This window comes from Rhizobium sp. C1 (assembly GCF_021026335.1).
Classification (GTDB): Bacteria; Pseudomonadota; Alphaproteobacteria; order Rhizobiales; family Rhizobiaceae; genus Ensifer_A.
The window spans coordinates 1-86,367 of the sequence record NZ_JAJNCY010000014.1; the positions used below are offsets into that span (position 1 = coordinate 1).

The window sequence follows — 86,367 nt, forward strand, 5'->3', positions numbered from 1 at the left end:
GGCTGAGCAGAATATCGCGCTCGTGCGGGATTTCGTCGACCGGCACATCACGTCGAAGGGCATGGTGGCCGACTGGGTCTATCATGACGCGCCGGGCAATCCTCATGTCCATCTCATGACGACCTTGCGGCCGCTGAACGAAGATGGCTTCGGCGCCAAGAAAGTCGCCGTGCTCGGGCCAGACGGCAAGCCGATCCGCAACGACGCCGGCAAGATCGTCTACGAACTCTGGGCGGGAAGCATCGACGATTTCAACGCGTTTCGCGACGGCTGGTTTGCTTGCCAGAACCGGCATCTGGCGCTGGCCGGTCTCGACCTTCGCGTCGATGGCCGATCGTTTGAGAAGCAGGGGATCAATCTCGAACCGACCATCCACCTGGGTGTCGGCACCAAAGCGATCGAACGGAAATCCGATGGTGCCTCGAAGCCATTGGAGCTTGAGCGCATCGAACTGCAGGACGCGCGGAGAGCAGAGAACGCGAAACGGATCGACCGGAGTCCGAAACTCGTCATCGACATGATCATGCGCGAGAAGAGCGTGTTCGACGAGCGTGATGTCGCCAAGATCCTGCATCGTTACATCGACGATCCTGCCCTGTTCCAAAGCCTCATGGTGCGGATCATCCTGCACCCCGATACGCTTCGCCTTGAGCGCGAGCGGATCGACCTTGCCAGCGGCTCCCGGGTTCCGGCCAAATACACCACACGCGAAATGATCCGGCTGGAAGCGGAGATGGCCAATCGCGCCATCTGGCTGTCGCAACGATCGTCACATGGTGTGCGGGACACAGTGCTGGCCGCGACATTCGAGCGCCATGAGCGCCTGTCGGACGAGCAGAAAACGGCGATCGAGCATGTGGCGGGAGCCGAGCGGATTGCGGCCGTGATCGGCCGCGCCGGCGCCGGCAAGACGACGATGATGAAGGCGGCACGCGAAGCCTGGGAAGCGGCAGGATATCGGGTCGTGGGTGCAGCACTTGCCGGCAAGGCTGCCGAGGGCTTGGAGAAGGAAGCCGGGATCGTCTCGCGCACATTGTCGTCCTGGGAGCTCCGCTGGAATGAGGGGCTGAACCAGCTCGACAGCAAGACGGTCTTCGTCCTTGACGAAGCCGGCATGGTGTCGTCGCGGCAGATGGCGTTGTTCGTTGAAGCGGTGACGAGGGCCGGCGCAAAGCTGGTTCTCATCGGCGATCCCGAACAGCTCCAGCCGATCGAAGCTGGCGCTGCCTTTCGCGCCGTTGCCGATCGCATCGGCTACGCGGAACTCGAAACCATCTATCGACAACGCCAGCAATGGATGCGCGATGCCTCGCTCGACCTGGCGCGCGGCAAGGTCGGCAAGGCAGTCGATGCCTACCGAGCCAATGGCAAGGTAGTCGGATCGGATCTGAAGGCCGAGGCCGTCGACAACCTGATCACGGCTTGGGACCGCGATTACGATCCAGCGAAGACGTCGTTGATCCTCGCTCATCTGCGCCGGGACGTGCGCATGCTGAACCAGATGGCCCGCATTAAGCTGATCGAACGCGGGGTTCTCGGCGAAGGGGCCATGTTCAAGACCGCGGACGGCGAGCGCAATTTCGCGGTCGGCGACCAGATCGTATTCCTCAAGAATGAAGGCTCGCTCGGGGTCAAGAACGGCATGTTGGCCAAGGTCGTTGAGACCGGGCGGGGCCGCATCATGGCACAGGTCGGCGATGGCGAGCATGCGCGCCAGGTGCTGGTCGAACAACGCTTCTACAATAACCTCGATCATGGTTATGCCACGACCATCCACAAGAGCCAGGGCGCCACGGTCGACCGGGTGAAGGTTCTCGCGTCGCTGTCGCTCGATCGACATCTGACCTACGTTGCGATGACGCGCCATCGTGAGGACCTTGCCGTCTATTACGGGCGTAGATCTTTCGCGAAGAACGGTGGGTTGATCCCGATCCTGTCGCGACGAAATGCGAAGGAAACGACTCTCGACTACGAGAAAAGCGCCTTCTATCGCCAGGCGCTTCGTTTTGCTGAAGCGCGCGGCCTCAATCTCGTCAACGTGGCCCGCACGCTCCTGCGTGACCGGCTGGAATGGCTCGTCAGTCAGAAGCAAAAACTTGCCAATCTTGGTGTCCGCCTTGCGGCCGTTGCCGGCAGGCTCGGGCTCGTCCTTGGCATCCCGCAATCCCCAAATCGAACCAGCACCAAGGAGGCCAAGCCGATGGTTACAGGTATCACCACCTTTGCCAAATCGATCGATCAGGCGATCGAGGACAAGGTCGCCGCCGATCCCGGATTGAAGAAGCAGTGGGAGGAAGTCTCGACCCGTTTCCACCTCGTCTACGCGCAGCCGGAAAGCGCGTTCAAGGCGATCAATGTCGATGCGATGCTGAAAGACGAGACTGCCGCAAAATCCACGCTGGCGACGATCGGATCGAACCCTGAACACTTCGGTGCGCTGAAGGGCAAGACCGGTATGTTCGCCAGCCGCGCCGAGAAGCAGGAGCGAGAGAAGGCTGAGACCAACGCGCCGGCGCTGGCCCGCAATCTCGAGCGCTATCTGCGCCAGCGTGCCGAAGCCGAGCGCAAGTTCGAGGTCGAGGAACGCGCCGTTCGTCTGAAGGTGTCGATCGATATTCCGGCGCTCTCGGCAAACGCAAAGCAGACCCTCGAACGAGTGCGCGATGCGATCGACCGGAACGACCTGCCGGCCGGTCTCGAATATGCGCTTGCCGATAAGATGGTGAAGGCCGAGCTCGAAGGTTTCGCCAAGGCTGTATCGGAGCGTTTCGGCGAGCGGACCTTACTGCCTTTGGCTGCCAAGGACTCCAACGGGCAGACCTTCAATGCGGTCACGTCAGGGATGACGGCCGGACAAAAGGCCGAGGTGCAATCGGCATGGAATTCGATGCGGACGGTGCAGCAGCTGGCCGCGCATGAGCGCACCACGGAGGCGTTGAAACAGGCGGAAACCCTGCGCCAGACAAAGAGCCAGGGGCTCTCCCTGAAATGACGGCGCAAGTGTGTGGACGTGAGATGGGACGTGCTCAGCGATCGAATGCCGTCGTGCTCTTGGTAGTGGCGACAACCATCGTTGGGGGCAGCGTTGCTGCAGCCATCATCGGCGGCTACCGCATCAACCTGACTCCGAGCGAACCCCTCGGCCTCTGGCGCATAGTCGCACTCGATCGTCCGGCATCGGCTGGCGACCTCGTCTTCATTTGCCCGCCGCAAACCCCTGTCATGCATGAGGCGCGAGAGCGTGGCTATCTCCGATCAGGAACCTGCCCGAGCGCGGTCGCGCCACTCATCAAGACGGTAATCGCCGTCGCCGGGCAACAAGTCGAAATCAGCACCAGCGTAACGGTCGATGGACGTCCGGTTCCATTTTCCGATCTGATTACACGGGACGGCAAGGGTCGGCCGATGAAGCCTTATCGCGGCGGCATCGTGCCGAAGGAGAGTGTCTTTCTCCATTCACCGTTCCGGGGTTCCTATGACTCCCGCTATTTCGGCCCCCTACCCACATCCGGCATCCTCGGCCTGGCACAACCGGTGCTCACCCATGCGCCGTGAGCAGCTCCAGCCAACCGCATTGATTACCGTTTCAATCGTTGCCGGAACGGTGGGATGGAGTGGCCAGGTGCTGCTTCTGCCGGTCGCGTTCGCGTTTCCAGTTCTTTGGGCGCTTTCTCGAACGAGGCGGATGGCTGCGGTTGTCTCAACCGGCTATTTCCTGGCGGCATCTCGGGGATTGCCACAGGGAGTTGCCAACTTCTATTCGTCGGACCTCTGGCCTGGTTTATTGCTCTGGCTCTGTGCGTCCACCGGCTTCGTCATCGTGCATACGGTCCTCTGGACGAAGAAGGCGGGTGCTCGTCCGTGTCGCTATCTTCTGGCAGCGGTTCTGATGGCCATTCCGCCATTCGGCATCACCGGCTGGGCTCATCCGGTCACCGCCGCGGGCGTACTGTTTCCAGGGTGGGGATGGTGGGGGCTGGTCGCCGTGACAGCCGGCCTCGTGGGCCTCGTAACCCGCATGTGGCCAGCTGTCGCGATTGTCCTGGCAGGCTTTTGGATCTGGTCCGCCACAACCTGGGACGAACCGAAACTACTGGAATCCTGGCAGGGGGTCGACCTCGAAATGGGAGCATCGCTGGGACGCGACGCCAGCATGCAGCGCCACCGTGATCTGATTGCCACGGTGACGGATCGGAAAGCCGGCGGCGCCCGCACCGTTGTACTTCCGGAAAGTTCCCTTGGCTTCTGGACACCCACCGTCGAGCGGCTCTGGGTAAAAGCGCTGCAGGGGAGTGACGTCACCGTCATCGCCGGCGCCACCGTGATCGATGCGGGCGGATACGACAACGTTCTGGTCGCGCTCTCTCGTAACGGTGCCCGCGTCATTTATCGCGAGCGGATGCCGGTCCCAGGCTCGATGTGGCAGCCTTGGCGCGCCCTGTTCAGTCAGAGCGGTGGCGCGCGGGCCCATTTCTTCGCAAACCCAGCTGTGGCCGCCGCCGACGCTCAGGTCGCACCGCTGATCTGCTACGAGCAGCTGATCGTCTGGCCCGTCCTGCAGTCCATGCTGCAGGAGCCGGACACTATTGTCGCCGTCGGCAACGGCTGGTGGACCAATGGTACATCCATCGTCGCTATCCAACGCGCCAATGCGGAAGCCTGGGCGCGTTTGTTCGATAAGCCCCTCCTGATTTCCTTCAACACCTGAATGCGATGGAGACCTCATGCTCGACGCTGCCCTGATCCAACAATGCGCCGACCCCTCACTGAAGCCCGCGATCGTCGAACAGTTCGTGACTGCCGCGGGCTCGAACGATCCGCTGGCCGTCACGGTCAAATCGGGTGGCAGATTGATCCTCGTTCCGAAAGCGACGACGCCGGACGAGGCAATGGCGAAGGTCCGCCGGTTTGTCGGCCAGGCGGTGGTGCGTGTCGGCCTGACCCAGTTCCCGGCGGGTGTCGGCGTCAAGGACGCGTCCGAACTGAAACCCGATCTCGTCGATCCTTGCGAAAACCTCCGCAAGGGAACGGCGATGTTCGCAAAAGTCCTGCGGATTGTCGCCAAGTGGTACGGCAACCCGAATAGTGACGATGTCTTCCCCCAGATCTTCGAAGATGCTGTCTACGCCTGGAAGACCGGCGAGTTCGAGGGCGCGAGCGTTTTCCAGGCGGAAGATCCGGGCGGCCCAGTCGTCAACCAGCGTGAGCTCATCGACACCGGGGGGACTGATGCTGCGGCCGAAGAAGCTTCTCCACCGACCGACGTCGAGCCGCAGAACGAGAAGCTAGTCGGATCAGCGGAGATGCGGATCGATCTTTCGAGGATCGGAGGAAAATGAGCAATATCGAGGAGACTATTCCTTCGGAAACCAATCGTCACTTCGATGACGCCTCAGCCATATCTGCAGCTCCTGCCATACGGCAGACGGCCTGAACAGCTCTCGTCAGGCAGAACTCGTTTGCGGCCAGCGGATGTGGAGGCAGAAAAGGCCGCTCAGGGTGGAGCGGTTAGACGGCCCGAAGGGCGTCCGAAGTCTTCGCCGACCTCTTGTCTAGTGTCGGGTTTTTGCATATATTGCGTGTCGGGTGTTTGCAGAAAGAAGTTGACCATGCACCAGCCAAAGACATTGAAGCAGAGAATCCAGAACCGGGTCGCCAGAACGAAGAAGACCGACGTCTTTCTTCCGCGGGATTTCGCTGATCTCAGTGGCGAGGACCAGGTTTTGCGCGCTCTCAGGTCCCTGGTTCACGACGGGGCTCTGATGCGGCTGGGTTACGGTGTCTACGCTCGCGCGATACGCTCCCGTATCTCCGGCCGGCTCATGGTCGCTAGTTCCAACGGCTTCCACAGCGCGGCACTTCAGGCACTTAACAAACTTGGTGTGCCTTGGGAGCAGAGCGAGAGCACCAAAGCCTATAATGAAGGCCGTTCCACTCAGATCCCAGTCAACCCCACAGTTAAAGTCAAGGCGCGTTTCAACCGACGGCTATCCGATGGCCGCACGGAGCTTCGCGTTGAACGATAAGCCGGACCAGAAAACTCTTCTGGAAGTACAGGAATATTTTGGCCTTCCTTCGCCGGCTCTGGTCGAGAAGGACTGGTTTGTCGTTCGAGCCTTGGCTGCGATACACGATATCCAGGTCGATGGGCTGACACTGGCGTTCGGGGGCGGAACGGCGCTGGGGCGCGCCTATCGCCTGCTCGAACGGATGTCTGAGGACATCGACCTGCGCATCATCGGAGAAAAGGCCAATTCGCGCGGCGCGCTCAAGCGTCTGCGCGGCGAGGTGAACGATCGGCTTCAGGCGGCCGGTTTCACGGTAGAAGGCCATTACGCCGTCAAGCAAAGCGACCGATATGTCCGGTACGATCTGCCCTATGAACCCATTGCAAAAGGAGAGGGCGTTTTGCGCCCGGAGATCAAGATTGAAATCTCCGCTTTTCCCATTTGTACATCCCCCGAAACGCGTTCGGTCTCATCCTTTATCGCTGAAGCCAAAGGCGCTAGTGCTGAGGCAGCGGACGTCGCGTGCGTGAGACTGGTTGAAACCGCGGCGGACAAGTTCGTTGCGCTCGGGCGCCGAGCCGGTTTTGCTTTATCCGGACTGGGAGACCTCGATCCCACCCTCGTTCGTCACGTCTACGACTTGTTACGCATGGACGGACACTATGATGCGGACGAGGCGGCCGCTATCGCTCTCCAAACGATGAAGGCTGAAGCGGAAGGGCGTGCTGACGATTATCCTGCCTACAAGGAAGACCCAAGGGCTGAAACCCTTCGCACTTTCGATCTCATGCACAAGGATACGAAGTTCGCTGAAGGTTACGCAAAGTTGCTCGGCGACATGGTCTATGGCGAAAAACCTGATTTTGGATCCGCTTTCGAAGCAGTGCAACGCTTCGCCGATCGGGTCCGGAGTGCCTAAATTCCTTCTCGGCTAGCGTGACTTCGTCAGAAGCTCCGCCGGCTCGACACCCAACGCTTCGGAAATCTGGCCGAGGACCGTGAGGGTTGCGGACATCTCTGCGCGTTCGATGGCGCCGATATGGCGTGCGCTCAAGCCCGTGCGGTGCGCCAGCTCCTCCTGCGTCAGTTTCTTGCCATGACGTATTCGACGCAAGTTGGCCGCCATGACCTCGTTGAGATCCATGACGTGAGCGGAACCTGAATCGGAACTATTGTTCTAGGAACTATAGTTCCGATTCGACATGGACTGTGATATTGGGCGGCAATCGTTTTTCGACCGCCTTGCAATGTTGGTCGTATGATAGTCTCTAGCGCGGGCCGCGCGGTGCGGCACCAATGGCATCGTTTCAAGTGGTGAGGGAATGGGGTTCGAGGAAAAGCGAATGAACGATGCGGAGTCCTCTAAGACCGAAAGAAACGAGCGTGATTCGCGGTTCTGTTCGATGCCGAAGGAAGCGTTGGAGGAACTGGCGGTGTCGGCAATACACGAACACCGCCGGCTGCTCGCCGCGGATGAGGCTGTCTACGAGGAGTGGACTCGTGCGAGCGGCGATCCCTCGGTTTCCAGCGACGTGCTGGCAAACCTGCAGGACGAGTACGTTGCCCGACAGAAGAAATCCGAAGCGCAACAGGAAGAGCTGTCGCAGATCATCGACGCCCTTGGCTACATCCCCGACGTCCCATTGGATGACGCTAATTAGAGCTTAGTAACCCGCGATCTTTCGCGATTCCCACAAGCTGCGGCACCGATTCAGCGCCAAGCTTGGCACGAGCTTTGTCAAGGTAATGCTGCACGGTCCTGGGATTGAGGCCTGTCACAGCGGCAGTTTCAAGTGTATTTTTTCCTTTCATCGCCCATGTCAGGCACAGCATCTCGCGTGGTGAGAGCGCCTGCTTTGGATTGATCGCAGTTTTGGCAGCAATCATCTTCAATCGATAATGGATCATCATCACCAATTGAACCGCTCTCTTCGAGTCGAAAGCAGCAGGGACGTCCACGTCCTTTTCGGAGGATGCAAAGGTCAACATCATCGATGCACCGTAACCTCCTTCCACAGGGATTGTCATGCCGCAGCGGATCCCGTGGTCGATGGCCTCGTCGCGAAACTTTCTGAGCGGTGACGAGCCGCGGGCCGGCCAATCCTCCGCGGTCCAGAAGAAAACGTCCCGCTTGCGCTTCGCTTCCGTTACCACGGGATCGATGCTGGAATAGTCGGCCGAGAGATAAACACCCTCCCATGGTTTGGGATAGGAGTTGAATGTCCTGATCTGGGCGCCCTCTTTTTCGAGATAAGCAAACCGTTCATATCCGCAGGCACGCGTGAACTGCCTGAGGGCTCCATTGATCGTCGCCTCGTCTTGCGCGACTTCCAGCATATCAACGAGCGAGCGAAATTCTCCGTCCACGAACGCTTCTCCTATATTCTTGACCCGTAAAGCGATCCCTTATTTGCCAGCCGAGACCGCAACCGAAGGTGCTGGATTGATGCAAATCAGTCCCTCTTGCCGTGTATGTTACCACTAGCCATAAAGGGGGAGCTTTCAAGGCTCGTCGCCTCAAAAGATGACAAATCAAGAAAAGTTTTTGCGCTCCAAGGAGTAGTTCCCCGTGGAAACCATGCTCTGACGCGAGCGCTATTTACTGAAAAGAACGCGATAGTGGCCTTGCCCATATAAGAGACGCAGAGCCCTAAATCCTAAAACCGCGAGCGCTCCTCAACGCACAAGGTCACTTGGCGTCGCGCCGGTCCCTTTCGGCTCTGATCGCTTTGATGATACGCCAGTTAATTCCCGGTTCGCGTAGCATCTGGATATCGTCAATGTCATCGAAATCCGAGAGCCGGGTGAAAAACGCATTTCGAAGGCGCAAGACGAACTGCTTCGGCAAAGCGGTGTTTTCCAGAAGGTCAGGATCGTCATCCGGCAAATCGCTAAAATCCATTTCTGTCATCGCCTAGCCTTTCGTGCGTTGAACAGGACCATCCGGCACCATTTCTACAACCGGCGCAACGCGCAGATCTGCACCTCCTGCGGACTTGATGATTCCTTTAATTTTTGCGGTAAGCGGACGGAAAAATGATGTCCTGGTCGACGAGGACGTTGAACTTATAGCCGGGACGAATCTGGATCGTCGGCTGCACATTCAGGTTCTTCGAGATGGTTTGCTCCGCGACGCGACCGAAGCTTTCCGCAAAATTCCGCCGGGCTGCATCGGACGCCGTGTCCTGCGTTGCCAGCGTCGAACTCTCCGGCATCGACATGTCGATCCCGGTTCCGATCAGCGCGACGAGCGCCGCGGAACTCCACGTGCGCCAGAGATGCCGATCGACCTTGTCCTTGAAGCCGCCATAGCCTTCGGCATCCGTGCCGGCCATGCCGCCGATCTGCAGTGTCGAGCCGTTCGGGAAGATGAGGTCGGTCCAGACGACGAGGACGCGCTCCTGGCCGAACGACACCTTGGAATCGTAGCGCCCGAACAGCTTTGAGCCCTGCGGTATAAGCAACCGATAGCCGGTGGCGCTGTCATATACATTCTGGCTGACCTGCGCGGTGATCCTGCCCGGCAAATCTGAATTCAGGCCCGTGATCAAGGTGGCCGGAATGACCGAGCCGCGTTTCAGCTCATAAGGCGAAAACTGGGGAACGACCTTGTTCGGAAGATAGCCGAGGTCCTTGATGTCCTGATTGAAGAAATCCTCCTTCGAGGTCTGAGTATTCGGGTCGGCGTTCTGGCCCATAAGGCCGGATTTCATGGCGGCGGCGTAGAGGTCCGAGGCATTGTTGGCTGTCGCAGTCGTCGTCTGCCGGCCCGTGTCTGTGGAATTGTTGGCGGCTTTTTCGACATCGGAAATATCCACCTTCAATGGCGAGTCCAAAGCCGTTGCCCGCGCCTGCAGCCGGGCCATGCGCTGGCGTTGGGCCTCGCGGATATATTGTTCATCCTGCTCGCGCTTCAGACGGGCTTTCCATTCCTCCTCGGATTCGAGCTTCGGCCGCCGTTCTTCCCTCTCCGTGGGCCGGCGCTCGACAACAGGTGTTTCCTTCTCGACCTTCTGTTCGACGGCGGGCGTTGGCTGAAACGCTTCACGTTCCACCGGTTCGCCGATAATGCCGTCGGTGATGCCGCGTTTGAGTTGGTCTCCGAAGTTGGTTGCGGGCGTATTCGAAGCGCTGTGGAGATCGGTGTTCCGATTGAAGGGGAGCCCGCGCCACGACAGTCCGATCACGACCACGCCGACGAACAGCGCGATGATGACGATGGCGATGATGATCGGCAGCCGATTGAGACGGCGCATGCCCTTCTGATCGTCAGCTTGATTGGATGTGCCGAGCTGGAGCGATTGGACCATACTCGCCTCCCCTCAATTCCGCTGCATGATCGAGAGCGGGCTTGCCGGCGTCGCGCCGGCCGCCGATGTCGAATAGGCCCGCCCAAGGGCGACGGACGGCGTCGAGAGCTGTGCGAGCATCTGACCGTCGACGCCATCGACCGAATAGGCGAGCTCGACCGGTTTGACATCCTTTCCAGCCTTGCCGTCGGTTATGACCGTGTAGCCCCATCCTTTCAGCGCCGCCTCGAGCGCCGCAGCAAAGTCGGACGAGTCCTTTTCCATTTTGAGCGTTGTCGTGGCGGCTGGACCGATCTGCTCGGCAAGCCGGCTCGCCATGTCGCCGGCGATGGCGCTTGCGGCTGTGCCGGTGACGGCGACCGGGGTCGAACTGGTGGTCAATCCGTCCTCGGCCGTCTGGCAGCCTGAAAGCAGGGTGGCGGTGATCATGATGATGAGAAGCTTGCGCATGGTTCAGCCTCCCCGCCGAATGGTAATTTTCTGCTGGCGCCAGCCGACGCCGGAGACGAGGATTGCCTTGTCGACCGCATAGTCGACGATCATCATGTTGCGCTGCATCCGATAGTTGACGATACGATTCTGGCCGCCTGAAACGACGAAAAGCACGGGCGCATCCTGGCTCGATACTGATTTCGAGAATTGAATGTAGGTTTTCACGCCATCCGAATAGACCCGCTTCGGCTTCCAGGGCGCGCTCCCGCTCACCGAGTAGGAGAAGTTCAGTTTGTCGGGTGCCGTCCCGGGAGTTCCGCCTGTCTCGAGCCGGGAATTGATATCGGCGAGCTTGGTCGACACATCCTCCGGGTACTCGAAGCCGACGCGGGCCATATACTGGCTCGGATGAGACTTGAGCTGGATGTGATAGGTGCGGCGTGATGTCGTGACCACCATCGAAGTGACGAGACCCGGCTCCGATGGCTTGACGATCAGATGGATTGCCTGCCCGCCCGTGGCGCCCGAGGTCGCCGGTTCGACTTTCCATCTGACAGTGTCGCCGACCAGAACGTCGCGGACAATCTCGCCACCCTGCAGTTCGATATCGCAGACCTGCAGGGGCGAGCAGACGACGGATGGCTGTGTTTCGCCGAAGAGGAAGACGACCTTGCCATCGGGGCCGGTCGTCACCAGTCCTGGCGTCCCGCGCCATTTCCTCGAGATGTTCGTTCCCTTCACCTCATTGTTTGTCATGCTCTGTGCTTCGGCGCCGCTCGCGAGGACGAGCGTGGCCAAGCAGCCGGCGGCTGCGATCAATCCTGTTCTGTGCATTGAGAAATCTCCTGCCCTTAAAGCTGCGCTGTCCAGTCGAAATCCCGGACATAAAGGCCGATCGGATTGAGGCGAATGGTCGCCTCATCCTGCGGTGCGGTGAGCGTGACCGTCGCGATGCCGCGGAACCGGCGCGTGCCGATCTCCTTGCCCTTGCGGTCGCGTTCGTACTCGGTCCAGTCGATCTGATAGGTCTGGTTCGAGAGTGCGACGATGTTGTTGACCTCGATGGCGACTGTCGACGACTTCGCCTTCTCGAACGGCGAGTTGCTCCGGAACCAGTCATTGATCTTTTGCGTCGACGGATCCGAGGTGCGGAGAAGCGCGTAGGTTCGGTCGATATATTGCTTCTGCACCACGGCATCCGGCGTAATCGAACGGAAGCTGGTGACGAAGTTGCCGAGCGTGGCGCGCACCACCCTGACATCGGCATATTCGATCTGTTCGGGGAACCCTGACGTCACCGAGGTTCCAAGCTTGTCGACCTGGACGATGTAAGGCACCAATTTGACCTGAGTGCTCAGGTACATCGAATAGCTAAAGCCGATGACCGCCATTGTCAGACCGAGGATGCCGACAATGCGCCATGCGTTGGCGGCCTTTACGTAAGAGCCGTATCGTTCATTCCATTCCTGGCGTGCGGCGAGGTACGGGTTTTCAGGGGCGCGGTTCGCTGCCATCGATCCATCACTTTCTGATTGCGGTTAGTCTTTGCGTTCGGGAGGTGCCTTTGGTCCGCTATGCCCGCTACGCGCCTGGTCGAGCTTGGCGTTGGCAAGACCGAGGATCGAACCTGCATAAGCGCCGGGAGAACCGATGGCCTTCTCCTTGGCGGCCGAGCCTGCCGCATGTCCGGCCGATCCGATGCCAGCTCCGATCCCGCGAAGCATTGCGCCGGCGACAGACGACCCTGCAGCCCGCGCGCTTTGAGCTGCCGCGAACCCCGCGCCTGCCGCACCAACTGCGAGGAAACTGGCGCCGGTGGCGAAGGAGGCGGCCTGGCCACCGTGCCGGATTGCTTCCATTCCGCCCGAGACAGAAGCTCCCTGCACGACGCCCTGCATGATGTTCGGGACGTAGATGGCGACAATGAAGACGACGACCGCAATGCCGGCGATCGCAAGTGCCGTCTGGAATTGGTCTCCAATGTCAGGTTCGTTTGCCAATCCGATCAGGACTTCCGATCCGATGCGCGAGATCATCACAAGCGCCATGAGCTTCATTCCGACCGAGAATGCGTAGACTAGGTATCGGACGGCGAAGTCCTTCGTATAGGAGGAACCGCCAAGGCCGAGCATGATCATGCCGGCGAGCAGGCCGATATACATTTCGACCATGACTGACACAAAAATCGCTGCAACGAGCGAGAATGAGATGACCACGACGACCATTGCAAAAGCAGCGGAGATCGCCAGCGCATTGTCCTCAAAAAGACCGAACTGAATCTTTTCCGACATCTTCGTTGCGACGGCGAGTCCGGCATTGAAGACGTCGGCTGGTGACGCGGTCCCGCCACCAGCGCCAATCTGGAACAGGCTGTCGACTACCGCCTTGGCGAAGGTAGGCCCCTGCGCCAACACGAAGGCGAAGAAGCCGACGAACATGATCCGCCGGACAAGCTCGGCGAACCAGCTATCAAGCGATGCGGCCTGTAGTGCCAGCCAGACGGCGGCGATGCCGATTTCTATCGTCGCCAGGATCCAGAATAACGATTTCGCCGCATCCATAACCGTGGTTTCCCACCCCTTCGCGGCCGTGGTGATCTGGCTCTGCAATGAGGTTAAGACCGAGCCTTCCTGGGCGAAGGCTGGCTGGGCCGCCAGTGCGCAGAAGGTCGCAAGCAGCATCGCTGCCCTGAACCGTTGAAAAGATATCCCCGTCATCTGCTCACCACTCGACCTTCATTTTCTCGCCGCCTGAGGTCGGATACTTCTTGGAGGTGCCAAAGAACTGTTCGCGGCGCTCCTGCGCAGCCCGATTTTCGGAGATGAGCAGCCAGATGCCGGTGCTGCCGGCCGCCACGACGGCCGCGAGTGTGAGGAGGATCAGTTTCGTTCTCACCATTCCACCTTCATTTTCTCGCCGCCGGACGTGGACGGGGCCGTCGCGCTGAAGAATTTCTCACGCCGCGCCTGGGCCAGGTCCTTGTCGGTTTGTTCGGTCTGAAGCCAGGTTCCCATCATGGTCATCTGCTGGGAGACGAGGCCGCGCAGCTTCTGCATCTGTGCGACCTGTTGCGCCGCGATCTGATGACCGACCTGCAGAGCCTTCATCTGCCCGTCGGCTGTCTCCGACATCGACCGAAGCGAGGACATCGTGCCTTCCTCGCTGTCGAACTGGTCGGCCGTCAGGCTCGCCGCCTTCAATGTGCTGGCGATCGTGTCCCGGTTGGTATCGGACCACGTCTGGTAGCTGGAGGAAAAGCTTGTCGCGTTCGGCAGGTTGGTCCTGAGGCTTGAATAGCTCTGGAAGCGCTGCTGCAGCACATCATCGGCATTGCCCATCGAAAACGAAATGCTCTGGCCGTGGTCGATGATGCTGCGCAACTGATTGAGGTCGCTTTCGACCTGCCCCCACATATGCGACGGAAGGGTCGCCGTGTTCTGCAGTATGTTCTGGTAGATATTCAGCTGTGTTTCGATCTGTTGCGCGAGTTGACTGATCTGGGTGAGCTGGTTCTGGATTTGCTCGCCGGATTTACCGACCAAGGCAACCAGTTCGCCATTATTGAGGACCTGCGTCCACTCGGTCGCTGCACCTGTAGCAGTGCCTGCTACCGCAGGCTTTACGGCGCCGATCGTCACGACGATCGACGCCAAGCTGGCGAGCAGCCTATTCGAAGTTGAGCAGCGATGCGGCATCCTGAACTCCTCTCATTTGTAGCCAGTGGATCGGCCAGTCGCGGCCGTGTTCGGAGCTGAGCGTGCGAATGCGCTTCAGGTCTTCCTTGCCCGATGCGCCGACGAAGCTCAGCGCAACGGGACCGAGCGCCATATCGAACAGCCGCCGGCCTTCGGGCGTGACCACGTAATACTCGCGCTTGGGGATCGCGTTCGAAACGATCTCGATCTGTCGCTCGTTGAAGCCGATCCGTTCGTAGAATTCGCGCGTCCCAGGTTCCCTTGCGGCACCGTTCGGCAAGCAGATTTTCGTCGGGCAGGATTCTTTCAGCACGTCGATGATGCCGGATCGCTCGGCGTCTGAGATGGATTGCGTCGCCAATACGACGGCGCAATTTGCCTTGCGCAGCACTTTGAGCCACTCGCGAATCTTGCTGCGGAACACCGGATGACCGAGCATCAGCCAGGCCTCGTCCAACACGATCAGACTGGGGGAACCGTCGAGACGTTTTTCGATCCGCCGAAAGAGATAAGTCAGCACGGGCACGAGATTGCGCTCGCCCATGTTCATCAGGTGCTCTATCTCGAAGGTCTGGAACGCACCGAGCGAGAGACCGTCCCGTTCCGCGTCGAGAAGCTGGCCCATCGGGCCATCGACCGTGTAGTGGTGAAGCGCGTCCTTGATTTCGCGCATCTGCACGCCGCTGACAAAGTCCGACAGGGACCGTCCAACCGCGCTCGCCATCAATCCGATCTGGCGCGAGATCGCGTTGCGATGATCAGGGGTGATGGCAACACCCTGCAGGGCGACCAGCATTTCGATCCATTCGGTCGCCCAGGCGCGATCTGCGTCGCTCGCGAGATCCGATAGCGGGCAGAAGGCCAGCGCCTTTGCCTCTTCTTGGGCCTCGCCACCGATCTCATAGTGATCGCCGCCGGCGGCGAGCGTCAGCGGCAGGAGCGAGTTCCCCTTGTCGAAGGCGAAGATCTGGGCGCGTTGATAGCGCCGGAACTGCGCTGCGATCAGTGCCAGCAGCGTCGACTTGCCCGAACCGGTCGGCCCGAAAATCAGCGTGTGACCGACATCGTCGACATGGAGGTTCAGTCGGAACGGCGTCGAACCACTTGCCACCTGCATCAGTGGCGGCGAGTTCGGTGGATAGAACGGGCAAGTCGCAACCGGGCTGCCGGACCAGACGGAGTTGAGCGGGATGAGATCGGCAAGATTGCTGGTGTTGATCAGCGGTTCGCGGATATTGCAGTACCAGTTACCGGGGAGGCTGCCGAGATAAGCATCGGTGGCGTTGAGCGTTTCAATCCGCGCTCCGAAACCTTCCGCCTGGATCAGCCGGCGGATGGCCTCGGCCTTCTCCTGCAGTGCCTCCCGGTCATGATCAAACAGGACGATGACCGGGGTATAGTAACCGTATGCGACAAGTTGCGAGGATGCTTGCGCGATGGCGTCTTCGGTCTCGGCAACCATGGTCATGGCATCCTGGTCGACCGACCGACTCTGCGTCTGGAACAATTGATCGAAGAATGGCCGCACCTTCTGCTGCCACTTCTTTCGGGTGCGTTCGAGTTTCTGCCGCGCCTCTTCCGCGTCGAGAAAGATGAAGCGCGAAGACCAACGATAGGTGAGCGGCATCAGATCGAGGCTGTTCAGGATCCCCGGCCAGCTCTCTGCCGGTAATCCATCGATCGCCACAACAGCGAGAAAGCGGTTCTCGACCTTCGGCGTCAGCCCGTGCTCGAGTTCGGCCGTGGCGATCCAGTCGAGATACATTGGCGCATCCGGCAGCCGGATCGGATGGTTCTCGCCGGTGATGCAGAAGCGGACGAACTGCAGCAACTCGTCATAGCGGGCGGCCCGCTCCCCTCCCCTCTCGGCGACCTCGCGCGTCTCCATGCGCCGGATCGAAAGGGTGTTGGCAAAATACTGCTCGATCTCGCGCACAGCGTTCTTGAAGATGAAGAGGACCGTGTCGGCATAGGTCTTCTTGCGGCTCTCCTCGTCCGAGTAAATGTATTTGCTGAGAGCGGTTTTCTTCGACTCCGGTGGCCGAAAGGTGAGGACGAGCGCGTGCTTGCTCTCGAAATGCCCCTGCTCGCGCCCGAAATGCGTCCGCCGCTCGGCGTCGATCGCGCGCGTGACGGCATCGGGAAAGTGGCAGCGATCGTCAGACGGATAGTCGAATGTCGGGATGCGAACGGCTTCGACCTGGATTATCCAGCCGCTCCCTAGCCGTGACAGGATCGTATTGATCTGCCGCGACAGCTCGTTGCGCTCCAGATCTGTAGCGCTTTCGGAGTCAGGTCCCGCAAAATACCAGCCGGCCATCAGGCTTCCGTCTTTCAACAAAAGGACACCATTGTCGACGAGGCCGGCATAGGGGACGAGATCCGCAAAGGATGGGCCGGTGGCCCGGAAGCGTTTCAGAGCAACCATGCGTTCCCCTCAATACCGGCGCCAGGGCGAAGAGGTCGCCTTGTAGTAATGCTTGTACGAGACATGGCGGACATAGACCTGTCGCATCAGCGGGTCCGCCTTTGCCATCATCCTCAAAAGCCCGACGACGACGATCCAGACGGCAACGCCGAAGAGCGCGGAATAGATCGTCAGGACGACGAAGATGAGGATGACTGCGGCAAGACCGGTAATCAGCACTAGTTCCCGGTCCGCGCCCATCAGCAGGTTCGGACGCGACAGCGCCCGATGAATGCGGTTGCGTTGTAGGCCAGACAGGGACTCAGCCATGAGCCCCCTCCCCTTCTCCGCTTGGATTGATTGAGGTGGTTTGCTCGTTGGGTAGTCCGATCGAGGCACCGGTCGCGCCAAAAAGGCCGACGATGTTTGTGGCGCCAAGCAGGATGCCAGCGACGAGCACGATGTACATCAGCCGTCGCGCGAAATCGTTGAGTTCGCCGCCGAAGATTAGCATGCCGCCGGCGATTGCGACGGCTGCAAGCGCAATGGCGCCGGCGACTGGTCCGGTGATCGATTCCTGGATCTGCTGCAGCGGCCCTTCCCATGGAAGACTGCCGCCGGAACTGGCGAGCGCCGGCGAGACTGAGGCAAGAGCGATGGGTGCCGCAAGGAGTGTGACGGCGATGAATGCGTTTCTACGCGACATGGCGCGCCTCCTGTTCTTCCGTAAGCTGGTCGGATTCGATTTCGTATTGGCCGCCCGCAAAGCGCTCGACCTGGATGACGTCGCGAACACGCCGCCCACGTGGGGTCCGCTCGATCGAGACGACGAGATCGACCGCTTCCCCGATCACTTCATGCATCGGCTGCTGGCTGGCTTCGGCGGTTAGCTGCTCAAGGCGGCGTAGCGCCGACATTGCGGTGTTGGAATGGATAGTGGCCACCCCTCCGGGATGGCCCGTGTTCCATGCTTTCAGCAGCGTGAGCGCGGCGCCATCGCGGACCTCGCCGACCACGATCCGGTCCGGACGCAGGCGCATGGTACTCTTGAGGAGCCGCGCCATGTCGACGGTATCGCTGGTATGAAGAAGAACGGCGTTCTCGGCGGCGCACTGGATCTCGGCGGTGTCTTCCAGGATGACGAGGCGGTCTTCCGGGGCAGACTTAACGATTTCATCGATGACGGCATTCGCGAGGGTTGTCTTGCCCGACCCGGTGCCCCCGGAGATGATGATATTGAGCCGCGCTGAAATCGCGCTACGAATGGTCGAGGCCTGATGTTCGGTCATCACGCCGGAGCGAACGTAGTCATCGAGCGGGATCAGGCGCGAGGCACGGCGGCGAATGGTGAAGGCCGGCTTGGCGACGACAGGAGGCAAGAGCCCTTCGAAGCGGTGGCCGCCGATCGGCAGCTCTCCGGAGATGATTGGCTGTTCGGTATCGACCTCGGACTGAAGAGCATGCGCTACCGTTCCGATCACCATTTCGGCGGCCGCAGGGGACATCTCGCCGGCCGGCGCCACGCCGTGGCCGAGCCGTTCGATAAAGAGCTTTCCATCCGGATTGAGCATGATTTCGACAACGGTTGAGTCGTCCAGCGCGACGCAAAGCTGATCACCGAGCGCCTCCTGGAGTTTGCGGACAAGTCGAGGATGAGAGCGAAGCTGGTTCACGGCGTTTCTTCCTTACGCTGCTTGGTTGACGGAGCTGAGTTCGGAACGGTACTTGGCAGGCCGGAGCCGTAGGAAGATGTCGGCATTCGCGGGAAGGATCCCAGCGACAGCCATGGTCACCCCGATCTTTTTCGGCTCCGCCAGCCGCTGCAGGGGCCAGCCGACACGGGCGAGGATCCGCTCGAACCGGAGGTCGGTTACCGTGACGATCTCCGTGTAGCCGTTCGCCATGCACCACTCGATGATGCCCGCGAACATGGTCAGGGTCGCCTCATGGACGGAGCCGTCTCCCCTGCCCTCCCCGAGGGTCGTATCGACGCAGAAGCGGGAGCTCTCGATCATCGCGGTGTGTGCATTCAGCTGGCCATTCGGAAGAAGCGACGGAAAGATGCTCGTCACCATCGTCGCGCCAAGTGCCGGGAGTAGCCTTGCGCAACCGGTCACAGTCCCATCGTCGGAAATTGCGAGGATGTAGCTCGGTAGAAGAGCGTCGAAGGCGTCCGCCTCTTGGTCGTCGACGACCTTAACCTCCCAGCCCAGGCGCTCGGCGAAAACGCGTGCACGCAACTGATGATGGCGGTGGAGAAGCTGAGCTTCGTAAACATTTCGCGGTTGGGAAATCGCGAGAATCTGCATGAATTTCTCCGTCGTCGTTGGTCGGCGGGGAAATCAGCACAGATGAGAATCGGGCGGTAGTTGTAGGATCCTACAAATCCGAGTCGGCGTGAGTCGCAACGTTCAGGCGCTTCGAGGTCGGCCGTGCCAGGGTTAGCAACAACTTTGGTATGTAGGATTCGCCCTAGAACGGACGCTGAACAACGTAGGCCAATGGACGCTACTAACTAACAGGATTCGTTGGAAGTTTCAGCAAGAACGTCGGGCCTTCACGTACAACCATCCGGTATTTGTTAAGTGTTTGTTAACCTTAAATCTCTTGCCAAGCACGCTGGAATCGGGTGTTCTATCCACGGCAAATTGCTGTGTTTACGAAATTTACCGTGTGTACGAGAGGACGTCGTGGAGAATCCCGTTCAGCTTCAGAAAGCTATCCATAAACTGATAGCGGCGCATGCGCGAGATCTCTCGGGTGCGTTACACGAGCATCGCGTGAAGCTTTATCCGCCTGAAGCTCGCAAAACACTCCGGTCATTCTCCTCGACTGAGGCGGCGAAGCTAATTGGCGTAAACGATGGCTATCTCCGTCATCTCTCGCTCGAAGGCAAAGGACCGCAGCCAGAAATCGGCAATAACAACCGCCGTTCTTACTCCGTTGAAACCATCCAGGCTCTTCGCGAATACCTTGACGAGAACGGAAAGGGCGACCGTCGCTATTCACCAAGGCGAACGGGAAGGGAGCATTTACAGGTCATAACAGCCGTCAATTTTAAAGGCGGGTCCGGGAAGACGACGACTGCAGCACACCTCGCACAATACCTCGCGCTCAAGGGCTACAGGGTTCTTGCCATCGACCTCGACCCCCAGGCCAGTATGTCGGCTCTTCACGGCTTCCAGCCAGAGTTCGACGTGGGAGACAACGAAACGCTCTATGGGGCCGTCAGATATGATAGCGAGCGTCGATCGCTGAAGGAGGTCATCAAGAAGACCTATTTCACCAACCTCGACCTCGTGCCTGGCAATCTCGAGCTCATGGAATTTGAGCATGATACCGCTAAAGTTCTCGGTTCGAATGATCGGAAGAACATCTTCTTCACCCGCATGGACGATGCTATCTCGTCGGTGGCCAACGACTATGACGTCGTTGTGGTGGATTGCCCGCCGCAGCTTGGCTTCCTCACGATTTCGGCCCTGTGTGCTGCAACTGCCGTTCTAGTGACGGTCCACCCACAGATGCTGGACGTCATGTCGATGTGCCAGTTCCTGCTCATGACCTCCGAACTTCTAAGCGTCGTCGCGGATGCTGGCGGCAGCATGCACTACGACTGGATGCGTTATCTCGTGACCCGCTATGAGCCCGGCGATGGCCCGCAGAACCAGATGGTTTCGTTCATGCGGACTATGTTTGGCGATCATGTTCTCAATCACCCCATGCTCAAGAGCACCGCGATCTCCGACGCGGGCATCACGAAGCAAACCCTTTACGAGGTCAGCCGCGATCAGTTCACGAGGGCCACGTACGATCGGGCGATGGAGTCGCTCGATAGTGTGAACAACGAAATAGAGCAGTTGATCCAAACATCGTGGGGCCGAAAGTGATGTCGACGGTAACCCCAATTTGCTGCCGCATTGTTGGAAAGTTGCCAGCCGGAAACTTTGTGGCCAACGGCCTGGAAATGCTAGGTGGTTTCGCTCTTTCAGCGGCGAAAAGAGGAGCAACAAATGGCTAGAAAACACCTCCTCTCCGATCTCGCCGGCCCCAGGTCCCATGGCGGAGACGCGGATACCTCCGCCCAGGAAAACATCACGCCGCAATACGCCCCCCGCGGGGCAATTGGCGCGGTTTCGCGCTCCATCGAACTGTTGAAATCCCAGTCGTTGACGGACCTTGATCCTGATCTCATCGATGCGCCGGCCGTTACCGATCGCCTCGATGAGGACGGGGAGCAGTTCGAGGAATTCGCTCGGAACATTCGGGAAAACGGACAGCAGGTTCCCATCCTCGTTCGACCCCACCCATCCATCGAAGGCCGGTATCAAATCGCCTATGGGCGTCGACGGCTCCGCGCGGTCAAGGCGGCGGGGCTTCAGATCAAAGCGGCCGTCAGGAATATGACTGACGACGAACTGGTTTTGGCTCAGGGTCAGGAGAATAGCGCTCGACAAGATTTATCGTTCATCGAGCGCGCGCTTTACGCCGCTGAACTCGAAGCAAAAGGATTTCAGCGGTCGGTTATCATGAGCGCGCTCGCCGTCGACAAGAGCAATCTGTCGCGCCTGATCCAGGCGGCGACGCAGCTGCCGACGGATATTATCCGCGGGATCGGTGCGGCTCCTAAAACTGGTCGGGACCGTTGGGGCGAGCTTGCCGCACGGTTGGGCGATAATGGGGCCGTCGCGAAGGCGCGGGTCGTTGTGTCTGATGACGAAGTGAAGGCCCTCCCCTCGGACGAACGCTTTGCGCGTGTCTTCGAAGCGGTAGCGCCGAAAAAGGCGAAGAAGGAAAAGGTCCAGGCACAAGTTTGGCAGGCCGACGATGGCGTCAAAGCTGCGACTTTCCGCCAGGACAAACGCACACTGACGTTGATGATCGACAAAAAGGCGGCTCCGGAATTCGGGGACTACCTGTTGTCGGTGCTCCCTGAAATCTACGCGTCGTTCAAGAAAACGAAGCAGTAGGTCGAACGAAACGAGGAAAGGATCAATAGAGCAAAGAAAAAGCCCTCCGAAACGGTGTTCCAGAAGGCCTCTCTCAGTTTGGTCGCTTAGAGAATCGCACTTCCCGGAATCACAGTCAAGAGTCAACGCCATACCGGCGTAGCCTTTTCTTTGCCCTGTGAAAGGTGAAGGACATGGAAACGGGATATATCACGACGCCCTTCGGGCGGCGGCCGATGACGCTTGCCTTGGTGAAGCGTCAGGTAAAGACTGATCAGGAGATTTCAGAACGCCCAGTCGATAAGTGGCGCGTATTTCGCGATGTCGGCGATGCGCGCTCACGCCTTGGACTTCAGGATCGGGCTTTGGCCGTCTTAAATGCTCTCTTGTCATTTTACCCTGACGCGGAGCTAAGCAGCGATAAGAACCTTATCGTCTTTCCCTCAAATGCTCAGCTGTCAGCCCGAGCAAATGGAATTGCCGGGACGACTCTACGCAAGTGCCTCAGCGCTCTCGTAGAGGCCGGCATTATCATTCGTAAGGATAGCCCAAATGGAAAGCGCTATGCTCGCAAGGGCGATGAGGGCGACATTGAGGATGCGTACGGGTTCAGCCTAGCGCCGCTTCTCGCACGCGCCCGCGAATTTGCTGCCCTCGCCCAGGAAGTCGCCGCCGAACAGCGACGTTTCCGCGTCATAAAGGATCGTCTCACGATCATCAGGCGGGATGTCCGAAAGTTGATATCGGTTGGGATCGAAGAAAACCTAGCGGGCGATTGGGCAGCAGCGGAAGCCTGTTTTATCGAGATCGTCGGAAGATTCGCTCGGCGCCCAACTCTGCAGGACTTAATGGCCAGCCTCGACGAGATGAGCCTCCTCCACGACGAAGTTTCCAGAATGTTGGAAACAAAGGAAGAAACCAAAAAAAGCGATGGCAATGCCATCGTAGACGGATGCCACATACAGAATTCAAATACCGAATCTCTCTATGAATTTGAACCTCGCTTCGAAATGAAGCAGGGCGAAAAGTCCGAGCCAAACAAACAAGTGAAGCAGAAAGGCGAACCCGAGGTCTTCCCGTTGTCGATGGTGCTGCGGGCCTGCCCTGAAATTGTGCCGTTCGGGCCGGGTGGATCAATCGGAAGCTGGCGCGAAATGATGTCAGCCGCAGTGACAGTTCGGTCCATGCTGGGCGTGAGCCCATCGGCTTACGAAGAAGCGTGCGAAGTCCTGGGGCAGGAGGGAGCGGCGATCGCGGTTGCTTGCATCCATGAGCGGGCAGCGCATATCAATTCGGCCGGCGGCTACCTTCGAGATCTTACCGCGAAGGCGCGACGAGGGGAGTTTTCACTCGGGCCAATGCTATTCGCGCAATTGAGAACACACATGCGGCCCGCTAGAGCATCGGCGTAAGATAATGGTATTTTACTCGATTTAAGGCTAAGCCTCTGATAAAACGTGGAAAATTGAATAGTTTCCGGCTGGCAACTTTATGACCTGGAGCGGCGATGACAATGGATAATCCGACGCGTGCCACTGACGCGGTAATTGCTGTGATCGACAAAGCCGTCGAGCACGGGCGCCGCCAGCGAGCGAAGGCGCAAAGAATGAAGGCGAAGGCGCGGGCTAACGCAGCCGCATATGAGATTGCGATTGTGAGCTTCATCGATGTGCTCGGGTTTCGAGCCATGCTGGGCGCCCGGTCACCTCATGAGATTCACGACATCATCCTCTCGCTAAGAGAATTCTCGATGCCGGAAGAGGAGCCCGCGCGTCGGATGAAGGATGTGAGGCTCTCAAGTCGGGCATTCGCAGAATCCGTCTCGGACGCTGTCGTCCGAGTACGGGTCTTCGACACACAGTATTCCGATGGCGCGTTTTTTCATGAGCTGGTTGACCTGCTTCACGTTCAGATCCAATGCATAAATCACGGTGTACTCATCCGGGCCGGTCTCGCAATAGGTAGCATCCATGTCGGCTTAAATGGGAGCGGTCCGGTGTTTGGCCCTGCGATGGTTCGCGCTTATGAGATCGAAAGCGGGGAAGCCATCTATCCCCGCATTGTGATCGACGATCCCGCCTACGAGCAATTCCTGTCGGACGCGCGACTTCACAACGAAAATCATGATCCGGAAGAAGAGATGGAATACGTGAACAGTCTTCTTCGCACAGGAGAGGATGGGACGCGATTCATCGACTATCTAGGCGCGAGTGAAAGTGAATTTGACACATTTGAGGGCTATCTGAGGTTCGTGGAGCGTCATGCTACGCTCATTCGTGAGAACCTCGCCGCCTCTCATCGGCCGACAGTTCGAAGGAAGTATGTCTGGCTCGCGCGATACCACAACGAGGTCGTTGCCCAGATTCGCAGGAAGTTTGAAGTAGGAGAGCTTTCTACGGACAGCTTTCGTGCCGTATTCGAGAGAGACGCGAATGAAATGTTGGCCGAACTGCTCGTGCGCTACTAATTGCGGCCAGATCGCCCAAGAGCGACTTTTCGTTGTCGGCAGACTTCGTTTTCTCAAAAGGGTGGATGTCCGTTCTTGCACCAGCGATCGGTGAAGCCTGTGGGCCGGGCGAGATGTTGCGACTGTTCAGGTTACCAATATTTTCATACCAGTCCTTTAAGTCGAACGCACGAATGACGGCGCGACGAGTTTGAAATGTTCATCACAAAGCCACTGACACCTCTCGAGATGCTGGCCGAGCTTCTTCAAAAGCGCCCAGTAGCTCTAGGCGAGACGAAAGCGTTCCAGTCTCTACGCCACAATAAGCACCTCTGCCGCGCCTTCCGGAATAAGGGGCGTTCTATCCTAGAAGTCTACAAAGCATATCGAGCGGACTGCCAAGATATTCAGGGAAGGGGCGACCAAGGGGTCGACGTACTGTTGCGGTACCAAATTGAAATTGACGGCGTCGAAAAGCGACAACTAGTTGGATTGCAGCTAAAGAGCTACGCGGAATTCGCTAAGTACAAGTCTGGGAAGGATCCGGATTTCATAAGCCGGATCAAGAATCAATACGCTGCAGCTACCCAAAGTGTTCGCGTCGATCACCTCTATCTGGTCCTCTGCACCGACGCGATTCTGCACGAAGACCAGATTCGGACGATCACTTCTGAGCTGAAAGGATGGGATGGCCTCACGATCATCACGCCCGAGCAAGCGCTTTCGTTTTATCAAATGTCCGAAACGGACATTGAGACCAGCGTAATTCGGTCGCTTTGCGGAAATGACCCGGTGCTAGTCGAAGCAAAGCGATTCTTTAGAGACATGTCTGACTTTGAATCTTATGCGCTAATTCATATCCTCTGTAATGTTCACGCGGGCGAAAAGGTAATGACACCCAGCGCGTTCACTGATCTTCACGATAGATGGAATGAGATTGACGGTTTCGGATCGGACGATCTTGGTACGGTGATCGAGAGTTTTGAAAATGCTGGCTATCTCGTTTACACAGGCCAGAACTACGCGATTATCGCAGAGGAAATGCCCACGATATTGAGCGCCATCTACTTCGACATTCGTACACGACGCGATATTCCTAGTGACGTGGCCGCCGATTATCTATGGCAACTTCTGGGGCTTGGTGAATGAGTGCGCAAAAGACGGCGAACTGATTATCGCTTGGCTTATGGAGTCCTTAACCTGTGGGCACAATCGCCTGAGAAGTGCCGTTACAGCATCCGCGCAGCCCGGCCGCTTCGCCGCACGGCGCTATTGTAATAATCCGACGCCTGCTGAACGGACCGATGACGCGATTGCTCCATGGCCTCGGGAAGCGGGATACCGCGACTGGCGGCCTCGGTGAGATAGCCGGATCGCAACCCGTGCGCCGAAAACTCCCCCACCTCCAGCCCGGCCATCGCCACCCGCCGCTTGACGATATCATTGACCGCCTTCGGATCGAGCGCCCGGCGGCTGATATGGCCCCAGCGGTCGATCGCCCGAAACACATAGCCGCTGTCGATCTTGCCGGCTGCCAGCCATGCATTCAGCGCCTCGACCGGCCGGCCGGTGAGATAAACGACCTCGTCCTGGCTGGCGCCGGAATTCTTGGTGCGGCCGAGGTGAATGGACAGCGAGGGGAGGGGGGTGCCGTCCTCGCCTTTCACTGGCGGCTCGATCGTCAGCTGCTCCTTGCGCAGGGAGGCGACTTCGCTGCGCCGGCGGCCGCCGGAGGCAAAGGCGACCATCAGGATCGCCCGGTCCCGCAGATCGCGCAGACTGTCGGTCCCGCAGGTCGCCAGCAGTTTGGCCAGCACGTCACCGGTCACGGCCTTGGCGCTTTTGCGAAGACGTTGTCTCGGCGCGGCTCGGATCGCCAGCCGAATGGCTGATTTGAGGGCAGGGGAGGCGAAGGCGCCGTTGAGGCCGCGCCACTTGGTCAGCGTCGACCAGTTGGCCAGCCGTCGTCCGACGGTCGCCGGCGCATGCGGTCCCGACGTTCTCAGAAAACCGCCAGTCCGCAACGCCTGCTCGACCTTGGCCGGCATGCCGTGCGCGGGATCGGTTTCGCGCCGCGACGGATCCCACAGATGATGGGCGACGAATTTTAGCAGCAGCGCTTCCGGCGCCGGCCAGGGCAGGGAGCTGCCGGTCGCCGCCAGGCACCAGGCTTCGAGGTAGCCGAGATCGGAGGCCAGCGCCCGCAGCGTGTTTGCGCCCATGCCCTCGTTGACCAGGTGCCGCAGGGTCTCGACGTCCTGGTCGGTGAGAATCTCGGCGAGCTTGTCGCGCCGGTCGATCGGCAGCACCGCGGCGATCGTGTCGAGGGCCTCGGCCCGCCGTGCGGTCGCGTCGGGCGCTGATTTTTTCGGCGCGATGATATCCAAAAATTCCTCCTGACGCGGCGGGAACCGGCTGCCGGAACGGCGCTGCTGGCCGGGCGAGGGCCCGTTTTCGCTGATTTGCGGGCTGAAATCAATCACCACCGATAAGGGATACTTATCGATGGTCAGAGACCCAACTAGCAATCATACCATGTGAGGAATGTTAATATTCAGATAGAGTTCCTTTAGCAAATCATTTACCATGATTTCAATGGTTTACGATCTCACGAAAATCAGCATGACTGCCCTGATGCGGGTAAGCGGGGCTAATCTGGTGGCGGTGTCGATAAAGCAGGCAGGGTTGAGGCTAGCATGCTGGCGGCCGAGGCCTCTACGCACGTGCCGCAACAATGGAGGGGAGGGGCGCAATAGGATGATCGCCGATACCCAACCGATCGCCGAGATAGTGCCAGAACGACAGGCCGAGCTTTTGGCAGGTCTTCATCAGGCCGAGCAGACTGTCGCGCGCCTGGCGGCCAGAGCGGCTGACGGTGCCGCCCGAGATCTTTCGCTTGATGACGATTCCGCGCAGATCCCTTTCCGACGCATTGGTATGGAGCGGGATCTCGGGTCTCTCGAGAACGCGCAGCAACTCGGCCTTGCGACGCCCCAGCCGGCCCAGCAGCGCGTCGAGCTCGCCATAGCCGGTGCGGATGGAGAAGATCCGATCGAACCTGATCTGAAGGCCGCGGACGGCATTTCGAGAGGGTTTTCGCCGATAGGCTTTCAGCGCTTTGTAAAAGTGCCAGATGAGCGTGCGCAGGGTTTCGACGTGCTTCACCTGGCCCGGCGTCGCCGGCATCAGCTTGTGCAGCAGCCGTTCGGCATGGACCCAGCACAAAGCATGGGTGCCGACTCTGAACTGCCCGGCGTCGTCGGAGACGATCACAGCATTGCCGACCAGGCCATGATGGCGGATGGCGCCCCAGATGCCGGCCTCGGCAAACGGGCGAATTGTTTGCCCATCAAAAATGTCGATGCCCTTGGCGGCCAGATGCTCGAGAAACGGGACCTGATTGGCAAAATGCTGCGGCTCAGGCGCTCTCAGTCGCGCCACCAGGGCCGGATCCACCTGTCGATCTTCCAGAAAGGTGAAGGCAGCGTCGTTGAGGACATAGTCCTGATAGTTGCCGCGCAGCAGGGCGAGAAAGTTCAGCCGCGATTTCGACGGCGCCGTGCGAAAGGCGCAAAAATACTCGCCCCCGATCTGCGTCGTATGAAAATTGCGGTTGCCATGACGGGCGCCGGTGTCGTCGACCGTGACAAAGGGCGCCGAGACCAGGCCAGCATGCAGCACGGCGGCATCCTCGGCATGAAAGCCATCCAGCCCTTGCGTCAGAAACCGGATGACCTGGCGTTTGGAAATCTCCACACCGACATCATTGAGCAGGGTCGTCAGGCGCTGTGTCGTGACCTGTCCATGGCTGTGGAGCATCAGGCAGAAGCGCCGCAGGTTGGCGCCGTAGCCGCCCTTCACGCCGGCTGGCAGCGGCGCAATGATCATATGTCCGTCCGGCGTCACCCAGCATTCGCGGCGATAGCGCACCACATCGGGCCGCACGATCAGATCCCGCACCACGCAGTCCCTATAGCCCTTGAAGCGCGATCCAGGTGGGGCGTTGGCAGACAGGACCTCTATGCGCATGACGCGCCTGGTGTCGCCCTTCGGCCCGCGCCGCCGCGCAGGCTTGTCCTTGCCGGCAACCATCGTGTCGCTGGTCGCCTGTTCCATGCCCGATGGCTTGAACGGCGGGCGCGGGGGCAGGTTCTTCAGCCGCGCAATCTCGTCGCGCAGAAGCTGGTTGTCGACCTTGAGCCGGGTGTTGTCGATCCTGAGCTGGTCGTTCTCGTCACGAAGCCTCTGGTTTTCGGCCTCGAGCTTCTCGATCCGGATGTCCGCTCGATCAGCCCGTTCCATCAGGCCCGTCACGAGCTCCCGCAGCGCCTTCAGCGACAGCGTATCGGCATGCTCGGCGATGGGAAGGCGGCGCTTCGTCATGCAGGGAGTGAATCATGATTTACAAAAGACGGGAATCCCTCGTGCCACCGGATTTGCTCCAAGTACTGATGCGGCCGGCTTTCGACGCCGGTGTCGCTCTGACCCGTCTGGATGAGCGCATCGCCCGTTCACCCGTCGGCCAGGGCTGGATAGAACGCCAGAATTTCGCCGACGCGTGTGCCTCGCTGTGGATCGATGGCGAACTCGTCCACCTGGAAGACCTCGTCCTCCATGACGCCACCCGGGATATTCGCACACCCACCCACGAACTCACCATCGCCCGCGACGTGCTGCGAACCCGCCGGCGCATCGCCGTCCAGCCGCCCGGCTGGCCCCTGTCGGCCGATGGGGTCCGGACACTGCGAAAAACCTCCGAGATCACATCGGCCGACACCGACGAGGCGACGTCCGCAGATGCCATCCAGCGGGCGGTCGCGATCGATCCGGAAGGGGAGGGGGACGTCGCCGACGACGTCGAAAATCTTCCGGGTGTTGACTACGCCGCCATCGATGCGATCCTCGCGCGCTCTGACGCCGCGCTCGAACGAGCCAAAAAGCCCGGCCGGGCTCCGGCCGATCCGCTGGTCTACGATCTCGACTGGGATGAGGACGAACGACTGGATGAATGGCGCACCGTGCTGCGCCAGGCCGAACACTTGCCGGCGGTGCTGCAGGCCATCGTCGCCCTCGATGCTTGGAACGAGCTGGCCGTGCTGCAGCACGCCCCTTGGCTCGGCCGGCTATTTGCCGCCTCCATCCTGCGCCAGGCCGGCGTCACGACCGGCGCGCACCTGGCCGCCATCAATCTAGGCCTCAAAACCATTCCGGTCGACCGGCGCCGGCATCGTGATCGGGAGACCCGGTTGCTCGCCATTGCTCACGGATTCTTGGCGGCCGCCGAGATCGGCTTGAAAGAGCATGACCGGCTGACTCTGGCGAAAACGATGATGGACCGAAAACTGGAGGGACGGCGGACGTCGTCAAAACTGCCGGAGCTGGTTGAGCTGGTGATGGCAAAGCCATTGGTGTCGGCCGGCATGGTCGCAAAGACGCTCGAGGTGACGCCGCAGGCGGCGCGGCGAATTGTTTTGGAACTGGGACTGCGCGAGATGACGGGGAGGGGGAGGTTTCGGGCATGGGGGGTGATTTAGGGGAACGTGAATATGCGACTTGGTAGTAGCTGTAGGCGTCAAATGGTGATTTGTTATCCATTTGGCCAAAGAGGTTACCGCGCTATCACAGTAATTTTTTTGAGAACTGCTCCGACTGTTGACTAGTTTGCAACTACCGGGCGATAGCGTCTGCCATTAGCAATGAAATTTGAGGAGATAGTTTTGGGATACTGGAATTCGAGCCCTCATCCAATTTCTGACCTTAGAGATTGGCAGAAAGCTGGCCGTCTCCAGGTTCGGCCCGATTTTCAACGGCGTGAGGTTTGGAGTCCTGCGGCGAAGATCATGCTGATAGATACGATCCTGAGAGAAGTGCCTATGCCTAAAATGTTTCTCTGGAACGAGGTTATTGGCGAAAGCACGCATAGAAGTGTGATTGATGGTCAACAGAGAATCCTGGCGATCCTTGGTTTTCTTGATGATGGTTTCACTTTGGAAGAGCCTTACGATGGTCCCTATCTGGGATTGCGATTTAGCGAGTTGCCACAGTCTGAAAGAGAAAAGATTCTACGGTATAGGATCGACTTCAATGAAGCCGTCGGCTTGAACGACGCCGAGGTGAGGGAGGTTTATTCTCGAGTGAACAAATACTCACTCCCCCTCAATAAGCAGGAACTGCGAAAGGCGGATTTCCCTGGCGCCTTCTTGGATATATGCTCCGAACTTTCTTCAGACGATTATTTGGACGAAGCGAAGATATTTTCTCTCGCTCAGCGCCGCCGTATGGGTGATGTAGAATACGTTTCCGAACTCGTCGCCGGGATGCTGGAAGGGCCGCAGGATAAGAAAGGCGATCTCGATTACTTTTATACAAAGTATGCGATTATGAATGAGGATCAAGCTACTGCAATTCGAAATGAATTTCAGTCTGTCTTGAGCGACATAAAGTTAATTTTCGACGAGAAGACTCTTTCGCTAAAAGGTACCCGATTCCACCAGAAGGCCGATTTCTACACATTATTCTTATCCATTTTAGAGTTAAAAAGATTGAACTGCGTCCTTGGCGACAAAAACCTAAGTCCGTTAAGGCAGGATCTACGCCTTCTAGATAAGTATATCGAGCCGTCGTCCGAAATAGAGCTTCTGAGCGAATACGCCATTAAGTGCGTCTCGCAGGCCAACTCGGTAAGCAGCCGTTCTTGGCGCAAAAATTTTCTAATGAACATCGTCTCAGGGACTTACCGCGCGAAGCTTCCTTCTCAACAAGCACTGAATGAATTCCACAGTATACTTTCCGACCTGCCTGATGACGGTGTTGCAAATCTATTCGACGACTGTGCGATTTGTTCCAAGCCTTTGCGAGACCATCCTGACGACGAGAGGGTACTTTGCTGGCCCGAGGGGACTGATGTGTTTCAAATGTCAAACTCCCAGTGGGCATCGCCTTCGTGCGATCCAGCTCAAAAGGGTTAGAAGTACATGGCTACGCTTTTTACTGGAAAAGCTGACGCTAGGCCCACTCAAACCGTCGAGGTGCCAGACGTCATCAAAACTAAAAATGGTCGCAGCTTCGAAATTGGAGATAGAATAGCCTCTGGTGGTAACGGAGTGGTCCATAAATGCACCGGGGTTGAAAGTGGATTGGAGTACGCAATCAAGTTTCAGCTCGACTTGCGGGATAAGCGACGAGCTCGGTTCAAAAAAGAACAGGAACTGATCAAAGAGCTGGAGCACGACCACCTTATAGTTTACGTCGACGATGGCGATCAAAGTGGAATATTGCGGAGAAATGGCAAGAGGGACACTAATGTTGCTATTCAGTTTATTGTGATGGAGCTTGCCAATAGTAGTCTCTCTGATCTGATCAAAGAAAATAATGTTCCCGCCGAAATATTTACTGCCAGTTCAGGGGTCTTGCGCGGGCGCTTGGGGTACTTCACGCTAAAGCTGTTCATAGAGACATTAAACCCGACAACATATTAGTGATGGGCGATAGATGGGTGCTGAGCGATTATGGGTTGTGCGACCCGCATGTCCGTTCGGAGGATGACCACTTCACTCCCGATTGGGAGATTGTTGGCCCGCGCTTTTGGATGTCTCCAGAGGCGAACAACCGCAGTCTGGGAAGCAAGGATGTCATCAACGCGGCGTCTGATGTGTTTCAACTTGCGTCAGTGTTCTGGTTTGTCGTGAACCGAAGCCATCCCACGGGCGTCCTATCGCGTTCTGATTGGAAGGGCCCCGATGCACTCTTCACTCCTATATTTAGGGCACTGCATCATGACTGTGCTATTCGACCGGAAAACGGGATATCGTTTGCTGAACAAATCGACGCGGCGATATTTAGCTAACCTGCAGTCGAAGATTTGGGTGTCGAATTTGCCGCGATTGGGCTCGGAGCCAGTATGGCGCCTGGCAGAGAAGGTGTTGCCTATGAAGTTCTGTTTGAATGGGAAGGGATAGCAAGCAGTTTATTGTGTGTCGGAAGTGGTGCTGGAAGATGGCTTGGATCCAAGATCGAAGCAGTGACTCTGACCGCGATTGGGGTGGTACAGGTTTATACCTCAATGTCGTCCGGGCGACCGGCTTCAAATCGGGTCCGTCAGGTAACGCCACAGATTTTTCAATAGCGAAGCAGCTCCAGCATCTCCCTCAAAATTAAATTCTTTCAAACTTTGTTACGGCCGTGCCGATTTGCACTGAACAAGAGCTTGCTGACCTTGAAATTTAGCTAGCATTGTAGTGAGTGTCTTAAGCGACGAGAAGACGTCCTAAGCTCCAAAAGCAGCGGAAGACGCGTCGTTTTTTATGCGGTTGATCGAATCAGTTCTTCGTCTACAACTTATTGGAACAGTGGGGGCGAAGCTTGCCAGAAATACCATCTACCCATGTCTGGGTTCGGTTCCTTAGGAACTATGGGCCAATACCGACGAATGACAATATGTATGACGAGTCCATTCAACGGGCCTTACGTCGTCATAAAATTCGTCCGATCACCCTCCCGGCGCCACTTCGCGACGAGCTTGTCGAAAACTTCCGCGGCCGTTCCCCAATATCATACATCATCACCGGCACAGCCGGGGATGGAAAAACATATCACTGTCGAGAGGTCTGGATCCAGCTTGGCGGCGACGGGAATCTCTGGAACCAAGGCGACAAGGTTCAGCGAATGGCTCTGGGTGACGGCCGCTCACTGGTTGTCGTCAAAGATTTGAGCGAATTGCGCGACGATGAAAGTGCATCCCTTATAGCCGATTTCTCGGCCGACATAGCGAACCCGGCCGCCGCAACATCATATCTCCTTGCCGCCAATCACGGGCAGCTCCTTGAGAAATTCAAATCCGCGCCGAAAACACCTGAGATCGAACGGGCCAGCCAGGTTGTCGAAGACCTATTGGTGACGGGCGCGACGAATGACGCGGGAATTCGTCTCGAGCTGAGAGACCTCAGTCGATCCCCGGCGGCTCAGATGATCACGGCGATCATCGAGGCGATAACCGAGCACGAAGGTTGGCGGGGATGCGATAGCTGCTCCGAGCGCAGCGACGGCGCTATCTGTCCCATATTCGAAAATCGCCGACGGCTCATGGGTGCCGGCCAAGAGGATCCGTTCAAGAAGCGGCTCGCGGCGGTCATTGAACTCAGCGAGCGCAACGGAAACCATTTTCCGGTGCGTCAGCTCCTGGCATTGATCGCTAACAGTCTCCTCGGTCATCCCAACGCTCGGGACGGGTTGATGACATGCGCCGATGTGCCCGCGTTGCGGGACGCCGGGCACATCGATCTTGCGAGCATTTACCGGAACATTTTCGGCGAGAACCTGAAGCCAAGCAGGGCGGAGAAGACAGAGCTTTTCCGCAAGCTGAATGCGTTTGGAATTGGAGCGGAAACGAGCAACCGGGTTGACAATCTGCTCGTCTATGGCGCCGACGACCCAGCGTACAAGGCCGACTACGATGAACTTGTAATCTCGGATCCTATCTACGGAGCGACGGCCGCGTTCACCAATGCTCAACGCACTTATCTTGAGGGCGCGGATTCTAATGAACGCGCCGCTTTCCTTGGAGCGCTACGCGCTCAACGGCAGCGTCTGTTCTTTACGATGCCCCAGTCAAAGATCGATGAATACGATCTTTGGGACCTCAGCGTGTTCCGTTACGCCGGGCTCTACCTCGAAACGTCTCAGAAGATCGCCGCCGGACAAGCCGCACCTCGGCAGGCGGTCAGCATGATAGTCCGCGGTCTCAATCGTATCTTCACGGGTATGTTGATCCAGAACCAGGATGAGCTCGTGCTCGCGACATCTGGCAGTTTCTCACAGTCGAAGCGCAGTCCGCTGCTCGATGAAATCATCTCCGTGCCTCGCGCGAGCGGCGAAGAGGTCAGCATTGTCCCGGACAAAGCCGGCCGAAACTTCGGAGTATCGGTCAAGCTGGTGCGCGGTAGCGAAATTCCGCCCGTGTTCCTGGCCTTGTCTCCAACCCGGTTCGAGTTCTTAGGGCGGGTCGCCGAAGGCGCCCTGCCTAGCAGTTTTTCGCTTGAGTGCCACGAGGATCTACTGGCTTTCAAAGCCCGGTTGCTGCGGGAGACCGAAAACCGCCGCAAGCTCGATGGGGATGATGTTACCGCAGAAGGCGAACTTGTACTGCGATTTATCGACGTCAGTTCCGATGGTCGCGCTCAGCCGCGACGTGTGATCGTGCGAGTATGACAATGGAATTTCTGGATCGCCCCACCCACTTTGAAGAACGCACCGGGCCTGCTTATTGGATCGACGAAGCGATCTGGGGACATCGCCTCCATGATGAGCAGTCACCGTGGCTGACATTCCTCGAGTTTTTGACGGTCCTGCTTTCGGAGCATCGTGAAGGTCGGGCACTTAGCGAGGAAACGTATAACAGCCTCTCCTATAAGCCGCAGCTTCAGCTGCGCCTGCGCAACCTCGTGTTCAACAATCCCCATGTGATGACCGTTCGCGCGGAAACAGGGTCAGACGACGCGGCATGGTCGCTTTGGCTGGGCAAGATGGCGGAAACAGCAGGCGGCATCGACAAGCCTGATTTCAGCTATCTTCGCGATCGGTTCGAAACTTTTGATGATTTTGCAGCGGTCTTGAACTTCCTTCAAGGTTCGGCGATTGAAGGGTCAAGCAACAAGCGGTGGAGCTCCAAATTCGTCTTCCCGTTTGGCCCCCATTCTCTGTTCGAAGACGTCAACGTTAAGCCAAATGGTAGCGTGTCGAACGATCGCCGGTTTTTCGCCCGAACCGGCGAAATCCTCTATCTCATGTTAAGCAGGAGCAAACACGCTGACGAGCTTCGCGCCCTGCTAACCTCCCGTTTCCTGGACCAACCGGCGGCCTATGATGCGATGGCACGCGCGCTTCAGGGAGATATCCAGCTCGCCAAGGCTGAACGTGGGGGCGCCTATCTGCCATGTGCACGGCATCCTGTCTTCGATCGGATGGCGGAAGATTGGCTGTCGATCCTGAAGTTGCCCATTCCCGGCCACGACGCAATCCCCCACCTTGTGACCACTGCTGGGCTTAATTTACTTCTTTATCAACTCGATCGGGCACGAGAGTTGCTCGATCGCCCCCCTGTCGAACTCGTTTGCGAAATCGTCTCGCCCAAAAAGTCCGTTGTTCGAGATCTGTCTGCCGATTCCTATCAACACAACAACATGCTGCCGCATCTGGCGATTGAGCGATTTATCATGCGCATTGCCGAGACGCCCGCCTGGGCGGCCGCCGTCGCATCAGAAGAACCCGTCTTGAGGGCCAGTGACCTGATGCAGCGCGAGTTTGGATGGCCGGACGGCGAAGATGACGAGACTGTCGGTGATCCAAAGCAACTGCTCGACGAACTGCTAGGGAAGGCCACCACTCGTCACAAGCAGCACGTTGGTAAGATTCACGCGACATGGTCACGCGCAATCGGATTGTCATCGCGCCGATCAAGCCGAAGGGTGCGCTATGCCCCTACCGATCGACTGCTAAAGACCTTGGTTGTGGCCTGCGTCGAAAACAGGCTTGAATTCAAAGACTTCCTGACGCGCTTGCACCAGCGCTACGGGATCATTATTGGCGACTCCCAGGCCCGGTCGTTTGTCGATGCCGGGACCGCAGATCAAGAAGACTTTTCGGACAATGCGCATCGCCTTGAAGAGCGATTGGCGAGCTTGGGTCTTCTCAGGCGCCTGTCCGACAGCTGCGCCTATGTCGAAAATCCATTCCAGAGAGCGAGAGTCGAGTGAACCCCTCTGATCTCATTGGCGCCGCCGGCGCGACATCGATCCGCTTGCGTCTTGACGCGCTCTCGCCCGAGGATGGCATGGCGCGCTACCTTCTCGATCGTTTGACCGGCGAACAGGTGGCCGCTATCACCCGAGCCTTGCTTACCGATGCAAAAGTATCCGCGCTCCTCAAAATCGCGTTGCCGCGTAGCCTAGTCTCACCGTTCGGTCTCCCGGATAGCGTGATGACCGACGAACGGATGGTGGCGATCCGGCACGCCGACTATGACCGACCTGCACTACTTTTTGCCAACACGGATGAAGATCAAGGTGCCTCTCTCGGGGATGTCACCCTGATCGGGGCGAAGCAACTGACCGAGGAGCCAGGCCCTTGGGTCGAGGCAGCCGCCGTCGGTCTTGGTCTGAGCGACAGCCAGCTCGCCACCTGGACGGCCGCATTAAGAGGTCTGACCGCAGCCGATGACTGGACGCTTCATCAGATTGCGAACTATGTCGCCATGACCCGCTTCCGGATTGAGTCCGAAGCGGTACCGGTCACGGACGCACTCGGATGGGCCCTTCCGGCGTTGCGTCTGCCGCGCGATAGCGGTTTCTTCCTTGGGCTTGGCGAACGCGACCGCGAAGTCCCGCGTCGTTGGAAGAAGCTGTTCGAAAAGCTCGTGGCTGACCGAAAACCTTTGATGGTCAAGCAGCGCCCCAATCGTCAGCTTATCGAAAATGAAGAGTTGAGAGACCAGTTTGCCGAGGTAAAGGACGATATCCCGGCCAATGTCCATCCTGCGATTGAAGCATTCATTGAGGCCGCACCGGGATGGGGGCCGGAAGCAGAAGCACTGAGCGTCTTCGAATGGGAGGCCGAAAGCGTTCTGCAGCTGTTTTCAGGGATTAAGCTGAAGAAAACCTCGCTTGCCCAAGAGACAATCAATTTCTTCGAGTTCACATTCCCGGACCGACTGAGTCCAGCCGACAACGAATACCTGCGCGTTCTCAAGGGGCGATCGCTGAAGGAAACGCGCGAGGACGATCGCGAATTCTTCGAGGCTCATCGGGATGATCTCGCGCAAGACAAGGCTCTCAGGGTCAAGTGGGAGCGCTTCGTCTTCGGTCGCCCGATCGAATGCACCGATTTCCTTGAAGGTTTGCTACGTGTCATTGAACGTCTGTTTGGCCAGGTCAACCTTGGAGGCGGACCGCGCATACTGAGCATCAAATCGGCCAGGCGCTCGCGCAACCAGTGGCTCGACCTCAATGCTGACGTTGGCCTTTATTTCGGCGTGCGCTACCGAGGGTTGCCGGCGCTCTTCGGATCAGCCGTGGACTGGGACGTACCGCATCTCTTTGCCTACGAAGAACTGCTCGATCGCGCCAAGACCCGTCAGAAGAAGTACCGGCGAAACGAGTCGACGGCACGAAGTGCCTTGCAGATCAAATTCGATGTGGCTCTGACGGCCGGACGGGAACGAGCAACCGTTCAGCTTGTATGGACAGCTCAGCCATCAGCCATTGGTCTGGAGCTGCCGAAGGATCTCGGCCGCCTTCTTAAGCGACCATTCGGACGCAGCAGCGTCGCGCGCCTCTCTGTTAGTCGAAAAGGCGCTCTCCAAACGGTATCTCTAAGCGATACCGGGACACTGCAACCAGCCTTCGGCCAGGATTCCGGGACGCTCATCCCGCGCACCAACACCGGCATCGACCTTGCGAAGGTCTTCCCAAAACTCTTGAAAGAGGCAAAGGAGGCAGGCCGGATTACACAGTCAGGTGCTGACGACATTGCCGCGGCATGGAAGGAATTCGCCTCCTTGTACGACGACGCTCTTAGCTCGCTGCAATCGTCAGGGTACGCGTCCGCTACTCTTGTCGCGCAGGCCGACGCCTATGGGGCGCTGCTGAACAGCTTGGCCAAGAATGCCATAGGTGATCTTAACCGCCGCGACATTTGGGAGCCGGCGCTGCGTATCGGCACGATCGAAGTCCTGGGAAGCACGCCGTCAGCCATTGTTGCACCGTGGCATCCATTGCGTCTGGCCGGTGTCGCCGCGAAAATGCGATCGGTGGCAGGCTTGGCCGACTATCTCTTGTCGGATGTCGATGTGAATTTCGGCGACTCGCGTCTGTTTTTCAGCGATCTTCGCGACGAACTTAGCCATCCGCTCTATCCCGAACTCGCCGTCGGCTATGACAGCGGCGAACCTGTCCTGCTTACGGAAACAAGCACGGTCAACGATTATAGCCTGCTTGAGCGGCCCGTCCGGGATCCGTCCGAGGCAACCACGGACGTTGATCCATCGGAGGCCGCGCGCCAGATCCGCGCTCTGCTTGAACGCTACCTTGATCTCCAGCCGCATGAACGGTCGAACCTCAGCATCATGCTCTACAATTGCGACGCTGCCGGCTTGCCGCTCGCAACCGTGAGCGCGCTGAGTTCCGTGCAAGACCAGGAAGAAGTCCATTGTAACGTGCTGGTCCGCCATCGCGACCGCAGCCGATTGTCCGGCGTTTACACCGAGCTGCTTGAACGATCGGAAAATGATCCCGATGCGGTGGTAGTCAGCGAGACATCACGAAATTTCATGTCGAAGCTGCGTATCGGCGTCATGCTCGACGTCGCGGGCGCATCAAAGTCGGGCGGAGCACGCGAGATAGACGTGGCATTCCTGCATGACGTTGTGTCCCGTCAAGCGCGCGAACAGTGGTTTCCGGTTCCGGCTCTGCCGGATAATCCATCGTTGCTGGAACACGTACCGGCGCGTTGGTCATACCGGCGGGTCACCGCCGAAGACGAACTCAAGGCGACGAGCTACCTGACGTGCCCGCGTCAGCCAGATGCTGGTTGGGCCTATATCGACGCCGTCGCGAACGTTGTTCGTCGCCAGTCGCACGCGCCAGACGAGCACTATCTGCCGGCCCGCCAGATCTCCTTCCAGGATGGTGGGCTGAAGGGGATGTTCGACGAGGTGCATAAGATGGCGGAGTGGGTCGCCACCTACGATGATCTTCTCGATAAGCGGCAGCTTGCCGCCCAGGGGATCAACGTGATCCGATATCGTCGCCAACGCACGCACGGCCGCAACATGGTCGTCTCGTCGACATCGGAGCTGCGAATACTTCACGTGCTGGTCAAGCGGCGGCTTGCGGAACTCTCCTTGGGTCTTGACGACGACCGCCTCGCAGGTCTCGCGCGACGAATGATTGAAGACGCCAATGCCATATCGGGCGATATCGTTCTGCGGGCAGCCAAACGGGGCGTCTCGGCCGGCGAGTTGATCGGTTTGGTGCTAAGCCGGGCCCTGATCGAAGAGGAGCTTGGTGAGCGCTCCGCTGTTGCCTGGTTCCTCCTCGATGATTATGCGGAATGGCTTGGGCAAAAAGAAGAGGGCATCGCCGACATCCTTGGCATCAGCCTCTCGACAGGAAAGGATGGTCTTCCAAAGCTCAGGGCAATCGTGACCGAAGCAAAATACGTCGATCAATCCGGTTTGGCGGAGGCGAGCCGCAAGTCACGCAGCCAGTTGCGGCAGACCGTTTCTCGCATTGATGATGCCTTGTTTGGCGATCCCGGGCGGCTTGATCGCGACCTTTGGCTCTCCAGGATCTCCGATTTGTTGCTGGATGGTACGGCAGCACTGGGCCAGGCAAATCTTCTCGAACGCGTCCGCGACGGAATTCGCCGGGGAGCGGTCCCCATCGATTTGCGCGGTTACTCACACATCTTCATCTCCAGTCCGGCAACTGACAGCAGTTCGCCGGGGGAGCAGGATGAGTTGCCGGAGATTCATATGGGGCTTCAGGAGACATTTACGCGCGAGGGACTTCGCAAACTGATCAAGGCCTACGAGGCGAAACAAAGCCTAACAGAACTGCGCAGCCAGCTCGGCGAAAAAAACACCTGGAACTTGGTCAGTTATCGTCATCCGGCGCCGCGGGTGGATTGGACCAAGGCCATCCAGAAAGAGCCTTCGATTGTTGCGACCGAACAGGCCATCAGCCATGATTACGACCAGGATGACGACGAAGGGGATCCTGAAGGAGGGATCGTCATCGAGGCTGTAGAACTCGTCACCGGCGATAATCCTTCGCTCGCCGCGGGTGGCGATCGCGGTGGCCTGTCTGGCGGGGAAACCATGCCCGCCTCTGTCTCGGTGCAAACTAAGGACGAGACAGCCATCTCAACACCGTCTCTTAGTAACACGCAGCCGGGTGCCCTGGAATTGACAAGCGCCGAGACGACTGCACCGACACCCGACGAATTTGCCCACGCTCGTATCGATGTCAGTATTGCTGACCTGGTTGACGCTCGTTCACAGAAAGTGCGCGAAAACTCGTCGGACGAACGCGCCTGGCTGGACAGCACCGCACAAAAGCTCCGCTCTGCACTTCTCGGCTACAATCTTCAGGCCAAAATCGTAGGGACGCGCCTGACCCCAAATGCCGCACTCATCCGTTTCATGGGGTCGGACCGCCTGCGCGTTGAAGATATCGAAGCGAAACAATCATCTCTTCTCACGACGCATGGGCTTAGGCTCATCTCGATTTCACCGTTGCCGGGCGAGATTGTCGTCGGCGTTGCGCGCCCGCAGCGACAGGTCGTTTCTCTCTGGGATGTTTGGGGCCGACGGGAAATCAATCGCAATGCCGCAGGCGTGAACACCTCGTTTGTGCTTGGTCTGAAAGAACTCGATGGCGATATCCTCTATCTGAACCTTGGCGGTCCATTCGCCGGCGGCCAACAACACGAGCCTCACACGCTCGTCGCGGGCGCAACAGGATCAGGGAAATCAGTGCTGATCCAAGCGCTCCTTCTTGACATAGCTGCGACCAACTCAAGCGATTTAGCGCACATTTACCTCATCGATCCGAAGATGGGAGTCGACTACGCCGCAATCGAGCGGCTGCCGCATCTGCAGGGCGGAGTGATCGTCGATCAATCGCGGGCGGTTGACGCTATGGAGGGTCTCGTCACGGAGATGGAGCGCCGCTACGATCTGTTCCGATCAAAGGGGGCTCGAGACGTTCGGGCATTCAATGCCAAGGTAGAGGCTAGTGAGCGGCTGCCATATGTTTTTCTGGTTCATGACGAATTTGCTGAATGGATGCTGACAGAAGATTACAAGTCTGCAGTGACTTCCAACGTGTCGCGGTTGGGAGTTAAGGCACGCGCCGCCGGCATTCATCTTATCTTTGCAGCGCAACGGCCTGATGCCAATGTTATGCCAATGCAGCTACGTGACAATCTCGGCAACAGATTGATCCTGAAAGTCGCGAGTGTTGGAACATCCGAAATCGCACTGGGCGTGAAGGGAGCGGAACAGCTCTTAGGCCTCGGTCACCTTGCGGCAAGGCTCAGTGGGGAACCAGCGATCATCTATGCGCAAGCGCCGTTTCTGTCAGATGATGATATCGATATAGCGGTTGATTCAATTTGCTCAAGCGACGCGGGTAGCAGATGAAGAGAGAGCAATCTGCTATCCAACCCGCAATTCGGATTTTCACGTGCGGTTGTGGAAAGCCGGATTGCACAATTGCGACACTCGACCCGTTCCGCGAACACATAGCAGCGTTGATCCATGGGATATTTTCAGCGGGACACTTTGGCTTGATCGATGGCTGCGATGACACACAATTTCCGTGGCCGGGCGTGACATTTCCCCTGCAAATGGCTGCCAGCATTGAGGACGTCTTCGCAGACCCATCATATATCGATGAGTCAGACGCCGGCCTTTATTGTGGAACCGCTTGGGATCGCGATGAAGAAGATCGGGATGCAGCGTCAGAGTATGTTGCTGCTTTGACAATCTTCAATTTCGTTTGGATGGCATACGAAGACGCTATACGGCAGTCGAATATTCTTGCCTTCTCGCGCGAAAAGCTTCCCGTTCAAGCCAGAAAGCACTTTGCTGAGCATGCCAGCCAAATAGATCAAATACCTGCATTGACATATCTTTACAGGATCGCTCGAAAGTGCTGCCTACATGCAGACCCTATAGCTGACGAAGTTAGGGCGATAGAGACAAAGTACAAGCTCACTGGAGCCTCTGCGGCTGCGGAACTCGGGCGCGTGTTTAGGAACTATGTCGTCCATGGTTCAGATCCGATTCCATTAGATGGATTTCCGAAGGGCTGGGGACTCGCGCGGTTCTACACAGTGTCTCGTATGCTCTTGGTTCTCATTCAGTGTCTGGTCAGATTGCGCTTAACAGACGCAGGAATGCTGATACCTCTCTCGCTCATGCGCGATGGAGAAGCAGAGGAGGCTGGCCTAATTTTCACGCAGCTGCATCAAAAAGCAAATTTATGGCGCCGATATCCGTCGCAACAGGTGAGATAGCTGGCTATTTGTGGCAGACCACACAGCTACTTGTCGCTTCGTCAAGACCATAGACGTCATCGATCGATTCCGTGGTCCTGCCGGATAGTGGGTTGATCCGCCGGCCGCGCCGCAGGCGTTCCCGGCGTTTCTCGTAATCTGATTTGATCTGTTCAACTCGCTCGGGTGAGATTAGATCCGTCAGGCTTTCGCCTTGGCTCCATGTGAACGGTGAGCCGTCTCGTAGTGCAGTCTTTTCATAGTCAACGGCCTCGGCAAATCGATCTGGATGGTGCTCGGCGAGCCGAACCCACTCGATCTTCTGCTGGTAAAAGCAAAATGTGCAGCCGGACCGGGAGCGCCACTGATAATAGGCTGGCTCGCCAACATCTGACTGCTCGAGTATCTCGATGACCCCGGCACGGTCGACGCCTGCTTCACGAAGCGGAAGATGGACCCGCATATTAGGGTGCGTGGCCTGATAGCCCTCGCGGCTTGGCTCATCAGCGCGGATGGCAACGTAGGAGTGGACGACCGTTCCGTTTTCCAGATCCTTTTGCAGCCAACGCTCCAGCGGTCGTAGTTTCAGTTGTCGCGTGCACCAGCGAGTACGAGGCGAGGGCAAAAAATTGCCGTACTCGTCCAACCAGAAATCAAAATCGCGATCGGGGTTAAGCCGGCGGATCGGCCGGCCAAGAAAGCCTTCTAGCTTATCCAAGAAGGTATAGACCTCAGGCAGCTCCTTACCGGTGTCTGTGAAGAAATACTCGATCGGCAACTCTGGATGATGCTGCCGCATGTAAACGGCGAGCGCAGCGCTGTCGCGCCCGCCTGAGAGACCGAGGATATGACGTTCGCCACTCATTGCCTATCAACCTCATCTTCGCCATCGGCTGCCATCATCGCGACTGCACGCGCCAATGCAGCAAGCTGCAGTCGTCCGCTCTTGTTTTCTGATCTGAGCGAAGCCACCAGGCGATCAGCGATTTCCGCGGCGGCCACCTTTTCGCTCTCGCTCAGCTCAAAGCTGCGCATCAACGGCGGCGTCTTAGGGTCGAGGCCAACAACCAGTGCAAGGGCCTCGGTCTGAGAGCGTCGATCTCGTACGATCGCTAGAGCCTCAAGCTCCCGGAAACGGCGCCCGTATCGCGCGATTTCTGTCAAAGCCTCCTGTCGGTCTCTATCAGACCAATTTCGGGCGGGGCGGTGCAACAGCACGCTCACGGCGCTCTCAATGTCGCCCTTCCCGAGCTCCATCGCCGCAACGCGATCTGCGAACGCATCGAAATTGTAATCGTTCGTCAGGCCCTTCAGCAGCGATGCGCGTTCTGCAATTCCAGCAAAAGTCGCGGTATCTATACCGAGCGCCTTTGCAAGTGCCAGACGCAACTCCTCCAGAAGCGCCGGATAGCTCGCTTCGGCCGCTTGGAGGGCATGATAGACCACCTCGGGAGAGAGATCCTCACCGAGAGCAGCCGGAAGATCGTCAAACAAGAGACGCTCGGGGTCATCCGACTTTATTACGATCCCGCGGATTTTCACCGCCAAGGGATCAAGATTGGTGGTCCGCTTTGCGAACTGTGAGAGCTCTTCGAACCGCTGAAAAAGAGCTGCGGCAACAGGCAATGACCCCCCATGATGGTCAACGCCGAGGAGTTGCGCTAGTCCGCTGAGAAAGGCAGTTTCGCGCACGGATCGGTCGATCCGCCTCAAACGGAAGAGGCCGGGCTTCTGCAAAAGCTTGTCAACGACGACGTCATCGATTGCTGTTTGATAGACACCGTCGATATAGACTGCGACGCTTTCGTGTTTTGCAAGCATGTAGGCAAGCGCCAGCACCGGCATGATACCGGCTTTGATGCCGTAGGGCGGCCGAGCCCACTCCGCATAAACAGCATCGAGAGGCTTTTCGCCCGCAAGATCGATTACCTCCCACGCAGGCCGAAGCGATGCTCCCTCTTGGCTATCGTCTGGCTCTGAAAAACCAAACACGCCGCTCTTGATCTCTTTGTGCAGTCCGAACGGTCGGAGCAAAGTGAGATAGAGGCCGAGCTCTGCAGGATACTGGGTCATCCCCAGCTGCTCATCTGCATACGAGTTGACCATTGCATGAGCCAGTTCACGCAAAGCCGCCATCGAATTCGACGATGGTTTGTCTCGCTGCAGCAACTCGCTTTTGATAATCGGCGCGCTGTAAAAACCGGCGTCGGCCAGCGCACTTGCGACGACCGTTAACGGTGCGCGAATGGCGTGGCCCGGTTGAGGCGCCAGGTACCAGCTTGCATTCTCAAATGCAGTCTCGAGTGTCCGATGAAGCTGATCGATACAGTGGGATTGTCTCGCGGCAATCTCCCGCCTCGCTATCCTGTCGCCCTCCAGCTGCGGGTGCTCACGGAAAACACGTTCGACCGCCAGCAACTCTGCGGCCGTTGACCGGAGGGCAAAACTGTCATTTGCACCCCCTACGGCGATCACACGCTCCTCCGTTGTCAGGGCTTCGGCGGCTTTCTGCGCAAATAGATCGACTGATTTTGTCGTCAAAGAACCGTCGCCGAGGAGCAATAGCAAAAGGCCGCTACCACGAAGGGGACGAGCCAAAATGGCGCTCGTCAACGACTCAATCGTATCGTGTGGACCGACGACCTGCAGCGCTATCTCAAAGGTCCTGAGCGCGCCTTTCTGGAAATAATGCCGCTTGGCTGCGGCAAAGCCCATGCCGACCCGGCGCGGAATGTCCGCGAGTTCAAGTGCGTCCGCCGGCTGAATAGCCCGCCCAATGGCCTCCTCAAGATCGAAATCGCTACCGGCAAAGAGGGCATATCCACCTAGGCGTGGCTGCCGGATAAGAATGGCCCAATCGACGAGATCCTTGATCGCTCCGCTGATTGCTTTCATCGTGAAGCCTGGCACGGACGCGCTCAAAAAGTCGTCTGCAAGCACGACGCCAGACCCGTTCCGGAAAAACTCGATGATCGCGGCCGCTTTCGTCAATGCGACGTGAAGACCGGTTCCTTTAACACTGGCCCGCTCGATTGCCTCGAATGCGAGGCTGAAGCGGTTACCGTCCACACCCGCGGTAAGGGCCATTCCGAAGTTCGCAACAAGATAGTCCCAGAGCATTGCGGGATCGTAGGTCCCGGCCTCCAGATCAGTGGTCTCGAGAAACTCTTTGAAGCTGGAGGGTTCAGCTGAACTCAAGAAGCCAAATACGCTTCGCTCATTTTGGGCAAACCGCGCTCGTGAGATCGGCCCGAGCAGAAGTGCGCTCACCGGGTTAAGAGGCCATGTGTGCGTAAGCGCGTCCGCCAGAACGTCAACGTCCGTGGGACGACGTTTGGCGACCGCTTCCGCAACAGTGCGGGCGCCGGACCTATCGTGATCAGAGCGCTCGGTGGCAATGGCCCGTCCAAGCAGCGCAACTGTTTCGTCTGCGCCTGAAAGAAATGCGATGTCCTGGTAGCGGCCTTGAACCTTGCGCCACTCCTGACGAGCATCGCGGGCGGCACGCGCGGTGTACTGGTCAAAAGACTGGTGCAGAATGCCGATGACAACCAAGCGGCCGCTGCTGCGCGACGCATGCTCGGCAAGATCCTGAAGCAGATGAACATCGCCACCCTCAAGTGCTTCGTGCTCGAGAAGCTTGCCAAGTTCGTCGAGAATGAGGAGTGTTCCACTCGACGCATCTTCGCCGCCCTCGACCAAAGCCTTGATAAGGCGATCATCGCTTGCTGCGAGTTGTGACGCAGTATCCGGCGACCAGCCAAGCGCGTTGCGTGCGGCTTCGACGATTGCATCCCGGAGCCGTGTACGGCTTCCGGTAACGGCGACGACTTTCCAGGCGCCGCCGGTTTCCGGGAACGCCTCGTCGAACAGGGTCGAAAGAGGCTCCCCCGCGATGTCTCGAGCAATCTTCCTGTTCTTCTTCGCGCCCGCCACCAGGTTCGCAAGTAGCAAGGCAGCGCTGGACTTGCCGCCGCCATAAGGACCGGTCCACGTGAATGCGCCTTGGTGGTGGTCCCGCTGGCTCTCACCAAGGGTACGCAGAGATTTCGCAACGCTCGCTTGCAAGACGTATCCCACCAACGGCGGTGTGCCGTTCAGGTCCGCGTCGAGCCGGGCCGATCGCGCAAAACGGCGATCAATGGAAACTACGCTGGAAAGCTTGCTCATGCTGCGATCTGACGGTCGAGTTTGCGTGGGTAAGCGAGAGAAAGAACCGTCGTTGGATCGAACTCGGACGTGCGCTGGATCTGGCGAAGACCGGCCGTGTCTACCCATTGCCAAGCGCTTGCAGTCAGATCGTCAAGCCGCATCAGCCTGGAAACTACGCTGTCTTCGTCCAGTTTGAAAACGCGGCCTGGCGAGCCTGCTCCATAACATATCTGCTCAGCCGTCAATGTAGTCGCGCCGCCGGATCGTTCCCAGAACTGACCTAGTGCGAAAGCGAAAACGGCGTCATGGAGGCTTGGCTTAGGACCGCGAACAAACTCGTACCAGCCGCCAAGCCGCGCTTCTCGGATCAGTGCAAGTTCTGCTAACAGAGGCTCTGCGGCGTCTTCGTTAAGAGTATCTGCGCGCCGCACATAACTGCGCAACAGAACCTCGATGTCGCGTTTTAATGTTCCGCGCGTTGCCCGCCATCCGTTGCTCTCGACTAGGACCATGAGCTGGTCAAGCAACATCGCCGGGTCAAACTCGATCGCATTGAGCAAGTTGAATGCGTAGTAGGCAGTTGTTGTCATCGAAGGCGTGCTGGCCATGTGCCAATGAGCGAGCCAAATCGTCGATGATTGCTCGAGGTAGGGATCGAGACCATCATCGGAGAGAATGGCCCGACCAAGCCCGGTTGGTGTAATCATGCGTTCAGCTTCGGCAAAGAACCCCGAAGCAAGCGCCCAATAGCGCATCGAGACGGCCATATTGCGCCCGACGCCGAAACGGGTTATTGCCTCTTGTTCCTGAAATGTTCTCGAATCGGCTCCGTCGCCGATTGCATCGAAGGCTTTCTTCAGCCACAGCAGCCGGAGCGGGAACGTTTCGTGCCCAGCAAACTGCCCTCTCGAATCGATCTTTATCGTCGCGTGTCCCATAGAGGGGACCTTACTGGTGAACCCCTCCAGTTTCAAGGCGAGACAGCGCGGCGGCATCAACAATATGGCCGGCAGCGGTTAATATCTCTTCCGAATTCTGGTAGCGATTACAGAAAATCCGAATAACGCCACGAGCATCGAATTCTGAAAGACCAATAGATTCAAGAACATGTGAAGTTTTGATTTGCCCTGAAGTGCATGCCGACCCCGTTGAAAGCGATACGTCACGCGCGATGCGGGCGCAGAGCTCGTCCGCATCGACGTCGAAGAGTTGGATGGACGCAGCGCCTGGAACGGTTGCCGCATCGCCGCTGACCCGCCGGAAACGAAGTTGCCGTTGTTCAAGCGTCTCAAGCAACCGCTCGATCAACCCCGAGCAGTGCTCTTGGTCGGATGAAAGCCGGTGTTTTGCAACCCGGGCTGCCGTACCGAAACCTGCAATCAGTGCGACAGGTTCCGTTCCCGGCCTCAGGCCGCTTTGCTGGCCGCCACCCAAAGACAATGGAACCGGGTTTGGCGCGGATGCGGCAACATACAAGGCGCCTATGCCCATCGGGCCATAGCATTTGTGGGCCGAAATGGTGAGGTAGTCGACGTCAAGCTCAACGACGTCGACATCGATCTTGCCGGCGGCCTGCGCAGCATCGCTATGGAAGAGCGCGCCGCTCTCATGCGCCAAGGCAGCAGCTTCCTTGACCGGCTGAATAACACCGGTCTCATTGTTGACCATCATCACGGATGCAATGAGGAGATCTTCGTCGACGAGCCTCGCAAATTCGGCGAGATCGAGCCGACCGCGGCGATCTACGGGAGCAATGCTGACTTCAAACCCTTCGGACCGCAAGGCATGTGCAGGCTCCAACACGGCCTTGTGTTCCACAGATGAAACGAGGACGCGTTTCCGTCTAGGTTCAAGTCCACGAGCGGCACGTGCCGCGCCCAAAATGGCGAGATTGTTGGCTTCGGTTGCACCCGATGTGAAGGTGATCTCGCTCGTCGCGGCGCCGATCAGACCGGCAACCGATTCGCGGCCGTCAGCAATCGTGCGGGCGGCAATCTCGCCCGAAACGTTGGCCGAACCAGCATTGCCCGGTTGCGCCCAAACGGCAAGCATCGCCTCGCGAGCTTCAGGCGCAAGCGGTAGTGTAGCAAAACCATCGAGATAGATTGGATGCCCCATTTCGAAATCTTCCCGCACTAAGCCCGCATTCGATGCTAAAGAGAATCGAACGAGGAGGTTTAAGATGTCGAACGGTATAGCGAATGAACCACAGCAAGAAAATTCCCATAATCACAGCGTCGTGGAACGTATTCGGATAGCCGATATCTATCGAGAGCAGTACGCGCACTTCCGTTCAATGAACGACATTTTGTACAAGATCCCTCCGCTTTTTACCGTCGCGCTAGGAGGTTTGTGGTATTTTGCGGCTTCTCAGCTGAAGACCGATCGAGTTGTGGCAGCGGGCATCTTCATATTCTGTGTAATTCTGAGTATTGCGTTCATAAACATCATGGGAAGATTTGGGCGAGCCTTTAACGGCTATCTCGATAATCTGAATAAGTTCGATGGTGAATATCGGGTGAGTTTGAAGCCATCCGGCTGGCCTTCGACTGTAAAAACAATCCAGTTTCTTCTTTGGGTTTCAGCGATCGTTTCGACCATTGGCGCGGGCCACGCCATCAGGACGCAGCCCCTGCGTTCGACTCCTGCTGAAGTGTCGGTGGACCAAGCCACTCAGCCGTAAGGGCGGAATCTCGCGAACAAGTGTCGAAAGAACCGCTGCGGTAGGGTTCTTTTCAGATCATTAGAAGGGCTTTGATAGAGAGGCTTGGTTAAAAGCATACATGCAGGTTTTGAATGCCCGTCAAATCGAATAAGGCTATGTGTTTAGTCCCGGCATTTGATGGTGCGGATTGAGTTTAAACTGAACCGCCCCGACTTTACCGGAGACCGTTTGGTTTAAGTTATGCGGCCATGGCTGGCACGTCCAGCATAGCGTAGTATCGTTCTTCGGCCTCGGCGGGCGGAATGTTTCCGATGGGCTCCAGAAGGCGGCGGTTGTTGAACCAGTCGACCCATTCGAGCGTAGCGAACTCCACGGCTTCGAAGTTACGCCATGGTCCTCGCCGATGGATGACCTCGGCCTTATAAAGACCGTTGATTGTTTCGGCGAGAGCATTGCCATAGGAAACGCCGACGCTCCCGACAGACGGCTCGATGCCCGCCTCCGCCAGCCGCTCAGAATAGCGAATGGACGCGTAATGCGAGCCGCGGTCGGAATGATGAACCAGCCCGCCACGTTTGACAGGCCGCCGATCATGAAGCGCCTGGTCGAGGGCATCGAGGACGAAGCCCGCATGAGCGGTCCGGCTCGCCCGCCAGCCGACGATACGGCGGGCGAAGGCATCGATCACGAAGGCCACATAGACGAAGCCTTGCCAGGTCGCCACATAGGTGAAATCGGATAACCACAGCCTGTTCGGCGCGGGAGCCTTGAAGTAGCGATTGACGCGGTCGAGCGGACACGGGGCAGACTTGTCCGACATGGTGGTTTTGACTGCCTTGCCGCGAATGACGCCTTGAAGCCCCATCATTCTCATAAGCCGAGCGACAGTGCAGCGGGCGATGTCGTAACCTTCTCGCTGCAACTGCCGCCAGACTTTGCGCACGCCATAGACCTGGAGGTTCTCGTTGAACACCCGACGTATCTCGACTTTCATGGCAATATCATTCCATTCGCGGGCCGACGGGCGACCCACGTTCGCGCGCTTGGCGACGACCTCACAATAGGTGGACGGGGCCATCGGCAGCAGTCTGCAGATCGGCTCGACCCCGAGCACCGAGCGGTGTTCGTTGATGAAGGAAATCATCGCTTCAGTGGGCGGTCGAGCTCCGCCCGGGCAAAATACGCCGAGGCTTTGCGCAAAATCTCATTCGCCTGACGAAACTCGCGATTCTCCCGCTCCAGAGCCTTCATCTTCTCCGCCACGTCACTCGGCAAACCTTCACGCTTGCCACTGTCGACCTCCGGCCTTTTTCACCCATTCATGGAGTGTATGTGCCGAGCAACCGATCTTGGCCGCTATCGATGATACCGCCGCCCAGCGGGAGGGATGTTCGGCTTCATGCTCCGAAACCATCCGAATGACGCGGGCATGAACCTCAGGAGAGAATTTGTTCGTCGTTTTGCTTGTCATAGACCCTACTTCTCACGAGTTGGGGTCTCCGGCAAACCCGGTGCGGTTCAACAGGCCGGCCCGATGCTCCTTCAAATACCGATGATCTCTTCACTGCTGAAACGGGAACCCTTCTCCGGAGGACAGGCTAACTCAAACCCAGGACATTCCAGGGGAGTAGGTCAGAAGCTCTGACAATTTTGACGGGTCCCGCCATAGCACTATCGTATGAAGACGTGTGAAAAATTCCATTTTTCGACTGATTGACGTTTACCGATCTTGGCCCAAAGAATTAGTGCTCCAAAAATATAACAAAAAGTGAAGGGGTATTTATATGCGGTGAGTCATTTTGAATATCTGTGGGAGTTTAAGCAATATTTCTTCTTTGAAAGAGGAAGTATAAGAAGAAGTGACAACAAAATTTCTGGCAGGCAAGCGAGAATGGTGAATTTCGTCTCTTACGGGATTCTAAGGGCGCGGGCTCAATGGTCTCGTCCATCACTAGGCTGGAGACGATGCAACAGAAATTTCGTGTGCAATCAAAGGGGACACAATGAGCTATTCGAATTACGTTCTTCCTGACGAGCAACGGGTCGGCAGATGGTCGCTCAATATGGCTTGGTGGGCGCTTTTCTCGGCGATGTTTTGGCTCTACATAGCGGTCGCTTGCGCCAACCTCGTCGGTACGACCGACACGATAATCGGTATGGTGCTGTCGATCGTGGTCTATGGAAGCATCAACGCGGTGCTGGTCAAGTTCGGCGCACGTACCGGCTTGACGGTGGAACTGTTCTCAAGATCGCTGTTTGGCATTCTGGGGTCGGCGCTTGCGACGCTGATTTTCGCGGCGACGGCGATCTACTACATCGTCTTTGAGGGTTCGATCATCGCCGTCGCCTTTCAGTCGTTTTTCGGCGGCGACATCAAACACTGGTATATGGCGGTCGCCATCTACATCCTCCCTCTTGTGATGGGAGGTGTGCATAAATGGCTGGATAGGCTCAACGGCTTCCTGCTGCCGATCTACTTCTTCGGCCTTGCCGCCGCCGTCGTGGTTACTGCGGTGACACACTCCGACGCCGCCATTGCGTGGCCGACAGCTCCGGCCGAGGTTGCCCCCATTCCCGGCTGGCTGACGACGTTCCTGATCTACATGGGCGTGTGGATCATGATGATGTACACGTTCGACTACGCCCGATTCGGTAAGCAGAAGGACGAGACCTTCCACGCCAACATCACATTCGGCTGGTTCTTCTACATCTTCACTTTCGGTTTCAACGGCCTCATCGGCATCTACCTCGTTTCTGCATGGAACGTCGCTGGCACCGAGACCGGGGTGGTTGAGGCTCTAATCGAATCGCTCGGCGTCGTCGGACTGATCGTCATCGTTGTCTCGCAGACTCGAATCAACTCCGCGAGCTACTATCTGAGTTCGACTAACCTCGATGCCTTCTTCACCCGTATCTTTCGGCTTGCGTTGCCACGCTGGGTCTGGGTCATCGTGACTGGGGCGATTGCTTATACGGTGATGCTCACCGATGTCCTGACCTGGATACTCAAAGCTCTTGCCTGGCAGGGTGTGTTCGTCACGGCGTGGGTCGCCATCGCCATGGTGTACGTCCTGTCGAACCGCCACGAAACGGGTGTTCTCCCCGAGGTGCGCCGGGAAAGGCTTTCCGCTATCGCTCCCGGCGCTGTAGTATGGCTGGGTGCGTCAATCATCGGCATCTGGTTCACCGAGCAATCCGCGTTTCCCGTGCTTGCCCGGCTTGCGCCGATCATCACCTTCGTTCTGGCCGGCGCCGGGTTCTGGCTCACGTCGCGCATGGCTCCGCCACGCGTGCTCAGCACGTCCGAAGATGTGCACGTCGATGAGCAGCAGATGGCATGAATCGTGACGCGAGCCCTAACGATGAACGAGGGCGAACGTGACCAGAGGGGCGACTCGTATTGTCGTTGCCCGTGGCCATCGCGATCATAGTCGTGGTTGCGCTGCCGTTCGGACGACGCCCCCCGCGTACACGGCGGGGGGCACCGCTGCTCTCATCCTGTCCCTACTTCTCGACTTCTGGCTAGACGGGACGAACTGGTTTGCCGCCATTGGCGTGGCGTGGATCGCAGGCCAGTCCCTCGCGTTGATCTGGGGGGTACGGTACTGTTCAGGCGGAGCCCTCCTGCCGACCCCGCGCCATACGGACAAGCCAGAACTCGGACGCATCCTTCGTGCGGCGCACACCCTGGCGCGAGGTGAAAGTCGGCACGGTACAAACAGCGTTCCATGGCTAGGCGTTGGGGGGCTGCTGGAGGGCGGGGGCAAAAGCGAACACTGAGCCAGCCAGCCGCTGCTTGAGGTGATCGAATATCTGAGGGTCGTACATTCAGGACTTAATTGTACCAGGTCGCCGCCAACCGCTTTCGTGCCAAGCAAGGCTTGACAAAGGTGAGATCGGCTGATGGCTCCATTTATCGTGAGCGGTGTTTTCTCCGTACATTGACCACTCGCAATGGGCCATTCGGAGAAATACCGATACGTCCTTGATGGCAAGAATGCGCCAAAGCAGTCGTAGTCGAGACCGTGCAGCTCTGCTTCGACGCGTTACAGTTTGCCGATCCGCTTCACGCCATCCTCCGCAATCGGAGTCGCGCCGGTTCGGGTAATTTCGACCAGCTTACGCCTGGCATGCGCCCAGTAATAGGCCAGTCGGATTTCGGGACCGCCACGATCCGGCGCAATCAGCCGATTGTATCCCGCGTAGCCATCGACCTGAAGCACGCCCGTAAACCCCGTTCGGCATGCTGTCCGCCACGTCCTGGAGCGTAAGTAAGAGGCCACGCCGGGTGGAGCACCTCCACCCCACGGTCGGTCAACGCGGGCTAGCGCGCGGGTTTACGACTACTAGAAATGCTGACCCCTTGAGCATTGCCAATCTCCGCGACTGCCGGAGATCGATGCCATGTCACCCCTAACCAAGAAGTTTGCAACAGAACCGTCCTCTTCCATCCAGTCAGCACCCACAATTCGATCAGCCAATCTATGCATTCGATCCAGAGTTGGCCGAAGCTGTCCTAAATTAACCCGCACTTGGAGAGGACCGGGGCGTATTGATTGCTGAAGCTAATCTTTTGAGGTTTGATTTTGGGCCGGCATCATTGCTGATTTATCAGTAACCTAAATACCACCAAGCCATTTCATGGCGGTCACAGCATTGCAAATTGCCATTAATCGCCTTGGGTCAAATACTCAAACAAAGATACTTGATCTCGACATAGTCATCGATACCATATTTCGAGCCTTCGCGACCCTGACCTGATTGCTTGATTCCGCCAAAGGGCGCGACCTCGGTCGAAATAAGCCCGGTGTTGATGCCGACCATGCCGTACTCCAGCTCTTCCGCCACCCGGAAGATCTTCGACATGTCCTTCGAGTAGAAGTAGGAGGCGAGGCCGAACTCTGTGTTGTTGGCCATCTCGACGACCTCTTCCTCCGTATCGAACCTGAAAAGCGGAGCCACAGGACCAAAGGTTTCCTCGCGTGCCACCTTCATGTTGGCGGTCACGCCGGTGAGTATCGTCGGCTGGAAGAACTGGCCGCCCTTTTCATGGCGTTTGCCGCCCACTGTGGTCTTGGCTCCGTTCGTCAATGCATCGGCTATGTGCTCTTCCACCTTCTCCATCGCCTTTCTGGTGATCAGTGGGCCTGCGTCGACGCCGGGTTCGAAGCCGTCGCCGACGGTCATGGCTGCGACCTTATCCGACAGTTTTCGAGCGAACGCGTCATAGACGCCCGACTGGACGTAAAAACGGTTGGCGCAGACGCAGGTCTGGCCGTTGTTGCGATACTTCGACACTATGGCACCGTCCACCGCCGCGTCCAGATCGGCATCGTCGAAGACGATAAAGGGCGCGTTTCCGCCAAGTTCGAGGCCGAGCTTCATGACTTGCTCGGCGCCTTGGCGCATCAAGATCTTGCCGACCCCGGTGGAGCCCGTGAACGTCAGCTTTCGCACCTTGTCGTTCTCGGTGAACTCTTTGCCGACGGATGCGGACTTCTGCGAGGTGATGACGCTGAAAAGCCCGACAGGCAGGCCAGCACGTTCCGCGAGAAGGGCCAGCGCGAGCGCCGAGAGCGGTGTTTCTGCCGCCGGCTTGGAAACCAGTGCGCAGCCTGCAGCCACGGCGGGCGCGAACTTGCGCGCAAGCATTGCGTTGGGGAAATTCCAAGGTGTGATCGCCGCGACGACGCCCACCGGCTGCTTGATGACAATGATGCGCTTGTCAGGCTGGTGGCCGGGGATCGTATCGCCATAGACGCGCTTGGCTTCCTCGCCGAACCATTCCACGTAAGATGCGCCGTAGAGGATTTCTCCCCTGGCTTCTGCTAGCGGCTTTCCCATTTCCATGGTGAGGATTGCGGCCAAGTCGTCGGCGTTGGCGACCAAGAGATCGTAGAGCTTGCGCAAGATTGCGGCGCGCTCCTTGCCGGTCTTTCGGCTCCACCGCTTTTGGGCCTTGTGGGCAGCGTCGATGGCGCGGGCGGCTTCCGCGCGGTCCATGTCCGGCAGCGTGGCTATGACGTCGCCATTGGCCGGGTTGGTGACGTCGAAGGTATCACCGCTGTCGCTCTTCGCAACCCATTCGCCAGCGATCAGCGCCTTGTCGACGGCGAGCGAGGGATCTTTGAGCTTAGAGATAAGTGCATCGGAAATCGTCATTGGATAAGGCCCCTCCGTATGTACGATCTGGAATTCTGCCCGGAAGCGTCGTGTTCGCCGTTCACCGGTCCGCTCATCCATGTCGATAGGCTTCAACGCTCGTATGCGCGAAACCTACCAAGATTTGCGGAGGGCACCAACGTTCGCGTCATAGTGCGATCGGATGGTTTTGATGTTTCGTTTCCTATTTTCGGATGATTGACCCGAAAGCGCTGTGTGAAGAAATATGGCGGCAGACTTACGATATCCAAGCACATAGGGAGGTCACGATGTGGAGGGTTGGAATTGATGTCGGTGGTACTTTTACAGATTTGTTTGCATGGGAAGAAAGTACTGGCAAACAAGTCACTGCGAAGGTCCTGACCACGAAGCAAGATCGCTCGATCGCTGTTCTTGAGTCTATTGAAAAAGCCGGAATTAGTATTTCGGATGTATCGTACCTGATGCACGGTACGACGACGGCGACCAACGCGCTGATCGAGCGCAGCTATCCGGATGCTGCCTTTATTACGACGGAAGGTTTCCGCGATACAATCGAAATCGGTCGCCAGCACCGTCAGCATCTGTACGATCCCTACCAGACGAAGCCCAAGCCGATCATCAAGCGCCGGTTCCGCTACACGGTCCCCGAGCGTGTAAACGCCCACGGCGAAACTGAGCGGCCTTTGGATGTCGCCGCCGCGCGTGAAGTGGCAATGAAGATCAAAGCCGCAGGCATCCAGTCCGTCGGTATCGGCTTCATCAACTCCTATGCCAGCAGCAAGCATGAAGAGCATATGCGCGACATCCTGCGGGAATACTGCCCGGATGTGCACATCGTGCTGTCGTCCGAGACTCGTCCAATCTTCCGCGAGCACGGGCGTTTCGTCACCACCGCCGTTCGCGCGGCCTGCATGCCGGTGATGGTTAAGTATATGGATGATCTGGAAAAGCGGCTGGACCAGCATGGTTTCACCGGGAAGCTCCTAATTCTTAAGAGCAGCGGCGGCGTCATGTCTGCGGGCGCGGCGCGCCAGCATCCTGAAGACATGCTGGAGTCCGGTCCCGCGGGCGGTGTGGCCTATGCCGGCTATCTGACCGAGCAGAGCGGCTTCGACCGCATCTTGCACACCGATGTTGGTGGTACCAGCTTCGACGTTTCGATCGTCGAGCACGGCAAGGGCCTAATCACCCGCGACCACGAACTGGAATGGGAAGTGCCTATCGTTGTCCCGATGCTTGACATCCACAGCGTCGGTTCGGGCGGCGGGTCGATCGGCTGGGTTGATGCGGGCGGCTCGCTGCGCGTCGGTCCGAAGAGTGCCGGCTCCGAACCCGGTCCGGTCTGCTATGGCCGTGGCGGCATCCTGCCCACCATAACCGACGCCAACCTGCTGCTTGGCCGTCTGGACCCGACCCTGAACGGTAAGATCGATCTCGACGTCGAGGCCGCCCGGAAGGCGATGGACAAGTTGGCCGGCGAGATCGGCCTCTCGACCTTGGCGACAGCCGAAGGCATGATCCGTATCGGTTGCGAATACATGGCGCAGGCGGTTAAGAAGGTTCTTGTCGCCCGCGGTCGCGATCCGCGCGATTTCGTATATGCCAGCTTCGGCGGTGCCGGCGCGCTGGCTGCATGCTTCGTTGCCAAGTCGATGAATATCCCCAAAGTCATCGTGCCACCGCATGCGGGCGTTGCCTCCGCCTTCGGCGCAACCGTGATGGATCTGCGGCAGGACATCGAGCATTTCTACTACTCACCGGTCATGGAAGCCGATCTGGGCAAAGTGAACGAGATCCTAAACGATCTCGAGGCAAGGGCCAGGAAGGAACTCGTCCAGCAAGGTTTCGCCAACGAGCAGGAAATAGTCATCATCCGCAGTGCCCAGATGCGCTATGTGGGTCAGTCCTACGAAGTCGATACCCCGTTGCCGAACGGCGTGCTGACCGCTGGTGATCTGCCCAATATCGAGAACGAATTCCATGGCGTTCACTTGCAGGAATTCGGGGTGAGTTCGGATGATTTCGCCCCTGCATTCGTGTCCTTCAGCGTCACCGCCATCGGCCGCATGGACGATCCGCCGCCGGTCGAGGTTCATTTCTCGACCGATGAGAAGGCAGCGATCAAGGGGCAGCGCGACGTTTACTTCGATGGCGAATGGACCAAATGCGATATCTATGAGGGCGAGGCGCTGACCACTCACCACCGGATCCATGGCCCGGCGATCATCGAATACGATCACGCCTGCACGGTCCTGCCGCCAAAGACCCACGCCCATGTCAACGCGATGGGCGCGCTGGTCATCGACATCGAAATCTGAGGGGAGGAAAAATCATGAGCCAGAACATCGTTCATACCGATATAGACATCGACCCCATCACCTTCGAAGTGATGCGCAGCATCTTCGAATTCGCCTCCGACCGAATGGCCACCGTTCTTCAGCGATCGTCGTTTTCGCCGATCCTGGCGGACATGCTCGACTTCTCGAATGCTATCTACGACGCGGACCTGCAACTACTTAGCCAAGCAGCAAATTGCCCGGTTCACTTGGCGGCGATGAAGTTCTCGGCCGAGGAGGCCGTGAAAGGCGTCGGCAGAGACAACGTCTATGAAGGTGACGTGCTGGTGCTCAACGATCCCTACCGGGGCGGCACCCACATCAACGACATTACCTTCACCAAGCCGATCTTCTACAAGAAGGAACTGATCGGTTATGGCGTCAGCCGCGGCCACTGGATGGATCTGGGCGGCGGCGGCGCCGGTGGCCAGGCGTTCAGCACCCATATCGCTGCCGAAGGGTTGCGTCTGCCGCCGCTGAAGATCTATTCCGGCGGAAAGCTCAATGAAGACCTTCTGGCGATCATCCTGAACAACTCACGCACGCCCCATTTCATCAAGGGCGATGTGCAGGCCCATCTCGGCGCGCTGCTGGCGGCAGAGCAGGAATTACAACGGGCTTGCGAGCGTTACGGCGCCGACATTGTCCGCGCGGCGATGAAGAAAATCCAGGCATATACCGAAAAGATGGTGCGAGAGAGCATCCGCACGATCCCGAACGGCGTATACGAGGCCGAAGACTATGCCGATACCGACGGGATCACCCAGAAGCGTGTCAAGGTAAAGGTGCGGCTGGAAATTGAGGATACCTCGATTAAGGTCGATTTCACCGGCACCGATCCGATGTGCCAGGGCGCGATTAACTCGCCCAAGGCCAATACTATGTCCGCGGCGCTCTATTCGCTCCAGTTCTTCCTGGCGCCGGACGCGCCTCAGAACCAGGGTCTGTTCAACCCAATCGAGGTCATCTTGCCGGAAGGTTGCTGGCTGAACGCCACATGGCCGGCTCCGACCATTGGCTGCACAACGCTGACGGCCTCAAAGATCACCAGCGCCATCTGGCAGGCTCTTGCGAAGGCCATCCCGGAACGGGTTACGGGGTCGACATGCTCGGATGCCAACTGGTTCGTTGCAAGTTGTGTCGACGCGGAAGGCCGGGCAGATGTGTTCTCGGATCTACCCGCCGGCGGCTGGGGCGGGACGCCCTATTCGGATGGCATGAACGTCACCATGGACCCGCTTGGTAACTGCATGAACATGGCGGCTGAGACGGCGGAGCTGTTCTTCCCGATAGCTTACGAGGCCTTCGAACTCAGGAAGGATTCCGCTGGTGCCGGTCAGTATCGCGGTGGCCTTGGTTCCGTGTTCAAGGTGCGCTTCTTCGGCGGCGGCGAGCTGGGCATGGAAACCTCGCGCACGCTGGCGGGCAGTCCCGGTGCTGCAGGCGGCCTGACCAGCGTCGTGCAGCGGTCTAGCCATATCCGCGCCGATGGCACGCGGGAGGTGATCGGTGGCATCGACGATGCTGGCAACTGGCACAATCCGCTGCTGGCCTCGCACAAGTTCGGCGCCGGTGAGACCTTCATGTTCGAAAGCACGGGTGGCGGCGGCTGGGGCAACCCGCTGAAACGCTCGGCCGAGGATGTACTAGAGGACGTGCTTGACGAATATATCAGCCTCGATGCGGCCAAAAGCCTCTATGGCGTAATCATCGACCCGAACTCGCTCAAGGTCGACGAAGCCGCAACCGCCGAGCTGCGCGGCTGAAAAGCCTCGCGTTTCGCACGCTATGACATGAGAGGACTGATTGGCGCGGCCCGGAAACGGGCTGCGCCAACGGGTAAGACTTGTTTCACGCCCGCGCCGGATTTGCCCCGGCAAGCTTGCCGAACGACAGGGAAAGACTATGAAACTCCACATTTCACAGCCGCTCAAGCGCAGCTACTGGCAGGAGTCGGTGGTATCGATCAAGCCGTGCCCGCCCATGGTGGGCGATAGCCGCGCCGAAGTCGCGATCATCGGCGGCGGCTTCGTCGGCCTGTGGACCGCCCTGACCGTCAAGCAGCACGAACCCGATTGCCGGGTCGTGGTGCTGGAACAGGACATCTGCGGCGGTGGAGCGTCTGGCCGCAACGGCGGTTTTGTTATGTCGTGGTGGCCGAAGATTAGCACCATTCGCTCCTTCTGCAGCGTCGAGGAGGCGCTGTTTTTGGGGCGCCGCGCCGAAGAGGCAATCTCCGAACTCGGAGAATTCTGCAATCAGCACGGCATTGACAGCCATTTCATGCAGAAGGGCTGGCTGTGGACTGCGACCACGCCCGCCCATGTAGATTCGTGGAACGGTACGCTGCATGCCTGTGAGAAGCTAGGCGTCGCACCGTTCCAGCGCCTTTCGCCGGACGAGGTGCGCCGTCGCACCGGATCGCCCGCACATTTGGGCGGGGTTTTCGAAGCCTCTAATGCCACGGTACAGCCCTTTGCACTGGTGCAGGGCATGCGCCGCGTGGCGCTGGCAGCGGGCATCGTCATCCATGAGAATTCCGGTGTCAGCCAGATCGAACCCGGCCAGCCTTCGCGAATTATCACCCAAGGCGGCGCGCTGACGGCGGACAAGGTCGTACTCGCTACCAATGCCTGGTCGGCGACAATACCGGAGCTTTCGGGTTTGTTCACTCCTGTCAACAGCTCGATCGTCACCACGAAACCGCTCGGTGCACATCTCGAGCAGATCGGCTGGACCGGTGGCGAATCTATCACCGACTCGCAGCTTATGGTCGATTATTACCGCACAACCCGAGACGGGCGTATCGCGTTTGGCAAGGGTACGGGGGCGATGGCCTATCGCTCGGTGATCGGAGGTGTCTTCAGCGACGACGCCGAAAGCATCGCGCTGACCCAGGCAGACCTGTTTGCCACCTATCCTATGCTGTCGCCTGATGCTGTCGCCGATAGCTGGTCCGGGCCGGTAGATCGCACCTACGACAGCCTGCCGGTATTCGGCAGCCTGCGCGGCCATCCTAACATCTTCTACGGTATCGGCTGGAGCGGCAACGGCGTCGGTCCCAGCCGCTTGGGCGGGCGCATCCTCGCCAGCCTCGCGCTCGGCCGCAATGACGAATGGAGCCGCTGTTCCCTCGTCGGCAGGACATGCAAGAACTTCCCGCCCGAACCCTTCCGCTATCTTGGCGGCAAGATGGTCCGCAACGCCGTTCTTCGCAAGGAAAGGGCCGAGATGCAGGGCAAATCTCCGGCGCGGTTCGACAAGCTGCTTGCCCGTCTCGCCCCCTCTGGCCTCGAAGACAAATCGTAAGGAGCGTAGAAATGTCACCAATTCTGATCCGGGTCGAAAACGAAAGCGCCTTCAGCGGCCCGGTCGCGGTGGGTACGCCGACGAGTGAGCAAGTCGCCATGGTCCGCATCGCCGCCCACCGGGAAATTCCGGTCGGCACCTCCGGTGTGTGGGAATGCACTCCTGGACGGTTCCGCCGCGCGCTGGCCGAGGCCGAGTATAGCTATTTCATCAGCGGGCATGGCAGTTTCAGGGTCGATGGCGGCGAGAAAGTGGAATTTCGCGCCGGAGATTCGATTTACTTCGCCGCAAACACTCAGGGGGAATGGGATATTCTAGAAACCGTTCGCAAGGCCTACGTGATTTTCGCCTGAGCAAGGATGCACATTTTTCACCGACACAACGAACCGTGGATGGATCCGCTACGGCGGCTGGTTTAATTACTTTCTCAGACCTACAGTTGCGTGGTTTTGAACATCAGGTAGGGCCGATCGATGCCGCTGCGGATCATGGACATCATAAACACGCCGGAACTGCGCAGCCGTGTGGTTAGCGGCGAGCAGGGCCTGGATCGGATTGTCCGCTGGGCGCACGTATGTGAACTGGCCGATCCGACCAAGTGGTTGGGGGACGGCGACCTATTGATGACGACGGGCATCGGAATTCCTGCAGATCCCGGCGCGCAAAGTCGTTACGTCGAGTCCCTGGCCAAGGCCGGTCTGGCAGGGATGATGATCGGCGAGAACATGCAGGCGCCGAGCGATCTGGAGGCATTACGGAAAACGGCGGAACAGCTGGGTTTTCCGCTGTTGCTCACGCACTACGGGGTGCCCTTCGCCAGCGTCACCAAGGCCGTGGTGGATGCCACGCGGCTCGAGGAGTTCGAACGCCGCAATGCAATAGCGCGCGTGTGTATCAGCGCCCGCATGGCAATTGAGGGGCTTGATCTTGAAGCGCTTCTGCGGCGTCTCGAAAAGGACGTGCATGCCGATTTGTACCTGTGGGATCCTCAAGCGCAGGAGCTTTGGCTTCCCCGGCAAGTCGAGCTACCCGAAAAGTTACGCGAAGCTTTATGCCAGCAGAAGCCCGATTCTCAGGATTCCCAGCTGGTGGTCCGGCGCCACGCGCTCGAAGACGGAGAAGTGCTCGCTATTTCTATTCCCTCGCGCCGGGGTTACGTCATGCTGGCGCGCCGTGCGGGCCAGGACTATCTGGACTACAGTCTCGTGAACTACATGTCAGCGGTGCTGGGCATCGCGCTTGAACGCCTACATGTCGAAAGCGAACGAGCTCTCCGAGCCGGTTCGGAGTTGATGGATGATCTGCTGAACGCGCGCCTTTCGCCGCGTCAGGCGACCAAGCGCCTCGAGTCGTTCAACATCGAACTGGAAACGGCGCATCTCGCGGTCACCGCCCGAGGCCGGCTGCAATTCGCCGAATGGGCTTTGCTGTTCGAGCGCCTGGACGCGCCATTCTTGTTGTCTCCGCAAGGGGACGAATTGCTGCTGCTGCTTCCGGCGGAGTCCGCCCAGGCGATACAAGATGCCCTGGGAAGCCCGATGGGGCTGAGTGATCCGATCGACCAAACTGATCGGCTGACGGAGGCTATTCGCGAAGCCCGCCTGGCGCTGGCTCATACAAATCCGGGGCAGCTTGTCGTGCTCCACGAACGGGTCGTGGACCGGCTACCCTGGCTTCCCCAAAATCTGGACGAGGCCACGCAGACTTTCCGCCACGTTCTCGGAAATCTGGCGGATCACGACGAAGAGTCGCGCGCGTCCTTGCTCTACACCTTGAAGATTTTCCTTGAACAGAACCGCTCCTGGCAATCGACCGCTGAAAAGCTTCATATCCACAAGACCAGCTTGACCTATCGCGTCCGGCGTATCGAAGCCCTCACGGAGCGCTCCCTAAACAGCACCGCCGACGTGACTGCTTTGTGGCTCGCTCTCCAGGCCGGAGAGATTCTGGGCCTCGCTCAAATGCGTGAGAAGAGGGGATGAGTCGCTTGCCGGGATAGCGTTTCTCCGCCTTACGATGGTGGCAAGCTTGGGCGTGCGACTTAGGTGTGCCTAGTGGGAGGCTATCGGAACGGCTCTTGGCGATCAACCGTCGGGCCACAAGTTACCTGAGAATATCAACTAAAAGTTCCATAATCCGATTATGCAATATGTTATAGTCTAACATGGATTGCCTCATGAAGAAGAGGATGCTTTCGCCCCTGGAAAAGACGTGCCTTCGGTGGGTGTCTCTGGGCAAAACTTGCGCCGAAATGGCCCTGTTGGAGGGGAAAAGCGTCACCGAGATCGAACTTTGCCTGGAACGTGCGCTAATCTTGCTCGATGCGAAGTCAGTCGAGGAGGCCATTGTAAAGGCCGAGCGGTCTCATTCCGATTGACGTTGAGCGACCCGCTAAACGTCGTCAACAGGCAGTCGCCAACCTGTCCTGCAAATTCGAGACACCGAGCAATCGAACGCTGGCAAGGCGAGGGTCGGGCAGCACGAACAACCGGGCGGCAAGCGGTGGCTCGAACGGAAGCAAGCCAATCCCGCTCTCTTTTGATGGCGTCCTGGCCCGGATCCGGATCTTCCACGATCAACCCGCGAGGGGTCCGCTAGCAAGCTGCGGCCGCTGCCGCTTCGCGTCGCGGTGATCGCGCCCGGACCCCGTGCCTTTTGAGGAGCCATCGAGCGGGAATTGGCCCGCTCCCGAAGGAGCCTCTCACATGTCGCATGATCTCTCTCTCGCCCAGTCCCACGCGTTCCAGCTCTCCCGTGACCTGATGGTTCCGGTCACCCTCTTCGAGGTCGACGGCGAATACGGCGTCCTGCCGTCCGACGAGATCGACGCCGACGACGACCTGGCGGTCGTGCACGAGTACATGCCCTGGCCGGCCCACTGAGCCGGCTTCGCGCCCTTGGCGTGCCGCTTGCGAGCGGCAGGCCGCAAGGGAAGCTGCGCCGCGGCCGAACTCTGGCTTGCATGATCCGACAATTGCATGCCCGCGCCCTTGCGGTCTTTGCTCTTCGCGGCCTGCCGAAAGACGTCCGTGAACGGACGGGCAGGCAAGGATCATGGAGGCCGATCGCCGGGCGATCGGAAATAAAATGAAGAGAAGAGAGATAGAAGCGCTGCGCGAGCGGGTCAGTTGTGCGGCGGTGCTGGAGCATGCCGGGTTTGCAATAGACGCGAAGGAAAGCACGCGGCGGGCGGTCAAGTTTCGGCGCGGCGGTGAGATCATCATCGTTACTTACGAAGGGCGCGGGTGGTTCGATCCTCTGTCCGAAGCGAAAGGCGATGTGTTTCGGCTCGTCGAACACCTCGATCATGTCGGCTTTCTCGAAGGCGCCGAACGGGTCGCGGATCTCGTCGGGTTTCCGATCACGCAGCCGGAGTGGCAGCCCGCAAGGGACGGCGAGAGATGCGAGCTCTCTCTTCCCAATTGTTGGCAGGCTCGCCGCCGTCCCTGGCCCGGTTCCGCGACATGGCGATACCTCAATGGCGAGCGCCGTCTGCCAGCCTTCCTGCTCCACACGGCGATCAAAGCCGACCTGCTACGGGAAGGTCCGCAAGGCAGCATGTGGGCGGCGCATAGAGACCATGCCGGGGTTTTGACCGGCTGGGAGGCGCGCGGTCCGCAATACCGAGGTTTCGCGTCCGGAGGAACGAAGGTTCTTTTTCGTCTCGGTTCGGACAGCGCATTGCGCCTGGCTGTCACGGAAGCCGCAATCGACGCCATGAGTCTTGCGGCAATCGAAGGTTTGCGGGAGGGCACGCTTTATCTCAGCACGGGCGGCGGATGGTCGCCGACCACGGAGGCAGCGATACGGGAGTTGGCTGCAAGGCCTGGCGTCCAGATGGTGGCGGCGACCGACGCCAATCCCCAGGGCGACATGTTTGCCGAACGGCTACGGGCGCTTGCCGACGATGCCGGCTGCGACTGGACGCGACTTCGGCCGCCCGGGGAGGATTGGAACGAAACCCTGAAGGTCAGGGAAAAGAGAAAAAGGACGGAAGGAGGGGACGTGCCGCATGCGCGCCGCCCGCGTCAAGGGAGGCTTCGCCCGGCTTGAGCCGGCCCTTGACCCCGGCAGCTGCGATGCCGGCGGCCCGGAAGGGGTCATGAAGGACTGAAGAGGAAGGCAAGGTCGAGAGGACCGTGCCGCGCTTCGGTCCGAAACCTCCGAAGGAGCCGCAGATGAACCCCTCTCCCGCAATCCGAAAAGTCTTCCAGGGCGTCGCAAACCGAGCGCAGATGTTTCGCATGTTCGACCGTCATCTCCAGCGCCCGAACCGTTGGGACGGCGACGCGACGCCGCTCTATGCCGGCGAGTGGTTCGAGATCGGCGAGGTCGAGCACGACTATATGTTCGAGATCCTGCCGCCGCTCTGGATCCGCGGCTCGTTGTTTGCGATGCGCGAGTTCCTCACCGGCTCGGTCACATCAGTCTTCTTTGCGCTCCGGATCGACGAAGCGATCCGCTATTTCCACGGTTATTGCGACCTTTTTGATCAAGCCTCGGTCGAGACCATGCGCGTTGCGATTATCGAGCGCGAGAGCCGCCCGGTCCGCTCCATGACGCGCGAGGAACGCCTCGAGCATATCTGGAGCAGCACGGCCGACGACTATCGCGGCCATGCCGGCGAACGCTGGCCAGAGACCTCGCGTGGCAAGCGCACGGTGACGCTCTACGGCGGGAACGGCGGCACGTTTCTGAAACTGCTGGAAGACCTCAGCGACGACGAGATCGCCGCCAAGCTGCCGGTGCAACTGCGCCACCTCACTTCGCCGATTGCGGCTTGATAGGTGCAACCATGCTCACGTTTCCGCTTGCATCCGTGCGCGAGGTGATCGCGCGCGGCCGCGCCGATGCTGAAGCCAATGGCGGCTTTCGCAACCCCTATTATGGATTGAGACCCGGCAAGGACGAACAGCCGGGTCTGTGGCTGGTCGGAGATCATGGCGTCTACCTCCTCTCGAACGGCAAGCTTGCCGGCGATGAGAAACCCTTCGTCGTCTATGCCGAGGAATGTAATCCGGCCACCACAGACGACTGGTTCGAGGTCAAGCGCCAAACGTTCGGCGGCGATGACGGCGTCGATTTCCTCGACGCCGGCCAGCTGGAGGCGATGATGGCGGAGAGCCCCAATGCCACGCATCTCCGCATCGTTTTCGCTGATGACGCCATGCAACTGATCTTGACCGGGCGCGACTAGCGCTCGGCTGACCCTATCCGCGCCGCCCATGCAGGCGGCGGCACCTTCCACCTCTTCGCGTTTTCTCGACTGCCCTTGCGGCGGCTCGATGACGCGCGCTCACAAGGAGCTTTCGATGAGCAACGATCCCTTCACCCTCGATATATCAGGCAGCAGCGCATTGTCATCAGGACTTGGTCTTGGCGTCACCGCGTTCGGCGGTTTTGCCGCCAATGACGACGAGCCGGATCCGACCACGCCCTCTCCAGCCCCCGCGCGGGCTCTGCCGGCGGCCAACCGACCGCTCCCGCGACAACAGGGTCAGCGCACCAACTTCTATCTCGACGAAGGGGATCGCGAGCTTGCCGCGACCTGGAAGGAACGGGCGCGCATCAACGTCGCCGCGATCCTCACGGCCAACGAACTCGAGAAGCTGGACGTGCCGGTGACTCCGGCCGCGCAAGCGAGGCTGATCCGGTTCACCGGTTTTGGCGCTGGGGAACTGGCGAATGGCATCTTCCGGCGCCCGGGCGAAACCGACTTCCGCAACGGCTGGGACGATCTTGGCACATCGCTGGAATCGGCCGTCAGCGAGGGCGAATACGCGTCGCTTGCCCGTTGCACGCAATATGCTCACTTCACCCCTGAATTCGTCATCCGCGCGATTTGGATGGGCTTGCAGCGGCTCGGCTGGCGCGGCGGTCGTGTGCTGGAGCCGGGAATCGGGACGGGCCTGTTCCCGGCGCTTATGCCGAAACAGTACCGCGACGTGAGCTACGTCACCGGCATCGAGCTCGATCCCGTCACTTCGCGCATCGTCAAACTGCTGCAGCCGAAGGCGCGCATCATCAACGGCGACTTCGCACGCACCGATCTGAATGCGATCTACGATCTCGCCATCGGCAACCCACCCTTCTCGGATCGGACGGTTCGCTCCGACCGGCAGTATCGTTCGCTGGGTCTCAGGCTGCACGACTACTTCATCGCCCGGTCGATCGATCTCCTGAAACCCGGTGCTCTGGCGGCCTTCGTCACCAGCTCCGGCACGCTGGACAAGGTGGATAGCACCGCACGCGAGCACATCGCCAAGTCCGCCGACCTGATTGCCGCGATCCGCCTGCCCGAAGGCAGTTTTCGGCGCGACGCCGGTACGGATGTCGTGGTCGACATTCTGTTCTTCCGCAAGCGCAAGACTGGTGAACCGCAAGGTGACCCCTCCTGGCTCGACCTGAAGGAGGTCCGGCCAGCGATGGAGGACGAGGGGGCAATCCGGGTGAACCGCTGGCTCGCCGAGCACTCGGAGTTCGTGCTCGGCGATCACGGCCTGACCTCTGGTCCCTTCGGGGAGAGCTATACATGCCGGCCACGCGCCAGCCAGGCGCTCGACGCGGCGCTGACGGCAGCCATCGCACTTCTCCCGGAAGACCTCTATGACGGCGAGCCGACCTCCATCGACATCGATCTGGAGGACGAACTCCCGGAAATCGTCGATCTCCGCCCCGACAATGCCAAGGTCCGCGAAGGCAGCTATTTCGTCGATGTCAGGCATGGCCTCATGCAGGTCGTCGACGGCGAGCCGGTCACGGTGCAGGTTCGCAAGGCGCGCAGCGGTGATGGAATTTCGGAAAAGCACGTCCGCATCATCCGCAAACTGATCCCGATCCGTGATGCCGTGCGCGAGGTCCTGAAAGCCCAGGAACTGGATCGCCCATGGCGCGACTGCCAAGTGCGGCTGCGCATCGCCTGGTCGAGTTTCGTCCGCGACTTCGGGCCGATCAACCATACGACCGTCTCAGTGACCGAGGATCCCGAAACCGGCGAGGTGCGCGAAACCCATCGCCAGCCGAACCTTCAGCCCTTCCGCGACGATCCCGATTGCTGGCTGGTCGCCTCCATCGAGGACTATGACCCCGAGACCGACACGGCAAAACCTGGTCCCATCTTCTCCGAACGGGTCATCGCTCCCCCTGCCCCGCCGGTCATAACCTCGGCAGCCGATGCCTTGGCCGTCGTGCTGAACGAGCGCGGGCGCATCGACCTCGATCATATCGCCGAGCTTCTGCATTGCGACACGGATGCTGTTCTCGATGCGCTTGGCGACACGATCTTCCGCGATCCGGCCGACGGCTCCTGGCAGACTTCGGACGCCTATCTCTCCGGCGCCGTGCGCACCAAGCTAGGTGTCGTGGAAGCCGCCGCCGCGCTCGATGACATCTACGAGCGCAATGTCCGTGCGCTTCAGGTGGTACAGCCCGCCGATCTCCGCCCGTCCGACATCACCGCTCGGCTGGGGGCACCCTGGATCCCAGCGAACGATATTGTCGACTTCGTGCATGAGACGATGGGGGCCGAGATCAAAATCCACCACATGCCGGAACTCGGCTCGTGGACGGTCGAGGCCCGGCAGCTCGGTTGGGCGGCTGCCGGCACATCGGAATGGGGAACAGACCGCCGGCACGCCGGCGAGCTTCTCGCCGATGCGCTGAACAGCCGCGTGCCGCAGATATTCGACTTCTTCAAAGATGCCGATGGCGAGCGGCGGGTGCTGAACGTCGTCGATACCGAAGCCGCGCGCGACAAGCTGCAGAAGATTAAAGAGGCGTTCCAGAACTGGGTTTGGATCGACCCAGATCGCACCGACCGGCTGGCGCGGGTCTATAACGACCGCTTCAACAATATCGCGCCGCGCACATTCGACGGCTCCCATCTGAAACTTCCCGGCGCCTCAGGCGCCTTTGTTCTCTACGGGCATCAAAAGCGCGGCATCTGGCGGATCATCTCGTCCGGTTCCACCTACCTGGCCCACGCCGTCGGCGCTGGCAAGACGATGACGATGGCTGCCGCGATCATGGAGCAGCGCCGGCTCGGTCTGATCGCCAAAGCGATGCTGGTCGTGCCGGGCCATTGCCTCGCCCAGGCGGCGCGAGAGTTTCTGGCGCTCTATCCCAACGCCCGCATCCTTGTCGCCGACGAAAGCAACTTTACCAAGGACAAGCGCGCTCGTTTCCTCTCCCGCGCCGCCACGGCAACCTGGGACGCTATCATCATCACCCACTCGGCGTTCCGGTTCATCGCCGTGCCGTCCGTCTTTGAACAACAGATGATCCAGGACGAACTGGAGCTCTACGAGGAACTGCTAACCAAGGTCGACAGCGAGGACAGGGTCTCCCGCAAGCGACTTGAACGCTTGAAAGAGGGTCTGAAGGAACGACTGGAGGCGCTCTCGACTCGCAAGGACGATCTGCTGACGATTTCCGAAATCGGCGTCGACCAGATCATCGTCGACGAGGCGCAGGAATTCCGCAAGCTATCCTTCGCGACCAACATGTCGACATTGAAGGGTATCGACCCCAACGGTTCGCAGCGCGCCTGGGATCTATGGGTTAAATCTCGCTTCATCGAAACCAGGAATCCGGGCCGCGCGCTGGTGCTCGCCTCCGGCACGCCGATCACCAATACGCTCGGCGAGATGTTCTCGGTCCAGCGGTTGCTCGGGTCCGACGCGTTGCGCGAGCGCGGCCTGCATGAGTTCGACGCCTGGGCCTCGACCTTCGGCGACACCACGACGGAACTCGAAATCCAGCCCTCCGGCAAATACAAGCCCGTCAGCCGTTTCGCGAGCTTCGTCAACGTGCCGGAGCTGATTGCGATGTTCCGGTCCTTCGCCGACGTGGTGATGCCGGACGATCTCCGCGCATACGTGAAGGTGCCCAATATCTCGACGGGCCGGCGGCAGATCCTGACGGCCAGGCCGACGCAGGCCTTCAAGAACTACCAGACCATCCTCGATGCTCGCATCAAGGCGATCGAGATGCGCGAGGGGCCGGCACAGCCCGGCGATGACATTCTGCTCTCCGTCATCACCGATGGCCGCCATGCGGCGATCGATCTCCGCTTGGTCGATGCGGACAGTGACAACGAGCCGGACAACAAGCTCAACCTGCTGGTCCGAAACGCCCACCGCCTATGGCAGGAAACCGCCCAACACACCTATCTCCGTCCGGACGGCAAGGCTTTCGATCTGCCGGGTGCGGCGCAAATGATCTTTTCCGATCTCGGCACCATCAATGTCGAGAAGAGTCGCGGGTTCTCGGCTTACCGCTGGATCAGGGATGAGCTGGTCCGCATGGGCGTTCCCGCTTCCGAAATTGCGTTCATGCAGGACTACAAAAAGACAGAGGCTAAGCAGCGGCTCTTCGGCGACGTGCGCTCCGGCAAGGTCCGCTTCCTGATCGGCTCGTCTGAGACGATGGGGACGGGTGTGAATGCCCAGCTCCGGCTCAAGGCGTTGCATCATCTCGATGTCCCATGGTTGCCGTCACAGATTGAACAACGCGAGGGCCGGATCGTGCGCCAGGGCAATCAGCACGATGAAGTCGATATCTTCGCCTATGCCACGCAAGGCTCGCTCGATGCCTCGATGTGGCAGAACAACGAGCGCAAGGCACGTTTTATCGCGGCAGCACTCTCCGGCGACACCTCGATCCGGCGACTGGAGGATCTCGGCGAAGGCGCGGCCAATCAGTTTGCCATGGCCAAGGCCATTGCGTCAGGCGACGAGCGGTTGATGCGGAAGGCGGGTCTCGAGGCAGACATTGCCCGTCTCGAACGGCTGCGCGCCGCCCATGACGATGACCAGTATGCAGTTCGACGGCAGATCCGTGACGCCGAACGCGATATCGAGATCTCGGAGCGACGGATCGCGGAGATCGGCAAGGATATCGAGCGCCTTGTTCCAACCGCGGCCGACGCCTTCGCCATGACTGTCGTCGGTGAGCCTTTCGACGAGCGGAAGGCCGCCGGTCGCGCCCTCATGAAGGAAATCCTCACGCTTGTTCAACTTCAACAGGAAGGGGAGGTCGTGCTCGCTGCCATCGGCGGCTTCGATCTCGTGTTCGAGGGCGAACGCTTCGGCAAGGGCGACGGATATCGCTACGCGACCCTCCTCCAGCGTACCGTTGCGACCCAAGAGATCGATCTGGCCGTGACCGTGACGCCGCTTGGCGCCATATCCCGCCTCGAGCATGCGCTTGACGATTTTGACGGCGAGCGGGAACGCTATCGCCAACGGTTGCAGGACGCCCACAAGCGCCTCGCCTCCTATCACTCGCGCGAGGGAGCTGCGTTCGCGTTTGCGGAGGAACTGGCCGACAAACGCCGGCACCTGCGGGAGGTTGATGAGGCGCTTGCGGCCGAGACACGCAATGACGGCCAGTCGGGCGCGCAGGCGGCATAAGAGCCGCCGTCGAACGAGAAGTATATGACAGGATGGGTGCAGCGCAGCATATGCATAGCTGCATTGCACAATAAATGTCTTCCATCTGGTCAAAAAACGATCATACTGCACGTAGCTGATGCATTGGCGGTCTCCTCCCAGTTCCGCCGCACCAGCTGTTCCCCTCTGGAGGTTTATTGACCTTCACACTTCATGGGCCGCGGTTTCCGCTGGCCCATTTTTTTGTCCCAACGCATCCAGCGCTGACGCGCTCGTTCCCTTGGCGTGGCGAAAAAGAGGGGGAGAGAAAGAAGAAGGAGAGGAACTCGGTCGCAGATCGGTCCGCCGGTCGCCGCTTCCGCTCAACCGCCGTCTCCGCATCCCGGCCACTCGTTCTTCGCAGGGCTATCAGCCCCGCTCGTCCTTCGCGGCAGCGATGCTCGACCGCAGTTGCCCCCGGCCGCCCGCTCCGCGGTCCGGAAGGTGTCTTCATGAATGAATGAAGACAGGAAGGACCGGCAGAGGCCGGGTCCAAAATCCCCGGAAAAGGAGCATCCCATGTATCTCATGAAGGTCGATCCGCGTGCGCTGAAGGATAACCCCGACAACACGCGCCAGTCCAAATCGACGCCGCAGGCGGACGCCCTGCTGCTGGCGACGATCAGGGCCGTCGGCATCATCCAGCCGCCCGTCGTCTTCCCGGAGCGTGACGGCGGAAATGGATTCATCATCGAGGCGGGGCATCGCCGCCGGCGCCAGGCGGTTGCCGCCGGCTTCGACGAGATCGAGGTCCTGGTGGTCGAGGCCGCCAACGACAACGGCGCCATGCGGTCCATGGTCGAGAATATCGCCCGCGAGCCGCTGAACCCCGTCGACCAATGGAGGGGGGTCGAACGTCTCGTCGCGCTCGACTGGACCGAGGAAGCGATCGCGGTCGCCCTGACCCTGCCGGTGCGGCAGATCCGCAAGCTCCGGCTCCTCGCCAACGTCCTGCCGGCCATGCTGGATCAGATGGCGAAGGGCGATATGCCGTCGGAACCACAGCTGCGCACAATCGCGGCCGCCGCGCTCGACGAGCAGAAGGAAGTGTGGAAGGCGCACAAGCCGAAGAAGGGCGATACGGCGTCGTGGTGGTCGGTCGCCAACGCGCTCTCGAAGAAGCGGATGTACGCCAAGGATGCGAGCTTCGGCGACGACCTGCGGGAAGCCTATGGCATCGAGTGGGTCGAAGACCTCTTTGCGCCGGCCGACGAGGACAGCCGCTACACGACCAACGTCGAGGCCTTCCTCGGCGCGCAGCAGGAGTGGATGAGCAGCAATCTGCCGAAGAAGGGATCAATCGTCGAGGTCAACAACTATGGCCAGCTGGACCTGCCCAAGAAGGCCGAGCGTGTCTATGGCAAGCCCGGCAAGGGCGACAGCACCGCCATGTATCTCGATCGCGAGGGCAAGGTTCAGTCGGTCCACTACCGGATGCCGGAAGCCCAGAAGCCAGGCGGGCAGACCGGCTCGTCTGCCAACGGTTCGACTGGGGCCGATGATGAAGCAATCTCGGCCTCGAAGGCGCGACCCGACGTCACGCAGAAGGGCCAGGACATGATCGGCGATTTCCGCACCGATGCGCTTCACGAGGCGCTCGGCCGCGCGCCAATCGAGGACGACATGCTGATGGCCCTGCTCGTGCTTGCCTTCTCCGGCCAAAATGTTCGCGTCGACTCGGGTGCCAACGACAATGTGTTCGGGACGAAGCGCATGCAACGCCACGCTGCCCGGCTCTTCTCTGAAGATGGCCGTCTATCGTTCGACATGGAGACAATTCGCGTCGTCGCCCGTTCCATCCTCATCGAGGCCCTGTCGTGCCGACGCAATATCTCGAACAGTGGTGTGGTCTCGCGCATCGCCGGCGAGGCGATCGGCGCCGACGGCTTCCTGCCGAACATGGGCACCGAGGATTTTCTCGTATGCCTGTCGCGTCAGTCGCTCGAGGCCGCTGCAAAGGAGGCGAATGTGCTTCCCCGTGCCCGGGTACGCGAGACCCGCGCGGCCCTCGTCGACCACTTCAGGGACATCCGGTTCGTGCATCCGGCAGCCCTCTTCTCGCCTGATGCGAAGGACGTCGCCGACCTGATCAAGCATGCCGACACTCTCGACGATGATGGTGACGAGGACCCTGCCGTGAGCTCGAATGCAGCTGTTGATCCTTCGGAGGCTACGGTTGCTGATCCGGATGCCGAGCAGTTCGAAGAGCCGGCAGACGGATCTGGGAACACAGACGCGGACGAAACCGCCTACGGCATCGCTGCGGAATAGCCGCGTCTCCACATTCATCTTCACCGATCCCGTCGCTGGCCATCACCGGCGGCGCTTTCGTTTTCACAATCCACAAAAACCTGAAGGAGAAAGCGCATGTCTGCGTCCTTGATTTATGACCTCGCCCCAATTGGCTCCATCGTCGCTTGGTCGGACGGCACGCCGCGCCCGCCGGAACGCCACAAGAAAAAGCTGGCGGCCTGGGAAACCCGCAACAGCAAGGGTCGGCTGATCCGCAAGCAGGGAAAGCGTGGCGTCGGCAATGACAGCCTGTCACCGGATTTTACCCTTCATGAGGGCGATTACGGCGCGGGCGGCGTGATTGCCATCCGCATCCACCGGACCTTCTCTCTTGACAGCGAGCTCGCCTTCAAGGTCACCGAGCGCCCCGCGCTGGGATCCGTCCGTGTCTTCGGCCGCGCCGGCGCGAATGCCGAACTTGTTCACCTGGCGGCCAGCCGTCCGGCGGCCGATGAATGGCTGACCCGCCACGGCTATCCCAATGCCGTGCTCGAGGAGGTGACCGCCGACGAGATTGTCGCCGATCACGTCGAAGGGAGGGTCGCGGCATGAATCCCCTCTCACAACCCTCCCAACTTTCCACCCCTGATCCGTCAGGGGTGGAGTTTGGTCGCAGTGCCGATGGTTTATCCGTTGGGCGCATCGGCGATCTCGTCTTCGCCATGGTGCCGGCGCGGGACGGCCAGTATTTCCTCGCTAGCGCCTGGCGCTTGTCGAGGCCGCTCGCCGATCTCAAGCGTGATGATTTCTATTCGCACCACGGCTCCGTCGCGGATGAAGCCGCCTTCCGAGAGCGCATGGTCGAGCAGGCCGAACATAGCGACGAGCTTCGGGCTCTCGCTCGCCAGTCCGCCCGAATGAATTGCAGCACGCCCTGGGGCTCTTCCCAGGGGGCCACCGTCTATGCGGACGGGATTGTCTCTCACACCACGGCCGGACATGGCGGCTTCAAGCTGTCCGCCACCCGCAACGCCGCGGTCCACCCGATGCTGCAGGCCGGTGGCGGCTGGTACGAAGAAGACGCCGCCTGGGCGATCGTGGCACTGGCCTTTCCGGATTTGTTCACGCGCTATGAGCGGAAGTGCGCTGACAAGACGGTCCGGGACGCCTGGCCCGACGCCTGGGAGGCGATCCATGGTCGTGCGCTTGCGCCCGGCGAATCCTACGAGAGGGGCCGCCAAGCGTTCATGCGCGAGCATTCCGGGGACTGGATCGTTATCGCAGCACTTCGTTCGGATCATCATCCCGGCATGACCGAGGTAATTGCCACCATTGGCGGGAAGCGCGACGAACGGGCGGAGGAGCGCCGCTTTCTGGTGCCGAGCTGTGACTATGCTGTCGGCCGCTTCGGTTTCGTCATCGATGAGACGAAGCATGCTGCCTATGACGGCCCATCGAGCTTCGCCTACTGGCGTCAGAGGGCCGCGTGATGTCCGGCCCCGCAAACCACGCCGCACTGCTCACCCGAATGGAAGCGGCGCGGCGGCAGACGCAGCATCAGCTGGAACTGATCGATCGCCAGATCACGCGGCGAATGACCGCGCTCATTCCGCTGCTCGGCCGGCGTCATGTGGGCTACCGTGGAGGCAAGCCGCCAGAGCCAGTCGCTTTCCTCGAACGCTACCGGTCGAACCTGGCGGCGCTGACCGCCGAGCGTCAACCGGAGGTCGACGCGCTCACGCGCAAACTTGCCCGGCAGGACGCGACCATCGCGGCCATGCGGGCGCACCGTCGGCTTCTCATACATCCGGTAAAGTGTGGGAGTGCCGTCTCAAGAGAAGGTGAACGCCCATGAGCACGATTGGCGAACTCGAGCGAAGGGCCGGCATCGGCTCCTCGCCTCAAGATCGGACAGCGTTCTGGATCCGGTTCCATCATCTCGAGGGGGCTGAATGCCTGAAGGCCGGTGTGGCGGAGCTCAACAGGCTGATCGCCGAAAAGGAGGCAACGCCGACCCCAGTAAGCAAGATCGCCACAACGCGGCCCAAGCGAGAAAAGCTGCCGCCGTTGACTGAAGACGAGGTGCAGGTGATCCAGGCTTATGCCGCCAAGCACGGCCGGCGGTGGAAGAGCGTTCTCAACCATGTCTGGACGGGCGGCGCACCATATGACGACGGGGGCACGTTGCGGCGCCTGCGCAATTCGCACGGTCCGTCCTGGCTTCACTCCTATCGTCTGCCGAAGCCGCGCCCGGACGAAAATGCCGTTTCGGAGTGCCAGCCGGACGTGTTGGAAACCTGATCCACCGGTCAGTGTGCAGGGCTCCTGCGTCCAGCTCAGGCCCTGTAATACCCAATGCCGCGACCGCCTCTCTGGCGGTTGCGTGTGAGCCGGATCCGCGCAGCGGCACTCCACGAGCGGCCGCCTGCTTCAGGTGGGATCCGAGGGCTGCGGCTCGCCGAGGGCTTCCTGCTCAATGGCTTCCCCTGTCGGACCAGTTCCGGCCCTTGCCGGTCTCCCTTCGGTTTTGCTGCGGTCTGAACCGGCGGCCGTCCGTTTCAAGGCCGCTGTCGCGCCGCGTGGCGGCCGGACCGCGCCGTCCTCTCCAAAGCAGGGCTGCGCACCGCGTCAGGTCAGTTTGACCTGCTTGCGCGCATCCCGGCTTCGCTCGTCCTGGCGGCCCCGGACCCTGAAACACCCGTCTACCGCGGGTTCCTTTTGACCGCACCGAAGGGCAGACCGGCAAGGGCCGGAACCGCTTCGGGGAACCTGAAAGGACAAGCCCATGGCCAAGCCCGCAACCCAATCCCGCCACTCCGCCCGCGTCGTGCAGCTCCGAAAGGGCGCCACACTCGAAATGGTCCGGCTCACCTGCCCGGATGCCGCCCAGGCGATGGCGATCGCCGAAAGCTTCGGCACGGCCGTGATCGACGGCGACGGGATCCGCGACCTGCATGAGCGCCTGATCATCGAAACGGCCGAGAGCCTGTCCGAAGGCCTTGGCGAACGGGCGATGCAGATTCACCTCCAGCGCATCGTCGGTGCCTATGTCGGATCCGCCCATGGCGCCGGACAGTTCTACTCCCGCGCCGTCAGCGAGGCACGCGATGCCACCGCCAAGGCGTCCAATGACGCACGCGACGAAGATCTCGACGGTCCAGTCGGTTACGACAGCGCCGCCCAGCGCAAGCGCGAATTTGCAGCCGACATGGGCGTCCAGGCCCATTCGCTCCGCATGGCCGCCGAAGGCGCGGTCGCCGCCTACGAGCAGATCGTTGGCGAGGTCTGGAAGCCCTTCGATCGCCCGGTCGACAACCCCGGCGCATCGCTCGACCGCAAGGCCGCGGCAGCACAAATGGCCGCCTTCGACTGACCGCAACGGCGGGGCTTTGGCCCCGCCTCTTCTTCCGATCGACAGCTGGCCCTCCGGAGCCAGCTTTTCGCATGTTGAAGGAAAACGAAAGAAGGAAGGTGATCAGCCTGCCCGCCATCGCGGACCCGTCCGGCTTTTGGTCCTGCCGGGGTCGGGTATTGAGCGCAAGGGCTCTGCCCTCCTCCACATACGTTCCGGCGCGTTCACGTGCGCCCGTCCCCTCCGCCCCGGCCCTTGGACCGCCGTAACGGGCCGCGATCGGCGCGGTCTCGAAAATGGAGGTATGGAAAAATGAGCAGAAAACCGGAAACGCAACGTGCGGACATCTATAGCCGGATCACCGACCGGATCGTCGAGGACCTGGCCCATGGCGTCAAGCCGTGGATGAAGCCATGGCACGACCGCAACATGAGAGAGCGGATCACCCGTCCGCTCCGGCACAACGGGCAGCCCTACTCGGGCATGAATGTACTGCTGCTGTGGTCGGAAGGCATAGCTCGCGGCTTCTCGTCGCCGATGTGGATGACGTTCAAGCAGGCGCTCGAACTGGGCGCGGCTGTCCGCAAAGGCGAGACCGGATCGACCGTCGTCTTCGCCAGCCGCTTTACAAGGACCGAAGCCGATGGCAGCGGCGGTGAGGTCGACCGGGAAATCCCGTTTTTGAAGGCGTATACGGTCTTCAATGTTAAGCAAATTGATGGTCTGCCGGAGCATTATCACCATCGACCGGCACCTGTTGCCGATCCTGTCCAACGGATCGAAAATGCAGATCGCTTCTTCCGCAACACGGGTGCCGTTATCCGCCACGGCGGTACACAGGCATATTATTCACCGATCACCGATCACATCCAGTTGCCGCCATTCGAGAGCTTTCGGGACGCGGAATCTTACGTTGCCACGGTCAGCCATGAAAGTTGCCATTGGACTGCGCATCCCGATCGTGTCGGCCGTGACCTCAGCCGGTATGCCAAGGACAAAACGGAACGTGCCCGAGAGGAGCTGATCGCCGAGCTTGGCAGCTGCTTCCTATGTGCCGACCTCGGGATCGCACCGGAGCTCGAGCCACGGCCCGATCACGCGTCTTACCTGGCCTCGTGGTTGACCGTGCTTTCCGAAGACAGGCGAGCGATTTTTCAGGCGGCCGCTCATGCGCAGCGGGCCGTTACCTATCTGCATAGTCTTCAGGCGATGCAAGAGAATGAGCGAGATGCCGCATGAGCAAAACGGGTCTTTGAAGTGGAAGGGACCGCCAGCTGGCAGTCCTTCCTTCCGATTAGCGCGAGCGCAACTGCAGAATTGCGACCACGAGCGCGGCAATCGCCACGGCCAGCGAGAGGTATTCGTACAATCCGATAGTCATACAGGACCCCCTCTTACGCTTTCACCGGTGCGCGCTTCTTGGTTCCGGGCCGGACCGCCTTTCGCTTGGCTTGATCAGCCTCCTCCTTTGCCTTAGCCATGTCGAGCGATATCGCCTTCACGCGCTCAACAAGCGGTGAAAGATCATACTCGTTCGACACCCGCCGGCCATTGGCGAACCGATTAACTCGCTTCAGAAGCTTTTCTTCCTCAAGCCGAGCAATCGACCGTTGGACGGTCTTTGGTGTGACCGCGAGCCGCTCCGCGATGCGGGCCTTCTTGGGCCAAGGCATTTCATCGGGTCGCCACCAGTGCTCGATTAGATGGATTAGAACCGCCAGGTCCGTTGCGTTGATCTTCAAACGGGCCTGTCCTTGCAACAAGGCCTTCGGCAGGACGGTATAGCCGACGTCAATCGCCTCTTTGCCCCACTTCTTGACGAGGATCTTATCGTCCTTCTTCTCGGTCTCAGGTGCCTCACCTGACTGCGAGCTCATATCAACTTCTTCGATCACAGATGCCTCCTTTGGCTTGCTTGTGACCTGTATTTCAGGCATAAGTGACTGAAAATAAAGAGCATGGTACCCGCTGCCGTATGGACATATGGGGGCACTCGTGTGGACATTCAAGTCCCATGTCAGTGTGGTCGGATTTGTCCCCTGAAGTAGAGAGCATCTCAGATATAGGATCAGGGGAACCAGGATGCTGGAGTATAGCCAGACGTCATGGACAATTTTGTCCATACAAAATGGCTATTTTGGCAGATTTCGACGCCTTGGAGCCGGCTTAACAGAATCCGATTCCCGTTGCCTAAGCCGTGTTACGGGTCAGGCTCGATCTGTGCCCTTGCCGGCAGACAACTCTTTTGGTTCTCTTTCCGCAATTGCGTCCTGATCAGATGTGAGGTCCAGCTTGCCCCAGATCGAGGTTTTGCGGTCGGTCGATTTGAGCTTTCGAGATTGCTTGATTTCGACGGTAAACGGCTTTGTCTGATGACGCATGAATCCTCCAGGCGACGAATCGCGAGCACACGATACCGGTTTGGTTGCTAGAGGCAACTTCAGGCCGGGGGCAGTCGCCACCGAATGGGCCCCGACATTGCGACAGAGAAACGGTTCGACCACAGCAATGTTGCGCTTGGGCAAGATGGTGGCACGTTGCCATCACCGCGTTCCTCTTGATCGCTCGGCATAGGCCACGTCCTCCGCGGGCTCGATGCGGCATGTCTGATCGGAGAGCGGCTTCGCCTCGATCGTCCTCCCGCAACGGCCGTCCAAAACTTTTTTCCCCTGAGCGCTCAGGCGCTCATTCCTCGCGAAACAACAAAGTTTCTCCCGGCCGCCCTCCATTCCATTCCGTCCCTGCGGGTGCGGTCCGATCGCCCCCAATCCTTGCGACAGCCATCGAGGCCACGAAGGGCGCGGCCCGAAACCAACAAAAGGAACACCACAATGGCAACCATCGGCACCTTCACCTCCACCGAAACCGGCTTCAACGGCTCCATCCGCACCCTCGCCCTCAACGTCAAGGCTCGCATCGCCCGCATTGAAAACCCCTCCGACAAGGGCCCGCACTACCGCATCTACGCCGGCAACGTCGAGCTCGGTGCGGCCTGGCAGAAGCGCTCCGAGCAGGACCGCGACTACCTCTCGGTCAAACTGGACGACCCGAGCTTCCCCGCTCCGATCTACGCAACCCTCACCGAAGTCGAAGGCGAGGACGGCTACCAGCTGATCTGGTCCCGCCCCAACCGGGACTAACCCGGGCAAGGCCCCGCCGCGAGGCGGGGCCAATCGGCCGCTTAGAGAAAGCCAGCAGCGGGCATCGAGCCCGCTTCCGGCTTTTCTGGTGCCATACGGGACCGGAAATGTCTGCTCAGATCGCTTCAGTGTGCCGTGCCGGCATAGCGGCCTCAAGGACGAGTGGTTACCCCCCAATTTTGCCTTCGCTCCGGTTCCCGCCGCTCCAACAAAATCGGCTCCCCCACTCGCCGCCACTGGCGGTCGCGTGCGCGATCCCTGACCCCGCCATCCCGTCCCGCCCCGCGTCGTCGTCTTTCACGAACTCAAGGAGATGAGACGATGACGATCGAACAGCACATCGAGGAGCTGCGGCTGGAATTGAAGAACGCATATGATGCGGCCGAGCGGCGCCAGATCGAGACGGAGCTCCAACTCGCCGAGGCTGATCTCGCCGTCATGCTTGCGGAACAGGAGGGTGCCGTCGACGTCGAGCCGCCATTCTGAGGCGGCTCTTTTGTCTGTCATTTGAGCCGGTCCGCCGGTTCGACCGGCCGGTCCGGCTGTCAGAGATTTCACCCCTCAACGCTCCCCTCCGGCTACCGCCGGATACGGTCGCGTCCCCACGCGGTCCGCGGGTCTCTTCTCTCTATGACCTCCCATTTTACTCCAGCAAATCCAGCGTCGAGGACGGCGCGGTCTCCCCCAATTTCTCCGCCGCTGCGTTTCGACTTCGCTCTGGAATAATCGGCTCCCCCGCTTGCAAGTCGCGTACCGCGATCCTTGACCCCACTTTGCAACAGAGTGGCCGATCTCCGTCATCAACGAAGGAGATCACATTATGACAACCGATCAGAACCTCACGCTCTACGCCAAGCTTGCCGGTTTCCGGCTCGTCGTCCTCGCAAACCGGTTCGGCTGCGACAGCGAATTCTCGCCGAAGCTTCATAACCGGCTGGTTGAAGGGCTGGAGGCAGCAATTGGCCGCATGCGGACCATCATGGCATTGGAGCGAAGCGTTCTCACCGGAGAGGACGAGTTCGCCGAGTATCAGCTGGAAGGAGAGACCGAGATATGCGGGCGCTTTACCATCAACCTGCTGGACGATCTCGAAATCGATTTCGACACGCACGAATACCGCATCAATGGCGGCGATTGGTCCATCGCATTGACGGCGGATTATACAGGCGCCGACATCGACTATCCGGAATTGGTGATGCTCACCAACGACTAATTTGGCTCGCTGGCGCCAATCATCACGGATATCACGCAGGAAACCGGGGTCGCGGTCAATGCGGCTCGTGTCGTGTATTCAAGATGGGAGGGGTCCTGATCGGATCCTTGCTTCGCCGTTTCGATTGAACGAGGCGCTGCGACAGCGCCTCTTGCTTGCGACGTCCAAGGCTCGGTCGCGATCGAAGCGCTGACGACCAGTTGCACCTCTCCTTTCGACATTGCTTCCATCTCTCATCGGGAATGTTGCAGCCGGTCGTCGCGACGCAACCTGGCGCCGCTAGAATTTTCCCCGCCGCCATGCGGCTCCTCGCGAAAAAAAATTCAGTCGGCGTCAGGTCCTCCACGTCCGTTTCGGCCCGTCGGGTGCATCCCTCCTTTCCGGTCTGCCGCTTATCCCCTGCGATGACCGCATTTCGAAAGGAGAAACGACATGCAACAACTCGCCCAATTCCTCGCCGCCACCGGCCGCCGGCTCCGTATTCTCGGCAAGGTGCTCAGTCACTTCTTCCGCAAGGGAAAGCTCGGCCTGAAGCTCGCGATCAAGATCCCGTTCTTCGTCGAGATCGAGGTGTCCTTCGAGAGTGACTGGAACCGGCGCCGCTGAAGCGCTTTCGAAGCCCGCTTCGGCGGGCTTCTCTCATCTCGACATCGAAGCGCGCGGACGATAGCCGCGTTTTCGCTTTTGTCGGAGCAGGTCGAGAAACAGTCGGACCGCTTCTTCTTCCCGACCGAAATGGTGGACCATCATCTGTCCCTTGGTGCCAATGCGGCCCCACTTGCGCAGCAGGCAGACGTCTCCGAAGAGGTTGGGTTCGATTGACATGGCGTAGTAGCGGGCCATGTTTTTCGAGGCGTCCGAGCGTTCGACATAGAGATGATAAGGCTGCGGGATCATGAGACCAGAATCCCTGATCTCGGGCACCCCGTCCAACGACACTTATGAATCAATCGCCATGGATCGATTCACATCAGTGATGATACCGGAAAAGCCGTAACAGGCTTGGGCGAGACGCCTTCGCGCACGGCTCTACTCGCTCACGCTCCCCGAACCCGCGGGGCGGTTTCGGCCATCCGGTGACGATCCTCTCGCGGTTCCTCAGCCGCACCATCCGTGTCTGGCACCGTCCCAGCGCGTGGCAAGGCCCTCGTCGACGAGTGTGTCCCCGAGCGAGCGCCCTGCCCGCGTCACCGTGCGGAGCTTGCGGCCATATTTATCCTCGTCACGCAGACCGGCCGAAAGTGAGAACTTGCCGCCATTGAGCAGCGCCAGCAGGCGTGCTTTCGCGGCCTCGCCCTTGGTCCTTTCCGCCTCGCAGCGCGGCGGGCTGAGCTCCGGCGTGTCGATATCCGCGATGCGGATTTTCTCGCCCTGGAACCAGAACGTATCGCCGTCGATGACGCAATCCACACGGCGGTCGCCACCACAGAATGAAAACGCGGCCGACAGGGAATCTGATGTCGGTGTCCTGGCCGCAGCCAGGAGTCCGGACAGGTTGCCGCCGCCATTGAAGGCAAGCCAGCCGCCCGCAGCAATGAGCATGACGCAGAGGATCGCAGCCAGTGGTTTGCGCGGGCGGCTCAGTCCCGATCGGGGCGCCCTTCCCTGCCAGCGATGTCGATCGTTCGTGCTGCCGGGCTTGCCCGGCTTTCTGAACGGAACCACATTCGATTTCGCCACTTGCCCGCTCCTCTCCTGCTTTCCTCAACCTATCTCGGACTCGGTTTCATCTGCGTTTACGGGCAAGGTGCCTCCATGCGGTGTGCGAGATGCGGGGCGCAGTCGGTCCCACCTCCCCTTCGGGCCACTATGTTGAGGCTCCTGCGGCTGCGCTGCTTCCCGCCTTCGCACGACGAGAATTCCCGAAATCCCGCCCTTGCGTGCGGCCGCTATGCTGATTTCTCCGATACTCTTCATTGTTCTGGATCGACCTTGCTCGTTGCACTGCGCGCCGGCTCGATCCGAGAGGGTCCAGGCGTGTTTCCGAGCCTGTGAAACCTGTTCATCCCGACGCAGGCCTTCATATCGTCACGCCGAAACCAGATCGCACGCCCGCATCTGAGCGGCGCGTTCCCGGCCGTGAATACGATCTGCTCATCGGCGCGCATGCGCAGCACTTCGTGCGGCTGGATCAGCGGCCTCGCTGCCAACTGTTTCGATCTCGTGCGCGACGATCCTCTCATTTGCGAACTGCGGCTGACCTGGTCGATCTCGACCGTCGTCATGCCGCAGCGGCGTGAGATGTAGTCGGCGGTTTCGGGATCGTTGATCGCCGCGAAACTGATCCAGCTCGCGCTCTCGAACCATTTGCTGGCGGCATCGCGCCCGCCATAGGTTTCACGCATCTGTCCGATCGACTGGTAGATCATAACAAGGGTGATGCCATACTTGCGGCCGGCATCGCGCGCAGTTTCCAGAATGCGCATGTAGCCGAGGCGCGCCACCTCATCGAGGAGGAACAGCGCTCGGCCCGGCATCTCCCCATTTCGGTTGTAAATTCCGTTGAGAAACGAGCCGATGATGACGCGTGCGAGGCCCGCGTGCGTCTCAAGCGTTTTAAGATCGATGTTGATGAAGACGTCGGTGTTTCCCTCGGCAAGATCCCCCGTCGAAAACGTCTTGCCGGAAACCAGCGCGGCATAGTTCGGATAGGACAGCCAGTGGGTTTCCTTGATCGCATTGGCGTAGACGCCGGAGAAGGTTTCGGGCGTCATGTTCACGAAAGCCGCGACGTTCTCCTTGACGAAATCCGAGCCCGAATTGTCGTAGATTTCCTGCAGGCGTTGGCGCAGCTGCGGCTCCGGCTCGGAGAGATTGGCGCGGACCTGGCGAAGCGTCTGGTTCTCCTTTTCCGTATGGCCGGACAGACAAACGTCGGCGATGATTGCCGTCAGCAACTGCAAAGCCGAGGCACGGAAGAAATCGTCGCGAACACCACGCGTGCCGCCGCTATCGCTCATGATCCACGAGGCAACGGAGGCGATATCTTCCTCTTTCGTGCCCCCAAATTGTCCGATCCAATCCAGCGCATTGAAGCCGGTCTCCGGCTTCCTCGGGTCAAGGACGAACAGATCCCGATTGGCGCTGCCTCGGTGCACTGACACCATGGGGGCAACCTCGTTCGACGGGTCGAGCACGATTAGCGAGCCGCCCCATTTGAGCGCCGTCGGGATTGTCACCGACGTCGTCTTGAAGCCGCCGGAGCCGGCGAACACGATGCCGTGGGACGACCCGAACGAGCCGTCGAAGCACAGCAGCGGCGATTTGCCGCCGGAACCCCATGTCTGGGGATCGTCAGCGCGAAACGCGCGTGCTCCCGCGCCGTCCTTGTCGACGCGATATCGTTCGCCAATGACGATGCCGCCGGCGTCTGCAAACAGCTTTGCCGCCTCCTGCATATTCATCCAGTCGGCTTCGCCATGGAGCGCCCGCTTGCCGCGGATGCGTTTGGGTTCAGCACTGGCGAAGGCCGCGTTGCCGACGAGCGCAACGCGCAGGGCGAAGCAGACAGACAACGCCGCCGCCGCCGCTCCGATCAGCGTCGCGGGATCGACATAGGAGAGGATCGACTTGCCGACCGGAACCTGGTTCGCGAATGTCGACAGCCTAATTGCTTCCCGAACGGCGGCAATGACCATCGTCGCTACGCATCCGGCAACGACACCCCAGCCTGCCATCTTGATTCTGATCGAGCCCGCGCTCGCAAACAGGAAGGTGATGCCGATGAGCGCCGCGGCGACATATGGCAGGGCAATGCCCGCGCGGCCGAGCGTCTGCCGAGCAGCCTCCGTCTTTCCAAAGCCGGACAGCCAGTGTTCGATCCCGGTCAATCCGATCGTGACCAGGAACATCAGCGCGACAGGAGCGATGAAAAGAATGATCCTATTCATCGCTGTTGCCAAAGGCCTCGGCGCCAATCGCCATCAGTCGCGCTCGTTCCGCCTCATCTGCTTTGAGCCGCTGACGCAACTCGATGAGCGCCCCCAGCAGAAGCGCTCGCTTCTCATAGCGAAGACCCGCTTTGACGATCAAACCGCCTAGCTCGATCTTTTCCCGCGTGTCTTGTCTGCGGGCGTCGGATGTCGTCGTGCGCGCCATCCGCTCAAGCCTCAGCAGTCCCGCCCGCAGCCGCGCCAGCCGCGTTCTGCGCGGACGGTGCGCTGCTTTCGCCGACGCCAGCTCCCCTCTTCCCTCCGGTCGTACGAACCTCGCCTCCGCGAAACCGCTTGGCCAGATCATTGAAGGCCGCCTGCAACTCGGCCTCGTCGACCTCGATATCGCCGAGACCTGCCTTCAGCGCGATCCGGCCGATCCGCTCGGCTTCACGGGTCTCGGCAGCCTTGAGCTGTTCCTGGAGTTTGGCGATTTCGTCGCGGATCTTCGAGGATGGTTTCTTCATTCCGTCTGTCTCCCTTGGGTGAGAAAGCTTGTCTTTCGAACCGAGTTTTAGGGAGCTGAGTGCGGAACGCACTACTGTGAATCCTACAATCGCCAAAGCGCAAGCTTTGGTGAATGATCCCGGCCGTTCCGAAGGAGCGGATCCGAAGGGCGCAATTATACGTCGCTGATGCGACGCTTTGCTTTTGGCGCCGGCGGGGCCTTCCGCTTCCGACGAACCTGTTGATTTCGTTCGCAACCGGGAAAGAACTCGTCGTGGCCGTCCCTCATTTCTCCGTCAGCGTTGTTGCCCGTGGCTCCGGCCGCAGCGCCGTGCTGTCGGCGGCCTACCGACACTGCGCCAAGATGGACTACGAGCGGGAAGCCCGCACGATCGACTACACCCGCAAGCAGGGATTGCTGCACGAAGAGTTCGTTATTCCGGCCGATGCGCCGGAATGGCTGCGGACGATCATCGCAGATCGTTCGATAGCCGGCGCCTCCGAAGCCTTCTGGAACAAGGTCGAAACCTTCGAGAAACGCTCCGACGCGCAGCTTGCCAAGGATGTCACCATCGCACTGCCGCTAGAACTGACGGCTGAGCAGAATATCGCGCTCGTGCGGGATTTCGTCGACCGGCACATCACGTCGAAGGGCATGGTGGCCGACTGGGTCTATCATGACGCGCCGGGCAATCCTCATGTCCATCTCATGACGAC

Annotated in this window: 73 protein-coding genes, 2 pseudogenes and 1 other annotated feature; of the genes and pseudogenes, 44 read left to right on the forward strand and 31 right to left on the reverse strand. The window is 59.4% G+C overall.

Features of this window, described 5'->3' with window-relative positions:
* From traA to LQK83_RS20810, 6 genes are all read left to right on the forward strand, one after another.
* On the forward strand, window positions 1–2,992 hold a 2,992-nt coding region (gene traA, locus LQK83_RS20785), incomplete at its 5' end, for a Ti-type conjugative transfer relaxase TraA (protein WP_230839402.1).
* Between the two features lie 23 nt (window positions 2,993–3,015).
* Entirely contained in the window at window positions 3,016–3,555 is a 540-nt protein-coding gene (gene traF / locus LQK83_RS20790; RefSeq protein ID WP_230839403.1) for a conjugative transfer signal peptidase TraF, read from the forward strand.
* Window positions 3,545–4,708 carry a conjugal transfer protein TraB gene (locus LQK83_RS20795; RefSeq protein WP_230839404.1) on the forward strand — a complete coding sequence of 388 codons (1,164 nt, stop codon included), beginning with the start codon at window positions 3,545–3,547 and terminating at the stop codon, window positions 4,706–4,708. Before traF ends, LQK83_RS20795 begins: the two co-directional genes overlap by 11 nt.
* A gap of 16 nt (window positions 4,709–4,724) precedes the next feature.
* Window positions 4,725–5,339 carry a TraH family protein gene (locus LQK83_RS20800; RefSeq protein WP_230839405.1) on the forward strand — a complete coding sequence of 205 codons (615 nt, stop codon included), beginning with the start codon at window positions 4,725–4,727 and terminating at the stop codon, window positions 5,337–5,339.
* Window positions 5,340–5,609: 270 nt separating this feature from the next.
* Window positions 5,610–6,026, forward strand: a complete 417-nt coding sequence (locus LQK83_RS20805) for a DUF6088 family protein (protein WP_230839406.1) — start codon at window positions 5,610–5,612, stop codon at window positions 6,024–6,026.
* A complete protein-coding gene (locus tag LQK83_RS20810) occupies window positions 6,016–6,927 on the forward strand; it encodes a nucleotidyl transferase AbiEii/AbiGii toxin family protein (RefSeq protein WP_230839407.1) in 912 nt (303 codons plus the stop codon). Before LQK83_RS20805 ends, LQK83_RS20810 begins: the two co-directional genes overlap by 11 nt.
* 12 nt (window positions 6,928–6,939) lie before the next feature.
* Here LQK83_RS20810 and LQK83_RS20815 read toward each other — a convergent pair whose 3' ends face one another.
* Complete coding sequence (locus LQK83_RS20815; RefSeq protein WP_230839408.1) at window positions 6,940–7,152, reverse strand: helix-turn-helix domain-containing protein; 213 nt, start codon at window positions 7,150–7,152, stop codon at window positions 6,940–6,942.
* 199 nt (window positions 7,153–7,351) lie between these two features.
* Between LQK83_RS20815 and LQK83_RS20820 the strand changes: the two genes are divergently transcribed.
* On the forward strand, window positions 7,352–7,669 hold the full coding sequence (locus LQK83_RS20820) for a transcriptional repressor TraM (protein WP_230839409.1): 318 nt from the start codon (window positions 7,352–7,354) through the stop codon (window positions 7,667–7,669).
* Here LQK83_RS20820 and LQK83_RS20825 read toward each other — a convergent pair.
* The 14 genes from LQK83_RS20825 to LQK83_RS20890 all read right to left on the reverse strand — a co-directional run bounded on the left by LQK83_RS20825 (window position 7,662) and on the right by LQK83_RS20890 (window position 19,161).
* Window positions 7,662–8,375 (reverse strand): autoinducer binding domain-containing protein, encoded by a 714-nt coding sequence (locus tag LQK83_RS20825; RefSeq protein WP_230839410.1) that lies wholly within the window; start codon window positions 8,373–8,375, stop codon window positions 7,662–7,664. The two genes, LQK83_RS20820 and LQK83_RS20825, sit on opposite strands and share 8 nt — an antisense overlap.
* A gap of 322 nt (window positions 8,376–8,697) precedes the next feature.
* Window positions 8,698–8,919 (reverse strand): hypothetical protein, encoded by a 222-nt coding sequence (locus tag LQK83_RS20830; protein ID WP_230839411.1) that lies wholly within the window; start codon window positions 8,917–8,919, stop codon window positions 8,698–8,700.
* 97 nt (window positions 8,920–9,016) lie between these two features.
* Window positions 9,017–10,318 (reverse strand): IncP-type conjugal transfer protein TrbI, encoded by a 1,302-nt coding sequence (trbI, locus tag LQK83_RS20835; RefSeq protein ID WP_230839412.1) that lies wholly within the window; start codon window positions 10,316–10,318, stop codon window positions 9,017–9,019.
* A gap of 12 nt (window positions 10,319–10,330) precedes the next feature.
* Window positions 10,331–10,768, reverse strand: a complete 438-nt coding sequence (trbH, locus tag LQK83_RS20840; protein ID WP_230839413.1) for a conjugal transfer protein TrbH — start codon at window positions 10,766–10,768, stop codon at window positions 10,331–10,333.
* Between the two features lie 3 nt (window positions 10,769–10,771).
* Window positions 10,772–11,584 carry a P-type conjugative transfer protein TrbG gene (gene trbG / locus LQK83_RS20845; RefSeq protein WP_230839414.1) on the reverse strand — a complete coding sequence of 271 codons (813 nt, stop codon included), beginning with the start codon at window positions 11,582–11,584 and terminating at the stop codon, window positions 10,772–10,774.
* Window positions 11,585–11,601: 17 nt separating this feature from the next.
* Entirely contained in the window at window positions 11,602–12,264 is a 663-nt protein-coding gene (locus LQK83_RS20850) for a conjugal transfer protein TrbF (protein ID WP_230839415.1), read from the reverse strand.
* A 24-nt stretch (window positions 12,265–12,288) separates the two neighbouring features.
* Window positions 12,289–13,467, reverse strand: coding sequence for a P-type conjugative transfer protein TrbL (gene trbL, locus LQK83_RS20855; RefSeq protein WP_230839416.1), 1,179 nt, complete (start codon window positions 13,465–13,467; stop codon window positions 12,289–12,291).
* A 4-nt stretch (window positions 13,468–13,471) separates the two neighbouring features.
* Complete coding sequence (gene trbK, locus LQK83_RS20860) at window positions 13,472–13,648, reverse strand: entry exclusion protein TrbK (protein ID WP_230839417.1); 177 nt, start codon at window positions 13,646–13,648, stop codon at window positions 13,472–13,474.
* A complete protein-coding gene (gene trbJ, locus LQK83_RS20865; RefSeq protein ID WP_230839418.1) occupies window positions 13,642–14,445 on the reverse strand; it encodes a P-type conjugative transfer protein TrbJ in 804 nt (267 codons plus the stop codon). The genes trbK and trbJ overlap by 7 nt, the downstream gene beginning before the upstream one ends.
* Window positions 14,417–16,873 (reverse strand): conjugal transfer protein TrbE, encoded by a 2,457-nt coding sequence (locus tag LQK83_RS20870; RefSeq protein WP_230839419.1) that lies wholly within the window; start codon window positions 16,871–16,873, stop codon window positions 14,417–14,419. Before LQK83_RS20870 ends, trbJ begins: the two co-directional genes overlap by 29 nt.
* A gap of 9 nt (window positions 16,874–16,882) precedes the next feature.
* Window positions 16,883–17,182, reverse strand: coding sequence for a conjugal transfer protein TrbD (locus LQK83_RS20875; RefSeq protein ID WP_209192031.1), 300 nt, complete (start codon window positions 17,180–17,182; stop codon window positions 16,883–16,885).
* A complete protein-coding gene (locus LQK83_RS20880) occupies window positions 17,175–17,558 on the reverse strand; it encodes a TrbC/VirB2 family protein (protein WP_230839420.1) in 384 nt (127 codons plus the stop codon). Before LQK83_RS20880 ends, LQK83_RS20875 begins: the two co-directional genes overlap by 8 nt.
* Complete coding sequence (gene trbB, locus LQK83_RS20885) at window positions 17,548–18,525, reverse strand: P-type conjugative transfer ATPase TrbB (protein WP_230839421.1); 978 nt, start codon at window positions 18,523–18,525, stop codon at window positions 17,548–17,550. The genes LQK83_RS20880 and trbB overlap by 11 nt, the downstream gene beginning before the upstream one ends.
* A gap of 12 nt (window positions 18,526–18,537) precedes the next feature.
* Window positions 18,538–19,161 carry an acyl-homoserine-lactone synthase gene (locus tag LQK83_RS20890; RefSeq protein WP_230839422.1) on the reverse strand — a complete coding sequence of 208 codons (624 nt, stop codon included), beginning with the start codon at window positions 19,159–19,161 and terminating at the stop codon, window positions 18,538–18,540.
* Between the two features lie 381 nt (window positions 19,162–19,542).
* Between LQK83_RS20890 and repA the strand changes: the two genes are divergently transcribed.
* The 5 genes from repA to LQK83_RS20915 all read left to right on the forward strand — a co-directional run bounded on the left by repA (window position 19,543) and on the right by LQK83_RS20915 (window position 25,393).
* Complete coding sequence (gene repA / locus LQK83_RS20895) at window positions 19,543–20,739, forward strand: plasmid partitioning protein RepA (protein WP_230839423.1); 1,197 nt, start codon at window positions 19,543–19,545, stop codon at window positions 20,737–20,739.
* Window positions 20,740–20,862: 123 nt separating this feature from the next.
* Entirely contained in the window at window positions 20,863–21,819 is a 957-nt protein-coding gene (gene repB / locus LQK83_RS20900) for a plasmid partitioning protein RepB (RefSeq protein WP_230839424.1), read from the forward strand.
* Window positions 21,820–21,992: 173 nt separating this feature from the next.
* On the forward strand, window positions 21,993–23,210 hold the full coding sequence (gene repC / locus LQK83_RS20905; protein WP_230839425.1) for a plasmid replication protein RepC: 1,218 nt from the start codon (window positions 21,993–21,995) through the stop codon (window positions 23,208–23,210).
* A 101-nt stretch (window positions 23,211–23,311) separates the two neighbouring features.
* Entirely contained in the window at window positions 23,312–24,265 is a 954-nt protein-coding gene (locus LQK83_RS20910; RefSeq protein WP_230839426.1) for a hypothetical protein, read from the forward strand.
* 195 nt (window positions 24,266–24,460) lie between these two features.
* Window positions 24,461–25,393, forward strand: a complete 933-nt coding sequence (locus tag LQK83_RS20915; protein ID WP_230839427.1) for a hypothetical protein — start codon at window positions 24,461–24,463, stop codon at window positions 25,391–25,393.
* An 80-nt stretch (window positions 25,394–25,473) separates the two neighbouring features.
* Here LQK83_RS20915 and LQK83_RS20920 read toward each other — a convergent pair whose 3' ends face one another.
* A complete protein-coding gene (locus tag LQK83_RS20920; protein WP_269065828.1) occupies window positions 25,474–26,631 on the reverse strand; it encodes a tyrosine-type recombinase/integrase in 1,158 nt (385 codons plus the stop codon).
* A 328-nt stretch (window positions 26,632–26,959) separates the two neighbouring features.
* Complete coding sequence (locus tag LQK83_RS20925) at window positions 26,960–28,627, reverse strand: IS66 family transposase (RefSeq protein WP_230839428.1); 1,668 nt, start codon at window positions 28,625–28,627, stop codon at window positions 26,960–26,962.
* A gap of 14 nt (window positions 28,628–28,641) precedes the next feature.
* Between LQK83_RS20925 and LQK83_RS20930 the strand changes: the two genes are divergently transcribed.
* The 8 genes from LQK83_RS20930 (at window position 28,642) to LQK83_RS20960 (ending at window position 42,319) form a co-directional block, all read left to right on the forward strand.
* Window positions 28,642–29,778, forward strand: a complete 1,137-nt coding sequence (locus LQK83_RS20930; RefSeq protein ID WP_230839429.1) for an RHE_PE00001 family protein — start codon at window positions 28,642–28,644, stop codon at window positions 29,776–29,778.
* A 162-nt stretch (window positions 29,779–29,940) separates the two neighbouring features.
* Window positions 29,941–31,212 carry a DUF262 domain-containing protein gene (locus tag LQK83_RS20935; protein ID WP_269065821.1) on the forward strand — a complete coding sequence of 424 codons (1,272 nt, stop codon included), beginning with the start codon at window positions 29,941–29,943 and terminating at the stop codon, window positions 31,210–31,212.
* 6 nt (window positions 31,213–31,218) lie between these two features.
* Window positions 31,219–31,722 carry a hypothetical protein gene (locus LQK83_RS20940; RefSeq protein ID WP_230839431.1) on the forward strand — a complete coding sequence of 168 codons (504 nt, stop codon included), beginning with the start codon at window positions 31,219–31,221 and terminating at the stop codon, window positions 31,720–31,722.
* The gene (locus LQK83_RS21870; protein ID WP_442966809.1) at window positions 31,701–32,090 is read left to right on the forward strand and encodes a hypothetical protein; all 390 of its coding nucleotides are present in this window, start codon (window positions 31,701–31,703) and stop codon (window positions 32,088–32,090) included. The genes LQK83_RS20940 and LQK83_RS21870 overlap by 22 nt, the downstream gene beginning before the upstream one ends.
* 590 nt (window positions 32,091–32,680) lie before the next feature.
* Complete coding sequence (locus tag LQK83_RS20945; protein ID WP_230839432.1) at window positions 32,681–34,450, forward strand: hypothetical protein; 1,770 nt, start codon at window positions 32,681–32,683, stop codon at window positions 34,448–34,450.
* Window positions 34,451–34,452: 2 nt separating this feature from the next.
* Complete coding sequence (locus LQK83_RS20950; protein ID WP_230839433.1) at window positions 34,453–35,994, forward strand: hypothetical protein; 1,542 nt, start codon at window positions 34,453–34,455, stop codon at window positions 35,992–35,994.
* Window positions 35,991–41,441, forward strand: a complete 5,451-nt coding sequence (locus tag LQK83_RS21795; protein WP_230839434.1) for an FtsK/SpoIIIE domain-containing protein — start codon at window positions 35,991–35,993, stop codon at window positions 41,439–41,441. Before LQK83_RS20950 ends, LQK83_RS21795 begins: the two co-directional genes overlap by 4 nt.
* Before the next feature lie 146 nt (window positions 41,442–41,587).
* Window positions 41,588–42,319, forward strand: a complete 732-nt coding sequence (locus LQK83_RS20960; RefSeq protein WP_230839435.1) for a hypothetical protein — start codon at window positions 41,588–41,590, stop codon at window positions 42,317–42,319.
* A gap of 4 nt (window positions 42,320–42,323) precedes the next feature.
* Here LQK83_RS20960 and LQK83_RS20965 read toward each other — a convergent pair whose 3' ends face one another.
* Genes LQK83_RS20965 through LQK83_RS20980 form a run of 4 tightly spaced genes read right to left on the reverse strand, consistent with a single transcriptional unit; the run spans window position 42,324 to window position 48,568 of the window.
* A complete protein-coding gene (locus LQK83_RS20965) occupies window positions 42,324–43,163 on the reverse strand; it encodes a phosphoadenosine phosphosulfate reductase family protein (protein WP_230839436.1) in 840 nt (279 codons plus the stop codon).
* A complete protein-coding gene (locus LQK83_RS20970) occupies window positions 43,160–46,468 on the reverse strand; it encodes a hypothetical protein (RefSeq protein WP_230839437.1) in 3,309 nt (1,102 codons plus the stop codon). Before LQK83_RS20970 ends, LQK83_RS20965 begins: the two co-directional genes overlap by 4 nt.
* Entirely contained in the window at window positions 46,465–47,388 is a 924-nt protein-coding gene (locus LQK83_RS20975) for a DUF4007 family protein (RefSeq protein WP_230839438.1), read from the reverse strand. The genes LQK83_RS20970 and LQK83_RS20975 overlap by 4 nt, the downstream gene beginning before the upstream one ends.
* A gap of 10 nt (window positions 47,389–47,398) precedes the next feature.
* A complete protein-coding gene (locus LQK83_RS20980) occupies window positions 47,399–48,568 on the reverse strand; it encodes a cysteine desulfurase family protein (protein ID WP_230839439.1) in 1,170 nt (389 codons plus the stop codon).
* 64 nt (window positions 48,569–48,632) lie between these two features.
* On the opposite strand from LQK83_RS20980, the gene LQK83_RS20985 reads away from it, so the two are divergent.
* A complete protein-coding gene (locus LQK83_RS20985; protein WP_230839440.1) occupies window positions 48,633–49,133 on the forward strand; it encodes a hypothetical protein in 501 nt (166 codons plus the stop codon).
* Between the two features lie 220 nt (window positions 49,134–49,353).
* Here the strand turns inward: LQK83_RS20985 and LQK83_RS20990 are convergent.
* Window positions 49,354–50,586 (reverse strand): annotated as a pseudogene (locus tag LQK83_RS20990) (IS3 family transposase).
* Window positions 50,185–50,301, reverse strand: a sequence feature (AL1L pseudoknot). (Overlaps the previous pseudogene by 117 nt.)
* 532 nt (window positions 50,587–51,118) lie before the next feature.
* Between LQK83_RS20990 and LQK83_RS20995 the strand changes: the two are divergent.
* Window positions 51,119–52,456, forward strand: coding sequence for a purine-cytosine permease family protein (locus LQK83_RS20995; RefSeq protein WP_230839441.1), 1,338 nt, complete (start codon window positions 51,119–51,121; stop codon window positions 52,454–52,456).
* Window positions 52,457–53,161: 705 nt separating this feature from the next.
* On the opposite strand, the gene LQK83_RS21000 is transcribed toward LQK83_RS20995, so the two are convergent.
* Window positions 53,162–53,398 carry an IS66 family transposase gene (locus LQK83_RS21000; RefSeq protein ID WP_330166297.1) on the reverse strand — a complete coding sequence of 79 codons (237 nt, stop codon included), beginning with the start codon at window positions 53,396–53,398 and terminating at the stop codon, window positions 53,162–53,164.
* A gap of 400 nt (window positions 53,399–53,798) precedes the next feature.
* The gene (locus tag LQK83_RS21005; RefSeq protein WP_230839442.1) at window positions 53,799–55,277 is read right to left on the reverse strand and encodes an NAD-dependent succinate-semialdehyde dehydrogenase; all 1,479 of its coding nucleotides are present in this window, start codon (window positions 55,275–55,277) and stop codon (window positions 53,799–53,801) included.
* Between the two features lie 269 nt (window positions 55,278–55,546).
* On the opposite strand from LQK83_RS21005, the gene LQK83_RS21010 reads away from it, so the two are divergent.
* The 17 genes from LQK83_RS21010 to LQK83_RS21090 all read left to right on the forward strand — a co-directional run bounded on the left by LQK83_RS21010 (window position 55,547) and on the right by LQK83_RS21090 (window position 78,157).
* Entirely contained in the window at window positions 55,547–57,577 is a 2,031-nt protein-coding gene (locus LQK83_RS21010; RefSeq protein WP_230839443.1) for a hydantoinase/oxoprolinase family protein, read from the forward strand.
* A 14-nt stretch (window positions 57,578–57,591) separates the two neighbouring features.
* Window positions 57,592–59,361 (forward strand): hydantoinase B/oxoprolinase family protein, encoded by a 1,770-nt coding sequence (locus LQK83_RS21015; protein ID WP_230839444.1) that lies wholly within the window; start codon window positions 57,592–57,594, stop codon window positions 59,359–59,361.
* Between the two features lie 139 nt (window positions 59,362–59,500).
* The gene (locus tag LQK83_RS21020; protein WP_230839445.1) at window positions 59,501–60,904 is read left to right on the forward strand and encodes an NAD(P)/FAD-dependent oxidoreductase; all 1,404 of its coding nucleotides are present in this window, start codon (window positions 59,501–59,503) and stop codon (window positions 60,902–60,904) included.
* A gap of 11 nt (window positions 60,905–60,915) precedes the next feature.
* Window positions 60,916–61,257, forward strand: coding sequence for a cupin domain-containing protein (locus tag LQK83_RS21025; protein WP_230839446.1), 342 nt, complete (start codon window positions 60,916–60,918; stop codon window positions 61,255–61,257).
* 120 nt (window positions 61,258–61,377) lie between these two features.
* Complete coding sequence (locus LQK83_RS21030; protein WP_230839447.1) at window positions 61,378–62,886, forward strand: PucR family transcriptional regulator; 1,509 nt, start codon at window positions 61,378–61,380, stop codon at window positions 62,884–62,886.
* A 723-nt stretch (window positions 62,887–63,609) separates the two neighbouring features.
* Complete coding sequence (locus LQK83_RS21035; RefSeq protein WP_183940258.1) at window positions 63,610–63,786, forward strand: hypothetical protein; 177 nt, start codon at window positions 63,610–63,612, stop codon at window positions 63,784–63,786.
* A 172-nt stretch (window positions 63,787–63,958) separates the two neighbouring features.
* Window positions 63,959–64,957: a DUF3991 and toprim domain-containing protein gene (locus LQK83_RS21040; RefSeq protein ID WP_230839448.1), complete on the forward strand. Its 999-nt coding sequence runs from the start codon at window positions 63,959–63,961 to the stop codon at window positions 64,955–64,957.
* 125 nt (window positions 64,958–65,082) lie between these two features.
* Window positions 65,083–65,688: a DUF1419 domain-containing protein gene (locus LQK83_RS21045; protein ID WP_230839449.1), complete on the forward strand. Its 606-nt coding sequence runs from the start codon at window positions 65,083–65,085 to the stop codon at window positions 65,686–65,688.
* Window positions 65,689–65,699: 11 nt separating this feature from the next.
* Window positions 65,700–66,101, forward strand: coding sequence for a DUF3085 domain-containing protein (locus tag LQK83_RS21050; protein WP_230839450.1), 402 nt, complete (start codon window positions 65,700–65,702; stop codon window positions 66,099–66,101).
* 115 nt (window positions 66,102–66,216) lie between these two features.
* The gene (locus LQK83_RS21055; RefSeq protein ID WP_230839451.1) at window positions 66,217–71,316 is read left to right on the forward strand and encodes a DEAD/DEAH box helicase family protein; all 5,100 of its coding nucleotides are present in this window, start codon (window positions 66,217–66,219) and stop codon (window positions 71,314–71,316) included.
* Window positions 71,317–71,853: 537 nt separating this feature from the next.
* The gene (locus tag LQK83_RS21060; RefSeq protein WP_230839452.1) at window positions 71,854–73,605 is read left to right on the forward strand and encodes a ParB N-terminal domain-containing protein; all 1,752 of its coding nucleotides are present in this window, start codon (window positions 71,854–71,856) and stop codon (window positions 73,603–73,605) included.
* 96 nt (window positions 73,606–73,701) lie between these two features.
* A complete protein-coding gene (locus tag LQK83_RS21065; RefSeq protein ID WP_230839453.1) occupies window positions 73,702–74,178 on the forward strand; it encodes a hypothetical protein in 477 nt (158 codons plus the stop codon).
* The gene (locus LQK83_RS21070; RefSeq protein ID WP_230839454.1) at window positions 74,175–75,056 is read left to right on the forward strand and encodes a DUF7007 domain-containing protein; all 882 of its coding nucleotides are present in this window, start codon (window positions 74,175–74,177) and stop codon (window positions 75,054–75,056) included. Before LQK83_RS21065 ends, LQK83_RS21070 begins: the two co-directional genes overlap by 4 nt.
* A 38-nt stretch (window positions 75,057–75,094) precedes the next feature.
* Window positions 75,095–75,421 carry a hypothetical protein gene (locus LQK83_RS21075; protein WP_230839468.1) on the forward strand — a complete coding sequence of 109 codons (327 nt, stop codon included), beginning with the start codon at window positions 75,095–75,097 and terminating at the stop codon, window positions 75,419–75,421.
* Entirely contained in the window at window positions 75,418–75,867 is a 450-nt protein-coding gene (locus LQK83_RS21080) for a hypothetical protein (RefSeq protein ID WP_230839455.1), read from the forward strand. Before LQK83_RS21075 ends, LQK83_RS21080 begins: the two co-directional genes overlap by 4 nt.
* A gap of 484 nt (window positions 75,868–76,351) precedes the next feature.
* Window positions 76,352–76,939, forward strand: a complete 588-nt coding sequence (locus LQK83_RS21085; RefSeq protein WP_230839456.1) for a hypothetical protein — start codon at window positions 76,352–76,354, stop codon at window positions 76,937–76,939.
* A gap of 291 nt (window positions 76,940–77,230) precedes the next feature.
* Window positions 77,231–78,157 (forward strand): ArdC family protein, encoded by a 927-nt coding sequence (locus tag LQK83_RS21090; RefSeq protein ID WP_230839457.1) that lies wholly within the window; start codon window positions 77,231–77,233, stop codon window positions 78,155–78,157.
* Between the two features lie 155 nt (window positions 78,158–78,312).
* On the opposite strand, the gene LQK83_RS21095 is transcribed toward LQK83_RS21090, so the two are convergent.
* Both LQK83_RS21095 and LQK83_RS21100 read right to left on the reverse strand, forming a co-directional pair.
* A complete protein-coding gene (locus LQK83_RS21095) occupies window positions 78,313–78,813 on the reverse strand; it encodes a helix-turn-helix domain-containing protein (RefSeq protein ID WP_230839458.1) in 501 nt (166 codons plus the stop codon).
* A gap of 312 nt (window positions 78,814–79,125) precedes the next feature.
* Window positions 79,126–79,299 carry a hypothetical protein gene (locus tag LQK83_RS21100; RefSeq protein ID WP_230839459.1) on the reverse strand — a complete coding sequence of 58 codons (174 nt, stop codon included), beginning with the start codon at window positions 79,297–79,299 and terminating at the stop codon, window positions 79,126–79,128.
* Window positions 79,300–79,749: 450 nt separating this feature from the next.
* On the opposite strand from LQK83_RS21100, the gene LQK83_RS21105 reads away from it, so the two are divergent.
* The 4 genes and pseudogenes from LQK83_RS21105 (at window position 79,750) to LQK83_RS21120 (ending at window position 81,877) form a co-directional block, all read left to right on the forward strand.
* The gene (locus LQK83_RS21105; RefSeq protein ID WP_011427435.1) at window positions 79,750–80,058 is read left to right on the forward strand and encodes a DUF736 domain-containing protein; all 309 of its coding nucleotides are present in this window, start codon (window positions 79,750–79,752) and stop codon (window positions 80,056–80,058) included.
* Between the two features lie 321 nt (window positions 80,059–80,379).
* Window positions 80,380–80,544 carry a hypothetical protein gene (locus LQK83_RS21110; RefSeq protein ID WP_230839460.1) on the forward strand — a complete coding sequence of 55 codons (165 nt, stop codon included), beginning with the start codon at window positions 80,380–80,382 and terminating at the stop codon, window positions 80,542–80,544.
* Window positions 80,545–80,878: 334 nt separating this feature from the next.
* Window positions 80,879–81,370, forward strand: a pseudogene (locus LQK83_RS21115) (hypothetical protein).
* A gap of 333 nt (window positions 81,371–81,703) precedes the next feature.
* Window positions 81,704–81,877: a hypothetical protein gene (locus LQK83_RS21120; RefSeq protein ID WP_230839461.1), complete on the forward strand. Its 174-nt coding sequence runs from the start codon at window positions 81,704–81,706 to the stop codon at window positions 81,875–81,877.
* A 33-nt stretch (window positions 81,878–81,910) separates the two neighbouring features.
* Here LQK83_RS21120 and LQK83_RS21125 read toward each other — a convergent pair whose 3' ends face one another.
* The 5 genes from LQK83_RS21125 to traC all read right to left on the reverse strand — a co-directional run bounded on the left by LQK83_RS21125 (window position 81,911) and on the right by traC (window position 85,670).
* On the reverse strand, window positions 81,911–82,168 hold the full coding sequence (locus LQK83_RS21125) for a WGR domain-containing protein (RefSeq protein ID WP_230839462.1): 258 nt from the start codon (window positions 82,166–82,168) through the stop codon (window positions 81,911–81,913).
* Between the two features lie 201 nt (window positions 82,169–82,369).
* Window positions 82,370–82,951 (reverse strand): thermonuclease family protein, encoded by a 582-nt coding sequence (locus LQK83_RS21130; protein ID WP_442966807.1) that lies wholly within the window; start codon window positions 82,949–82,951, stop codon window positions 82,370–82,372.
* 233 nt (window positions 82,952–83,184) lie between these two features.
* Window positions 83,185–85,161: a Ti-type conjugative transfer system protein TraG gene (traG, locus tag LQK83_RS21135; RefSeq protein ID WP_230839463.1), complete on the reverse strand. Its 1,977-nt coding sequence runs from the start codon at window positions 85,159–85,161 to the stop codon at window positions 83,185–83,187.
* Entirely contained in the window at window positions 85,154–85,369 is a 216-nt protein-coding gene (traD, locus tag LQK83_RS21140) for a type IV conjugative transfer system coupling protein TraD (protein ID WP_230839464.1), read from the reverse strand. The genes traG and traD overlap by 8 nt, the downstream gene beginning before the upstream one ends.
* A gap of 4 nt (window positions 85,370–85,373) precedes the next feature.
* Complete coding sequence (traC, locus tag LQK83_RS21145) at window positions 85,374–85,670, reverse strand: conjugal transfer protein TraC (protein ID WP_230839465.1); 297 nt, start codon at window positions 85,668–85,670, stop codon at window positions 85,374–85,376.
* A gap of 254 nt (window positions 85,671–85,924) precedes the next feature.
* Here traC and LQK83_RS21150 point away from each other — a divergent pair.
* On the forward strand, window positions 85,925–86,367 hold a 443-nt coding region (locus LQK83_RS21150), incomplete at its 3' end, for a MobA/MobL family protein (protein WP_230839466.1).

Coding starts and splice junctions, on each gene's coding strand:
- traF (WP_230839403.1), top strand. CDS start 3,016: ATGGGACGTGCTCAGCGATCGAATGCCGTCGTGCTCTTGGTAGTGGCG.
- LQK83_RS20795 (WP_230839404.1), top strand. CDS start 3,545: ATGCGCCGTGAGCAGCTCCAGCCAACCGCATTGATTACCGTTTCAATC.
- LQK83_RS20800 (WP_230839405.1), top strand. CDS start 4,725: ATGCTCGACGCTGCCCTGATCCAACAATGCGCCGACCCCTCACTGAAG.
- LQK83_RS20805 (WP_230839406.1), top strand. CDS start 5,610: ATGCACCAGCCAAAGACATTGAAGCAGAGAATCCAGAACCGGGTCGCC.
- LQK83_RS20815 (WP_230839408.1), bottom strand. CDS start 7,152: ATGGATCTCAACGAGGTCATGGCGGCCAACTTGCGTCGAATACGTCAT.
- LQK83_RS20820 (WP_230839409.1), top strand. CDS start 7,352: ATGAACGATGCGGAGTCCTCTAAGACCGAAAGAAACGAGCGTGATTCG.
- LQK83_RS20830 (WP_230839411.1), bottom strand. CDS start 8,919: ATGACAGAAATGGATTTTAGCGATTTGCCGGATGACGATCCTGACCTT.
- trbI (WP_230839412.1), bottom strand. CDS start 10,318: ATGGTCCAATCGCTCCAGCTCGGCACATCCAATCAAGCTGACGATCAG.
- trbH (WP_230839413.1), bottom strand. CDS start 10,768: ATGCGCAAGCTTCTCATCATCATGATCACCGCCACCCTGCTTTCAGGC.
- trbG (WP_230839414.1), bottom strand. CDS start 11,584: ATGCACAGAACAGGATTGATCGCAGCCGCCGGCTGCTTGGCCACGCTC.
- LQK83_RS20850 (WP_230839415.1), bottom strand. CDS start 12,264: ATGGCAGCGAACCGCGCCCCTGAAAACCCGTACCTCGCCGCACGCCAG.
- trbL (WP_230839416.1), bottom strand. CDS start 13,467: ATGACGGGGATATCTTTTCAACGGTTCAGGGCAGCGATGCTGCTTGCG.
- trbK (WP_230839417.1), bottom strand. CDS start 13,648: ATGGTGAGAACGAAACTGATCCTCCTCACACTCGCGGCCGTCGTGGCG.
- trbJ (WP_230839418.1), bottom strand. CDS start 14,445: ATGCCGCATCGCTGCTCAACTTCGAATAGGCTGCTCGCCAGCTTGGCG.
- LQK83_RS20870 (WP_230839419.1), bottom strand. CDS start 16,873: ATGGTTGCTCTGAAACGCTTCCGGGCCACCGGCCCATCCTTTGCGGAT.
- LQK83_RS20875 (WP_209192031.1), bottom strand. CDS start 17,182: ATGGCTGAGTCCCTGTCTGGCCTACAACGCAACCGCATTCATCGGGCG.
- LQK83_RS20880 (WP_230839420.1), bottom strand. CDS start 17,558: ATGTCGCGTAGAAACGCATTCATCGCCGTCACACTCCTTGCGGCACCC.
- LQK83_RS20890 (WP_230839422.1), bottom strand. CDS start 19,161: ATGCAGATTCTCGCGATTTCCCAACCGCGAAATGTTTACGAAGCTCAG.
- repB (WP_230839424.1), top strand. CDS start 20,863: ATGGCTAGAAAACACCTCCTCTCCGATCTCGCCGGCCCCAGGTCCCAT.
- repC (WP_230839425.1), top strand. CDS start 21,993: ATGGAAACGGGATATATCACGACGCCCTTCGGGCGGCGGCCGATGACG.
- LQK83_RS20910 (WP_230839426.1), top strand. CDS start 23,312: ATGGATAATCCGACGCGTGCCACTGACGCGGTAATTGCTGTGATCGAC.
- LQK83_RS20915 (WP_230839427.1), top strand. CDS start 24,461: ATGTTCATCACAAAGCCACTGACACCTCTCGAGATGCTGGCCGAGCTT.
- LQK83_RS20925 (WP_230839428.1), bottom strand. CDS start 28,627: ATGACGAAGCGCCGCCTTCCCATCGCCGAGCATGCCGATACGCTGTCG.
- LQK83_RS20930 (WP_230839429.1), top strand. CDS start 28,642: ATGATTTACAAAAGACGGGAATCCCTCGTGCCACCGGATTTGCTCCAA.
- LQK83_RS20935 (WP_269065821.1), top strand. CDS start 29,941: ATGAAATTTGAGGAGATAGTTTTGGGATACTGGAATTCGAGCCCTCAT.
- LQK83_RS20940 (WP_230839431.1), top strand. CDS start 31,219: ATGGCTACGCTTTTTACTGGAAAAGCTGACGCTAGGCCCACTCAAACC.
- LQK83_RS20945 (WP_230839432.1), top strand. CDS start 32,681: ATGTATGACGAGTCCATTCAACGGGCCTTACGTCGTCATAAAATTCGT.
- LQK83_RS20950 (WP_230839433.1), top strand. CDS start 34,453: ATGGAATTTCTGGATCGCCCCACCCACTTTGAAGAACGCACCGGGCCT.
- LQK83_RS20965 (WP_230839436.1), bottom strand. CDS start 43,163: ATGAGTGGCGAACGTCATATCCTCGGTCTCTCAGGCGGGCGCGACAGC.
- LQK83_RS20970 (WP_230839437.1), bottom strand. CDS start 46,468: ATGAGCAAGCTTTCCAGCGTAGTTTCCATTGATCGCCGTTTTGCGCGA.
- LQK83_RS20975 (WP_230839438.1), bottom strand. CDS start 47,388: ATGGGACACGCGACGATAAAGATCGATTCGAGAGGGCAGTTTGCTGGG.
- LQK83_RS20980 (WP_230839439.1), bottom strand. CDS start 48,568: ATGGGGCATCCAATCTATCTCGATGGTTTTGCTACACTACCGCTTGCG.
- LQK83_RS20985 (WP_230839440.1), top strand. CDS start 48,633: ATGTCGAACGGTATAGCGAATGAACCACAGCAAGAAAATTCCCATAAT.
- LQK83_RS20995 (WP_230839441.1), top strand. CDS start 51,119: ATGAGCTATTCGAATTACGTTCTTCCTGACGAGCAACGGGTCGGCAGA.
- LQK83_RS21005 (WP_230839442.1), bottom strand. CDS start 55,277: ATGACGATTTCCGATGCACTTATCTCTAAGCTCAAAGATCCCTCGCTC.
- LQK83_RS21010 (WP_230839443.1), top strand. CDS start 55,547: ATGTGGAGGGTTGGAATTGATGTCGGTGGTACTTTTACAGATTTGTTT.
- LQK83_RS21015 (WP_230839444.1), top strand. CDS start 57,592: ATGAGCCAGAACATCGTTCATACCGATATAGACATCGACCCCATCACC.
- LQK83_RS21020 (WP_230839445.1), top strand. CDS start 59,501: ATGAAACTCCACATTTCACAGCCGCTCAAGCGCAGCTACTGGCAGGAG.
- LQK83_RS21025 (WP_230839446.1), top strand. CDS start 60,916: ATGTCACCAATTCTGATCCGGGTCGAAAACGAAAGCGCCTTCAGCGGC.
- LQK83_RS21030 (WP_230839447.1), top strand. CDS start 61,378: ATGCCGCTGCGGATCATGGACATCATAAACACGCCGGAACTGCGCAGC.
- LQK83_RS21035 (WP_183940258.1), top strand. CDS start 63,610: ATGTCGCATGATCTCTCTCTCGCCCAGTCCCACGCGTTCCAGCTCTCC.
- LQK83_RS21040 (WP_230839448.1), top strand. CDS start 63,959: ATGGAGGCCGATCGCCGGGCGATCGGAAATAAAATGAAGAGAAGAGAG.
- LQK83_RS21045 (WP_230839449.1), top strand. CDS start 65,083: ATGAACCCCTCTCCCGCAATCCGAAAAGTCTTCCAGGGCGTCGCAAAC.
- LQK83_RS21050 (WP_230839450.1), top strand. CDS start 65,700: ATGCTCACGTTTCCGCTTGCATCCGTGCGCGAGGTGATCGCGCGCGGC.
- LQK83_RS21055 (WP_230839451.1), top strand. CDS start 66,217: ATGAGCAACGATCCCTTCACCCTCGATATATCAGGCAGCAGCGCATTG.
- LQK83_RS21060 (WP_230839452.1), top strand. CDS start 71,854: ATGTATCTCATGAAGGTCGATCCGCGTGCGCTGAAGGATAACCCCGAC.
- LQK83_RS21065 (WP_230839453.1), top strand. CDS start 73,702: ATGTCTGCGTCCTTGATTTATGACCTCGCCCCAATTGGCTCCATCGTC.
- LQK83_RS21070 (WP_230839454.1), top strand. CDS start 74,175: ATGAATCCCCTCTCACAACCCTCCCAACTTTCCACCCCTGATCCGTCA.
- LQK83_RS21075 (WP_230839468.1), top strand. CDS start 75,095: ATGGAAGCGGCGCGGCGGCAGACGCAGCATCAGCTGGAACTGATCGAT.
- LQK83_RS21080 (WP_230839455.1), top strand. CDS start 75,418: ATGAGCACGATTGGCGAACTCGAGCGAAGGGCCGGCATCGGCTCCTCG.
- LQK83_RS21085 (WP_230839456.1), top strand. CDS start 76,352: ATGGCCAAGCCCGCAACCCAATCCCGCCACTCCGCCCGCGTCGTGCAG.
- LQK83_RS21090 (WP_230839457.1), top strand. CDS start 77,231: ATGAGCAGAAAACCGGAAACGCAACGTGCGGACATCTATAGCCGGATC.
- LQK83_RS21100 (WP_230839459.1), bottom strand. CDS start 79,299: ATGCGTCATCAGACAAAGCCGTTTACCGTCGAAATCAAGCAATCTCGA.
- LQK83_RS21105 (WP_011427435.1), top strand. CDS start 79,750: ATGGCAACCATCGGCACCTTCACCTCCACCGAAACCGGCTTCAACGGC.
- LQK83_RS21110 (WP_230839460.1), top strand. CDS start 80,380: ATGACGATCGAACAGCACATCGAGGAGCTGCGGCTGGAATTGAAGAAC.
- LQK83_RS21120 (WP_230839461.1), top strand. CDS start 81,704: ATGCAACAACTCGCCCAATTCCTCGCCGCCACCGGCCGCCGGCTCCGT.
- LQK83_RS21125 (WP_230839462.1), bottom strand. CDS start 82,168: ATGATCCCGCAGCCTTATCATCTCTATGTCGAACGCTCGGACGCCTCG.
- traG (WP_230839463.1), bottom strand. CDS start 85,161: ATGAATAGGATCATTCTTTTCATCGCTCCTGTCGCGCTGATGTTCCTG.
- traD (WP_230839464.1), bottom strand. CDS start 85,369: ATGGCGCGCACGACGACATCCGACGCCCGCAGACAAGACACGCGGGAA.
- traC (WP_230839465.1), bottom strand. CDS start 85,670: ATGAAGAAACCATCCTCGAAGATCCGCGACGAAATCGCCAAACTCCAG.